At 67.2% G+C, this 111,732-nt stretch carries 104 protein-coding genes, 2 tRNA genes and 1 other RNA gene (2 of these 107 only partly in view); 62 read left to right on the top strand and 45 right to left on the bottom strand.

Translation table 11 applies throughout. From position 1 onward, the window contains the following. The 4 genes from ACSFBC_RS11420 to ACSFBC_RS11435 form a co-directional block, all read left to right on the top strand. Positions 1-436, top strand: the final stretch of a protein-coding gene (locus ACSFBC_RS11420; protein WP_435510439.1) for an efflux transporter outer membrane subunit. Its footprint begins 935 nt before the window's first position; only the last 436 of its 1,371 coding nucleotides appear in the window; the start codon falls outside the window, past its left edge; the stop codon is at positions 434-436. Further along, complete coding sequence (locus ACSFBC_RS11425) at positions 433-891, top strand: Fur family transcriptional regulator (protein WP_435510440.1); 459 nt, start codon at positions 433-435, stop codon at positions 889-891. Before ACSFBC_RS11420 ends, ACSFBC_RS11425 begins: the two co-directional genes overlap by 4 nt. A gap of 86 nt (positions 892-977) precedes the next feature. After that, a complete protein-coding gene (locus tag ACSFBC_RS11430) occupies positions 978-1,178 on the top strand; it encodes a YegP family protein (protein ID WP_435510441.1) in 201 nt (66 codons plus the stop codon). Positions 1,179-1,278: 100 nt separating this feature from the next. Continuing rightward, positions 1,279-1,355: transfer RNA gene (locus ACSFBC_RS11435), tRNA-Arg, on the top strand. Positions 1,356-2,125: 770 nt separating this feature from the next. On the opposite strand, the gene ACSFBC_RS11440 is transcribed toward ACSFBC_RS11435, so the two are convergent. Together ACSFBC_RS11440 and ACSFBC_RS11445 are read right to left on the bottom strand one after the other, a co-directional pair. Then, entirely contained in the window at positions 2,126-2,419 is a 294-nt protein-coding gene (locus tag ACSFBC_RS11440; protein WP_435510442.1) for an addiction module antidote protein, read from the bottom strand. Next, positions 2,391-2,711 (bottom strand): type II toxin-antitoxin system RelE/ParE family toxin, encoded by a 321-nt coding sequence (locus tag ACSFBC_RS11445; RefSeq protein WP_435510443.1) that lies wholly within the window; start codon positions 2,709-2,711, stop codon positions 2,391-2,393. Before ACSFBC_RS11445 ends, ACSFBC_RS11440 begins: the two co-directional genes overlap by 29 nt. A gap of 267 nt (positions 2,712-2,978) precedes the next feature. Here ACSFBC_RS11445 and ACSFBC_RS11450 point away from each other — a divergent pair, with 267 nt between their 5' ends. Continuing rightward, the gene (locus ACSFBC_RS11450; RefSeq protein ID WP_435510444.1) at positions 2,979-3,191 is read left to right on the top strand and encodes a hypothetical protein; all 213 of its coding nucleotides are present in this window, start codon (positions 2,979-2,981) and stop codon (positions 3,189-3,191) included. On the opposite strand, the gene ACSFBC_RS11455 is transcribed toward ACSFBC_RS11450, so the two are convergent. Further along, on the bottom strand, positions 3,192-4,334 hold the full coding sequence (locus tag ACSFBC_RS11455; protein WP_435510445.1) for a sensor histidine kinase: 1,143 nt from the start codon (positions 4,332-4,334) through the stop codon (positions 3,192-3,194). A gap of 823 nt (positions 4,335-5,157) precedes the next feature. Here ACSFBC_RS11455 and ACSFBC_RS11460 point away from each other — a divergent pair. Then, a complete protein-coding gene (locus ACSFBC_RS11460) occupies positions 5,158-7,725 on the top strand; it encodes a hypothetical protein (RefSeq protein WP_435510446.1) in 2,568 nt (855 codons plus the stop codon). 85 nt (positions 7,726-7,810) lie between these two features. Here the strand turns inward: ACSFBC_RS11460 and ACSFBC_RS11465 are convergent, their stop codons facing one another. The 3 genes from ACSFBC_RS11465 to ACSFBC_RS11475 all read right to left on the bottom strand — a co-directional run bounded on the left by ACSFBC_RS11465 (position 7,811) and on the right by ACSFBC_RS11475 (position 10,328). Continuing rightward, complete coding sequence (locus ACSFBC_RS11465; protein ID WP_435510447.1) at positions 7,811-8,380, bottom strand: DUF2939 domain-containing protein; 570 nt, start codon at positions 8,378-8,380, stop codon at positions 7,811-7,813. A gap of 87 nt (positions 8,381-8,467) precedes the next feature. Beyond that, the gene (locus tag ACSFBC_RS11470; RefSeq protein WP_435510448.1) at positions 8,468-9,424 is read right to left on the bottom strand and encodes a tripartite tricarboxylate transporter substrate binding protein; all 957 of its coding nucleotides are present in this window, start codon (positions 9,422-9,424) and stop codon (positions 8,468-8,470) included. Further along, positions 9,408-10,328: a LysR family transcriptional regulator gene (locus tag ACSFBC_RS11475; protein ID WP_435510647.1), complete on the bottom strand. Its 921-nt coding sequence runs from the start codon at positions 10,326-10,328 to the stop codon at positions 9,408-9,410. The genes ACSFBC_RS11470 and ACSFBC_RS11475 overlap by 17 nt, the downstream gene beginning before the upstream one ends. Positions 10,329-10,419: 91 nt before the next feature. On the opposite strand from ACSFBC_RS11475, the gene ACSFBC_RS11480 reads away from it, so the two are divergent. The 8 genes from ACSFBC_RS11480 (at position 10,420) to ACSFBC_RS11515 (ending at position 24,095) form a co-directional block, all read left to right on the top strand. Further along, positions 10,420-11,865: a hypothetical protein gene (locus ACSFBC_RS11480; RefSeq protein WP_435510449.1), complete on the top strand. Its 1,446-nt coding sequence runs from the start codon at positions 10,420-10,422 to the stop codon at positions 11,863-11,865. Between the two features lie 49 nt (positions 11,866-11,914). Then, the gene (locus ACSFBC_RS11485; RefSeq protein ID WP_435510450.1) at positions 11,915-12,907 is read left to right on the top strand and encodes a tripartite tricarboxylate transporter substrate-binding protein; all 993 of its coding nucleotides are present in this window, start codon (positions 11,915-11,917) and stop codon (positions 12,905-12,907) included. 380 nt (positions 12,908-13,287) lie between these two features. Further along, on the top strand, positions 13,288-16,893 hold the full coding sequence (locus ACSFBC_RS11490; protein ID WP_435510451.1) for a hypothetical protein: 3,606 nt from the start codon (positions 13,288-13,290) through the stop codon (positions 16,891-16,893). 73 nt (positions 16,894-16,966) lie between these two features. Beyond that, entirely contained in the window at positions 16,967-17,473 is a 507-nt protein-coding gene (locus ACSFBC_RS11495; RefSeq protein ID WP_435510452.1) for an OmpA family protein, read from the top strand. Between the two features lie 30 nt (positions 17,474-17,503). Then, complete coding sequence (locus tag ACSFBC_RS11500; protein ID WP_435510453.1) at positions 17,504-19,222, top strand: Mur ligase; 1,719 nt, start codon at positions 17,504-17,506, stop codon at positions 19,220-19,222. Between the two features lie 45 nt (positions 19,223-19,267). Next, complete coding sequence (locus ACSFBC_RS11505; protein WP_435510454.1) at positions 19,268-21,151, top strand: peptidase domain-containing ABC transporter; 1,884 nt, start codon at positions 19,268-19,270, stop codon at positions 21,149-21,151. After that, positions 21,148-22,482: an HlyD family type I secretion periplasmic adaptor subunit gene (locus ACSFBC_RS11510; protein WP_435510455.1), complete on the top strand. Its 1,335-nt coding sequence runs from the start codon at positions 21,148-21,150 to the stop codon at positions 22,480-22,482. The genes ACSFBC_RS11505 and ACSFBC_RS11510 overlap by 4 nt, the downstream gene beginning before the upstream one ends. 5 nt (positions 22,483-22,487) lie before the next feature. After that, positions 22,488-24,095 carry a TolC family protein gene (locus ACSFBC_RS11515; protein WP_435510456.1) on the top strand — a complete coding sequence of 536 codons (1,608 nt, stop codon included), beginning with the start codon at positions 22,488-22,490 and terminating at the stop codon, positions 24,093-24,095. A gap of 64 nt (positions 24,096-24,159) precedes the next feature. Here the strand turns inward: ACSFBC_RS11515 and ACSFBC_RS11520 are convergent, their stop codons facing one another. The 19 genes from ACSFBC_RS11520 to ACSFBC_RS11610 all read right to left on the bottom strand — a co-directional run bounded on the left by ACSFBC_RS11520 (position 24,160) and on the right by ACSFBC_RS11610 (position 43,472). Next, positions 24,160-25,542, bottom strand: coding sequence for a sigma 54-interacting transcriptional regulator (locus ACSFBC_RS11520; RefSeq protein ID WP_435510457.1), 1,383 nt, complete (start codon positions 25,540-25,542; stop codon positions 24,160-24,162). A gap of 45 nt (positions 25,543-25,587) precedes the next feature. Further along, positions 25,588-27,789: a TadG family pilus assembly protein gene (locus ACSFBC_RS11525; protein ID WP_435510458.1), complete on the bottom strand. Its 2,202-nt coding sequence runs from the start codon at positions 27,787-27,789 to the stop codon at positions 25,588-25,590. A gap of 19 nt (positions 27,790-27,808) precedes the next feature. Next, positions 27,809-28,318: a TadE/TadG family type IV pilus assembly protein gene (locus tag ACSFBC_RS11530; protein WP_435510459.1), complete on the bottom strand. Its 510-nt coding sequence runs from the start codon at positions 28,316-28,318 to the stop codon at positions 27,809-27,811. Further along, the gene (locus ACSFBC_RS11535) at positions 28,318-28,806 is read right to left on the bottom strand and encodes a TadE/TadG family type IV pilus assembly protein (RefSeq protein ID WP_435510460.1); all 489 of its coding nucleotides are present in this window, start codon (positions 28,804-28,806) and stop codon (positions 28,318-28,320) included. Before ACSFBC_RS11535 ends, ACSFBC_RS11530 begins: the two co-directional genes overlap by 1 nt. A gap of 32 nt (positions 28,807-28,838) precedes the next feature. Next, positions 28,839-29,189: a DUF3613 domain-containing protein gene (locus ACSFBC_RS11540; protein WP_435510461.1), complete on the bottom strand. Its 351-nt coding sequence runs from the start codon at positions 29,187-29,189 to the stop codon at positions 28,839-28,841. Then, positions 29,186-30,151 (bottom strand): tetratricopeptide repeat protein, encoded by a 966-nt coding sequence (locus ACSFBC_RS11545; RefSeq protein WP_435510462.1) that lies wholly within the window; start codon positions 30,149-30,151, stop codon positions 29,186-29,188. The genes ACSFBC_RS11540 and ACSFBC_RS11545 overlap by 4 nt, the downstream gene beginning before the upstream one ends. Then, positions 30,148-31,122 carry a type II secretion system F family protein gene (locus ACSFBC_RS11550; RefSeq protein WP_435510463.1) on the bottom strand — a complete coding sequence of 325 codons (975 nt, stop codon included), beginning with the start codon at positions 31,120-31,122 and terminating at the stop codon, positions 30,148-30,150. Before ACSFBC_RS11550 ends, ACSFBC_RS11545 begins: the two co-directional genes overlap by 4 nt. Next, positions 31,119-32,102: a type II secretion system F family protein gene (locus ACSFBC_RS11555; protein WP_435510464.1), complete on the bottom strand. Its 984-nt coding sequence runs from the start codon at positions 32,100-32,102 to the stop codon at positions 31,119-31,121. Before ACSFBC_RS11555 ends, ACSFBC_RS11550 begins: the two co-directional genes overlap by 4 nt. Next, on the bottom strand, positions 32,089-33,402 hold the full coding sequence (locus tag ACSFBC_RS11560) for a TadA family conjugal transfer-associated ATPase (protein ID WP_435510465.1): 1,314 nt from the start codon (positions 33,400-33,402) through the stop codon (positions 32,089-32,091). Before ACSFBC_RS11560 ends, ACSFBC_RS11555 begins: the two co-directional genes overlap by 14 nt. Positions 33,403-33,404: 2 nt before the next feature. Then, complete coding sequence (locus tag ACSFBC_RS11565; protein WP_435510466.1) at positions 33,405-34,697, bottom strand: CpaE/TadZ family protein; 1,293 nt, start codon at positions 34,695-34,697, stop codon at positions 33,405-33,407. Positions 34,698-34,726: 29 nt separating this feature from the next. Further along, entirely contained in the window at positions 34,727-36,016 is a 1,290-nt protein-coding gene (locus ACSFBC_RS11570) for a type II and III secretion system protein family protein (protein ID WP_435510467.1), read from the bottom strand. Between the two features lie 53 nt (positions 36,017-36,069). Continuing rightward, entirely contained in the window at positions 36,070-37,062 is a 993-nt protein-coding gene (gene cpaB, locus ACSFBC_RS11575; RefSeq protein WP_435510468.1) for a Flp pilus assembly protein CpaB, read from the bottom strand. Between the two features lie 66 nt (positions 37,063-37,128). Beyond that, the gene (locus tag ACSFBC_RS11580) at positions 37,129-37,632 is read right to left on the bottom strand and encodes an A24 family peptidase (protein WP_435510469.1); all 504 of its coding nucleotides are present in this window, start codon (positions 37,630-37,632) and stop codon (positions 37,129-37,131) included. Then, on the bottom strand, positions 37,629-37,808 hold the full coding sequence (locus ACSFBC_RS11585) for a Flp family type IVb pilin (RefSeq protein ID WP_435510470.1): 180 nt from the start codon (positions 37,806-37,808) through the stop codon (positions 37,629-37,631). Before ACSFBC_RS11585 ends, ACSFBC_RS11580 begins: the two co-directional genes overlap by 4 nt. A 397-nt stretch (positions 37,809-38,205) precedes the next feature. Next, entirely contained in the window at positions 38,206-39,576 is a 1,371-nt protein-coding gene (locus ACSFBC_RS11590; RefSeq protein WP_435510471.1) for a L,D-transpeptidase family protein, read from the bottom strand. Positions 39,577-39,617: 41 nt separating this feature from the next. Next, positions 39,618-40,718, bottom strand: a complete 1,101-nt coding sequence (locus tag ACSFBC_RS11595; RefSeq protein WP_435510472.1) for a L,D-transpeptidase Cds6 family protein — start codon at positions 40,716-40,718, stop codon at positions 39,618-39,620. A gap of 149 nt (positions 40,719-40,867) precedes the next feature. Continuing rightward, positions 40,868-40,944, bottom strand: a tRNA-Pro gene (locus ACSFBC_RS11600). 66 nt (positions 40,945-41,010) lie between these two features. Further along, positions 41,011-41,715: a glutathione binding-like protein gene (locus ACSFBC_RS11605; RefSeq protein ID WP_435510648.1), complete on the bottom strand. Its 705-nt coding sequence runs from the start codon at positions 41,713-41,715 to the stop codon at positions 41,011-41,013. A gap of 74 nt (positions 41,716-41,789) precedes the next feature. Further along, entirely contained in the window at positions 41,790-43,472 is a 1,683-nt protein-coding gene (locus ACSFBC_RS11610) for an FAD-dependent oxidoreductase (protein ID WP_435510473.1), read from the bottom strand. Between the two features lie 142 nt (positions 43,473-43,614). Here ACSFBC_RS11610 and ACSFBC_RS11615 point away from each other — a divergent pair, with 142 nt between their 5' ends. From ACSFBC_RS11615 to ACSFBC_RS11625, 3 genes are read left to right on the top strand one after another with little or no spacing between them, the layout of a single operon-like run. Continuing rightward, positions 43,615-44,487, top strand: a complete 873-nt coding sequence (locus ACSFBC_RS11615; RefSeq protein ID WP_435510474.1) for a GNAT family N-acetyltransferase — start codon at positions 43,615-43,617, stop codon at positions 44,485-44,487. A gap of 41 nt (positions 44,488-44,528) precedes the next feature. Then, positions 44,529-46,763: a polyphosphate kinase 1 gene (ppk1, locus tag ACSFBC_RS11620; RefSeq protein WP_435510475.1), complete on the top strand. Its 2,235-nt coding sequence runs from the start codon at positions 44,529-44,531 to the stop codon at positions 46,761-46,763. 14 nt (positions 46,764-46,777) lie between these two features. After that, complete coding sequence (locus ACSFBC_RS11625; RefSeq protein WP_435510476.1) at positions 46,778-47,239, top strand: SixA phosphatase family protein; 462 nt, start codon at positions 46,778-46,780, stop codon at positions 47,237-47,239. Between the two features lie 33 nt (positions 47,240-47,272). Here the strand turns inward: ACSFBC_RS11625 and ACSFBC_RS11630 are convergent, their stop codons facing one another. Next, the gene (locus ACSFBC_RS11630) at positions 47,273-48,784 is read right to left on the bottom strand and encodes a Ppx/GppA phosphatase family protein (RefSeq protein ID WP_435510477.1); all 1,512 of its coding nucleotides are present in this window, start codon (positions 48,782-48,784) and stop codon (positions 47,273-47,275) included. A 217-nt stretch (positions 48,785-49,001) separates the two neighbouring features. On the opposite strand from ACSFBC_RS11630, the gene pstS reads away from it, so the two are divergent. The 7 genes from pstS (at position 49,002) to phoR (ending at position 55,746) form a co-directional block, all read left to right on the top strand. Next, complete coding sequence (gene pstS, locus ACSFBC_RS11635; protein ID WP_435510478.1) at positions 49,002-50,045, top strand: phosphate ABC transporter substrate-binding protein PstS; 1,044 nt, start codon at positions 49,002-49,004, stop codon at positions 50,043-50,045. Positions 50,046-50,063: 18 nt separating this feature from the next. After that, positions 50,064-51,146 carry a phosphate ABC transporter permease PstC gene (gene pstC / locus ACSFBC_RS11640; protein WP_435510479.1) on the top strand — a complete coding sequence of 361 codons (1,083 nt, stop codon included), beginning with the start codon at positions 50,064-50,066 and terminating at the stop codon, positions 51,144-51,146. Continuing rightward, a complete protein-coding gene (pstA, locus tag ACSFBC_RS11645) occupies positions 51,143-52,027 on the top strand; it encodes a phosphate ABC transporter permease PstA (RefSeq protein ID WP_435510480.1) in 885 nt (294 codons plus the stop codon). The genes pstC and pstA overlap by 4 nt, the downstream gene beginning before the upstream one ends. Before the next feature lie 8 nt (positions 52,028-52,035). Then, positions 52,036-52,815 carry a phosphate ABC transporter ATP-binding protein PstB gene (gene pstB / locus ACSFBC_RS11650; protein ID WP_435510481.1) on the top strand — a complete coding sequence of 260 codons (780 nt, stop codon included), beginning with the start codon at positions 52,036-52,038 and terminating at the stop codon, positions 52,813-52,815. Positions 52,816-52,824: 9 nt separating this feature from the next. Next, complete coding sequence (gene phoU, locus ACSFBC_RS11655) at positions 52,825-53,526, top strand: phosphate signaling complex protein PhoU (protein ID WP_183023731.1); 702 nt, start codon at positions 52,825-52,827, stop codon at positions 53,524-53,526. A gap of 133 nt (positions 53,527-53,659) precedes the next feature. Next, positions 53,660-54,352, top strand: coding sequence for a phosphate regulon transcriptional regulator PhoB (phoB, locus tag ACSFBC_RS11660; protein ID WP_183023730.1), 693 nt, complete (start codon positions 53,660-53,662; stop codon positions 54,350-54,352). A 41-nt stretch (positions 54,353-54,393) separates the two neighbouring features. Then, positions 54,394-55,746: a phosphate regulon sensor histidine kinase PhoR gene (gene phoR, locus ACSFBC_RS11665; RefSeq protein ID WP_435510482.1), complete on the top strand. Its 1,353-nt coding sequence runs from the start codon at positions 54,394-54,396 to the stop codon at positions 55,744-55,746. On the opposite strand, the gene ACSFBC_RS11670 is transcribed toward phoR, so the two are convergent. The 3 genes from ACSFBC_RS11670 to ACSFBC_RS11680 form a co-directional block, all read right to left on the bottom strand. Beyond that, on the bottom strand, positions 55,691-57,070 hold the full coding sequence (locus tag ACSFBC_RS11670; RefSeq protein WP_435510483.1) for an MATE family efflux transporter: 1,380 nt from the start codon (positions 57,068-57,070) through the stop codon (positions 55,691-55,693). The two genes, phoR and ACSFBC_RS11670, sit on opposite strands and share 56 nt — an antisense overlap. Further along, complete coding sequence (locus ACSFBC_RS11675; RefSeq protein WP_435510484.1) at positions 57,067-58,803, bottom strand: hypothetical protein; 1,737 nt, start codon at positions 58,801-58,803, stop codon at positions 57,067-57,069. Before ACSFBC_RS11675 ends, ACSFBC_RS11670 begins: the two co-directional genes overlap by 4 nt. A gap of 82 nt (positions 58,804-58,885) precedes the next feature. Beyond that, positions 58,886-59,155, bottom strand: coding sequence for a type B 50S ribosomal protein L31 (locus ACSFBC_RS11680; RefSeq protein WP_435510485.1), 270 nt, complete (start codon positions 59,153-59,155; stop codon positions 58,886-58,888). 163 nt (positions 59,156-59,318) lie between these two features. Here ACSFBC_RS11680 and ACSFBC_RS11685 point away from each other — a divergent pair, with 163 nt between their 5' ends. After that, the gene (locus ACSFBC_RS11685; protein WP_435510486.1) at positions 59,319-60,377 is read left to right on the top strand and encodes an oxidoreductase; all 1,059 of its coding nucleotides are present in this window, start codon (positions 59,319-59,321) and stop codon (positions 60,375-60,377) included. Between the two features lie 130 nt (positions 60,378-60,507). Here ACSFBC_RS11685 and rho read toward each other — a convergent pair whose 3' ends face one another. After that, positions 60,508-61,773, bottom strand: a complete 1,266-nt coding sequence (rho, locus tag ACSFBC_RS11690) for a transcription termination factor Rho (protein ID WP_219219852.1) — start codon at positions 61,771-61,773, stop codon at positions 60,508-60,510. A 178-nt stretch (positions 61,774-61,951) separates the two neighbouring features. Then, positions 61,952-62,284, bottom strand: a complete 333-nt coding sequence (trxA, locus tag ACSFBC_RS11695; protein ID WP_183023723.1) for a thioredoxin TrxA — start codon at positions 62,282-62,284, stop codon at positions 61,952-61,954. 141 nt (positions 62,285-62,425) lie between these two features. Here trxA and ACSFBC_RS11700 point away from each other — a divergent pair, with 141 nt between their 5' ends. Both ACSFBC_RS11700 and ACSFBC_RS11705 read left to right on the top strand, forming a co-directional pair. Then, positions 62,426-63,682: a TIGR03862 family flavoprotein gene (locus tag ACSFBC_RS11700; RefSeq protein WP_435510487.1), complete on the top strand. Its 1,257-nt coding sequence runs from the start codon at positions 62,426-62,428 to the stop codon at positions 63,680-63,682. A 68-nt stretch (positions 63,683-63,750) separates the two neighbouring features. Then, positions 63,751-64,029, top strand: a complete 279-nt coding sequence (locus tag ACSFBC_RS11705) for a hypothetical protein (RefSeq protein WP_435510488.1) — start codon at positions 63,751-63,753, stop codon at positions 64,027-64,029. Positions 64,030-64,441: 412 nt separating this feature from the next. Here the strand turns inward: ACSFBC_RS11705 and ffs are convergent. Further along, positions 64,442-64,538, bottom strand: an RNA gene (gene ffs / locus ACSFBC_RS11710) — signal recognition particle sRNA small type. A 140-nt stretch (positions 64,539-64,678) separates the two neighbouring features. Here ffs and dnaX point away from each other — a divergent pair. From dnaX to ACSFBC_RS11745, 7 genes are all read left to right on the top strand, one after another. Continuing rightward, positions 64,679-66,598 carry a DNA polymerase III subunit gamma/tau gene (dnaX, locus tag ACSFBC_RS11715; RefSeq protein ID WP_435510489.1) on the top strand — a complete coding sequence of 640 codons (1,920 nt, stop codon included), beginning with the start codon at positions 64,679-64,681 and terminating at the stop codon, positions 66,596-66,598. A 39-nt stretch (positions 66,599-66,637) separates the two neighbouring features. Continuing rightward, positions 66,638-66,970, top strand: coding sequence for a YbaB/EbfC family nucleoid-associated protein (locus ACSFBC_RS11720; RefSeq protein ID WP_183023719.1), 333 nt, complete (start codon positions 66,638-66,640; stop codon positions 66,968-66,970). Positions 66,971-67,064: 94 nt separating this feature from the next. After that, on the top strand, positions 67,065-67,655 hold the full coding sequence (gene recR / locus ACSFBC_RS11725; RefSeq protein ID WP_435510490.1) for a recombination mediator RecR: 591 nt from the start codon (positions 67,065-67,067) through the stop codon (positions 67,653-67,655). 39 nt (positions 67,656-67,694) lie between these two features. Beyond that, complete coding sequence (locus ACSFBC_RS11730) at positions 67,695-68,087, top strand: MAPEG family protein (RefSeq protein ID WP_435510491.1); 393 nt, start codon at positions 67,695-67,697, stop codon at positions 68,085-68,087. Positions 68,088-68,226: 139 nt separating this feature from the next. After that, positions 68,227-69,261, top strand: a complete 1,035-nt coding sequence (locus tag ACSFBC_RS11735; RefSeq protein WP_435510492.1) for an ABC transporter substrate-binding protein — start codon at positions 68,227-68,229, stop codon at positions 69,259-69,261. A gap of 75 nt (positions 69,262-69,336) precedes the next feature. After that, positions 69,337-70,161, top strand: coding sequence for an ABC transporter ATP-binding protein (locus tag ACSFBC_RS11740; RefSeq protein ID WP_435510493.1), 825 nt, complete (start codon positions 69,337-69,339; stop codon positions 70,159-70,161). 125 nt (positions 70,162-70,286) lie between these two features. Continuing rightward, positions 70,287-71,120, top strand: a complete 834-nt coding sequence (locus ACSFBC_RS11745; protein WP_435510494.1) for an ABC transporter permease — start codon at positions 70,287-70,289, stop codon at positions 71,118-71,120. Positions 71,121-71,171: 51 nt separating this feature from the next. Here ACSFBC_RS11745 and ACSFBC_RS11750 read toward each other — a convergent pair whose 3' ends face one another. Together ACSFBC_RS11750 and gloB are read right to left on the bottom strand one after the other, a co-directional pair. Next, entirely contained in the window at positions 71,172-72,776 is a 1,605-nt protein-coding gene (locus tag ACSFBC_RS11750; protein ID WP_435510495.1) for a transglycosylase SLT domain-containing protein, read from the bottom strand. Continuing rightward, on the bottom strand, positions 72,773-73,558 hold the full coding sequence (gene gloB / locus ACSFBC_RS11755; protein WP_435510496.1) for a hydroxyacylglutathione hydrolase: 786 nt from the start codon (positions 73,556-73,558) through the stop codon (positions 72,773-72,775). Before gloB ends, ACSFBC_RS11750 begins: the two co-directional genes overlap by 4 nt. Between gloB and ACSFBC_RS11760 the strand changes: the two genes are divergently transcribed. The 12 genes from ACSFBC_RS11760 to ACSFBC_RS11815 all read left to right on the top strand — a co-directional run bounded on the left by ACSFBC_RS11760 (position 73,557) and on the right by ACSFBC_RS11815 (position 84,967). Then, positions 73,557-74,354: a class I SAM-dependent methyltransferase gene (locus ACSFBC_RS11760; protein WP_435510497.1), complete on the top strand. Its 798-nt coding sequence runs from the start codon at positions 73,557-73,559 to the stop codon at positions 74,352-74,354. The genes gloB and ACSFBC_RS11760 overlap by 2 nt on opposite strands. After that, positions 74,351-74,800, top strand: a complete 450-nt coding sequence (rnhA, locus tag ACSFBC_RS11765) for a ribonuclease HI (protein ID WP_435510498.1) — start codon at positions 74,351-74,353, stop codon at positions 74,798-74,800. Before ACSFBC_RS11760 ends, rnhA begins: the two co-directional genes overlap by 4 nt. 99 nt (positions 74,801-74,899) lie before the next feature. Further along, entirely contained in the window at positions 74,900-75,835 is a 936-nt protein-coding gene (locus tag ACSFBC_RS11770; RefSeq protein WP_435510499.1) for a helix-turn-helix domain-containing protein, read from the top strand. 109 nt (positions 75,836-75,944) lie between these two features. Continuing rightward, a complete protein-coding gene (locus ACSFBC_RS11775; protein ID WP_435510500.1) occupies positions 75,945-76,169 on the top strand; it encodes a hypothetical protein in 225 nt (74 codons plus the stop codon). Between the two features lie 126 nt (positions 76,170-76,295). Beyond that, positions 76,296-77,708 (top strand): amidase, encoded by a 1,413-nt coding sequence (locus tag ACSFBC_RS11780; RefSeq protein WP_435510501.1) that lies wholly within the window; start codon positions 76,296-76,298, stop codon positions 77,706-77,708. 137 nt (positions 77,709-77,845) lie between these two features. Next, complete coding sequence (locus ACSFBC_RS11785) at positions 77,846-79,246, top strand: amidase (RefSeq protein WP_435510502.1); 1,401 nt, start codon at positions 77,846-77,848, stop codon at positions 79,244-79,246. Between the two features lie 43 nt (positions 79,247-79,289). Next, positions 79,290-80,513, top strand: coding sequence for an urea ABC transporter substrate-binding protein (locus ACSFBC_RS11790; protein WP_435510503.1), 1,224 nt, complete (start codon positions 79,290-79,292; stop codon positions 80,511-80,513). Between the two features lie 50 nt (positions 80,514-80,563). Next, positions 80,564-81,430, top strand: a complete 867-nt coding sequence (locus ACSFBC_RS11795; RefSeq protein ID WP_435510504.1) for an ABC transporter permease subunit — start codon at positions 80,564-80,566, stop codon at positions 81,428-81,430. Positions 81,431-81,457: 27 nt separating this feature from the next. Then, on the top strand, positions 81,458-82,543 hold the full coding sequence (locus tag ACSFBC_RS11800; protein WP_435510505.1) for a branched-chain amino acid ABC transporter permease: 1,086 nt from the start codon (positions 81,458-81,460) through the stop codon (positions 82,541-82,543). Beyond that, positions 82,540-83,265 (top strand): ABC transporter ATP-binding protein, encoded by a 726-nt coding sequence (locus tag ACSFBC_RS11805; RefSeq protein WP_435510506.1) that lies wholly within the window; start codon positions 82,540-82,542, stop codon positions 83,263-83,265. Before ACSFBC_RS11800 ends, ACSFBC_RS11805 begins: the two co-directional genes overlap by 4 nt. Then, positions 83,255-83,965 (top strand): ABC transporter ATP-binding protein, encoded by a 711-nt coding sequence (locus ACSFBC_RS11810; RefSeq protein ID WP_435510507.1) that lies wholly within the window; start codon positions 83,255-83,257, stop codon positions 83,963-83,965. The genes ACSFBC_RS11805 and ACSFBC_RS11810 overlap by 11 nt, the downstream gene beginning before the upstream one ends. A gap of 12 nt (positions 83,966-83,977) precedes the next feature. Continuing rightward, complete coding sequence (locus tag ACSFBC_RS11815) at positions 83,978-84,967, top strand: acetamidase/formamidase family protein (RefSeq protein WP_435510508.1); 990 nt, start codon at positions 83,978-83,980, stop codon at positions 84,965-84,967. Positions 84,968-85,033: 66 nt separating this feature from the next. Here the strand turns inward: ACSFBC_RS11815 and moeA are convergent, their stop codons facing one another. From moeA to moaA, 3 genes are read right to left on the bottom strand one after another with little or no spacing between them, the layout of a single operon-like run. Next, the gene (gene moeA / locus ACSFBC_RS11820; RefSeq protein WP_435510509.1) at positions 85,034-86,332 is read right to left on the bottom strand and encodes a molybdopterin molybdotransferase MoeA; all 1,299 of its coding nucleotides are present in this window, start codon (positions 86,330-86,332) and stop codon (positions 85,034-85,036) included. Continuing rightward, positions 86,329-86,964, bottom strand: a complete 636-nt coding sequence (gene mobA, locus ACSFBC_RS11825) for a molybdenum cofactor guanylyltransferase MobA (protein ID WP_435510510.1) — start codon at positions 86,962-86,964, stop codon at positions 86,329-86,331. Before mobA ends, moeA begins: the two co-directional genes overlap by 4 nt. Next, positions 86,961-88,097: a GTP 3',8-cyclase MoaA gene (moaA, locus tag ACSFBC_RS11830; RefSeq protein WP_435510511.1), complete on the bottom strand. Its 1,137-nt coding sequence runs from the start codon at positions 88,095-88,097 to the stop codon at positions 86,961-86,963. The genes mobA and moaA overlap by 4 nt, the downstream gene beginning before the upstream one ends. A 200-nt stretch (positions 88,098-88,297) precedes the next feature. Here moaA and ACSFBC_RS11835 point away from each other — a divergent pair, with 200 nt between their 5' ends. Genes ACSFBC_RS11835 through ACSFBC_RS11845 form a run of 3 tightly spaced genes read left to right on the top strand, consistent with a single transcriptional unit; the run spans position 88,298 to position 90,016 of the window. Then, positions 88,298-88,447, top strand: a complete 150-nt coding sequence (locus ACSFBC_RS11835) for a hypothetical protein (RefSeq protein WP_435510512.1) — start codon at positions 88,298-88,300, stop codon at positions 88,445-88,447. Positions 88,448-88,476: 29 nt separating this feature from the next. Beyond that, positions 88,477-89,100 (top strand): superoxide dismutase, encoded by a 624-nt coding sequence (locus ACSFBC_RS11840; RefSeq protein ID WP_435510513.1) that lies wholly within the window; start codon positions 88,477-88,479, stop codon positions 89,098-89,100. A 10-nt stretch (positions 89,101-89,110) separates the two neighbouring features. Continuing rightward, positions 89,111-90,016, top strand: a complete 906-nt coding sequence (locus tag ACSFBC_RS11845; RefSeq protein WP_435510514.1) for a ZIP family metal transporter — start codon at positions 89,111-89,113, stop codon at positions 90,014-90,016. A 103-nt stretch (positions 90,017-90,119) separates the two neighbouring features. Here the strand turns inward: ACSFBC_RS11845 and ACSFBC_RS11850 are convergent, their stop codons facing one another. Continuing rightward, complete coding sequence (locus ACSFBC_RS11850) at positions 90,120-91,553, bottom strand: aldehyde dehydrogenase family protein (RefSeq protein WP_435510515.1); 1,434 nt, start codon at positions 91,551-91,553, stop codon at positions 90,120-90,122. Between the two features lie 179 nt (positions 91,554-91,732). On the opposite strand from ACSFBC_RS11850, the gene ACSFBC_RS11855 reads away from it, so the two are divergent. The 8 genes from ACSFBC_RS11855 to ACSFBC_RS11890 all read left to right on the top strand — a co-directional run bounded on the left by ACSFBC_RS11855 (position 91,733) and on the right by ACSFBC_RS11890 (position 98,753). Further along, positions 91,733-92,077 (top strand): hypothetical protein, encoded by a 345-nt coding sequence (locus ACSFBC_RS11855; protein WP_435510516.1) that lies wholly within the window; start codon positions 91,733-91,735, stop codon positions 92,075-92,077. Further along, positions 92,064-92,321, top strand: a complete 258-nt coding sequence (locus ACSFBC_RS11860; RefSeq protein WP_435510517.1) for a hypothetical protein — start codon at positions 92,064-92,066, stop codon at positions 92,319-92,321. Before ACSFBC_RS11855 ends, ACSFBC_RS11860 begins: the two co-directional genes overlap by 14 nt. A gap of 217 nt (positions 92,322-92,538) precedes the next feature. Continuing rightward, a complete protein-coding gene (locus tag ACSFBC_RS11865; protein WP_435510518.1) occupies positions 92,539-93,105 on the top strand; it encodes a hypothetical protein in 567 nt (188 codons plus the stop codon). An 80-nt stretch (positions 93,106-93,185) separates the two neighbouring features. Then, positions 93,186-94,181 (top strand): Bug family tripartite tricarboxylate transporter substrate binding protein, encoded by a 996-nt coding sequence (locus ACSFBC_RS11870; RefSeq protein ID WP_435510519.1) that lies wholly within the window; start codon positions 93,186-93,188, stop codon positions 94,179-94,181. Between the two features lie 37 nt (positions 94,182-94,218). After that, positions 94,219-94,998 carry a sterol desaturase family protein gene (locus tag ACSFBC_RS11875; RefSeq protein ID WP_435510520.1) on the top strand — a complete coding sequence of 260 codons (780 nt, stop codon included), beginning with the start codon at positions 94,219-94,221 and terminating at the stop codon, positions 94,996-94,998. 11 nt (positions 94,999-95,009) lie between these two features. Then, positions 95,010-95,930 carry a fatty acid desaturase gene (locus ACSFBC_RS11880; protein WP_435510521.1) on the top strand — a complete coding sequence of 307 codons (921 nt, stop codon included), beginning with the start codon at positions 95,010-95,012 and terminating at the stop codon, positions 95,928-95,930. A 5-nt stretch (positions 95,931-95,935) separates the two neighbouring features. Then, positions 95,936-97,831 (top strand): iron-containing redox enzyme family protein, encoded by a 1,896-nt coding sequence (locus ACSFBC_RS11885; RefSeq protein ID WP_435510522.1) that lies wholly within the window; start codon positions 95,936-95,938, stop codon positions 97,829-97,831. Position 97,832: 1 nt separating this feature from the next. Continuing rightward, a complete protein-coding gene (locus ACSFBC_RS11890) occupies positions 97,833-98,753 on the top strand; it encodes a DUF6999 family protein (RefSeq protein WP_435510523.1) in 921 nt (306 codons plus the stop codon). A gap of 6 nt (positions 98,754-98,759) precedes the next feature. Here ACSFBC_RS11890 and ACSFBC_RS11895 read toward each other — a convergent pair whose 3' ends face one another. Further along, a complete protein-coding gene (locus ACSFBC_RS11895) occupies positions 98,760-99,278 on the bottom strand; it encodes a peroxiredoxin (protein WP_435510524.1) in 519 nt (172 codons plus the stop codon). A gap of 63 nt (positions 99,279-99,341) precedes the next feature. On the opposite strand from ACSFBC_RS11895, the gene ACSFBC_RS11900 reads away from it, so the two are divergent. Next, entirely contained in the window at positions 99,342-100,931 is a 1,590-nt protein-coding gene (locus ACSFBC_RS11900; protein WP_435510525.1) for a phospholipase D family protein, read from the top strand. 1 nt (position 100,932) lies between these two features. On the opposite strand, the gene ACSFBC_RS11905 is transcribed toward ACSFBC_RS11900, so the two are convergent. Continuing rightward, the gene (locus tag ACSFBC_RS11905) at positions 100,933-103,407 is read right to left on the bottom strand and encodes a sodium-translocating pyrophosphatase (protein ID WP_435510526.1); all 2,475 of its coding nucleotides are present in this window, start codon (positions 103,405-103,407) and stop codon (positions 100,933-100,935) included. 250 nt (positions 103,408-103,657) lie between these two features. Here ACSFBC_RS11905 and ppa point away from each other — a divergent pair, with 250 nt between their 5' ends. The 3 genes from ppa (at position 103,658) to ACSFBC_RS11920 (ending at position 106,947) form a co-directional block, all read left to right on the top strand. Continuing rightward, complete coding sequence (gene ppa, locus ACSFBC_RS11910) at positions 103,658-104,185, top strand: inorganic diphosphatase (RefSeq protein WP_435510527.1); 528 nt, start codon at positions 103,658-103,660, stop codon at positions 104,183-104,185. A gap of 135 nt (positions 104,186-104,320) precedes the next feature. Next, complete coding sequence (locus ACSFBC_RS11915; protein WP_435510528.1) at positions 104,321-105,742, top strand: MBOAT family O-acyltransferase; 1,422 nt, start codon at positions 104,321-104,323, stop codon at positions 105,740-105,742. A gap of 11 nt (positions 105,743-105,753) precedes the next feature. Continuing rightward, positions 105,754-106,947, top strand: a complete 1,194-nt coding sequence (locus ACSFBC_RS11920) for a DUF459 domain-containing protein (RefSeq protein ID WP_435510529.1) — start codon at positions 105,754-105,756, stop codon at positions 106,945-106,947. Between the two features lie 11 nt (positions 106,948-106,958). Here the strand turns inward: ACSFBC_RS11920 and ACSFBC_RS11925 are convergent, their stop codons facing one another. The 3 genes from ACSFBC_RS11925 to ACSFBC_RS11935 form a co-directional block, all read right to left on the bottom strand. Next, positions 106,959-108,023: an alpha/beta hydrolase gene (locus tag ACSFBC_RS11925; protein ID WP_435510530.1), complete on the bottom strand. Its 1,065-nt coding sequence runs from the start codon at positions 108,021-108,023 to the stop codon at positions 106,959-106,961. Positions 108,024-108,102: 79 nt separating this feature from the next. Next, positions 108,103-109,302, bottom strand: a complete 1,200-nt coding sequence (locus ACSFBC_RS11930) for a GNAT family N-acetyltransferase (protein WP_435510531.1) — start codon at positions 109,300-109,302, stop codon at positions 108,103-108,105. A 2-nt stretch (positions 109,303-109,304) separates the two neighbouring features. Continuing rightward, the gene (locus tag ACSFBC_RS11935) at positions 109,305-110,252 is read right to left on the bottom strand and encodes a DMT family transporter (protein WP_435510532.1); all 948 of its coding nucleotides are present in this window, start codon (positions 110,250-110,252) and stop codon (positions 109,305-109,307) included. A 135-nt stretch (positions 110,253-110,387) separates the two neighbouring features. Between ACSFBC_RS11935 and ACSFBC_RS11940 the strand changes: the two genes are divergently transcribed. After that, positions 110,388-110,726, top strand: a complete 339-nt coding sequence (locus ACSFBC_RS11940; protein ID WP_183023686.1) for a P-II family nitrogen regulator — start codon at positions 110,388-110,390, stop codon at positions 110,724-110,726. 18 nt (positions 110,727-110,744) lie between these two features. Here ACSFBC_RS11940 and ACSFBC_RS11945 read toward each other — a convergent pair whose 3' ends face one another. Further along, positions 110,745-111,335 (bottom strand): LOG family protein, encoded by a 591-nt coding sequence (locus ACSFBC_RS11945; RefSeq protein ID WP_435510533.1) that lies wholly within the window; start codon positions 111,333-111,335, stop codon positions 110,745-110,747. 42 nt (positions 111,336-111,377) lie between these two features. Beyond that, positions 111,378-111,732, bottom strand: the 3' portion of a protein-coding gene (locus ACSFBC_RS11950; RefSeq protein ID WP_435510534.1) for a diacylglycerol kinase. The gene runs 38 nt beyond the window's last position; only the last 355 of its 393 coding nucleotides appear in the window; its start codon lies off the right edge, out of view; it ends in the stop codon at positions 111,378-111,380.

Raw genomic sequence — 111,732 nt, forward strand, 5'->3', positions numbered from 1 at the left:
CCGCGTGCGCTCGCTGTTCGACAACCCGCTCTACAGCCTGGCGGCAGGCCTGGCCGCACCGGTGTTCGACGCCGGCCGGCTCGCCGCCGAGACCGACCAGGCGGCGGCCCGCAGGACCGAGTTGCTGGCCCGCTACCACCAGGCCATCGTCGCGGCCTTCGGCGACGTCGAGGTTGCGCTGAACGCCGTGGACGGGAGCAGGGCGCAGGCCGAGGCACAAGCCGAGGAACTGCTGCAGGCCGGCCGTGCCGCGACGCTGGCCGAGTCCCGCTACCGTGCGGGCGCCGAGACGCTGCTGACGCTGCTCGATGCCCAGCGCACGCTCTATGCCGCGCAGGACGAGGCGGTGCAAGCACGTCTGGCGCGACTGCAGGCCGGCGTCGCGCTGCACCGCGCGCTGGGCGGTGGCTGGCAACCGCCGGGGGTGTCCCGATGAGCATTTCGCCCGGCAGCATCGGCCAGCGGCTGCGTGCCGCACGGCTGCGGCCCACCATGGCCCGCATCGGCGCGCTGCAGACCGTCGAAGCCGCCGCGCCCGAGCGCCTGTGCGCCGAGGAGGTGTTCCGCCGGATGATGCTGCGCGGCACGCACGCGAGCATCGGCACCGTCTACCGCACGCTGCAGCAGCTTGAGGCGGTCGGCCTGCTGCGCAAGGAGTGGGGAGCGGGTCGCAAGGCCTTCTATGGCCTCGGCCCGGTCGACGGTGGCGACGCCTCGCTGCGCCTGGTGTGCGGCCACAGCGGCCGCAGCGTGCTGCTCGACGATCCCGAACTGCATGCACGCCTCGTTGCCCTCGCGTCCGCGCAAGGCATGGACCTGGCGGGGCAGACGCTCACGCTGCAGACCGAGGCACGGCCCCGGATCGTGACATCCTGGCGCCGCCGATCCTGAAGGCTGTGCCTTCCGTCGCGAATTTCGGTTGTTTATTGGTTTCTTCTATCTAAGAATCTTTCTAAAGTACTAATCTATGCGCCAGCATGAAGTACTTTGTCTTCAAAACAGCCGGCGCGCGTTGGGTCTGGGAGCTGCGCATGAACGGAGGCGATGTGCTGGCTCGAAGTCCACGCGAATTCGCGACCCTCGAACAGACCATCGCCTCGATCCAGTTGGTGCAGTTCGCCGCCTCGGGCGCCTGGATCGTCGACATCGACGGTCGGCACCTGGCATTGCGGGCGTGATGCCGGCCGGCGGGTCTTCGGTCCTTGCCCGCATGGCAGAATCCGGGGGGCCGACGCCGCAGTCCGCTGCCGCAAGCGCCTCTGATTTCCCATCCCTTTTCTGCCCGTAGCTCAGTTGGATAGAGCACCTGCCTTCTAAGCAGGTTGTCAGAGGTTCGATCCCTCTCGGGCAGGCCATTGGTCTCTAACTATTCCCTGAGTCTCTAACTTCTGGCGGGTCGCCGAGGTCCGTTTCGCGGACTTGTGGCGCTGTAAAAGCCCGCGATCGTGGAGCATGGAGCCCACGAAACCGGAGCAAATCGGCCGATCTGGCCGGGGCAGTTTACCCACAGGCGTCTGAGGGCCCGGCGACCGTCTGAATTCGGAAGCATCTTCATAGGGTGTCCATTCGGACAGCGGCGTCCGAATTGACGTCAGAATGCTGAAATTGCGCTGGAGCCGCCTCAGGAGCGAGGGGCTACCCTGGTATTGCCGGGCCGGCGTTTGGGGCTCACAGGCCGTTCTAGACGGTCGATCGAGCAGGGGTGACATAGACACGCAGCCCCTTTGATCCTGCTTCCTCTGCGATCGTGGCCCCGTCCGAATTCAGATCGTGGCCCGCCCGGCGGCCAGATCGGTCCCGCGAAGCGCCTCTAAGTGGTTGATTTCATAGGCGCCGACCCGGAAAAACCCGCTTTTTCCCGCCTCTTCCCTCTTTGCTCCACTATCGTGGGCCTTCACAGGCGCACATAGTCGCTCCAAGCTGGCGGTGGATCCCTCGCATCGCTTGCCGGGACGATGGGATACCAGGGCGGCGGCGTCGACTATGGCTCCGTCACCGCGCGCTTCGTGTCGACGGACTGGCAGTACGCACCACCCTCCGGATTCAGCGAGTGGACACCAGAACGATTGCTCAAAACCAACCCGCTTCGGCGGCTTGGTTTTGCCTTCGGCACTCTCCCCAAAACTCAGGCATGCCCGGGTTGTATGGTGAGCTTGAAGCCCAGCGCTCGAATGACCTTGAATAGCGTGTCACTGCTCGGCGCCCTCTCCCCCGAAAGGCTCTTGTACAGGCTCTCGCGAGACAAGCCTGTGTCCTTCGAGAGCTGCGTCATGCCGCGCGCGCGTGCGATGGCGCCAAGTGCTGCGGCAAGCTCAGCCGGGTCGTTGTCTTCAAGCACCTGACGGAAGTACTCGGCCATGTCATCCTCATTGCCGAGGTAGTTCGCTACGTCAAAGGCGCGGGTTTGGATCTTGGTCATTCTGTAACTCCAGAGCCAGTTTTTGGACTCGTTCAATGTCACGTTCCTGCGTGGACTTGTCGCCTCCGCCCAGCATGAAGATGGCGATTCCATCTCTGAGCACGTAGTACATCCGCCACCCAGGGCCGAAGAACTCGCGCAATTCGAAAACGCCTTCGCCCACCGGCTTCACATCCCCAAGGATTCCACGGCGGACCTTGTCTATTCGGCGGATCAGGCGAATGCGTGTCTGAACGTCTTTCAGACCGGAGAGCCACTCAGAAAACTCTTCGGTTTCGATGACGCTGTACATGCGCCATTGTAGCCAGGTGGATACAAAAAAGCCAACCTAACGGCTGACGCCCTGCACTCATTCATCCGGCACAGACCGGCCAGGGGGGCTCAGGCGTCTTGCGTCGGTCGATGGTCTCGATGCCGGACCCATGGCGCGCGAGCAGAGGGCTTCGGTTCGAGGCTCTTTCCAGATCAGTTGCCCATGAGGCGCCGTCAAAACTTTCACGATAAGGCGAGACGGTGGGGTCCTACAACGCGAGTGGTTCGACTCCGCAGAATCTGGTGAATGAGTCAACTCCGCAAAATTTCTCTCACCGTCATCGAACCCAGTGCTGGATTTTTCCAGTGGCAACTCCTGGAATCTTTGCCCGACGCGGCGGATCGCTGGATTGAAATGCGGAAGTCTGCGCGCGCCTATTCCGAGTGGATAGATGCCTTCAACGAAGGGTTCGACGAGGTGTTGGGCATGGCGCGGGACGGCCGGGTCGGACCTCGGTAGTCACGGCCCGTTGGGCGGGGCGACCGCGCGAGGAATTCGAACGGTGAACGTCGTGCCCTCCGCCTCGGTGGACGTGACATGGATCGATCCCCCGTGGGCCAAGGCAGTTTCCCGAGCGATGAACAGCCCCAAGCCGAGGCTGGTCCGTGGGCGTCCGGATTGCTCGCCCTCCACAGGGAGCTGCACCATCGCACTGAAGATGGTTGTAAGCGCCTCCGGCGGAATTGCCGGCCCGCTGTTGGTCACCGAAAGGACGACGTCGTCGAGCTCTCCCACCACTTCGAGCACCACGCTCGTCCCCTTTGCACTGTACTGCGCCGCATTGGTGAGCAGATTCACGACGACCTGCTGCAGTCGAACGTCGTCGAAGGCGCCTGAGAGTTCGCCGTGCGAACGCAATTCGAAGACACAGTCGGGATAGGCAGCGGCAGCGTTGTGCAGTGCCTCCTTCACGATGTCGCCCATGTTCGCAGGCGCCGGCGTCATCGGCATCTTGCCGCCGAGCTGCGTGCGCGAATACTCCAGGAGGTCGTTGACCATCGTTGTCATGGTCGCCGAACTCCGAAGCAGCCGCTTGCCGATGGCGATATTTCCATCCGAGGCCGACGACCGCATGAGCAGCAAGCCGGTCATGCTGATGGCCGCGAGCGGCGTGCGCAGGTCGTGTCCAAGAATCGCCAGGAAGCGCTCACGGGTCTGGTTGGTGTGTTCGGCGAAGGTGACTGCCGACTCGGCCAACGCCTGGTCAACGGCTTCGTTGAACCTCACCAGTTCCTCGTGAACCTCTTCATTGAATTCGCTGACATTGGGCAGCCAGAGGCGCAGGACACTGGCACGCAGCGCGCGGAATTCTGCGGTCAGCTGTACCAACGAAAAACCGCTTACTTCGCGCAGCGTGCCATGAATGGACGCTGCGCCCTGCGGGAATTTCGCAGGGCCTTCGCCGTGCGACTTGTCAGTCTGCTCCGTCTCGCTTTGGGCGCTCTCGATGTCCAGTGCGATGGCCTTGATCATCTGATGCGCGTGGTCACGAAGCGCCTCACTGGTCATCAACGCGGCGGCAGGTTCCAGCGTCTTGGCGAAGGATTCCCACTCCACCAAGATATCTTCAGTGCGCTCCGTCAAGAATCGGGACAGCTTCATGGCGTATTTTGTCTGCGTGGGCGTTGCCCATTATGAATGCCGGTACGCGCGGCCAAGCGCACCCGTCAGCTGATGGCATGCGCAGATTCTCCCGTAGCGCGCGGTCGGCGTGTCAGTCAGCGCCGCGGTGGCAGAAAAGGGAAGGGCGGGCAGAAGGACTGCGTGGTAGCCGAGCGACAACATGCTTCATTGTGTCGCCGCGCTGCATCGGAAAGAGGGTGTTGGCGAGGCTGCGTTCTGCGTTCAATGCGGTTCTATCCAACCGGACATGGCATCACGACGCATTTGGCTCATTCTTCAAGTGCCGGACTCCGATTTCGTGCTCTGAAAATCGGTACAACGCAGCCCAAGGGCGCTGCGTGCTTTGATGCTGCCTGCCGTCTTCAAGACGAGCGTGTGACGCTAATGCGAGAAAAAGTGGTGACTTGAAACTTAGTGTTTTGAGCGTTGCGCAAACTTTTCCCCTCACGTCAAAATGCAGGGTCTGTAGGAGAAGAGCTTGAGTCAAACCTCAAGCTTCCTGTGGGGCGTTCTCCATCGCGAGGCGTCTCCTCTCCCGCTGCAGCCTCTAGAGGTTGCAGATTCTGCTCGTTTCTCCCCTCGCCGGTATTTTCAACACGGTTCTACGAATGGTCTGGATCAGACCTGGGCTTTGCCTTGCGCCTCTTTTTCCTCATCGTTGCCTTATAAGGTTTTTCTAGTGTCCAAAGTACTCATCTCAAGACTTGGAGCCGTGGTGGCCTTGTTCGCCATGGCCATCGGTCTTCCTGCCTCGGTTGTTGCGCAAACTCAAATCCTCACCGGCCAAAGCGGCAGTTTCACTTTGGCCAGCACCACTGTGGTGGTTTATGGGGCCAGCGGCCTTTACAGCACCAAGACCCTGAGCGCCGGCACCTACGTGTGCGGCGACGCATTGTTCGGTGACCCCGCGCCGGGGAAGAACAAGCTCTGCGCCGTCAAGGACGGCGCCACGACCACGCCGATGACCTTGGTGACGGGTCAGAGCGGCACCTTCACGCTGACCACCACCACGACCATGGCCTATGGCGCGGGCACGAGCCTGAACCAGAAGACCCTGACGCCGGGAACCTATACCTGCGGCGATCATCTGTTCGGTGATCCGGCCCCGGGCCTGAACAAGCTCTGCTATTCCGTGCAGGCCTCGACGACACCGACGCCCACGCCCACGCCCACGCCGACGCCGACGCCCACACCGACGCCGACACCCACGCCTCCCACATCCACCAGCCAGATGAAGCAGCTGACGGGTCAGAGCGGCACCTTCACGCTGACCAAGGCCAGCAGCATCGCTTACGGCACCGGCACCCGTTTCAACATCAAGCAGTTGGCCGCGGGCACCTACACCTGCGGGGACCAACTGTTCGGCGACCCGGCTCCGGGCGTGAACAAGTCCTGCTACCTTGTCGACAGCACCACGACGACGCCAACCCCCACGCCCACACCCGATCCCACACCGACACCGACACCAAACCCCGGTGTGATCGCGATCAGCGGCGACGTGATGGTCAACGGCGCGGTGTCCAATGCCGAGTACCAGGCGATGGCGCAGAAGATGGGCACCGACGCCGCCATCGCGTACCGCTACGGTCCGTCCTCGACGGATTACGGCACCGCCACCCAAAGCGGCCTGCCGAGCTATGCCAAGCGTTCGAACCAGCCGATGAACATGGTGTCGATCCAGAACCCCAACGGCCAGGGCAACCGCGGTTGCGGCTGGACCAGCTGGTGCGGCAACTGGCAGATCGGCGGCCCGCTCGAGTACGAGCCGGGCGACTACAGCTCGAGCATCCTGAACTTCGGCTACATCCCCGACGCGACGCCCGACGCCAGTTTCTACAAGCGGTCCTATGCGGCCGGCCTGGGCTCCGTGCAATCGATCAACGTGGCACACAACACGATGTCGATCGAGCCCGAGCCGAGCTGGACGCGCTACAACGGCCCGTCGAACGACGGCGGCACGATCGATGCGGGTGTGGACACCTACCTCAAGAGCTTCTCGCTCCAGAAACCTGTGGCGCTGGGCAAGTGCTACGGCCGCGGCGGCTGGTGCACCAACACGCTCGCGGTCTACGCCGACGGACGCATCGTGGGCGTGGGCAGCAACACGGCAAGCAACCAGGTCAGCGCGCAGCTGCCGGCCGGCAAGGTGCCGACCGCGCTCACCATCACCAACAGCGGCGAGTTCGCACTGGTCACTGTCTGGGACACCGCCGCCATGCGCGGGCAGGTGGCCGTGCTGGCACTCGGCGACGGTTGCCAGGGTTGCAACATGGGCACCGAATCCCAGTGGTATGGCAACTGGGGCAACTGGAAGCGCTCCTACCCAGGCATGCCTGGGCTGGGCAACTACAACTTCATCAAGCTGATCGGCTTCGTGGACCTGCCGGACACCATGAAGGCGCCCACGGAGATCTCCGTGTCGACGGGCCTGGCGAACAACGACTACCAGCGCGTGCAACGGTTCTGGGACACCGACCTGGACAATGCAAGCGTTCGCACGCGTTACCTGAGCGGTGACCTGTCCAATGCGTACGCCAGGGCCGGCATGGCCGTGGTGATTTCGAAGTCGGAAAAGCGCGCCGCGTTCGTGGATCTGCGCCCGCTCTTCGCCTACTACAAGCAGCAGTATTTCGGCCAGGCACAGGCCGGCTTCAACAGCATGATCGCCAACCGCGGCATGCAGCCCTCGCAGTGGCCCTACACCTTCGACGTCGCCTCGGGCCAGAAGCCCACGGTCATCAAGGTGATGAACCTGGACAACCGGCCGACGGCGGTCAAGGTCTCGCTTGCGGCACCGTTCCGCGCTTTCATCGCCACGCAAGAGGGCAAGCTGCGTGTGTTCGACCTGGGCTCGGGCTACCTGAACCAGGCCTCGGGCGGGACGCCGTCGGACATCGTCGAACGTTTCGCGGTGACCGTGGGACGCAATCCGACGGGCATCACCTACGCCAAGGAAAAGTCCGCCCCCAACCCCGTCATCAAGGACATCTATCCCAACACGGTCGAGCGCGAAATGATCGTGACGTCGCGAGGCGATCGCAAGGTCCAGTGGGTTCGTTTCGACGCCGGCATCACGTCGGGCTCGGTGGCGCGCACGCTGCAGGAGAGCCGCATGATCGATCCGATCTCGACCGAGGACACGGACAATCACGGCACCGAGAGCTACGTGGTGAGCGTGGCGGACTATGGCGGCAAGGGCATCCACAACTTCCTGTATGGCCCGATCACCTGGCACACCTATGAGGCCTCGAAAGCCTGCTCGAACGCCAAGGGCGGCTGCAAGCTGCTCAACAACGCCGCGTTCGAGTACGGTGGCACGTTCAAGCTGCCAGGCAAGCCGTTCCACGCGATGGGTGCCAACATCAACTGACCTGAAAGCGGTCGCCCCCGACGGGGCGATCGCGCGTGGATTCAGGCCGGTTCGACGGCCCTCCAGTCAAGCGGCAACTTCCGGTTCACATCGGTGACCGCTGTCCGTCCGGCAGCGCTCGAGGCAACTCGACCGCCGTGAGCTGCCACGACCACAGGCCCCGGCGCGTGAACACGAACGCGCCAGCGACCGAGGCACCCTCGGCGCGCAGCAATGCCGTCGACACGTTCCGGTAGCGCAGGGCATAGCTCTGCGCTTTTCCCGATCCGGCCGGCGACGTCGCGCCGAGTTCCGCCATGTCCACCGTCACCTTGCCTTGCGCGACCATCCGCATCACGCTGGCTGGCGAGAGGAAGGCATTGACCATCTGGCCGAGCAGGCCCACCGCGAGCATCTGGCCCAGGCCCGACAGGCGATCGTTCTTTCCGGCGGTGCCCATGGTGTCCGTCATCTGGCGCATCAGTTGTCCCTTGAGGCTGTCCTTGAGCAGCGGGAAATCGATGTGCGAAGAGAACGCCGCAGCGTCCCGTGTCTCGATGGCGGCGCGCATGCGATGAAGCGTCCAGTACGGGCTGAAGTACAGCGCGCTGCCCGCAAGCACGACCGCCAGTGCGGCTGCCGTGCCGATGATCCGGATGCGATTCTTCTTCTTCAATGTCGTGCGCCTTGTGTGCCCCCTTTCGGGCGCTGGATCGTAACGTCATGCGCCGCATCGACGGACGCGGTCCTCCGGATGCCTTGCCTACCGCCGCGCCTCGCGCGCCACCTGCTGCGCGAACGCGCTGGCGCTGCCTTCGAAGGGCAGGTTGCTCATGCTGCGCAGCCGGGTCTGGAGCGCCGGGTTTTCCAGTGCCGTCGCCACGGCGCGGTTCAGTCGTTCGACCAGGGCTTCGGGCAGTTCGGGCGGCGCGAACAGGCCGAACAGCGAGTCGAGGTTCGCATCGTCGTAGCCGAGTTCGGCCAGCGTGGGCGTGTCGGGCAGCACCTTGAGGCGTGCCGGCGCACCGACGGCCAGCGCGACCAGCCGGCCCGCGGCGATGTCCTCCAGCTGCGCGGTGGCCACGTTGGTGGACAGCACTTCGAAGTGGCCCGCGAGCGCATCCAGCAACTGCTGGCCGCCCCCCTTGTAGGGGATGTGCACGATCTCGGTCCGGCTCGCACGGCGCACGCGGTCGAGCACCGCGTAGCCCGTCGTGCCTTCGCCGGTGGTGGCCCAGCGCACGCTGCCGGGCGACTGGCGGGCCTTGTCGACCATGCGCGCGAAGCCGTCGACGCCCAGGCTGCGTGTGCCGACGATCAGGATCGGCGTGCGCATGACGCCGGCCACGGGCACGGCCGCGCGCAATGCCACGCCGCGGCGCCTCGCGGCCTGGGCGCGCAGGGCGACGGCGGTGGCGGCCACGAAGCACAGGCTGTAGCCGTCGGCCGGGCGTCGCACCAGCAGGTCGAGGGCCAGGGTGCCGCTGGCACCGGCCTTGTTCTCGATCACCACGGGCACGCCCAGGTCCGCTGAAAGCACCTCGGCCAGCGCACGTGCGATCTGGTCGCTGACGCCGCCCGGCGGATAGGCCACCGTGATGTGGATGGCGCGCTGCGGCCAGCGCGAGGCGAAGGCGGCGCCGCCCAGCGGCAGGGTCAGCGGCAACAACAGCAGCGAACGGCGACAGCGGGAGATCGGGTCCCTAGTCGAAAGGGGCATGGTCTTTGCTGCCGGCGAGCTCGCGCACCAGCGCAATGAAGGCACCCGTGGGGCCATTGCAATCCGCTTCGCGGTAGACCAGCGTGAGCGGCGAGCGCAGGCTCTGCGCGTCCTTGAACGGCCGGTACACCACGGCCTGCGCGTGGGTGCCGCGCATCGATGCCGGCGCAATCGACAGGCCCATGCCCGCGGCCACGAGGTTCAGGTTGGTCATCATGTGTTCGACCTCGACCGCCAGCTCCACCTCCACGTTCTCGCGCGCGCAGGCGGCGAGCAGGTTGGCGTAGAGGCCGGGTGCGCCGGGGCGCCGGACCAGGATCAGCCGTTCGCCCCGCAGGTCCTCGAGCGCGACGGGCGTGGCGGCGTCGGCGGCCAGGCGGTGATCGATCGGGATGGCCAGCACCGACTCCTCCTCCAGCACCGGCTCGAAGGCCAGGCCGGCAGGGCGCGCGACGGGCACGCGCACGAAGCCGCAGTGGAGCCGCGCGTCGAGCACGGCGGCGGTGATCTCCGCGGCGTTGTTCTCGCTCACGTCGATCTGCAATTCGGGATGGCGGCTGCGGCACAGGCGCAGCGAGGCCGGCGTGAAGGCGTGGGCCGCGGCCGAGGTGGTGAAGCCGATCGCGATGCGCCCGCGCCGGCCCTCGACGAAGTCGAGCATGCGCGTCTGCAAGGCACCGAATTCCGCCAGCAGGCGCCGGGCCTCGGTCTGCAGCAGCCGGCCTGCCTCGGTGAGCCTGACGCCCTTGGGATGCCGGTTGAACAGCTCGGCGCCAATCTCCGTCTCGAGTGCGCGGATCTGCTGCGACAGCGGCGGTTGCTGCATGCCCAGGACCTCGGCGGCGCGGGTGATGTGGCCGGCATCGGCGACCGCCATGAAGTAGCGAAGGTGACGGATCTCGATATGCATTGTGTATGGAGGCCATATTTTAGACATCTTTGCCATATCGACTTCTTGTTTCCACAATCCGCGTATACCTACAGGAGACAATACTTTGAAAGCACTTTGCAATTCGGCGGCCGTGACGGCCGCTGCGGTCGCGGCCGTGATCGCCCTGTCCGCGTGTGGCGGCAGTTCCGACAACGGTGCCGGTGCCGCGCCCACGCAGCCGGTGACGCCGGCGCCGGTCGACCCGGTGCCTGTGGATCCGCCGGCACCCCCGCCCGAATCGACCGAAGCCGCGCCGAGCCCGGTCGCCTGCCCGGCGGCCGTGCCTTCGACCGCCAGTTGCCTGGGCGGCGTGGACTCGATGGGCGCCTACTACCTGATCGCCAAGCCCGCAGTCTGGAACGGCAAGCTGGTGCTGCATGCGCATGGGGGCCCCAGCCTCGACGCGCCCACCGCCGAGCGGGCCATCGAAGACCTGACGCGCTGGGCCGTGATGGTCGAGGCGGGGTACGCCTGGGCCGGCTCGACCTTCCGCCAGGGCGGTGTCGAAGTGCGCGCCGCCGTGGAAGACACCGAACGGCTGCGCGGCATCTTCCGCCAGCATGTCGGCAAGCCGACGCGCACGATCCTGCACGGCCAGTCGTGGGGTGCGGGCGTGGCGGCGAAGGCCGCCGAGATGTTCACTGCCGAGACGCTCGGTGTGCAGCCCTACGACGGCGTGCTGCTCACCAGCGGCGTGCTGGCCGGCGGCACCCGCTCCTACGACTTCCGCACCGACTTGCGCGTGGTCTACCAATACCTCTGCAACAACCACCCGCGTCCCACCGAAACGCCCTACGCGCTGAACCTCGGCCTGCCCGCGGGCGTGACCATGACGCAGTCGAACCTGTCGGCGCGCGTCAACGAGTGCCTGGCGCTGAACAAGGCGGCGGGCGATCGCACGCCGGAACAACAGGCACGTATCGCGACCCTCGAGAAGGTCATCAAGATCCCGTCGAGCGCGATCCAGTCGCACCTGAATTGGGGCACCTTCCACTACCAGGACGTGACCAGCAAGCGCACCGGCGGCGCGAGCCCTTTCGGCAACGCGGGCGTGGTCTACAGCGGTTCGGCCGACGACGTCGCGCTCAACGCGGGCGTGCTGCGCTACGGCGCCGACCCGGCCGCCTACAGCCGCTTCTCCACCGACACCGACCCCACGGGCAAGATCCCCGTGCCGGTGCTCACGGTCAAGTGGATCAACGACCCCACGGCCTTCGTCGAGCTCGATGCGCACTTCAAGTCGGTGATGCAGCAGGGCGGCAGCGGCGATCGGCTGGTCCAGACTTTCACCACCCAAGGCACCCACAGCTACATCAGCGGCCCGACCTATCCGACGCTGATGAATGCCTTGCTGGCCTGGGTGGAGCAGGGCGCCAAGCCCACGCCGGCCGCCATCGCGGCTGCCTGCCCGGCCAACGAGGCGAGCTTCGGCGTCGGCTGCAGCTTCGACCCCGCCTACACGCCCGCCGCGCTGGAAACGCGCGTGCCGGCCCGCGCCCGGCCGCAGTGACTCCCCTCCCAAAGCATCCAAGACACCGACTGAAAGATCCAGAGCGCTCATGAAACCCACATTGAAGAACACGCTGTGCCTGGCCCTGGGGGCCTTGGCCTCGGCCACAGGCGCACAGGCCCAGAATTTCCCCGACGGCAAGGTGATCACGATCGTGGTGCCCTTCGCAGCCGGCGGCCCGACCGACCGCGTGGCCCGTGACTTGGCCGAAGCCATGCGCAAGCCCCTGGACGGCGTGAGCATCGTGATCGACAACGCCGCGGGCGCTGGCAGCACCATCGGCAACGCCAAGGTCGCACGCGCCAAGAACGACGGCTACACGCTGCTGCTCACCCACGTGGGCATGGCCACCACCCCGGTGCTCTACCGCAAGCTGCCCTACAACTACGAGACCGACTTCGAGTACCTGGGCCTGATCAACGACGTGCCCATGACCGTGATCGGCAAGCCGCAGCTCGAAGCCAACAACTTCAAGGAACTGCGCGAGTGGATCGGCAAGAACCCGGGCAAGGTGAACCTGGGCAACGCGGGCATCGGCTCGGCCTCGCACCTGTGCGGCCTGTTGTTCCAGAGCGAGCTGAAGGCGGAAATGACCACCGTGCCGTACAAGGGCACGGCCCCTGCCATCGCCGACCTGCTGGGCGGCCAGATCGATCTGCTGTGCGACCAGACCACCAACACCACGAGCCAGATCGAGGCGAAGAAGGTCAAGCCGTACGCGGTGACCACGCTCAAGCGGCTGACGACGCCGGCCCTGAAGGACCTGCCGACGCTGGACGAGTCGGGCATGAAGAACTTCCAGGTGACGATCTGGCACGGCCTGTATGCGCCCAAGGGCACGCCGGCGCCGGTGCTGAAGAAGCTCAACGACGCGCTGAAGGTGGCGCTGAAGGACCCGGACTTCATCAAGAAGGAAGAGGGCCTGGGCGCGGTGGTGGTGACGGACAAGCGCGTGGAGCCGGCCGAGCACAAGAAGTTCGTGCAGGCGGAAGTCGCGCGCTTCGGCCCGGTGATCAAGGCGGCGGGCGTGTACGCGGACTGATCTCGCGCTTCGCTTGAGTGACAAAGCCGCCGGCCCTCGGGCCCGGCGGCTTTTTGCATGGCACGGCCGGCGATGTTGCCGGCGCGTCGACGTGCTTCAAGAAGTTAAGTCGAAAGAACTCATATCGTTTGGCGTCGGTTTTTTCCAGTCGGACGAGACGCCGTCATGTGGGCCGGAACGGGCCTACGGATGTTACGTAACGTTCCCTCCGAAACACGTGCGGAACGCGGGGTGGCATGCCTGCCTGGTGCCTCGAAAATTCGAATAAATCCTTTTGAATCAATGACTTGAAAGGGTTGGAGTCTGAATTCGCCGAGGGCGGGATGACTGCGGCACGCGAGTTGCGGAAAGACATGCATCTTTTTGTTCAAGAGGGTGCCATGACCATTCCATCGACATCGACCGCTGCGTCCACTTCCGTTTCCACGTCCGCCGTGGAGCCCGTTGTCATCGCGCAGGCTTCCGGCCTGCCGACGGCGGCACCCACCGGGGCTGTGGCCTCTGCCGTTGCGGCCACGCCGACCGGCGCCGGCACGCTATCGAACGCGACGCCCGGCGTCACGGTGATGCGTGGCGGCGAGACGATCGCCGTGCAGGGCTCGCAGTCGCTGCTGGCCGGCGACCGCGTGATCGTGCCAGAAGGCGGCCAGGCGGCCGTGACCTTCCCCTCGGCCACCGACAAGGCGCCGCTCACCGGTGTGTTCACCGGCGGCACCGACGCGACCATCGCGACCACGCGCCTGCCGGGCGGCCTGGAGCAGGTCGACGTCGACCTCGCTGCGGGCGATCTGGTGGTCACGCCGACCGAAGGCGCTGGCGATGCGGCCGCGGTGGCGGTGACGAAGAAGGTGGCGGCCGGTGCCGGCGGCATCGGCCTGGGCGAGTTCGCGCTGGGCGCACTGGGCGCGCTGGCGCTCGGCGCGGCGCTGAACGGCGGTGGTGGTGACGACAACAACGGCGGCACGAACGTGCCTCCGGGCAGCGGCGATGGCGGCGATGGAGACGCAGATGCCGACGCGGATGCGGATGCTGACGCGGACGGCGATGCGGATGCCGACGCGGATGCAGATGCAGATGCAGATGCCGACGCCGACGCCGATGCCGATGCCGATGCCGACGCAGATGCCGACGCAGATGCTGATGCCGACGCAGATGCTGATGCCGACGCAGACGCAGACGCAGATGCCGATGCCGATGCCGACGCAGATGCCGATGCCGATGCCGATGCCGATGCCGACGCAGATGCCGATGCCGATGCCGACGCAGATGCAGACGCCGATGCAGACGCCGATGCAGACGCAGACGCCGATGCAGACGCCGATGCAGACGCCGATGCAGACGCTGACGCAGATGCAGATGCAGATGCAGATGCAGATGCAGATGCAGATGCAGACGCAGATTCGCTGCTCGATCCAGCCGATGGACTCGTGGACGACCTGGTCGGCTCGGTCGACGACTTGCTCGGTACCGGTGGCGCGCTCGCGCCGGTGACCGGCGTCGTCGACAACGTGACGGACATCGTCGACGGTGCATTGGCACCCCTGCTCGGCGGCGCATTCACGCCCAACAATCCCAATGCGCTGGACCCGGTCGACAGCGTCGTGTCCCAGGTGGGCGGTCTGGCCGGCGGTGCGCTGAGCCCGCTGCTGGACCCGCTCCTGGGCAACGGTGTCACCGACGCGCTGCTCGGCGCAGTCGGCCAACAGGTCGACTACCTGACCGACGGCATCGCGCACCTGGTCGATGACGTGTTGATCGGCGACTTGGTCAACGGCCTGCTGGCCGACACGCCGGTGGCCGATCTGGTCAACGGCTTGCTGGGCGACGAAGGCCTGCTGGGCGAAGGCAGCCTGGTCGGCGGCCTGCTGGACGGCGTGCTCGGCGACGAAGGGCTGGTCGGCGGCCTGCTGGCGGACAACGGCCTGGTGGGCGGCTTGCTGGCCGAAGACGGTCTGGTCGGTGGCCTGCTGGGTGAAGACGGCCTGGTCGGTGGCTTGCTCGGCCCGGTGCTGGGCGACGAAGGCCTGCTGGGCGGTCTGACCGGCGAAGACGGCTTGACTGGTGCACTGCTGGGCCCGGACACATTGGTGGGTGGCCTGCTCGCCGAAGAAGGTCTGGTCGGCGGCCTGCTGGCCGACGACGGCCTGATCGGTGGCTTGGTGGGCCCACAGGGTCCGGTGGCTGGCTTGACCGGTGGCCTGCTCGGCGAGAACGGCCTGTTGGGCGGGCTGCTCAATGGGCTCGCCGGTGGCGACACGCCGACGCCGGGTTCCGACTCGCTGCTGTCGCCAGCCAACACGCTGGTCGGCAACGCCACGGACATCGTGGGCGACCTGCCCATCGTCGGTGGTCTGGTCGGTGGCGTGCTCGAGCCGGTGGGTGGCTTGGTCGATGGCACGACGAACCTGGTCGAAGGCCTGCTGGCACCGGTACTCGGCGACAGCTTCACCGCCAACGACCCCAACACGCTCGACCCGGTCGACGATCTGGCCGGCGGCCTGCTGGCCACGGCGGGTGGCCTGGTGAGCCCGCTGGCCGACGGCCTGCTGGGCAACGGTGCCACGGCCAGCTTGCTCAACCCCGTGCTCGGCCAGGTGGACTATCTCACTGACGGCGTGGCGAACCTGGTGGGCGGTGATCTGCTGGGTGGTGATCTGCTCGGCGGTCTTCTCGGCGGTGGTTTGGCGGGTGGCGACCTGCTCGGCGGTCTGCTGGGCGAGGACGGCCTGGTGGGCGGTCTGATCGGTGGCGACCTGCTGGGCGGTGACCTGCTCGGTGGCGTGCTGGGCGAGGACGGTCTGGTGGGCGGCCTGATCGGCGGCGACCTGCTGGGTGGCGATCTGCTCGGTGGCGTGCTGGGCGAGGACGGCCTGGTCGGCGGCCTGATCGGTGGCGACCTGCTGGGTGGCGATTTGCTCGGCGGTCTGCTGGGCGAGGACGGCCTGGTCGGCGGCCTGATCGGTGGCGACCTGCTGGGTGGCGATCTGCTCGGTGGCGTGCTGGGCGAGGACGGCCTGGTCGGTGGCCTGATCGGCGGCGACCTGCTGGGTGGTGACCTGCTCGGCGGCGTGCTGGGCGAGGACGGTCTGGTGGGCGGCCTGATCGGCGGCGACCTGCTGGGTGGCGATCTGCTCGGTGGCGTGCTGGGCGAGGACGGTCTGGTGGGCGGCCTGATCGGCGGCGACCTGCTGGGTGGTGACCTGCTCGGTGGCGTGCTGGGCGAGGACGGCCTGGTCGGTGGCCTGATCGGTGGCGACCTGCTGGGTGGTGACCTGCTCGGTGGCGTGCTGGGTCAAGACGGCCTGGTGGGCGGCCTGATCGGCGGCGACCTGCTGGGTGGTGATCTGCTCGGCGGCGTGCTGGGTCAGGACGGCCTGGTGGGCGGCCTGATCGGCGGCGACCTGCTGGGTGGCGATCTGCTCGGCGGTGTGCTGGGTCAGGACGGCCTGGTCGGCGGCCTGATCGGTGGCGACCTGCTGGGTGGCGATCTGCTCGGTGGCGTGCTAGGCGAGGACGGTCTGGTGGGCGGCCTGATCGGCGGCGACCTGTTGGGTGGTGACCTGCTCGGTGGCGTGCTGGGTCAGGACGGCCTGGTGGGCGGCCTGATCGGCGGCGACCTGCTGGGTGGTGATCTGCTCGGCGGTGTGCTGGGTCAGGACGGCCTGGTGGGCGGCCTGGTCGGTGGCGACCTGCTGGGTGGCGATCTGCTCGGTGGCGTGCTGGGCGAGGACGGACTGGTCGGTGGCCTCATCGGTGGCGACCTGCTCGGCGGCGTGCTGGGCGAGAACGGCCTGGTGGGCGGCCTGCTTGGCGGCGGCGCATCGGGTGGCGGTCTGCTCGGCGGCCTGCTCGGCGAGAACGGTCTGGTCGGCGGTCTGCTCGGCGGCAACAGCGGCCTGCTGGCGCCTGTCACGAGCGTCGCCGACAGCACCGCGGGTGGTGCCGGTGCCCCTGTCAACCACCTGCTGCAAGGCCTCCTGGCCTGAGGGACGGCTGGGCCCTCCCTCTGAACGCGGGCACGCACCAGGGTGCGGCCCGCGCCCTCCCAAAGGAACGCATATGAACCGATATCTCAGTCTGGGTCTGGTGGCCGCAGCCACTGTGCTCGCGGGTTGCGCGACACCGCGCGACGGCAGCGACCAGACCACCCACTACTACGCCAACCGTCCGGGCTCGCGTCCGGTCGCGGGGGTGCGCGTCAACCCGGCACCCCCACAGGCGGAGCGCGGGCCGATCGGCGTGGCCCGCATCGTCTACTTCGATTTCGACAAGTCGACCGTCCGGCCGGCCGATCGCAGTGTGGTGGAGGCGCATGCCAACTACCTTCGCGCGCGCCGTGCCGAATCGGTGGTGCTCGAAGGCCATACCGACGTGCGCGGCGGCCGCGAGTACAACCTGGCGCTCGGCCAGCGCCGGTCGGAAGCGGTGAAGAAGTCCATGGCGCTGCTGGGCGTGGACACGTCGCAGATCGAAGCCGTGAGCTGGGGCACGGAAAAGCCGGCCTCCCTGGAACAGACCGAGGCGGGCTACCAGCTCAACCGTCGCGTCGAATTCCGCTACCGCTGAGCCGGCCCCCCTCACGGAGACCGGAACGCAATGATCGCTTTCAGGGAACGGTTGCGAGCCTGTCGGGACCACCTGCTGTCGCACTGTGCGCCGCTGCCGGCGCCGTATCCGGCTTACGTGTTCTTCTTTTCGGCGACCGATGGGCAGCAGCGCGCGCATGTCGTGCACGCCGGCGGCCCGGACTTCACGACCGCATGGCAGCGCGGCGTCGAGCTGCTCCAGCAGTGGATCGATACGCAGGAGCCCGGCGCACTGTGGCTGCGCGTCGACTGGGTCGAAGGCGCACGCGCCGTGAGCTGGGAGCGGCTGACCCATCAGCTGGAGCTGACCAAGCGCAACTATTTCCGCTACGGCATCGCCTTCGACGAAGACTTCGAATACGCCTTCACGGAGCAGGAACTCAATGCCAACGCCATGCTGTACGGCGGCTCGGGCATCGAGCATGCGGTGGTCAATCGCGGCAACTTCGGCATCTACCACCGCACACGATTCGGCCCGGCTCCCATGCCCGAGCTGCCGCCCGCCGGTCAGGTCTACCTGCTGTCGACCCGCGGCGTGTTCTGCCAACCCGATGGCGTGCCGCATGCCATCGAAGGCGCGGGGCTGAACGCCGGTCGCCGGGTCGTCGACCGGCTCGATTCCGAGCGCGTGCTGGCGCTGGTGCGCAGCGGTTCGTCGTTCCTGGCACAGCAGGTGCGGGACAACGGCGCCTTCGTCTACGGCCACTTCCCGTGCTTCGATCGCCGCATTCCCACCTACAACACGCTGCGTCATGCCAGCTCGGTCTACGCCATGCTCGAGGCCTGGGAGCTCACGCGCGACGATGCGCTCAAGGACGCGATCGACATTGCCATCGAGCATGTGGCGAAAGTGTTGGTGCGGCAGTACACGCTGCCGGACGGCCAGGAGGTCGCCTTCCTGATCGACACGGCCGACGAGATCAAGCTGGGTGGCAACGCCGTGTGCCTGCTCGCGATGGTGAAGTATTGCGAGCTCATGGACAGCGACCGCTGGCTTCCCCTGATGGAGAAGCTGGCCTTGGGCATCGCTTCGCTGCAGGACCCGCAGACGGGCCGTTTCAACCATGTGCTCAACGCCGGCGATCTCTCGCTCAAACAGGCCTCGCGCATCATCTACTACGACGGCGAGGCCGCCTTCGGGCTGCTGCGGCTCTATGCACTCACGCGCGACGGCCGATGGCTGGCCGTGGTCGAGAAGGCCTTCGGCTATTTCATCGCCAACGAGCACTGGCGCGCGCACGACCACTGGTTGAGCTACTGCGTGAACGAACTCACGCGCTGGCGGCCGCTCGAGGTGTATTTCCGTTTCGGCCTGCTCAATGTGGCCGACCACCTGGACTTCGTGCTGGAACGCAAGACCACCTTCCCGACGTTGCTCGAACTCATGCTGGCCGCCGAGCAGATGCTGCGCCGGCTGCGCGCCATGCCGACGATGCGCCATCTGCTCGACGACTTCGACACCGCCAAGTTCTACCGTGCGCTCGAGCACCGCGCGCACTACCTTCTCAACGGATTCTTCTGGCCTGAGATGGCGATGTATTTCAAGAAGCCCGCGGCCATCAACGGGTCCTTCTTCATCCGGCACCAGGCCTTCCGCGTGCGCATCGACGACGTGGAGCACTACCTCTCCGGCTTCGTGGCGTACCACCGCTATCTGTTGCAAACACCGATCGTCGAATCTGTTGCCCTGATGTCGAAACAAGACTTGTCAAGAGTAACAATGCAGTGACAATTTGGGGGTGTGCACCGTGCGTGCTTCCCAAGGCTTTCCGACATGCTTAAGTTCCTATTGCCGAGACAACTCGTGGCCGATGCGCCCGTGGAGCCGGGCGCCAGCAGTTATGCCGGCGCATTGCGCGAAGCCTTCGGTGCGGCTTACCCATTGATTCGCACGGCCGCCTGGTGGTCGCTGCCGATCAGCCTGTTCGGGCTGCTGCCCTCGATCTTCCTGCTGCAGGTGTACGACCGCGTGATCTACCGCGGCGGCATGTCCACACTGTGGGCGCTGGTCTGCGGCATCCTGTGCTTTCTCTGCATCGAGTTCTGGCTGCGCCACAAGCGCTCGCGGCTGTTGCGCGATGCCGGTGCGGTGATCGACCACCACGTGTCCGGCGCGATGCTCGGCTCGATGCTGCACCGCCCGCTGCGCGCGCTCGAGCACCGTCCTGCCTCGGCCTGGTTCCAGTACTTCCGCGACGTGGGTGCGGTGCGCGGCACCGTCACCGGCGGCCTTGCGATGTCGGTGTTCGACCTGCCGATGGCGCTGTTCGCGCTGATCGTGATCGGCATCGTCGCCTTGCCGGTGTTGCCCGTGGTGCTGGCCTTCCTGGGCATCGTGTCCTTCCTCGCCTGGTGGTGGGCCGACGAGGTGCGTGCCGGCCGGGTCGAGGAAGTGCAGCGCGGGCGCAGCCTGGAGCGCATGACCTCCGAGATCTGCCAGGCCCGCGAGACGCTCAAGACGCAGGCCAACGATGCGCCCACCGTGCAGCTCTGGCGCGAGACCTACAACGCCTGGCTGGCCGAGAGCTTCCGCAAGAACGGAGAGATAGAGACCGCACGCGACGGCACCACGGTGCTGCTGACCATGTTCTCGGTCGTCGTGATCACGGTCGGTGCGATCTCGGTGATGTCGCAGCTGATGACCGTGGGCGGCCTGATCGCGGCCAACATGTTGGCCATCAAGGCGCTGCAGCCGGTGGCCGGCCTGGCCTCGAGCTGGCGCTCGCTGGCCGCGGCCTCGGAAGCGGCCAAGCGCCTCGAGACGGTGCTGTCCGAGCCGGTCGAGCGCGACCCGTCGGGCGTGGCGCTGCCGCAGCCGGCGGGGCGCATCGTGCTGAAGGACGTGTCCTTTGCGTTCACCGAAGGCGCGCGGCCAGTGCTCGAGCACCTCGACCTGGAGATGGGCCCGGGTGGCCTGCATGTGATCGTCGGCAAGAACGGCGCGGGCAAGTCGACACTGTTGAAGCTCGTCGCCGGCCTCTACGAGCCCACGCGCGGCAGCGTCAGCCTGGGCGAATACGACGTCTCGCAGTTCGCGCGCGCCGAGCTGGCGCAGTGGATCAGCTACCTGCCGCAGGAGGTCTACTGGTTCGGCGGCGAACTGATGGACACCCTGCGCCGCGCCGCGCCCGGCCAGAGCGACGAACAGATCCTCACGGCCTGCCGCGTGGCCGGCGTGCACGAATTCATCTCGCGCCAGCCCGCCGGCTACCGCACGGTGGTGGGCGAGGGCGGCACCGGCCTGTCGGTGGGCGAACGCCGCAAGCTCGCACTGGCGCTGAGCTTCCTGCGCAACCCTTCGGTGCTGATCCTCGACGAGCCCAGCAACGACCTCGACATCCAGAGCGAACTGGCCTTGCTGGCCACGCTGCAGGCCGTGGCCAAGTCGCGCACCGTGGTGGTCGTGACCCATTCGCTGCGCATGGTGTCGGCCGCCTCGCAGGTCTATCACGTGAGCGGCAACGGCGGCGTCGAGCAGGGCACGGCCGCCGACATGGTGCCCAAGCTGTTCGGCGTGCGAAAGCTCGTGGCCGTGGCGCCCGTCCCCAAACCGGCGGAAGCCGATTCGACAGGCCAGGCGGGCGCAGTGCCCGAAGCCGATGTCGCGGCCCAGGCCGCGGTCAACCTCGCGGCACTGGCCGCAGGAGCAGAGCGATGAGTGCAGACAACCCCAAGGCCGATTTGCCCAGCGTGCTGCGCGACCAGGCCTTCGTGGCCACGGCCGCCACGGCGCGCGGCGGCGCCGGCCGCCGCCAGTGGCTCATCGGCGGCGCGATCGCGCTGCTGGCCGTGGTGGCCCTGTGCTTTCCGATGGAGACGGTGGTGGTCTCGCCGGGGCGCGTGATCCCGTCGGACCGCGTCAAGTCGATCCAGCATCTGGAGGGCGGCATCGTCAGTGCGGTCTACGTGAAGGAGGGCGAGACGGTGCGCCAGGGCCAGTCGCTGGTCGAGATCGACCTCGGCGGCAGCGGGCTCAACCTGGAAGAACTCACGGCACGCCATGCCTCGACCCTGGGCGCGCGCGTGCGCCTGATCGCCGAGAGCCGCGGGCTGCCGCTCACGCGCAAGTCCTTCGACGGCGGCATCGACGAGGCGGTGTTCCTCGGCGAGATGGGCGCCTTCGACGCGCGTTCGATGGAGCAGCGCGGCGTGATGGCCGGTGCCGTGTCCGCGATGGAGCAGGCCCGCAGCCGGCAGATGGAACAGCACGCCAAGATCGTCGGCCTGCAGGAGCGCCTGGCGCTGATGCAGAAGGAACAGGAGATCTCCGAGCAGCTGCTCGCCGAGAAACTGATCGGCCAGGTCGAGGTGCTGGAGAAGCGCCGCCAGACCGAGACCGTGCGCGCCGAACTGGCGGTCGCGCGCCAGATGCTGGTGTCGGCCACGGCGGCCATCACCGAGGCCCAGGCCAAGATGGCCGAGGCCGAAGGCCGCTACCGGCGCCGCGCTTCGGACGAACTGGCCACGGTCGAGCGGCAGTTCGCCAGCCTGACCGAAGACCTGGCCCGTGCCAGGACGCAGCGCTCGCGCACCACCGTCAAGGCGCCGTCCGACGGCATCGTCAAGGGCCTGCGCAACCCCGGCCCCGGCTGGGTCGTCAAACCCGGCGAGGCGATCATGGAAGTGGTCCCCGACCAGGACCTGATCATGATCGAGGCCAAGCTCAGTCCCAACGACCGCGGCTTCGTCGAAGCCGGCCAGACCGCGCGCGTCAAGATCACGGCCTACGACTTCCTGCGCTACGGCTCGGTCAACGGCCGCGTGATGCTGGTGGCCGCCGATGCCGACCGCGATCCGGCGAACACCACCGCGTCCCCGTACTACCGCTTGCTGGTGAGCACCGAGAAAAGTCACGTGGGGCGACCCGAGAACCGCATCACGGCGGGCATGGAGGCCGAGGTCGACCTGATCGTCGGCAGCGATCCCTTCATCTGGTACATGCTGCGCCCGGTGCTCAAGCTCAAGCGCGAAGCGTTCCGCGAACCATGAAGACCGTGCCTTCTCCCCTTGCTTCGATGCCTTGCGGCGTGCGCGCGGTTGTCGCCGTTTCCGTGGCCCTGTGCGGCGGCCTGCAGCCCTTGTCGACGGCTGCCGCCGAGCGCGCCGCCGACGCCGCCTCGCCACCGATGCCGCTGGTCGCCGCACGCCGACTCGCATCGTCCGAGCTGCGGGCGACGGGGCAGACGATCGGACAGGCCGCCCGCGTCAAGGCCGCGCTGGTGCAGCTGTCGCGCGAGCATCCGGATGTGCAGTCGGCGCAGGCCGCGGCCGACACCAGCAGCTTCGAGATCGATGCCGCCCGCAGCGCGCGCTATCCGCGGCTCAAGGTCGGCACCGCATCGGGCACCTACGACAGCGGCGTGCAGGGCTCGGGCTCGAGCGCCTACCAGTTGGTCACGGCCGACCTGCGCATGAGCCTGCTCGACGGCGGCGCCATGAGCGCGCGCGTGCGTGCGGCCGAAGCCGGCAGCGAAGCCGGTGCCGAAGCCGTCAAGTCGATTTCGCAGAAGGTGGTGCTGGATGCGCTGACCGCCTACCTGCAGGTGCAGCGCTTCGACCTGAAGAAGCAGATCGCACGCAAGTCCACGGAAGTGCTGGACGAACTCGCGCGTGCCGAGCGCCGACGCATCGAATTGGGGGCCGCCGGCGAGAACGACCTGCGCACGGCCACGTCGCGCCGTGCCGGCATCGCCGCGCGCGAAATGGACTTCGAGGCGCAACGCGGCGAGGCCCTGGCCAAGTTCGCCACCTACTTCCGCTTCACGCCCGAAACTGCCTCCCTGCCGGTGATCGCCGTGCCATTGCAGTGGCAGGCCCACTCGGAGGCCGAGGCGTTGCAGCAAGCCGAGGACCGCAGCTCGGAACTGGCCGAGGCGCGGGGCCGCGTGCAGCGCGCGCAGGCCCAGGTCGAGCAATACGAGGCCAGCGTCTGGCCCACGGTCGACGCCGTGCTGGTGAAGAGCAAGGACCCGCGCGGCGTCTCGCCGTCGGAGCCCACGCGGGCCGCGCTCGAACTGAACTGGAACTTCGGCAACGGCTTCGATCGCCAGGTGCGCGTGAAGGCCGCCATCGCCGAAGTCGGCAACCAGGAAGCCAAGCTCGAGAGTGCGCGGCAGAACCTGATCGAACTCACGAGCGCGTCGTGGGCCCGCACCGCGGCCGGCCGCGAACGCGAGCAGCAACTGCGTGCCGCGGTCACCGATTCGGGCATGGCCTTCCAGGGCCGCCGCCGCCTGCTGGCTTTCGGACGCGAGACCTTGCCCAACGTGCTCGATGCACAGGTCGAGTACTACACGCTGCTGCTGGACTACGTCGATGCGGTGTTCGACCTGCGCGTGACCGAACTGCGCCTGCAGCGCACCGCGGGTCGCCTGTGGGTGGCGCCCGACAGCGACAACCTCTGGATCGACAGCCTGGTTGCGGGCGCTGCACGCCCGGTGCTGACCGAGGAGAGCCTGCTGGCCGGCCCGGCCTGCATTGCCGGTGCAAGCGCTCGTTGCGCTGGAAAACCGGGAGCGGGTGCGGCGGCATCCGTCGCAGCGGTTGCCGCACCGGTGGCCGGCATGACGTTGCGCCGTACCGCGCGGCTCGGCAGCCTCTGAACTGGCCGCCGCGGCGGCTGGCCGGTGGGCGAAAGTCTTGCGCCGCTCCGGCGCGCAGACCCGCTCAATGCTCTTCGGGAATCTCCGGCTCGCCGTCCATGATCTGGTACTTGCGCATCTTTTCCCAGAGCACCTTGCGGCTGATGCCCAGCTGTTGGGCCGAGTCCTGCCGCTTCCATTCGTTGGCTTCGAGCGCGGCGATGATCCGGTTGCGCTCGCCGCTGTTCCAGCCCTTGCGATCGACCGCGTTGGGCGCGGCGGTCACCGGCGCGCCGTCGGGCGTGATGCGCATCAGCGCCACCGCGCGCTCGATCAGCACCCGGTCCCAGAGGCCGAATTGCCGCACGATCACGCCCACGCGCTCGGCCAGGTTGCGCAGTTGCCGCACGTTGCCCGGGAAGTAGGTGTTGGAGACCGCATCGGTCAGCCAGTAGGGCAGGCTCTCCAGCAGCGCTTCGCCCTCGAGCACCTCCGACAGGATGGCCTTGAAGATCGCGATCTTGTCGACCACGCCGCGCTCTTCGAGGTTGGGAATGTGCAGCTCGATCACCGCCAGGCGATAGAACAGGTCGGCACGGAAGTCGCCGCTCGCGACCATCTCGCGCAGGTCGCGGTTGGTGGCGGCCACCAGCCGGAAATCGAGCCGCACCGGCGTGGTCGAGCCCAGCCGCGTGACCGCGTTGTCCTCGAGCACGCGCAACAGCTTGACCTGCTGGTAGCGCGGCAGGTCGCCGATCTCGTCGAGGAACAGCGTGCCGCCCGAAGCCTGTTCGAAGAAGCCGCGGTGCGCATGCACGGCGCCCGTGAACGAGCCCTTGGCATGGCCGAAGAACAGCGACTCGAACAGCCCGTCGGGAATCGCGCCGCAGTTCACCGGCACGAAGGCGCCGGTGCTGTAGGTCGGGTGACCCAGGTGCAGCAGTTCGGCGATGCGCTCCTTGCCCACACCCGTCTCGCCGCGCACCAGCACGTTGTGCTTGCAGTCGGCAAAGGCCTTCACTTCGCTCAGCAGCGAGCGCATGGAGTCCGAATGCGCGATCAGCGTGTTGGTCTTTTCGGGCTGCACCGCACGCGCGCGCAGCTGGCGCACCAGCTTCGCCACCAGCGTACGCAGTTCGGCGCCCGTGAAGTCGTAGGGCAGCACGTAGAGGTAGTCGGGCGGGTAACTGCGCGCGTCGCGCTCACGCGAGGCCGCGGCCACCCAGATCACCGGCATGCCCTGCAGCAGTTCGGTGGTCACGGGCATGCCGCCACCGTCGATCACCGACACGCTGATCACCGCCAGCGCCGCGCGCGAAGTCGAACGGTCCTGCGGCATCGGAATGCCGTCGGCACGCACCACACCGACGTCGAAGCTGGCCATGCAGCGCTCGATGCGCTCGACGATGTCGGCCTTGCCTTCCCAGACGTAGAGGTCTAGTTCGTCGAAGTTGAGGGTGGGGGTCATCGATTCGGGTTCGGTCGCACGGTTGTCGTCATGTTCGAAGGGGCGTCAGTACACCAGCATCGGTTGCGCCTTGCAGTCCAGTGACTGCAGGTGGACGTCTACTTGTCCGAGACTCAGGCCGAGGGTGTCGCGAAGCAGCGGCGTCAGCACCTCTTTTCCGAGTCCATCGAGTAGGGGCTGGATCAACTGCAAGACGAAGCCTGCGAGCGCAGTGAGTACATTGGGGACCGCATAGCCATTCGAGGTGACACTGCCTTTCAGGCTGTTGGAGATCTCGTCGCGGCATCCGTCGTCTGTTCCCTGTCCGCCAAATAGACCACCTCCGGTGCACTGGTTCCCCGCCAGGAGGTCGAAGACGCCTTTCAATACGTTGCCGAGGGTGTTGAGCAGACTGCCGACGAGGTCTCCGACGCTTCTAAGAACGCCCACTATGTCAAGGCTCACGAGATTCCCGAGGATCCCCAGTGTGTTACCGGTGAGATCTCCGACAAAGCCAGTCAGCCCGTTGGATGCCGCCTCGATCTTGTCCGTGACCTCCTCGAATCGTTGCTGACGACATGCGCGCGAGGTGCAATCAGGTTTGCCCCAGAGGCCCTTGGCCATCTCGTCACGCTGCGCTGTCGTTGGAGGTGTCGTCGGCACCAGCGACTGGCCGAGCAGCGCCGCCAGAAGACCATCTGTCAGGTTCTTGATCGTGGTCCCTAGCAGCAGGTCGTTGCCTAGCGTGCCGGTCTCGGAGGCTGCCAGCGTGACATTGCCATTGAGAGGCAGGGCATCGGTGTTCATCTTCGCATTCAACTTGACGAGGTCTCCCAGCAGCGGAAGACTGACGCGAAGCAGTTGGTCGGCTTGCAGGCTGTCGGTGCAGGAGGCTACTGTGGAGAAGATTTCGTTCTCCTTCGCAGGATCGGCGCCGGGCTTGCCGATGCAGACCTTGAGGATGGAGGCCTTCACCTCGATGCGCGCGCGATCCACACCGGCGGGTGTACGCAGGTCCGCAGTGCACATCTTCGTGATGGTGCCCTGTCCATTGATGGCGTCGATCATGATGGGCAGGTTCAGACGCACGAGATTGCCGATCAGCGGCATAGATCCCGTGTCGAGCTTGATGTAGGTGCGAAGCTGTCCGGTGTACGCCGTGGCTCCTATGCCACCGATCCCGATAGAAGGAGGTTCGATCAGTGCCACGCGGGCCGTGATCGCGGTGCCCAGCAGAGAGCCCAGCAGCGGGGGCACTTGAAGTTCAAGAGCATGCTTGCTGGTGGCCACACCGATGGCTGCAGCGATCAGATCGAATGCGTTGACATCGACCTTGAGCGCCGAGGCGCCATCGCCTTCGGCGGCAAGGATCCGGGCGAACAGGCCTGTGGGTGGATCCGTCAGTGAGCCGAGTTGCACTATCAGATCCGACTCTTGGATGGATGGGGTCCCCACCCTGAGTTTGCCCAACAGGCCGTTCAAAAGATTAACCTGTGCGTTGATTGGTGTGGTTTGGCCCACGGCCGTGACTGTGGCGTCCAGAATTTGACCCAACGTGAACTTATAGCCCGCCAGCAGGGTGTTGAGTTCGCCGACACCGATGTCGGCGGCGACGCCGACACCCAGGGCCTTCAGCAAACCACCTGGCGTCAGCTTGAGTTGCGCCAGCCCGTCGTAGCCGACCAAGGAGGTATTCGAGAGGTCGAGGCCAATGGCTTTCAGTGTCCGACCTAAGGGGGCACTACCGTCGACGGCGAGGAGTTTGGTGCCTACGGAGAACGCGGCCCTGGGCGCGCCAAGCGCGGCGATGGCACTGGCCTGGATGAAGCGGTTCCCGCCGAAAGACGGGATCAGCTTCAGCGGGGGTTCGGCATTGATGCGTACACGCAGTGCATTCATCCCGACATCGGTGACCGCGAAATGCTGTTCCCCGGGAAGTCCGGGTTCCCAGTGCCCGCAATCGATTTCGGTCAAGGTGACCCCTGGCAGATTGATCGCGGCATTCGCCCTGGCATCGCCCTTGGCCGTTCCACAGGGATCGGTCAATGTGAAGGGACCGAGCCGGCGCGCTCCAGCGATTGCGGCCAAGTCTGCGGTCTTCTGGAACTCACGCTTCATGAAGAACAGATAGCCCAGTTCGGTGCCAATGAGGACGATCACGATCAGGCTGAGCGCGATCGCGGTGTTGACCACGATGGAGCCGCGCTGCTTCCTGCGCACCGTATTGCGCCAGACTTGCTTCGAGAAAGTGGATGGGTCAGGCTTCATCTTCGATTCACTTTTTTCTCTAGGAGCTGACGACCGCAGTCGCCTTGCTCGTCAGGTTGCCAGGCATCCATCGGCTGATATCCATGAAGGGTATGGATGGCAGCAATCGATTCTTGTCGTACGGATAGCCCACGGTCACGGTCACGACTGTCCCAGAGGGGGTCACGCTGACGTCGACCGTTTCGACGATCCATTTGCGTCGTGCCGCAGCATCGGTGTTCTGTGCGACCGGGACGATCAACGAGTTCGCCAGCGCGTCATGCACGACGCTTTTGATCTCATCGATCGCAAGGAGGCGATCGGCAGCTACCGCCCCCATCACCTTTGGCCTGAAGGTTGCCGCCCTCGCCCCGTCTTCTGCGGCACGGGCCACGGCCTGTCGAAAGTACAGCACCGCGCCGAAGGTCGCGATTCCGTAGAGCGCCAGAAATAGCAGCGTGAAAACCAACGCGAATTCGATCGCCGCCACGCCGCTTTGCCGGCGCGGCGTTCGGTGTCGGCGACTGCGCGAATCGGGTGAGACGTCCATCAGAGGCCTCGGCTGTCTAACAGCATGCTCGCCTGGCCGACCATTGTGTCGGGCATGGCGAAATTCAGCAGCGGAAGCAGTTTGTTCATTCCCCGGGCTGTGATGGTGACCTCGATCTGGCAACGTTGAGGCCATTCAATGCCGCAGCGCAATCCAGTGCAATTCTTGCTTTCCACTTCGCAAATTCTTGTCACCACGTCATTGCTGCCAAGGGCCACGGGCAGCCACCCACTGGTTTGTTGCCGTGTCACCGCTTCGGCTTTCGCCTCACGCGCCTGCAGGGTGACCTGATGGCGAAGTGCGGCGCGGGCACCGTCTTCGGCCGCGTTCTGCAAGCCGAATCTCAGCGTGAAGAAAATGCCATAGCAGAGTGCTGCATAGACCAACGAGAAAAAGATAAGGAATACGAAAGCGAATTCGATCGCATACACGCCGTCCTCCCGGCGCGCGCCGCGCAGCAGGTGGCGAGCAATGGGGAGACGTGTCATCGCGTGCGGTCGCAGGTTTTGCACGGCGTTGGCTATCGGCTATCGCTGCCCGACTTCTGCACCGTGGCGCTGAACTTCTCCGGGATCGGGAACTTGAAGCTGTCGAGGTAGCGCTGGTAGCTGAGAGTTGCAACGTCGCCTGCGAGAGGGCGCGGTGTCGTCGACGCGACCTTGCCTTCGCGCTGCATGGCCAGCAGGTTGCGCGTTGCGTCGCCGACCTGCATTCGCACGGACAGCACAGGCTCTGGTTCTACGGCTGCGGCCTGGGCGTCGGGCGCGACCTCTTGCTGGGCGGCCGCCGACAAGGGCATGGCGATCGAAAGGGCAGCCAGGAGCGCGACAGAGCATGGAGCGCAGGTACGCAAAGAGAAGGGATGGGTCATGGTTGCGATCCGGTCGGTGGCGATGAGGGAAGGGGCTCGGTGGCCTCGGCGGTGCTGGCTGCCGCAAGGGCTGTGGGATCGGCTTGTGGGCGGACCAGCACATGCACGCGTCGCGGCCAGGGGGATGTCTTGAGCGCGAGCGCCGGACGAGCGTCCACCGACGGCACCGGTGTCGTGGCGGGTCCCGGCGCAGCGGCCACGGACGCGACCAGCGCAGGTTGAGCGTTCAGCGCGACCGGCGTGGCAGCAGCTGCCGCCAGCGGCAGCGCGAGCGCCGCTTCACGGATTGCGACACGTGTGGCCTCGGGCATCTTGCTCGCGTCCATCAGCGCCTCGGCTTGTGCGGGCTGGCCACTGGCCTGCAGATACAGCGCCGCATTGACCTGTACTTGCAGGTTGTCGGAAGCGAGTTGGAGTGCCTGCATCAGCGGTACGCGGGCTTGGGCGACGCGCCCGGCGCGCATCTGCGCGTAACCCAGATCGCTCAGCAGCACGCCGTCGGTCGGCGTGCGGCGCTGCGCCTGCTCGAGCAGGCGCACGGCTTCGGAATAGGCCCCCTCGCTGCCTGCGAGCAGACCGAGCCCGCGGTAGCCCGCAGCTTCGAGCGGCGTGCCCATGAGCTTGCCGTAGAGCTTTCGGCTTTCGTCGGCCTGGTCGGTCTGGCGCAAAGCATCGGCGCGCATCCGCATCGAGTCGGGCGATGCGCCCCAGCGTTGCTCGAGTGCATCGATGTGCGCGAGCGACGCGAACCAGAGGCCGTCGCGCTGCATGCGGTCGACCAGCTTGAGGTAGGTGGCCGCGTTGTCGGTCACCGCTGCACTCGCATCGGCTGTGGCAGTGGCTTCGGCACGTTGCTGTTGCTCGGCCGCGGCCGGGTAGTTGCTCTTGGTGCCGGCGCAACCGCCAAGGGCGAGCAACAGCAGCGCAGTGGCCCAGGTCGGGTGTCGTGCGAGTGATTTCATTTGGTCATGGCTCCCAGCGAACGAATGACGGCCAGGAAGCCTGGTCCTGCGGTGACGATGATCAACGCTGGCAACAACGTCGTCACCATGACGCCGGTCATCTTCACGGTGATCTTCCCGATGCGCTCCTTCAACTCCATGCGCCGGTGCTCGCGCAGTCGGTCACTGAATTTCTGCAACGGCTCCTGCACGGCGCCGCCGTGGCGGTCGACCTGCACCAGCAGCGCGACGAGCCCAGCCAGGTTGTCGTTGTCGTAGAGCGTAGCGAGCCGCTGCAGCGAGTGCTCACGCGTGCGGCCTTGGCTGTACTGGCGGTTGGCGATCTGCAGTTCGCCAGCGAGGATGCGCAACACATGGCCGAAGTCGGCCGCCATGATCTGCAGGCTCTGGTCCAGGCTCAGGCCCACGCCCTGCAGCAGTCGCAGCAGGTCGACGAACAGCGGCAGTTCTTGCGCGACGCGCTCGCGCCGCCCCGCCGCGTAGTAGCCAAGTACCCATTTGGGCAGCAGAAAGCCGATGACGAAGGCGAAGGCCATTGCCAGTCCGCGGTACTGCGATAGGAGGCCCGTGCTCTTCAGGAACAACAGGGCCACCAGCGGAAGCAGCAGCGCCAGTGCGATGCGCACCATAAGGAACACGAGCTGTGCGCGTATGGACGGAAAGCCGCATTGCTCGATGAGCCGCCGGTCTTCATCGGCCACCAGCATGCGGCCGAGCTTGGTGTGCAGCCAGTGGACCGGCAGATCTTGGTCAGCCCGGACGGAGCTCAGGGCTTCGGCCTGATCGACTTCGGCCCGACTCGCCGCCGAGGTGGCGGGCTCGACGGCGCCCCGGCGGATCGCGCGGCCAATCGCCTGGCCGCTGCGCGCGCGGCGCACTTCGCGGACGACCAGCAGGCCGCCAGCGAGCGCCAGGCCCAGCGCCAGCAGCATGATGCTGAGCGTGGTCAGTTGTGCGGGAGTGAAATTCATGTGATCCGCGCCAGTCGGTAAAGCAGCAGTGCGCCGAAGGCCTGCAAAGCGACTGCGCCGAAGATCATCATCTGCCCGGTGGGGTCGTTCCACATCCGCACGAAGTACGCGCCGTTGAGCATCAGAATGATCGAGCCGACGCCAATCGGCAGCAGTCCCAGGATCCAGGCCGAGAGCCGAGTTTCTGATGACATGGCAACCAGCTCATGCTGCGCTTGCTCGCGGTCGCGCATGAAATTCGCCACACGTTCGAGCAGCACGTCGGCACGGCCGCCGTACCGAACACCCAAGCCGAGGATCGAGGCCAGCAGGTACATCTCCTCGATGTCCACCTGGCGCGCCATCTGGTGCAGGGCCTGGTCGAGTTCCATGCCGGCACGCATCAGGCCGGTGGCGCCTTCAAGGTAGCCGCGCAGCGGTGCCTTGGTGGTGTCCACAGCCAGCTGAAAGGCCGCCTGGGTCGAGTTGCCGACGGTGATCAGACGAACCATGGCGTCGATAAAGCCGGGCAACTGGCTGGCCAGTGTCTTGCGGAATTTCTGCAGGCGCAGCCAGAGGCCGAACGATGCGATCACCAGCAGCAACGCCATCGCACCCGCGGCGGCGATGCCGCCCGCGACCACAAAGATCACCGCGCAGACCACCAGAATGACGGCAACGCCCACGGCGAGCCCTTGAACCGTGGCAATGTTGTCCAGCCAGCCGGGCAGCACGATGGCGTCCAGTCCGGTCTTGCGCGCTGTCGGGGCGACGCCGGTCATCATCCAGGGGTCAGTCATCGCGCTGGCTGGTGCCGCGCCGCGGCGGACGTCGAACGCAGGCTCGTCGCCCGCGCCGCGCTTGTGCACCTGCTCGCCGACATGTCGGGTTGCTGCCTGTCGGGCCTGGCGCCGGCCGGCCCAGTGCCACAGCATCAGCGCCGCAGCGGCCAGCAGCAGGGCAAGGCTTGCGGGAATAAGAAAGGCTTCAGGCACGAGCATCTCCGGCCGCGCGCTGCATGCTCTGGCGGAAGCGCGTCACCTTGGGCGAATGCGGCGCGATGCCCAGCGAGATCCAACGGTCGCGCTCCTGCCCGTCGGGGCCCACGACCGGGTCATAGCGGTACAGCTCCTGCATCGCCACCACGCTGTCGTTGACACCGGTGATTTCCGAGATCGACAGGATGCGGCGCTGGCCGCCAGAGAGCCGGCCGATCTGCACGATGAAGTCGACCGCGTTGGCGATCTGCCGACGCAGGCTGGTCTCGCTGCCCTGGTAGCCCGCGAAGCCGGCCAGCATCTCGAGCCGGTAGAGGCATTCGCGCGGCGAGCTCGCGTGGATGGTGCCCATGGAGCCGTCGTGGCCGGTGTTCATGGCCTGCAGCATCTCGATGACTTCGGCGCCCCGCACTTCGCCCACGATGATTCGGTCGGGCCGCATGCGCAGGCTGTTGCGCAGCAGGTCGCGGATCGAGATCAGGCCCGCGCCGTCGAAGCCGCCCGGCCGGCTTTCCAGCCGCACCACGTGCGCGTGGCCGAGCGAGAGTTCGGCCGTGTCCTCGATGGTCACGACGCGTTCGGTCTCGGGCACGAAGGTGGCGAGCGCGTTCAGCAGCGAGGTCTTGCCCGAGCTGGTGCCGCCGCTCACCAGCACGTTGCAGCGTGCCTTCACCGCGATCTCCAGCAACTGCGCCATGCCGGCGTCGAAGGTACCCAACTGCACCAGGTCGGCCGGCGTGAGCGGGTCCTTGCGGAATTTCCGAATCGACACCGACATGCCGTCAATGGCCAGCGGCTCGATGACCGCGTTGATGCGGCCACCGTCGGGCAGGCGCGCATCGACCATCGGATTGGCCTCGTCGAGCCGGCGGCCGAGCGGCGCCAGGATGCGCCGCACGATGCGCAGCACGTGCTCTTCATCGGAGAAGCGGATCGTCTCGCGCACCAGCTTGCCGTGACGCGAGACATAGACCTGCTTGTGGCCGTTGATGAGGATGTCTTCCACGGCCGGGTCGTTGAGCAGGTCCTCGAGCGGACCGAAGCCCGCCAGTTCCTTGGTCAGCGCATCGGCGATGAGCTGCATCTCGCGGTCGTTGATCGGCACGCGCTGCAACCGCACGAAGCTGTCGAGTTCCAGCTCGACGAACTGCTGGATCGACGCCCGCGACCAACGGCCGAACTCGGCCCCCAGTTCCTCGATGCGGCTGAGCAGGTGGTCATGCGTCCAGCCCTTGATGTCCTGGAACTGCTGCGAGACCAGGAACGCTTCGTTGTCGTCGGCAAATTCGATATCGGTAGACATGCTCAGTGCTCTCTTGGGCTTTTCCATTTGCCGGCGATTTGCGTCATGAACGCATTCCAGGGCGATCGCGCGGGAGGCGGCGTCGCGACGTCACCGTACTCGCGGTGCAGCGCGTTCACCATGCCGAGCACGGCCTGCACGTAGGGGTCGTTGCGCGCCACGCGCGCCAGCATTTCGCCGCGGCTCGATGCGGCCAGCAAGGCGGTGCGCCGCATGGGCAGCACGTGTGACAGCGGCAGACGCAGCCGCGCGGCGATGTCGCGTGCCGACAGCCCGACACCGGGGTCGATCTTGTTGATCACGAGCGAGAGCCGCTGCAGTTCGATGCCGCGCGCCTGCAGGTCGCGCAGCAGGTTGGCGGTGGACACGATGGCGCCGATGCTCTGGTCGCACACCACCCAGGTCTTGTCGGCCTCTTGCACCGTCTGCGCTATGAAGTCGATGGTGGAGAAGCCGCCCAGGTCGGCGATCTGGAAGTCGAAGTGCTCGCTGAGCCGCTTGATCAGCGCCACCGAGTCGGCATGGGAAATTTCGCGCACCTGCGCAAGGCTCGAAGGCAGGGGCAGCACGGCCGTGCCGCCGGTGTGGTGTGCCAGCGCGGTCTGCAGAAGGGTCTGATCGAGTCGGCGCAGGTTGTGCACGCCGTCGACGAAGCTGAAGCTGCTTTGCGTGTCGAGATAGAGCAGGCCGTCGCGCGCGGGAAGACCGAGGTCGAGCAGCGCAACGCCGCGCCGGCCGTCTGAAACGGGCTCGTTCGGCGTTGCCGTGCGGTTCGCTGCAGCCCGGTTGAACTGGTCCTGCAGCAGCAATGCCAAGTGGGTGGACAGCGTGGTCACGCCGAGCCCGGCGCGTGCGCCGAGCAGGGCGATCGTGTGGCCACGCTTCTGCTCGCGCTGGACCGCGCGTCGTTCGAGCAGCGCGCGCAGCGTGGGCAGCACGTCATGGGCGGGTGCGGCCATGTCGATGAAGTCGTCGACGCCGGCACGCAGCGCTGCGAGCATGGTCGTGGGCTCGCTGGCGGAACCCGTGCCCAGCACCGGCAACGCGGGCCAGTCGCGCTTGAGATGCTGGTGGATCTCGATGGCGGCGGCATGGTCCTGCGAGAAATCGAGGAACACGGCGCGCGGGCTGATCGTGGCGATCTGCGCATCCAGCGTCTCGATGCTGGGCGTCACAGGCACCACCGTGCCGCTGCGCTGCAGCGCATGCAGCAACCAGGTGATGTGCGTTCCGCTGTTCGAGGCGAACAGGTAGCTGTCCATGCCGATGTCGGGAGCGCGAAGGGGGGCGTTCATGAGGAGCTGGGGCGATGTCCGGGGGGTGCTCAGCGCGAGAAGCCGGGCAGGGCCGAGCGTGATGCAGGGTCGAGGAACATCGTGCGCCATACGGGGCCGTTGCGTTGCTCCGAGCTGCCGGGCAGTTGGGCCGACAGGTCGGTGCCGCGCGCGATCGGCTTGACCAGGCGTGGCGTGACCATGATCACGAGTTCCTTCTCGTTCGTCTGGTACTTGCTTTGGCGGAAGATGGTGCCGAGCACGGGGATGTCGCCGAGCCATGGCACCTTGTCGACCTTGGAGGTCGTGTTGCGGCTGACCAGCCCGCCGATGATGAAGCTTTCGCCATCGCCCAATTCCACCGTGGTGTCGGCGCGGCGAGTGGAAATCGCTGGCACCGGAACGCCGTTCAGATCGATCTGGTTGGCGTAGTCGAGGTCGCTGACCTCGGGGGCGACTTTGAGCACGATGCGGTCGTCCGACAGCACGGTCGGTGTGACTGTCAGGCCGATGCCGTAGGGCTTGTATTCGATCGTCGTCGAGCCCAGTCCTTGCGGTACCGCGATCGGGAGTTCGCCGCCCGAGAGAAAGCTCGCGCTTTGTCCCGAAGTGGTGACCAGCGTGGGTTCGGCCAGCACGCGCGCCAGGCCGTTGCCTTCGAGCAGGTTCAGGGTCAGCGTCATGCCACGGCCCTTGTTCGCATTGCCGAAGCCCAGCGCCAGATTGAATGCATCTGCCAGCACGCTGGCTGGCGTGTTGCTGAAGCTGAAGCCGTGGCTGTTGGGTCCGTAAGAGGAGAGGTTGATGCCGACCTCTTTCAGCATGCTCTTGTTGAACTCCACCACCTTCACGTCGACCTGGACGGAATGGCTTCGCACGTTGATGCTCGATCGATCGACCAGCGGCGCTTTGTCGGCATGCGAGGCGGTCAGCGTGTCGCGAGCCCGCTGGTGCGCGGCGACCGTGTCGACCGTGCCCTCGAGCACGGCAGCGCGGCGCTGCACTTCGATAGCGTAGGTCGTGGCAGCGCTGCTGCCTTTTTCCCAGACCATCAGCGTGGTGCGGCCGGCTGTTTTGCCGGTGACGATCAGCCGTGCGGCGGCGTTGCCCGCGGCCTTGCGCGTCACGAGCACCGTGGCGACAGCCTCGTCGGCGAGGGCAATGCGTTCAACGCCCTTGTCGATCAGCAGTTCCTGTTGCGTGCCAGCCACCAGCGCGAGTGACTTGGACGCATCGGCGGCGAACAGCGCAGGCGAGGCCGTGGCCGCGCCGAGGCTCAATGACAGCAGCAGGGCGTGAAAGAGGGGGCGGCGTGTCGCACGAGGCGTCTGGTCGAACATGGTTTTTCCGTCTCGGATGGGGGCGGCCAGGGGCGGGTGGGAAGAGGCCGTCATCAGTAGCTCAGCGTTTCGCGCTTGTCGCCGCGGATGAATTCGACTTCGGTGCCGCGCGGCGCGCGGGCGATCGGCGTGGTGCGCGATGGGTTGAGGGGTGCGCTGCGTGCCGGGCTGGCGTTGCGAGCCGCTCCCTGGGGGCCGCCGTTCGCCAGGTCGACGGTCGTCAGTCCTGCCTGGGCACGGTCGATGTTTTCCAGTGGTCCGCGCGGCGGCGCGCCCGCCTTGAGCGGCTGCGGCTGGAGAGCGGTTGGCAACTCGGCGAACAAGGCGGGGTCGGGTTCGCTCAGGTCGGTGGGATTGCGCAGTGCCAGCATCAGCCGGCCGGTGGCTTCGCCCAGCGCCAAGCGGTTGACTTCGGCCACGGGCACAGCAAGCACGGCGGTGCGCGCCGGCTCGTTGCGCTGCGACTGACCCCCAGACTTGCCTTCCGCCATTTGCGAGGGCGAGCCGTCCACCGATGCACTGCCATAGGCCAGCACACGCATCCGCGAGAGCAGCAATCGCGCCTGCGAACGGTCGACATCCTTGCCATCGGATTTGAGCGTGAAAAACACGTCGACGAAGTCACCGGGCCGGACGCGGTTGCCCACACCCATCATTTCATCGGCCTTGACGGCCAGGGCGCGTTCGCCTGCGACCACATGCAGCGCGAGGCCTGTCACCAACTGATTCGCCAGCACCGGTGTGCCTTCGCCCATGTCGGCCACCGGGATGCCCCCGACAGCCTTTTCCACCTCCTGGAAGGCACCCGCTGGGTTGATCGGCAGGCGCTCCACGCGAAGCGATTCCGTCGTCAGGGGTTGACCTGCCGGCGCTGCGCGGGACGTCACCACCACCGGAAACAGCGCCTTCTGCTCCTTGGCGGCGACGGCGGCGCTGGTGACCGGAGGCAGCGGAGCGGGCTGGCGGCTCAACACCCAGGCATAGACGCCCAGCGCGAGCGCCACGAGCACCAGCAAGGCGGCGATGATTTTGGTGAGATGGATCATGGAGCTGGAGAGGGAAGAAGTCGGTGGAACGCCTGCCTGCGGAAGAGCAAGTGGCAGCGCGAACCGCTAGAGGCTTGGACCATCCCAGATCAGCCAGCCCACGGATGCGATCGCGAGATAGGCTGCGAACGGGATGTGACGCTGTAGGTCCTGAGGGAGTGAGCCGTCATGGCGTGAAGTGGGCTTGCCTGATAACGCTTCGGTCAGTCGTGGGAAGAGTTGCAAGCGCCGCAGCAGTAGCAACAACGACGCATGCGCTCCTGCTAACAGGCTGGCGCCTAGCCATATCGGCAGTAGCGGTTGCAGCCCAAACCACAGCCCCAATGCACCGCCGAACTTCACGTCTCCGGCGCCCATGAGCCCGGTCGCATAGAAGATGAGTAGGAAGCTGAAGCCAGCGACAGCACCGAGGGCTGCATTTGGCCATTCAATGGATAAAGGCTGCATGTTTGTGACCATGGCGATGGCAGCGAGCATCGCGCCGACTAACACCAACCAGTTGGGAACTCGTCGCTGTTGGAAATCGTAGATCCCGGTCGCCAACAGCCATGACCACAGCGCAGCCGTCACGCGGGGTTCGTGCCGCCCAAGGCAGTATTAATCGTTTCGAAAACACCCTCCAGACTTGTGCCGATATTGGTGAGAACGCCGACGAGAATGGCGGAAATAAGTCCTGCAATGAGGCCGTACTCAATTGCCGTCGCACCCTCTTCATCGCGCAGGAACTTCATAATTGCGTTGGACATGGTTTTTTCCTTCAGTAAATGGAAGATGTATTCGAAAAAATTACCGCGATCCACGGTAGCTCGATCGTAATTGAATGTAAGTAGGCAGTTCAATTAGGCTGTAAGTTTACATTCGATGACAAACGTCAACTTCGTCACCTTTTGTGATGTTTCCTCACATGAACGCAACCCGCGTGCCGATGCCGTTCGCGCTGTCGAATAGCGAGGGAGAATAAAAAAAGCCGTTGAAAATCAACGGCTTAGGCGTGAGGTGGAATGTTGTGCTTCGGCAATGGCGTTGCGCGTTACGGCGTTGTTACGGTGACGCCGTCGGAACACGCAACACCCAAATGAGATGGCTGCAGGGTTATTCGGATCATCTCAGTGTGCGAGATTGATTCAAATGAATACAAAGGTATTAAGAGCCCGAAACTTCTTCCTGCAAAATTCGCCATTCGGTGCCTTGGCGAATCCAGTATTGCCTGCGCTGGCGGCCCGTTCGCTGGCCCGAGGCCACCTCGCCGAAGGAGCTGACCATGGCGTTGTCTTCACCGTTCCAGCGCAAATAAGAGACATCCTTGAGCAGCAGGTGCTGTCCATTGGCGACGCGGATGTCTTCTGCAATGCCCTGGGCGGAATCCATGGCCTTTTTGTTGCCAATGCGCCGGAAATCCAGGGCATGGAATTTCTGCAGGCGTGCGGCGTCGCCCTGGGCGCGGGCATCGAGCCACTGGGCCAGTGTCTTGTCGAATGCCTGCTTGTCGCCCTGCAGCTGGGCGGGCACGGTCCATTGCAGGTTCTGCGCGACCACCACCGGTGTGGCGCCGATCTGGGCGCGTCGGATCAGTTCCTGCAGGTCGTTGTTCGCGAGCACCACGCAGCCGTCGGTCGACAGCGGTGCACGGGCGTACTGCGCGCGCGGCGTGCCGTGCAGCCAGATGCCGCTGCCGGTACGGCCGCGGCGAACGTCGTAGGGGTTGGGGTAGTTGATGGGCAGCGCGCCGATCCCGTAGAACTCGCGCAGGGTCTTCGGGTCGAGGTTGCTGGTGACGTGGTAGATGCCCAGCGGCGTCCGTGCATCGCCCTCGGCCTGCTTGCCGATGCCGGACTTGCCGACCGAGATGTAGTAGTCGGCCTTCAACTGCAAGCCTTGCGGACCGTTCTCCAGCAGGTACAGCCGCGAACGCGAGGTGTCCACCGCGATGGCGTGGCGAATGCTGGGCGCGAGCTCCACGAAGGCCGATGGCACGGTGCCGGGCGGTGGGCGCTCCCGCAGCGCCTGCAGGCGGCGGCGCGACTCGTCCGCGAGTTCGCTCAGGGCCTGGGGATCGGCGTCGGGTCGCATCTGCGAAGGCCGGCGCGCGGGCGGCAGGCGCGCGGCGAGCAGGTCGCCGTAGACCAACTGCGCCAATTGGAAGTTGGGCTGGTCGGCCACCAGCTTGCGCGCCTTGGCCAGTGCCTCGACGCTCTGGCCGCGACCGAAGAGCCGATAGACCTCGATCAGCCGGGCCTCCGCGCCGGCCGCAGGCCGCATGGGCAAGGCGGCGGGTGCGGGCGCAGCGCGCGCGGGGCGTTCGGCGCGTGCCGTCGGCTTGGCGGCGGGGGCAGGTGTCTTGCTGCGTTTGGCCTGTGCCTTGGCCGGCGTCTTCGTTTCGGCCTGCACCTTGGTCTTGGCGCGGTGCGGCGGCGCCGGAGGCGGGGCGGCCAGGGCCGGCAGGGCCGCGGCCATCGCCAGCAGCAGCGCGATGCGAAGCCGATGATGCGGGCCCCATGGCCCGGCACACGTCATCCCCGGACCTGCGGGCGGCCGGCCACTCCCTGCAGCAGCGTTCACCGGCCGGCGGTTTCCTTGCGGATGCGCCATTGCTTGTCGCGCAGCACCAGTTCGAGGGTCTTGCGGCTGTTCACGTTGAGCGCGTCGGCACGGTAGGCCTGACGGAACTTTGCCGTGGCGGTGTCGCCTTCGACCTCGACCTCGAGGTTGCGCACGTCGACGCTGATCGCGGTCTTGCCCACGATGCGTGCGCGGCGTTCTTCTTCCCAGGCCTTGCGGGCCTGGTTGCCGGGCGGCACGAAGCTGCTGTCGTAGGCGGCCAGGTAGCCGTCCATGTCCTGCGCAGCCCAGGCCGCGGCCCAGCGGCGCACCGCGGATTCGATCGCCGGCTCCGCGGTGGATGCGGCGGTGGCGGCGGGCTTGGGCGAGGCAGCGGGGGGCGGTGCCGGTGTGGGGGCCGGCGCAGGAGCCGGGGTCGGTGCCGGAGCGGGCGGCGTGGGTGCCTTCGCGGGCGCGGGGCTGGCCGCAGCCACCACGGTCGCAGGCGGCTTGGCGGGTGCGGCCGGCTTCGCCGCGGCCGGTGTAGCGAACAGCGTACGGATCACCGCCAGCTTGGTCGGCACGACGCTGTTGCCCTGGTCGAGCTGCATCGCCTTGCTGTAGGCCTCGGTAGCGCGCCGGGCGTAGAGGTCGCCCAGGTTTTCCTGTGCCGTGGCATAGCTCGGGTTGGTGCGGATCGCGCTTTCCAGCGTGCTCTGCGCCTTGTCGAACTGGCCCTGCGCCGCGTAGAGCACGGCCAGGTTGTTGTAGGGCTCGGGCAGCTCGGGCGAATCCTGCGTGAGCTGCGTGAAGATCGCGATGGCTTCGGGGCGCTTGCCGGCGTCGATCTGGATCACGCCCTTGAGGAAGCGCATCTGCGGATCGCGCGGGTTGCTCGCCAGATAGCGGTCGGCCCGGGCCGTGGCTTCATCGAGCTTGCCGGCCTGGGTGAGCCGATCGACCTCGTCGTGGTCGGCGGCGGCGTGCACGGCCGACATGCCGCCGAGCGCGAGCATGGCCGACAGCAGCGCGGTGGCCGCAGCCGACCCGGCACGGGGACGGAAGGAGGGTTGCGATGCCGCGTGGCGGGCTGCTGCATTTCCAAGCACGTTCTTCATACCTGATCGATCTGGTGGATTCACGGACACGAGCCGTTCCGGTGGGGCCGGCACAGGAAGTCCCGGGCCCTGGCCACCGGAGCAGAGCTCCCCTTCAGAAGCAGAAAGCCCGCAGGGCATGGACCGCTGCGGGCATTCACTTTTTCTCTTGGTCGGGGCGAAAGGATTCGAACCTTCGACCCTCTGGTCCCAAACCAGATGCGCTACCAGGCTGCGCTACGCCCCGACAAGCCTGCGATTCTAGCCCGCCCTGAAGGCGTTTCCGGGCAGGCATGTCTTAAATACTTTTCAGTCAGCGTTTGGCGTACTGGTCCTTGCCGAAAAGAACGGCGCGTTCCTTGTCGCCGGTGAGCGGCTTGCGCCGCTCCGCCAGCACCTTCACGCCACGCTGTACCGCGGGGCGCGCGGCGATGCCGTCGAACCAGGCCTCGAGGTGCGGGAAGTCGGTCAGCACGATGCCCTGGTTCTCCCAGTTGCGCAGCCACGGGAAGATCGCGATGTCGGCGATCGAATAGTCCGGGCCCGCGATGAACGCGCTCTGCGACAGCCGCTTGTCGATCACGCCGTAGAGACGTCGCGCCTCGTTGGTGTAGCGCTCGATGGCATAGGGCAGCTTCTCCGGTGCGTACAGCCGGAAGTGATGCGCCTGGCCGAGCATGGGGCCGACGCCGCCCATCTGGAACATCAGCCACTGCAGCACGTCGAAGCGGCCGCGGTCGGTGGTGGGCATCAGCTTGCCGGTCTTGCCGGCCAGGTACACCAGGATCGCGCCCGATTCGAACAGCGAGATCGGCTGGCCGTCGGGGCCTTGCGGATCGACGATGGCAGGGATCTTGTTGTTGGGACTGATCTTCAGGAAGTCCGGTGCGAACTGGTCGCCCTTGCCGATGTCGATGGCATGCGCCACGTAGGGGAGGCCGCACTCCTCCAGCATGATGTGGACCTTGTGGCCGTTGGGGGTGGGCCAGGTGTAGACGTCGATCGGGGCTTGGGGCATGTCGGTCGTTTCGGTCATGGGAAGGGAGGGCGCCAGCATAGAGGCGCCTCGAATGTCCTGCTGCGCGCGTGGCTTCAGGTTCTATGCACGTTGGCCGCGAGGTGCTGATGGATCTGCGCCACCACGGCCGCGCCTTCGCCGATCGCGCCGCCCACGCGCTTGACCGAGCCCGAGCGCACGTCGCCCACCGCGAACACGCCCGGCACGCTCGATTCGAGCGGCGCAGCCGGCCGCGCGGGAAAGCCGCCGCTGGCCGCCGGCCCGGTCAGCACGAAACCGCTGCGATCGACCGCCACCTGGCAGCCGTCGAGCCAGCGGGTCTCGGGTTCGGCGCCGACGAACAGGAAGATGTTGCGTGCGGGGCAGTCGTGCTCCGCGCCCGAGGGCCGATGGCGCCAGGTCGCGCCCTCGAGCCCGGTGGCCGGGTCGCCGTGCAGGCTCACCAGCTCGGTGTACGGATGCAGTTCGATGTTCGGCGTGGCCTCGATGCGGTCGATCAGATAGCGCGACATGCTGGCCGCCAGCGAGGGTCCGCGCACCAGCACGTTGACCTTGGCCGCCTGCTGCGACAGGAACACCGCCGCCTGCCCCGCCGAATTGCCGCCGCCCACCAGCGCGACTTCCTGCTGTGCACAGGTGCGCGCCTCGAGCGCCGAAGCCCAGTACCAGATGCCACGACCCTCGAACTCTGCCAGGCGCGGCACGCCCGGCCGGCGATAGCGCGCTCCGCTGGCGATCACCACGGTGCGAGCGCGCAGCCGGCGCCCGTCGGCCAGGTGGACGGCCATTTCGCCTTCGGATGCACGGCTGCAGTCGAGCGACGCGACTTCCGACGGAATCATCATCTCGACGCCGAACTTCTGCGCCTGCACATAGGCCCGCCCGGCCAGCGCACCGCCCGAGATGCCGGTGGGGAAGCCCAGGTAGTTCTCGATGCGCGCGCTCGCGCCGGCCTGGCCGCCGTAGGAGCGGCAGTCGAGCACGATCACGCGCAGCCCTTCGGATGCGGCATACACCGCCGTGGCGAGCCCGGCCGGCCCGGCACCGACCACGATCACGTCGAACAGGTCGTCATGGACCGCGCTGTCGACCATGCCCAGGCAGCGTGCCAACGCCAGTTCGCTCGGGTTCATCAGCACCGAGCCGTTGGGGCACGCCACCAGCAGCGTGGCTTCGCCGTATTGCGCGAGCAGCGCGGCCGCGTCGGCGTCCTGGGTGGAATCGACCACCTGGAAGGGGTGGCCGTTGCGGCTCAGGAAGTTCTGCAGGCGCCGCACGTCGGCGGTGTCGGGCGGGCCGATCAGCACCGGGCCGCTGGCGCCGGACTCGATCAGCGCCACACGGCGCAGGATCAGCGCGCGCACCAGCCGCTCGCCCAGATCGGCCTCGGCCACGATCAGCGCGCGCAACTGGTCGGGCGGAATCAGCAGCGCCTCGACCACGGTCTCGGCATGGCCGTCGACCAGCGAGGGCCGGCCCGACAGCTGGGCGATCTCGGCCATGAACTGGCCCGGCCCCTGCCGGCCGATCGGCACCACGTGGCCGAGACCGTCGCGTTGCGTGATGGCGACGGTGCCCGCCAGCAGCACGAACATGCCGAGGCCGGGCTCGCCGGCCCTGAACATGCATTCGCCCTGCGCATAGCCGTGCACGCTGCCGAAGCGGTGCATGCGCCGGATGTCGGTGTCGCTCAGCACCGGGAACATCTGGTGGCGTCGGGTCTCGACTTCGACCTCGACTCGTGCTTCGTCGGCCATGTGCGACTCCTGTCTGTGGGTGGGGCAGGCGCACATTAGACGACGAAGAAGGGCGGTCGGCAGCGTCATGCAATTGCCATGACAGCGACACGGCACTTTCATCGGGGTTCTGGAGACTCGCGCTCAACACGAAGGGTCCCCCATGCAAGAACTGCCCAATCCGATGTTCGCGATTTCCCAGCTCGGTTCGCGCCCCGCCTTCTGGCGCGCGCCGCCGGCGTCCCGTGTGCCGTCCGCGGCGCCTGTGGTTCCGGCTGCGACACAGCCGGTGCCGACGCGTGCCGCCGGCCCGGGCATCAGCGTGAGCTGGGCCCGCCACCAGGACGACGTGCGCGCCGCCCAGCGCCTGCGCTACGAAGTGTTCGCCGGCGAGATGGGCGCACGCCTGACCACGCCGCTCGAAGGCCACGACATCGATCTGTTCGACGACTTCTGCGAACACCTGCTGGTGCGCGACGAAGAAACCGAGCAGGTCATCGGCACGTACCGCGTGCTGACCCCGGCCCAGGCACGCCGCATCGGCAGCACCTACAGCGACACCGAGTTCGACCTGACCCGGCTGCGCGACCTGCGCGAGCGCATGGTCGAACTGGGCCGCAGCTGCGTGCACCGCGACCACCGCCAGGGCGGCGTGATCCTCGCGCTGTGGGGTGCGCTGGCCGCGTTCATGCATCGCAACAAGCTCGACACCATGATCGGCTGCGCCAGCATCCCCATGTGTCATGAAGGTGCGCGCAATGGCGATGCCGCGGCCAGCATCTGGCGCCAGCTGTCGGTCACGCACATGGCGCCGATCCAGTACCAGGTGCAGCCGCGCCTGGCGCTGCCGGTCGACCGGCTCGACAGCGAACTCGCAGTGGAGCCCCCGGCGCTGATCAAGGGTTACTTGCGCCTGGGCGCCAAGGTGCTGGGCGCGCCGGCCTGGGATCCGGACTTCAATACCGCCGACCTGCCGATGCTGATGCGCATCGATGACCTGCCGCCGCGCTACCGCAAGCATTTCCTGGGCAACTGACCGAGACTTTCGGTGTCATGTGACAGCGTCACGAAAATGTCATGAAGGCATTCGACACTGTCACATCTCCGCTGACAGCGGCGCCCCCAGTCCTTGCGTCAGAATCTGTGATCATGTTGCCCAAACAGGCCTCTCCGGCCGAAACGCCAGCCGCCATCGATGCGGCGCCCTCACGCCCCGCACTGACCCTGCTCGACCGCGACCACAGCATCCTGGCCTTCAATGAGCGCGTGCTCAATTGGGCACAGCGCGCCGAAGTGCCGCTGATCGAGCGTTTGCGCTACCTGTGCATCGTGTCGTCGAACCTCGACGAGTTCTTCGAAGTTCGCGCCGCGCCCCACCTGATCGCGGCCAGCCTCGGCGAGGCCAAGGGCAACGAGACGGTCGCTTCCTTCGAGCGATTGGCCGAGATCGCGCACACGCTGGTCGATACCCAGTACGCGCTCTACAACGACGAGCTGATGCCGGCCTTTGCACAGCACGGCGTGCACATCATTTCGCACGGCGAGCGCAACCCGGCCCAGCGCAAGTGGGTGCACGACTACTTCGAACGCGAAGTGCGGCCATTGCTGATCCCGGTCGGGCTCGATCCTTCGCATCCCTTCCCGCAGGTGGCGAACAAGTCGCTCAACTTCATCGTGCGCCTGGGCGGCAAGGACGCCTTCGGCCGCGAGAACCCGATCGCCATCCTCAAGGTGCCGCGCGTGCTGCCGCGGCTGGTCCGCATGCCGGCCAAGGTGTCGGGTGGCAAGACGCTGTTCGTGGCGCTCTCGAGCATCGTGCGTGCGCACCTGTCCAGCATGTTCCCGGGCCGCGAGGTCGGCGATTTCTCGCAGTTCCGCGTCACGCGGCATTCGGACCTGGCGGTCGACGAGGAAGACGTCAAGAACCTGCGTACCGCGCTGCGCCAGGGCCTCGAGCACCGGCATTACGGGCAGGCGGTGCGGCTCGAGGTTTCGGCCAGCTGCGCCGAGTCGCTGGCCAGCTTCCTGCTCGCACAATTCAACCTGCCGCCGCAGTCGCTGTACCGGGTGCACGGCCCGGTCAACCTGGCGCGGCTCACGCAACTGATCGACCTGCTCGACGAGCCCCAGTTCAAGGCGCTGCGCTTCGCGCCCTACAAGGCTTCATATCCGGTCACGCTGTCGCCGGGGCAGTCCTTCTTCGATCGCCTGCAGCGCAGCGACGTGCTGATCCACCAGCCTTTCGAGAGCTTCGACGGCGTGCTCGCCTTCCTTCGCGAGGCGGTGCTCGATCCGCAAGTGCTGGCCATCAAGCAGACCATCTACCGCACCGGCGCGGATTCGGTGCTGATGGACCTGCTGCGCGAGGCGGTGCGGCGCGGCAAGGAAGTGACCGTGGTGGTCGAGCTCAAGGCCCGCTTCGACGAAGAAGCCAACATCAACTGGGCCGAGATGCTCGAGTCGATCGGCGCCCAGGTCGTGTACGGCGTGGTCGGTCTCAAGACCCACGCCAAGATGCTGCTGGTGACACGCCGCGAAGGCAAGCGCCTGCAGCGTTACGGGCACCTGTCGACCGGCAACTACAACCCGCGCACCTCGGCGCTCTACACCGACATCAGCCACCTCACGGCCGACCCGCTGCTGACGGCCGACATGGAGGCGCTGTTCGTGCACCTGGCCAGCCAGAGCCGGCTGCCGAAACTGAACCGCGTGTCGCTCGCGCCCTTCGACCTGCACCGCAACCTGGTGGCGCAGATCGACGCGCTGGGGGTGGCCGCCGAGCAAGGCGAGGCCACGCGCATCGTCGCCAAGATGAATGCGCTGACCGACGAGGCGCTGGTCCATGCGCTGGTGCGGGCCGGGCAGAAGGGCGTGAGCATCGACCTGATCGTGCGCGGCGCCTGCACGCTGCCGGCGCAGGTCCCGGGGCTGACCGACAACATCCGGGTGCGCTCGGTGATCGGGCGTTTCCTCGAGCACTCGCGGGTCTTCTATTTCCGCAACGGCCAGGACGAGTCGCTCTATCTCTCCAGCGCCGACTGGATGAACCGCAACATGATGCGGCGCATCGAGCTGTCCTGGCCGGTGACCGATCCCGGGCTGCGCCAGCGGCTGATCGACGAATGCCTGGTGGCCTACCTGCACGACGGGCAGGATGCCTGGGACCTGGGTGCCGACGGCGTGTACCGCCGCGTGCACGGCGACACGCATCCGGGCGAGGAAGGCGCATCGCGCAGCATCGAGGCGCACGGTGCACAGACCGCGCTGATGGGACGTTATGCATCGCGCGGCCTGGGCCGTGTGCGCAACTGAAGGAGAACGCTTCAATGGACTTGATCTTCTGGCGCCACGCCGAAGCCGAGGACTGGACCGAAGGCTGCGACGACATGCAGCGTGCGCTGACCTCGCGCGGCGAAAAGCAGGCCAAGCGCATGGCGGGCTGGCTCGATCGCCAGTTGCCCGATGGCACCCGCGTCGTGAGCAGCCCCGCGCGGCGCTGCGAGCAGACCGTGATGGCACTCGACCGCAAGTACAAACTGCGCGACGACCTCGCCCCCGACGCCGGGCCCGAGGCGCTGCTGGCCGCTGCCGGCTGGCCCAACGGCAAGTCGGTGGTGCTGGTGGTCGGGCATCAGCCCGGCCTGGGCCAGGCGATCGCGCAGTTGCTGGGCATGTCGCACGACAGTTGCCCGGTGCGCAAGGGCGCGGTCTGGTGGATCCGCACGCGCGAGCGCGATGGCGACGTGCAGACCGTCGTGGTCACGGTGCAGGCGCCCGAACTGATGTAGGGGCAGGGCGCTGCGGCGCCCAGGTGCTCGCGCTCAGCTGCCGATCACGACCTTCCAGCCGGTCTTCTGCCAAGCCAGCACTTCTTCGCGCAACAGATGGGCCGACTGCGGAAATGCATCGGCCCAATCGGCGCGGTGGCTCACGCTGAAAGTGCGCGCATCGCTGCGCGCGAGCCGCAGCGCCTGTGGTTCCGGGTCGCGCCGTGCATGGCAAAGGATCACCGCGACGCGCAGTGCGAGCAACTGCGCTGCGAAGATGTCGTCTTCCAGTGCCGTCTCGATCTTGCGCAACTTGCCGCGGTGGCCCAACACCAGTTGGCTCAGGTGGTGCAACTCGTTGGAGGCGAAGCCCGGCGCATCGACGTTGTCGAGGATGTAGGCGCCGTGCTTGTGGCAGTCGCTGTGCGAGATCAGCGCACCGATCTCGTGCAGCTGCGCCGCCCAGCCCAGCTTGCGCAGCGCGCGGCCGGCGCGGCTGGTTCCGCCGGCGCGAGCGGCCGGATCGAGCTGCACGTACAAGGAGGCCGCCGTCTCGCCGACCCGCCGTGCCTGCGCCGCGTCGGTGGCGAAGCGGGTGGCCAGCCGCGCCACGGTGGCGGCGCGCAGGTCGGCCACGCTGTCGTCGCGCTCCAGCAATTCATACAGTACGCCATGGCGCAGTGCGCCCTGGGCGATCTTCATCTCGCGGATGTCGAGCAGGTCGAACACCGCGCGCAGCACGCTCACGCCGCCGCCGATCACGGCCTTGCGGTCCTCGCGCATGCCGTCCATGCGCAGCTTCTCGACGCTGCCGGCCTTGAGCAGGCGATCGAGCAGCCAGTCGAGCCCCTCGCGCGTCACCACGCCGGCTTTGGCGCCCGAGGCCGCCAGCACGTCGCCCACCGCGCCGATGGTGCCGGACGCGCCATAGGCCACGTCCCAGTGGCCGGCGCCGTAGCTGGAGAGGGCGTCGTCGAGCACGGCCTTGGCCGCGACCTCGGCCGCACGGAAGGCCGGCGCGGTGAACTGGCCCTGCGGAAAGTGCTTGAGCGACCAGGCCACGCTGCCTACCCGGTAGGACTCCATGACCTGCGCTTCGAGCGCGCGGCCGATGATCATCTCGGTCGAGCGGCCGCCGATGTCGATCACCAGCCGGCGCTCGCGGTCCGACACGTCGTTGTGGGGCAGCATGTGGGCCACGCCCTGGTAGATCAGGCGCGCTTCCTCGCGGCCCGGAATCACGTCGATGCCGAAGCCCAGCACGGTGCGTGCGCGCAGCAGGAACTCGTCGCGGTTGCGGGCTTCGCGCAGCGTCTGCGTGGCCACCACCCTGACCTGCGAGCGCTTGAAGCCGGCCAGCCGCTCGCCGAAACGCGCCAGCGCCTCCCAGCCGCGCTGCATGGCTTCGGGCGTCAGGTTGCGTGCGCTGTCGAGTCCGGCGCCTTGGCGCACGACCTCCTTGAGGTATTCGATGCGGTGGATCTGCCCGTGGTCGACCCGACCGATTTCAAGACGAAAGCTGTTGGAGCCGAGATCGACCGCAGCGAGGAGGGTGCCGTTTTGCATGGAGAAATAAGAGGCGGTCGCTGGGAAATGTCGGGCTCCGATGGTAGCCGGGACGGGGGTGTCCAATCGTGACGATTCTGTGACGACGTCACATGAACACAGCGTGCCGGAGGCCTTTTTCATTGGGAGAAGAGGTGTCACATCGATGTCACACAAGCTTTCTAAAGTTCGCGGCAACCCCCAACCCGGGATTGCTGAACTTCACAAAGGAAGCCTCATGAAAACGACGATCAAATTTGCAGCAGCCAGCCTCGTGGCTGCCGCTTTCGCCCACGCACCCGCCTTCGCGCAAGACGTGACCGGCGCCGGCGCCAGCTTCCCCGCACCCCTGTACTCCAAGTGGGCTTCGGACTTCAACAAGGCCACCGGCGTCAAGGTGAACTACCAGTCGGTCGGTTCGGGTGCCGGTCTGAAGCAGATCGAAGCCAAGACCGTCGATTTCGGCGCCTCCGACGCGCCCCTGAAGGACGAAGAGCTGCAAGCCAAGGGCCTGATGCAGTTCCCCACCGTCATCGGCGGCGTGATCCCGGTCGTGAACATCACCGGCATCAAGCCGGGCGAACTCAAGCTCAACGGCCAGGTCCTGGGCGACATCTACCTGGGCAAGATCACCAAGTGGAACGATCCGGCCATCAAGGCACTGAACGGTTCGCTGGCTCTGCCGGATGCCACCATCGCACCGGTGCGCCGCGCCGACGGTTCGGGCACCAGCTTCCTGTTCACCAACTACCTGAGCAAGGTCAACGCCGAGTGGAAGAGCAAGGTCGGTGAAGGCACGGCCGTCAACTGGCCCCTGGGCACGGGCGGCAAGGGCAACGAAGGCGTCGCCGCTTTCGTGAAGCAACTGCCGAACTCGATCGGCTACGTCGAGTACGCCTACGTCAAGCAGAACAAGATGACGTACGCGCAGATGCAGAACGCCGCCGGCACCATCGTGTCGCCCGACGACAGCGCCTTCAAGGCCGCCGCTGCCGGCGCCGACTGGAACAAGACCTTCTACCAGGTGCTGACCAACCAGGCCGACAAGGGCGCATGGCCCATCACCGGCGCGACCTTCATCCTGATGCAGAAGGTGCAGGACAAGCCCGCGAACGCGGCCAGCGTGCTGCGCTTCTTCGACTGGGCTTACAAGAGCGGTGACAAGACGGCCGAAGACCTGGACTACGTGCCGATGCCCGACGTCGTGAAGACCTCGATCGCCAAGGCCTGGAACGACAGCATCAAGGACGCGTCGGGCAAGTCCGTCGCCGTCGCCAAGTAAGGTCCACCGGCGCGTCGCATGAGCAACCATCTGCTCGACGACGCGCCGCCTTCCCCATTGCCGGAGCGACCCTTGTCATCCACCTTCCCCGCCAACGCCCAGACGCTCGACCTCGCGGCCGAGCGTGCCCGCGCTTCCGCCACCCCGCCGCCGGCCAAGCGCCCACGCACCGGTGCTGCGACCGATAGAGTGTTCGGCATGCTGGCCAAGGGCGCAGCCCTGCTGACGCTGGTCATGCTGATCGGTATTTTGCTTTCGCTGATCGTCGGCGCCTGGCCCGCGATCACCAAGTACGGCCTGGGCTTCCTGACCAGCACCACCTGGGATCCGGTGCAGGACGAGTACGGCGGTCTGGTGATGATCTACGGCACGCTCGCCACCTCGTTCATCGCATTGGTGATCGCGGTCCCGGTGAGCTTTGGCATCGCACTGTTCCTGACCGAGATGTCGCCCGCGTGGCTCAAGCGCCCGCTCGGCACCGCGATCGAATTGCTGGCCGCCGTGCCTTCGATCGTGTACGGCATGTGGGGCCTCCTGGTGTTCGGTCCGATCCTGTCGACCTATGTGCAGCAACCGCTGCAAAAGCTTTTTGACGGCGTGCCCTTCCTGGGCGCGCTGGTGTCGGGCCCGCCAGTGGGCATCGGCATCCTGTCGGCCGGGATCATCCTGGCCATCATGATCATTCCGTTCATCGCCGCCGTGATGCGCGACGTGTTCGAAGTCACGCCGCCGCTGCTCAAGGAATCGGCCTACGGTCTGGGCTCCACCACCTGGGAGGTCGTCTCCAAGGTGGTGTTGCCGTACACCAAGGCGGGTGTGGTCGGCGGCATCATGCTCGGCCTGGGCCGGGCGCTGGGCGAGACGATGGCGGTCACCTTCGTGATCGGCAACGCCAACCAGCTCAAGTCGCTGTCGGTCTTCGAGGCCGCCAACAGCATCACCTCGGCGCTGGCCAACGAATTCGCCGAAGCCGGCGCGGGCCTGCACCAGGCCGCGCTGATGTACCTCGGCCTCGTGCTGTTCTTCATCACCTTCGTCGTGCTCGCACTGTCGAAGCTGCTGCTGCAACGCATGAAGAAGAGCGAAGGAACCAAGGCATGACCACCGCAGAACGCCTGTTGAGCATCAAGTCGCTCGACGAAACCCGGGCCGCGAAGTTCGCCGGCCGCAAGCGGGTCAACCAGATCGCGCTCACGCTGTCGCTGGCCGCCATGGCCTTCGGCGTGTTCTGGCTGGTCTGGATCCTCTGGGAGACGCTGCGCCAGGGCATCGGCGGTCTGGCGATCGCGACCTTCACCGAGATGACACCGCCGCCCAACGAGGTCGGTGGCATCGCCAACGCGATCTTCGGCTCGGTCGTGATGGTGGCCATGGCCACCTTCGTCGGCACGCCGATCGGCATCATGGCCGGCATCTACCTGGCCGAATACAACCCCAAGGGCTGGCTGTCGAACGTGACGCGCTTCGTCAACGACATCCTGCTGTCGGCGCCGTCGATCGTGATCGGCCTGTTCGTCTACGCGGTCGTCGTGGCCTACTTCAGGAGCTTCTCCGGCCTGGCCGGTGCGCTGGCGCTGGCGCTGATCGTGATTCCGGTGGTGATCCGCACCACCGAGAACATGCTGCAACTGGTGCCGCCGGGCCTGCGCGAGGCGGCCTATGCACTGGGCACGCCGAAGTGGAAGGTGATCATCAGCATCACGCTGCGTGCGGCACGCTCCGGCGTGGTCACCGGCATCCTGCTGGCCGTGGCGCGCATCGCCGGCGAAACGGCGCCGCTGCTCTTCACCGCGCTCAACAACCAGTTCTGGACCTCGGATGTGACCCAGCCGATGGCCAGCCTGCCCGTGACGATCTTCAAGTTCGCGATGAGCCCGTACGAGAACTGGCAACAGCTGGCCTGGGCCGGTGTGTTCCTGATCACCGTCGCCGTGCTTGCCCTCAACATCCTGGCGCGCGTCCTGACGCGCAACAAGCTCTGAAAGCCCCCATGTCCGCCATTCTTTCGCAACCCGCGCGTTCCAAGATCTCGGTCAAGGACCTGAACTTCTACTACGGCAAGTTCCACGCCCTCAAGGGCATCAATCTGGAGATTCCGGAGAACAAGGTCACGGCTTTCATCGGCCCGTCGGGCTGCGGCAAGTCGACGCTGCTGCGCACCTTCAACCGCATGTTCGAGCTGTACCCCGAACAACGCGCCGAAGGCACGATCGCGCTGGACGGCGAGAACCTGCTGACCTCCAAGCAGGACGTGGCGCTGATCCGCGCCAAGATCGGCATGGTTTTCCAGAAGCCGACGCCCTTCCCGATGTCGATCTATGACAACATCGCCTTCGGCGTGAAGTTGTTCGAGAACCTGAGCGCCAGCGACATGGACGACCGCATCGAATGGGCCTTGAAGAAGGCCGCGCTCTGGACCGAAGTGCGCGACAAGCTGCAGCAGAGTGGCTCGGGCCTCTCCGGCGGCCAGCAGCAGCGCCTGTGCATCGCACGCGGCATCGCCATCAAGCCGGAAGTGCTGCTGCTCGACGAGCCGTGCTCGGCACTCGATCCGATCTCGACCGCCAAGATCGAGGAGCTGATCGCCGAGCTGAAGAGCGAATACACCGTGGTGATCGTGACCCACAACATGCAGCAGGCCGCCCGCTGCAGCGACTACACCGCCTACATGTACCTGGGCGACCTGATCGAGTTCGGCGCGACGGAGCAGATGTTCTTCAAGCCGCAGCGCAAAGAGACCGAGGACTACATTACGGGCCGTTTCGGCTAAGGAGTCACCATGACCGAGAAGCACCTTTCCAGCCAGTTCGACAGCGAACTCAACGGCGTCTCGTCGCGCGTGATGGAGCTCGGCGGCATGGTCGAGTCGCAGATCCACCAGGCGGTCTATGCGCTGGCGCAGTTCGATCCCGAAGCGGCCGACCGCGTGATGGAAACCGAGCACCGCGTGAACGCGATGGAAATCGAGATCGACCGCGAGCTGTCGTCGATCATCGCGCGCCGCCAGCCGACCGCGCGCGACCTGCGCCTGCTGATCGCCATCTCCAAGACCACCGCCAACCTCGAGCGCGTGGGCGACGAGGCCAACAAGATCGCGCGGATGGTCAAGTCGATCATCGAGAGCGGATCGGCGCGTGCGCTGCCCTCGACCGACCTGCGCATCGCCGCCGACATGGCCTCGGGCCTGCTGCGCAAGGCACTGGACGCGTTCGCACGGCTCGACACCGCCGCGGCACTGTCGATCCTCAAGGACGATGACTTGATCGACAAGGAGTTCGACGGTTTCGTGCGCAAGCTGGTCACCTACATGATGGAAGACCCCCGCACCATCTCGGCGAGCCTGGACCTGCTGTTCCTGGCCAAGGCCATCGAGCGCATCGGTGACCATGCGAAGAACATCGCCGAGTTCATCATCTACATCGTCAAGGGCGCCGACGTGCGGCACACTTCGATGAACGACATCGAAGCTGCACTGCAATGACGTTCGCCCCCAGGCTGCGCGCACTGCGTGCCGCTTCGCCAACCCCCGGCCGGGGGCGACATCCGTGGACCGGCGGAGCCGGATCCACGATGTCCCTGGCAAAGACCTGGCGCACACCCGACAATCGATATCCATGAAGAAACCCCGCGTCCTGATCGTCGAAGACGAGTCGTCGATCGCCGAACTGATCGCCGTCAACCTGCGCCACAACGGTTTCGAGCCGATCTGGTCGGAAGACGGCGTGTCGGCCCAGCGCGAAATCGACGCCTTCCTGCCCGACCTCATCCTGCTCGACTGGATGCTGCCGGGCCAGAGCGGCCTGCAGCTCGCGCGCCAATGGCGCAAGGACCCGCGCACCAAGGCGATCCCGATCCTGATGCTCACGGCGCGTGGCGACGAGCCCGACAAGGTGGCCGGCCTCGATGCCGGTGCCGACGACTACATCACCAAGCCCTTCTCCACGCAGGAGATGCTGGCGCGCATCCGCGCCGTGCTGCGCCGGCGCGCGCCCGAGGCCGTGGCGGAACGGGTCGAGATCGGCGAGCTGGCGCTCGACACCGCGACCCACCGCGTGACCTGGCAAGGCGCACCGCTGAAGGTCGGCCCGACCGAGTTCAAGCTGCTGGGCTACCTGATGCAGCACGCCGAGCGCGTTCACAGCCGCGCCCAACTGCTCGACAAGGTCTGGGGCGATCACGTCTACATCGAGGAACGCACGGTCGACGTGCACGTCAAGCGCCTGCGCGAGTCGCTGGGCGCCGCTGCGCCGATGGTCGAGACCGTGCGCGGCGCCGGTTACCGCCTGACCGCCCAAGCCACGGTGTGAGGCGTCTCGCGCTTCGCGGCCGCGGCGGATAATCGCGCGCCATGCCTTTTCGCATCGCCACCTTCCTGATGGCCTCCGCCGTCGCGGCGGGGCTCGCGCAATGGTTCTTCGGCTGGCATTTCGTCGGCTGGGGCGCCTGGATCGGCGCCTTGCTGTGGCTGGCGCTCGACGCCTGGCGCGCCGGCCGCCTGCTCGCCGTGTTGCGCCAGGGTGGCAGCGGCCTGCCGGCGCGCGGTGTCGGCGTCTGGGGTGAATTGGCCGAACGCTTCCGCAAACTGCTGCGCGAACGCGAGCAGCAGACCCGTCAGGCCGAGGAACGGCTGCAGGAATTCCTCGCGGCGATCCAGGCCTCGCCCAATGGCGTGGTGCTGCTCGACGAGCAGGGCCGCATCGAATGGTGCAACCAGACCGCGGCATCGCACTTCGGCATCGATTCCGGGCGCGATGTGCTGCAGCACCTGGCGAACCTGGTGCGCGACCCGGGCTTCGTGGCCTACCTGGCCTCCTGGAACTACAGCCGCGACGTGGTGATCGACGCCACCCATGCGCGCGGCCAGAGCGGCCATGCACTGCGCCTGTCGGTGCAGGTGCACCCCTATGCCGGCAACCGCCGCATGCTGCTGACCCGCGACATCACGGCGCTGGAGCAGGCCGAGGCGATGCGGCGCGATTTCGTGGCCAACGTCTCGCACGAGATCCGCACGCCGCTGACCGTGCTGGCCGGCTTCGTCGAGACGCTGCAGAACCTGCCGCTCGATGCCGAGGAGCGCGCACGCTACCTGGCGCTGATGGCGCAGCAATCGCACCGCATGGAGACGCTGGTCAATGACCTGCTCACGCTGTCGCGCCTCGAGGGCAGCGCGGCCCCCACGCTGATGCAGTGGACACGTGTCCGCGCGCTGATGGCGCAATGCGAGGACGAGGGGCGTGGCCTGTCGAGCCGGCTCGCGCCGCAGGCCGGGCATCGGCTGTCGTTCATCGTCGAGGGCGATCTGGAAATCGCCGGCGTGCCGACCGAATTGCAGAGCGCGATGTCGAATCTGCTGAGCAATGCGGTGCGCTACACGCCGGGCGGCGGCGAGGTCGCGGTGAGCTGGCGTCTGCTGCCCGACGGCCGCGCCGAGTATGCGGTGCGCGACAGCGGGCCGGGCATCGCCAAGGAGCATCTGCCGCGGCTGACCGAGCGCTTCTACCGGGTCGACCGCAGCCGTTCGCGCGAGACCGGCGGCACCGGATTGGGCCTTGCGATCGTCAAGCACATCGCACAGCGCCATGGTGCCGAACTGCGCATCGAAAGCACCGTGGGGAAGGGTTCGCGCTTCGCGATCCTGTTCCCGGTCACGCGCTTGCGGCCGGCGCGCCCAGCGGCGGGTGTGCCTGCCGTGACCGCCTGAGCGTGTGCCAGAGCAGCGCGACGAAGAGCAGTGCGGTCAGTGCCAGCGCCGCGGCGCTCATCAGCCAGAAGGCCAGCGGTGACTGCATGGCCTCCCAGGGCCCGAGCCCGCGATAGGCCAGCAGGTAGCTGCCACCCAGCCCCACCACCCACAGCAAGGCGCAGTAGAGCAGCAGCGGCATGACCGTCACGCGGTAGCAGCGCAGCACGAAGACGCAGAGTGTCTGCACCGCATCGGCCAGGTGGTAGACGGCCGTCGCGAGCAGCAGGCCGGCGGCCACCGCGATCACCGCGGCATTGTCGGAGTAGATGCCGGCCAGTTGCCAGCGCAGCAGTGCCATCAGCGTGGCGACGACGAGCGCGCACAGCAGCATCAGTTCGAAGCCTCGGGCACAGGCGCGTCGTGCCAGCGCCGCGTCGCCGGCGCCCAGCCAGTAACTCACGCGCGCGCTGGTCGCGATGCCGAGCGACAGCGGCACCATGTAGGCGGCGGCGGTGAGGTTCGATGCGATCTGGTGCGCGGCCGAAGCGGCCGTGCCCAGCCGCGCGATGAACAGCGCCATCAGCGTGAAGGAAGTGACCTCGACCAGCATCGACAGACCGCCCGGCACGCCCAGCTGCGCGAAGCGGCGCAACTGCGCCCAGTCCGGCTTTTCCATGCGCGCCCAGAGCCCGTAGCTGCGGTAGAAGGACTGGGTGCGCAACAGCCAGACGGCCAGCACGAGCTCGGCCCAGGTGACGATCAGCGTCGCCCAGGCGCAGCCCACCAGGCCCATCGCGGGCAGGCCCGCGCCGCCGAAGGTGAACCAGATCGAAAGCGGCACCTTGAACAGCAGCGAGCCGAGCTGCACCCAGGTGACCAGCTTCGGCTTGCCCAGGCCCTGGTTCAGCGTGCCGAAGAGCCGGAACAGCAGGGCCGGCGGCAGTGCGAAGGCCAGCACCGTCAGATAGGACTCGACGGCGTCACGCATGGCATCGGGCACGTCGGTCCAGCGCAGCAGCGCGCCCGGCATCAGCAGCACGGCCATGCCCAGCACCATGGCGATGCCGCAGAGGTAGAGCGACTGCCGCACCGAACGGCCGACGTCGGCCGAGCGCTGCGCGCCGTGCAGTTCGGCCCACACCGGCAGCAGCGCCTGCAGCACACCCATCAGGGACACGAACACGCTGGCATAGACGGCGGCGCCGACCGAAAGGGATGCCAGCGCATCCTGCGCGTAGCGGCCGGCCACGATGGTGTCGGTGACGCCGAAGGCCATCGCCGCGAATTGCCCTGCCAGCACGGTGCCGGCCAGCCGTGCGATGCGCTGCCGCTCGCTCTTCACGGCGTGATGCGCTGGAACAGCAGGATGTCGTCGTTGGCGCTGGTGGGGCGCCGCACCGTGCCGGACAGGCGCCACTGTTTGAAGTCGATGGCGTTGCTGCGACTGACCACGTCCGGACTCACCAGCAGCCAGGGGCAGGCGTCGGTGCCGTGGCCCGAGGTGTCCAGCGGAAGCAGTTCGAAATGGCCATGGTAGCGCAGGGCCGCGATGTGCGGCCGGCTCAGCGAGAGCGTGGCGACGCAGGGCGCCGAGCCGACGCGCTCCGAGATCGCGCGCACCTGCGGTGCGTAGCTCCAGGCATGGTCGAGCGCCGGCAGCCACAGCGTGGTGCCCAGCAGCCAGCAGAGGGCGGCGCCGCCGCCGGGCAGCACGAGCGTCTTCCAGAGCGCGGCCTGATGACGTCCGGTGCGCCAGCGCACCAGCCAGCACCAGGCGAGCGTGGCGGCCAGTGCGAACAACAGGGTGAGCCAGGAAAACTGCGGCACGAAGCCCGGGATCTGGCGCGCGACGCTGGCCGCCATCTTGGGTGGCGTGCCGGTCTGCATGGCGATCCAGTAGGCCCAGATGATGAAGGCCACACCGCTGAAGAACAGCAGGGTGAACCAGTCGATCAGCGCCGCGGCGCTGCGGCGGAAGGTGGGCAACGCGAATGCCGCCAGCGTGGCCAGCGCGGGCAGTGCCAGCAGCAGCGAGCGTTCGGAAAAGTCGGTCGTCCAGGTGGCTGCCAGGGGCACGATGGCGAACCAGAAGGGCAGGGCGACGTGGCGCTCCGTCAGCTGCCGGCGCCAGCGCCAGAGCGTCCACAGGGCCAGCGGCCAGGCCGGCCAGGTGAACCACAGCAGCAGCTTGCCCTGGCTGCGCAGGTCGGCGATCAGGGTCTTGCCCGCATGCTGGCCCGGCAGCGCGATCTGCCAGTGCCACAGGCCCAGCGCAATGACCAGGCCGGCGGCGAGCAGCGCCACGACTGCGATCGTGAGCGCCGTGTTGGGTGCGTAGGCGGCTGCGTCGTCGACCTCCGAGCGGGCATGGCGGCGCCGGTCGATCAGGACCAGTGCCACGGCCCCGGCGCCCAGCGCCAGTCCGACCGTCGGGGCGCCACTCAGTGCCAGTCCGATCGCTCCGATGGCCAGCGCCACCGTCGCGCCGATGCGGTGATAGGGCATGGCGGCCACGCCGTAGAACAGGTTCGCGACGAAGAACAACTGTGCCAGCGCCGGCGTGGTTTCGTGGCCGAGCTGGGCCAGGCCCAGGCAGGCGATCAGCGCCAGCAGGGCGCCGTCGGCGATGGCGCGCGCGTAGTCGGTGGGGTGGGCCTCCCCGCCGAAGGCAAAGGCCACCGGCTGGGCATTCGGTGTGCGTGCCAGGTAGTAGGCTGCGTACCAGGTGGCCGAGAAAGTGCACCACAACAGGCCCGCGAAGACGATGCGCACGGCCAGATCGGGGTGGATCCAGGCCGGTGCGATCTTGATGGCCAGCGCGCCGAGCCAGTAGGGAATCAGTGCGGGTGTTTCGGGCCGCAAGCCCAGCAGCAGCGGATCGAGCCAGCGCATCCAGCCCTCGGTGCTGCGCGCCAGTTCGGCCATGTAGCCGTAGGCGGTCACGTCGGCGCTCTTCCAGGGCCCGCGGCCGATCAGGCCCGGCAGCAGGTAGGCGGCGCACAGCAGCAGCAGCGCCATGCGCGGCAGACGGCGCACGGCGCTCTGGGCAACGATGGCAGGCGTGGGTTGGCTCAACGGAAGTGGCGGTGGCAGTGTTGTCGAAAAGAAAAAGGGCAGCGCGGTAAACCGGGCTGCCCTCGACCTGGATGCGGCGAGCTTACTTGGAAGCGGTGCCGGTGGTCTTGCCGAAACGGTTGCGGAACTTCTCCACGCGACCGCCCATGTTGTCCACCGACTTTTGGGTGCCGGTGTAGAAGGGGTGCGATTCGCTGGTGGTGTCGAGCTTGAACAGCGGCAGTTCGCGGCCGTCTTCGGTCTTGCCCATTTCCTTCGTGTTCGCGCACGAACGGGTCACGAACTTGAAGCCGTTCGACATGTCCTGGAACAGGACTTCGCGGTAGTTCGGGTGGATGCCTTCTTTTGCCATGGTGTTTCCTTTGGGGTCGATGCGAGAGCCACAAGCCGCCTGGGTCCGCCGCCTTGAAAGAAAGGTCGGCGAGGCGTCGGTTCCGGACCCTGCGCCCGGCTGCACTTTTCGCGAAGCCCGTGATTATCGCATACTGGCCCACCCGAGCTCCAGAACCCTTGCCATGTCTTCTTCTTCCTTGCGTGTCGGCCTGATCGGCTACGGTTTTGCCGGCCAGACCTTCCATGCGCCGGTGCTGTCGGCTGTGCCCGGGCTCGAACTGGCGGCGGTGGCCAGTTCGCAGCCGGCCAAGGTGCGCGCCGACTGGCCCGGCGTGGCGGTCGAGCCCGACAGCACGGCCCTGCTGGCCCGCGCCGACATCGATCTGGTGGTGATCGCCGCACCCAATGCGCAGCACCATCCGCTCGCCAAGGCGGCGCTCGAGGCCGGCCGGCACGTGGTGGTCGACAAGCCCTTCACCCTCGATGCGGGCCAGGCGCGCGAGCTGGCGGTGCTGGCCGAGGGGAAGGGGCGACTGCTGTCGGTCTACCAGAACCGCCGCTTCGACGCCGACTTCCTGACGCTGCGCGACTTGCTGGCGAGCGGCCAGCTCGGGCGACCGGTGTATTTCGAATCGCACTTCGACCGCTTCCGGCCGCTGGTGCGCGACCGCTGGCGCGAGCAGGCGGTGCCGGGCGCGGGCCTGTGGGTCGACCTGGGCGCCCATCTGCTCGACCAGGCGGTGCAGCTCTTCGGCCAACCCGACACGCTGCAGCTCGACACCGCGGCGCTGCGCGACGGCGCGCAGGTCGAGGACCATTTCCACGCCGTCCTGCGCTACGAGACCGGCCCGCATGCGCCGTTGCGCGTGGTGCTGCATGCCACGACGCTGGCCGCGCATGCGGCGCCGCGCTATCTCGTGCACGGCACGCGCGGCAGCTATGTGAAGCACGGCGTCGATCCGCAGGAGGATGCGCTGCGCGCCGGCGGACGTCCGGGCGGCGAGGACTGGGGCGTCGATCCGCTCCCCGGCGACCTCAAGGTGATGGCGATCGAGAACTGGGTGCGCGACAGCAGCGTGCCGAACCGCCGCGGCAACTACGTCGACTACTACGCCGCGGTGCGCGATGCGATCCTTGGCCGCGGCCTCAACCCCGTGACGCCTGAGGAGGCTGTGGTCCTGATGGAACTGCTCGACCTCGGCACGCGCAGCGCCCGCGAAGGCCGAGCACTCTCGCCATGAAAAAAGCCCGTCGAAGAGACGGGCTTTCGTTGGTGGAACACCGCGGAACCGGCTTTGCCGGGCCGCTGGTGTTGCCCCCTTGAGGGGGAACTGGCTGCACGAAGTGAGCCAACTCAGGGGCGGGCTTCGGTCAGCCGCCGCGACGCATCATGTCGAAGAACTCGACATTGGTCTTCGTCGCCTTCATGTTCTTGAGCATCAGCTCCATCGACTCGATCTCGTCCATGTTGTACATGAGCTGACGCAGGATGCGGGTCTTCTGCAGGATTTCCGGTGCGAGCAGCAACTCTTCACGGCGCGTGCCGCTGCGGTTGAGCTGGATCGACGGGAACACGCGCTTTTCGTACAGGCGGCGGTCGAGGTGGATTTCGGAGTTGCCGGTGCCCTTGAACTCTTCGAAGATCACTTCGTCCATGCGGCTGCCGGTGTCGATCAGCGCGGTGCCGATGATGGTCAGCGAGCCGCCTTCTTCCACGTTGCGCGCGGCGCCCAGGAAGCGCTTGGGCCGTTGCAGGGCGTTGGAGTCCACACCACCGGTCAGCACCTTGCCCGACGAGGGCACGACGTTGTTGTAGGCGCGGGCGAGGCGGGTGATCGAGTCGAGCAGGATCACCACGTCCTTCTTGAGTTCGACCAGGCGCTTGGCGCGCTCGATCACCATCTCGGCGACGTGCACGTGGCGCGCTGCGGGCTCGTCGAAGGTCGAGGCAATGACTTCGCCCTTCACCGTACGCTGCATTTCGGTCACTTCTTCAGGGCGCTCGTCCACGAGCAGCACCATCATGTGCACGTCGGGGTAGTTGGCGCTGATCGCATGCGCGATGTGCTGCATCATCACCGTCTTGCCGCTCTTGGGCGGTGCCACCAGCAGGGCGCGCTGGCCCTTGCCGATGGGGGCGATGATGTCGATCACGCGGCCGGTGATGTTCTCGTCGCTCTTGATGCCGTCGCGCTCGAGCTTCATCTGTTCCTTGGGGAACAGGGGCGTCAAGTTCTCGAACATCACCTTGTGCTTGTTCTGCTCGGGCGGGCCGTCGTTGACCTTGTCGAGCTTGGTCAATGCAAAGTAGCGTTCGCCATCCTTGGGCGTGCGCACTTCGCCTTCGACCATGTCGCCGGTGTGCAGGTTGAAGCGTCGGACCTGGCTCGGCGAAATGTAGATGTCGTCGGTGCTGGCGGTGAAGCTGGTGTCGGGGCTGCGCAGGAAACCGAAGCCGTCGGGCAGGATTTCGAGAACGCCATCGGCGAAGACCTGTTCGCCGGCTTTCGCGCGCTTCTTGATGATCGCGAACATCAGCTCCTGCTTGCGCATGCGGCCGACGTTTTCGATCTCAAGGGCTTCGGCCTGCTTGAGGACTTCAGACACGTGGAGTGCCTTGAGTTCGTTTAAGTGCATGGAGCGACCCCTCGCGGGGCGGTATCGAACGGAAAACTGGGGGGAGGTTTCAGGAGAGGCGAGAACTGCCTCACGAACCGGGGAACTCAAACCGGGCGGGCCGGTGATCTGCAGGAGATTATGACAGGAAAAACAGGACGACCGTCGCATTGCGCGACGGCCGTCGATTGGAGGCGACTCAGGCGAGCTGCTGATCGATGAAGGCGGTCAGTTGCGCCTTGCTCATCGCGCCGACCTTGGTGGCGGCCAACTGGCCATCCTTGAACAGCATCAGCGTGGGGATGCCGCGGATGCCGAACTTGGCGGGGATGTCGCGGTTCTCGTCGACGTTCATCTTGGCGATCTGCAGCTTGCCTTCGTAGGTGCTGGAGACTTCGTCGAGAATCGGCGCAATCATCTTGCAGGGGCCGCACCATTCGGCCCAGTAGTCCACCAGCACGGGCTTGCCGGACTTGAGCACGTCGGCTTCGAAGGAAGAGTCGGAGATGTGTTTGATGAGATCGCTTGCCATGATTTTTCCTTGTGACGCGAGTGGTTTCGGTGCGGCTAAAGTGCTGGTCATTGTGGCAGAAACCAAGTGTCGGCGTGGTGTGCGCACCCGCTATGGGCTCGATAGCCAAAGCCCTTCTTTCCTCTGAACTTGGAATCCCGAATGAGCATTGAAAACACCGTCGCCGTGATCGGCGGCGGACCCGCGGGCCTGATGGCCGCCGAAGTCCTGAGCGCGGCCGGACGTCAGGTCCATCTCTATGACGCCATGCCGTCCGTGGGGCGCAAGTTCCTGCTGGCGGGTCGCGGCGGCCTGAACCTCACGCACTCCGAAGACCTCGAGGCCTTCGTCACCCGCTTCGGCGAACGCCGGGCGCAGATCGAACCGCTGCTGCGCGGCTTCGGGCCCGATGCCCTGCGCGCCTGGGCCCAGGGCCTGGGCATCGAGACCTTCGTCGGCACCTCGGGTCGGGTGTTCCCCGCCGACATGAAGGCGGCGCCGCTGTTGCGTGCCTGGCTGCACCGTCTGCGCACCGCGGGCGTGCAGTTCCACATGCGGCATCGCTGGCTCGGCGCTTCCGACGCGGCCGTGTCGCCGGCCGCGCTGCGTTTCGCGACGCCGGCGGGCGAGGCGCATGCCGAAGCGGCCGCGGTCGTGCTGGCCCTGGGCGGCGCCAGCTGGCCCCGGCTGGGCTCCGACGGCGCGTGGGTGCCATGGCTGCAGGCCCACGGCGTGGCGGTGGATGCGCTGCAGCCGGCCAATTGCGGCTTCGATGTGGGATGGAGCGATCACTTCAGCACGCGCTTCGCGGGCCAGCCCTTCAAGTCGGTGGCCATCGCGTTCACCGATGGCCAGGGCCGTCACTTCGCACGCAAGGGCGAGTTCGTGGCGACCGCGGCCGGCGTCGAGGGCAGCCTGGTCTATGCGGCCTCCGGCCTGCTGCGCGACGAGATCGCGGTGAACGGCAGCGCCACGCTGCTGCTGGACCTGCTGCCCGACCGCAGTCCCGAGCAGGTGCACGCGGCCGTGATGCATCCGCGCGGCTCGCGTTCGTTGAGCAGTCATCTCAAGAGCCGGCTCGGCCTCGACGGCGTCAAGGCCGGCGTGCTGTACGAAGTGCTGGGCCGTGAAGGCATGCAGGCCGGCGAGGCGCTGTCGCATGCCATCAAGGCGCTCCCGATCCGGCTCGCAACGGCCCGACCCGTCGCCGAGGCGATCAGCAGTGCCGGCGGCGTACGTTTCGATGCGCTGGACGAACACCTGATGGCGCACGCGCTGCCCGGCGTGTTCTGTGCCGGCGAAATGCTGGATTGGGAAGCGCCGACCGGCGGCTACCTGCTCACGGCGTCGATGGCCAGTGGTGCGGCCGCGGCGCGGGGCGTGCTGCGGCGCATGCAGGAATTGTCTGACAAGCACTGAATACTTCAGGATTACATGTGAAGCGCCGGTGACTCTCGAAAATCTCGGGTCACAAAAGTTTCACAAGCATGCATCCGCAAGTCGACATTCGCAAAATTCGCGACAGGTATTTCAACTACGGCGTCAGCATCGGCTCGGCCGACGATCGTCATCTGCGCGAGGGGCTCTGGTCCATCGCCGAGTGTCTGCACGACGCAGCCACCGCCCTGAGCCATCATTTTTCGGTGGCGGTCCTGAGCTACGAGGGGCGGCAGCTCGGTTCCTACCGCATCGCCGCGATGGAGCACCAAACGCTTGCATTGGCCGAGACCCTGACGGCCAAACTTCGCGCGAGCCCGGCCGGTTGAGCCTGGCCGGCGTTTTTGAGCGGCCCGGATACCGCCGATCCGGCTGCTGCCCTTTCTTTGGGCAACGTGGCGGCAGGCCTCATGGATCCTCACTTTGACCTGCCTTGCAATGGCAGAACCCACAGCCTTATCCACAGAAGAAGAGAACAACTTGGGGGGTTGACGGCGTCGCTGGAATAACAGAGGCGGGAGCAGCACGCAGACGTGCGCAGCCGCGAGCGACGGGCCGCTTTGCTCTGGAGAATTGGGGGAGGGGCGTCAAAGCGGTCTGTGCGCTGCGATGGTTCGAACCCCTAGGGTCGCTGGCCATGTCCGGCATCGAAACCATGCCAGTGCGAGCTTTTACGCGCGAGGGCTCTGAACCCTTGGATGGCGCTCGAGTTGTAGAAAACTCAAGGCTTCTGGATATGAGGTTGACGAGCCTTACCCCCGGCACTGACTACGCAGTTAGGGCTGCTTGGTTCCCCATCTGACCCGGTTGGCCGCTTCACCATGCGGGGAGGCCCGTCAGCGCTCATTGTAGCCGGCACCGCAAGGTGCGCTTCGTGTCGCATCTCCTTATCCCTCCGATGGAATGCCCTTCGGCCAGATCGTCACGTTCCGCGGCATTCGGCCGGAAGGGGGCGTCGCGCCTTTTAGAATGCCTGCAATGTCCTATCTCGTGCTCGCCCGCAAATACCGGCCCCGTAATTTCGAAGAAATGGTCGGCCAGGAGCATGTGGTCCAGGCGCTGTCGAACGCGCTGACCACCCAGCGTCTGCACCACGCCTACCTGTTCACCGGCACGCGGGGTGTCGGCAAGACCACGGTGTCGCGCGTGCTGGCCAAGTCGCTCAACTGCCAGGGCCCGGACGGGCAGGGCGGCATCACCGCCACCCCCTGTGGCGTCTGCCAGGCCTGCCGGGACATCGACGCCGGCCGTTTCGTCGACTACACCGAGCTCGATGCGGCGTCGAACCGCGGCGTGGACGAGGTGCAGTCGCTGCTCGAGCAGGCGGTCTACAAGCCGGTGCAGGGGCGCTTCAAGGTCTTCATGATCGACGAAGTGCACATGCTCACCAACACCGCGTTCAACGCGATGCTCAAGACGCTGGAAGAGCCGCCCGAGTACCTCAAGTTCGTGCTGGCCACCACCGATCCGCAGAAGGTGCCGGTCACAGTGCTGTCGCGTTGCCTGCAGTTCAACCTGCGGCCGATGGCGCCCGAGACCGTGCTGGACCACCTCACGCAGGTGCTGAAGGCCGAGTCGGTCGAGGCTGAGCCGCAGGCGCTGCGCCTGCTGGCGCGCGCGGCGCGCGGTTCGATGCGCGATGCGCTGTCGCTGACCGACCAGGCCATCGCCTTCGGCAACGGCCAGTTGCAGGAGTCCAGCGTGCGCCAGATGCTGGGCAGCGTCGATCGCGGGCATGTGTTCCGGCTCATCGACGCGTTGGCGCAGGGCGACGGCAAGACCGTGGTCGAGACCTCCGAAGTGCTGCGCCGCGACGGCCTGTCCGCCGCTTCTACGTTGGAAGAGATGACCACCGTGCTGCAAGGCATGGCGGTGCTGCAGGCCGTGCCTTCGCGCGCGGCGGCTGCCTCCGGCGACACCGATCCCGATGCCGCCGAAACCGCGCGGCTGGCCGCCACGATGCCGGCCGACGAGACCCAGCTGCTCTACAGCCTGTGCCTGCATGGCCGTGCCGAGCTAGGGTTGGCGCCCGACGAGTACGCGGCGCTGACCATGGTGCTGTTGCGGCTGTTGGCCTTCAAGCCCCCGGGTGTCGTTGCTGCTGCGGGTGCTGCCGCTTCGGCCTCCCCGGAAAAAAAAACTCTGAATGAAGGGTCGGCGGCCCTGCCGCCACCCGTTTCGGCGCCCGCGTCGGCACCGGCCCGGCCGCTGCCCGTGCGCCAGATGTCCGAGCAGGAGGCGCCTGCACCCAAGGCCGTTTCCACTCCCGTGACATCGCCTGTGGCCGCCGTTGCGGCGCCCGTCCGGCCGGCATCGTCCACGCCGCCCGGCCATCGCCTGCCGGTGCGCGAATCGCCGCCATCGGCCGAGGCACCGCCTGCGTACTTCGACGATATCCCGATGGAGGAGCCGCCCGCGCGCGTGCTCGCGATGCCGGTGCGCGTGCAGCCGGCATCCGATGCGCGCGAGCAGCCGCGGGGCGCCGACAGCGCAGTCTCTTCCCCCATTCCGCCCAGCGAGGATGGCGACTTCTGGCATGCCACGGTGACGCAGATGGTGGTCGCCGAGGCCATCACGGCGCTGGCGCGCGAGCTGGCGCTGCAGTCGCAACTGGTCGCGCGCGACGTCGACCAATGGCTGCTGCGCGTCGAGCGCGAGACGCTCAACCAGCCCGCGAGCCGGGAGAAGTTGCAGGTCGCATTGGCCGCGCTCGGCCATGGGGTGAGAATCGCCATCGAGATCGGCGGCGTGAGCGACAGCCCTGCGCGCCGCAACAAGCAGGCGGCCGATGCGCGTCAGCGCAAGGCCGAGGAGGCGATCCACGGCGACCCCGAAGTTCAGCAGCTGATGCGCGACTGGGATGCGAAGGTCGTGCCCGGCACGCTGCGGCCCGTCTGATTTTTTTCTTTTTACCCACCCAACCTATCAGGACCAACGATGTTCAACAAAGGACAACTGGCCGGCCTCATGAAGCAGGCGCAGGCAATGCAGGACAACCTCAAGAAGGCACAGGAAGAACTGGCGCACATCGAGGTCGAAGGCGAATCGGGCGCGGGCCTGGTGAAGGTCGTCATGACCTGCAAGCACGACGTCAAGCGCATCACCATCGACCCCAGCCTGCTGGCCGACGACAAGGACATGCTGGAAGACCTGGTCGCCGCCGCCTTCAACGCCGCGGTGCGCAAGGCCGAGGAAACCAGCGAGCAGAAGATGGGCAAGCTCACCGCGGGCATGCCCGGCATGCCGGCCGGCATGAAGCTGCCGTTCTGATGGCTTTCTCCGAAGCGGCACGCACCGCGCGCCGTTTCGCCACCCCGCCCTCCGGGGCCGGGTTCTCATTTCTCATCGCTTCGTGAGGTGACTGTTGGCTGATTCCAGTTCCCTCGACATGCTGATCGAAGCGCTGCGGCGATTGCCGGGCGTGGGGATCAAGTCGGCTTCGCGCATGGCCTTCCACCTGCTGCAGCACGACCGTCCGGCCGCGCAGATGCTGGCGCGCGCATTGCAGGAGGCGGCGGCCGAGGTGCGGCATTGCGATCGCTGCAACACCTTCACCGAGGCCCCGATCTGCCAGGTCTGCAGCGATCCGCGACGCGACGGCAGCAAGCTCTGCGTGGTCGAGACGCCGGCGGACCAGGCCGCGCTCGAACGCACCGGTGCGTTCCATGGCTACTACTTCGTGCTGATGGGGCGCCTCAGCCCGCTCGACGGCATCGGACCGAACGACATCGGCCTGCAGAAACTCTTCGACCGCGCGCTCGACGGCAGCGTGGTCGAGGTGATCCTGGCGACCAACTTCACCGCCGAGGGCGAAGCCACGGCGCACGTGATCGGCGAGACGCTGCGCCAGCGCGGCCTCACGGTCACGCGGCTCGCGCGCGGCGTGCCGGCCGGCAGCGAGCTCGAGTACGTGGACCTCGGCACCATCGCGCACGCACTGGTCGACCGCCGGTAGAGCGCACGCACGCATCGCAGCAGACACCGGAGACATCGCATGAACCTGCCTTTCCTGCCCCTTGCCTACTGGTGCGTGCTGGTCGCCGCCTTGCTGCCCTACGTGTGCGTCTGGATCGCCAAGGCCGGCAGCTTCGGCCCGCGCGACAACGTGTCGCCGCGCGACTGGGCCTCGAAGCAGAGCGGCTGGCGGGCCCGTGCCAACGCAGCGCATGCCAACAGCTTCGAGGGCCTGCCTTTCTTCATCGGCGCGGTGCTCATCGCGCACCAGCTCGACGCCGCGCAGGCGCGCATCGACGCGCTGGCCGTGGCCTATGTCGTGCTGCGGCTGGTGTACATCGCACTCTATGTGCGCGGTGTGGGCACGGCGCGCAGCGCCGTCTGGACGCTGGGTGTGCTGGTCAACATCGCGCTCCTTTTCGCGGATCGCTGACCGCTCTTCCGGGGGCCATGCCCCCCCCTTTTTGTTTACGTGGAAACCCCCACGGGATGTTCCCGATGCAGGGGGTGCATGCGCGCGCCTAAGCTCGATTCGGTCTTCAAACCGAATGACACAACAGGGACCAAGCGCCATGCTCAATCGCCGCTCCTTCACCTCCGCCGCCGCGCTGGGCGCCGCATCGATCGCCGTGCCGCGGGTCGTCGCGCAGGCCAAGCCCGAGAAGACGCGGGTCTCCATCGCCGTGGGCGGCAAGGCGGCGTTCTACTACCTGCCCTTGACCATCACGGAGCAGCTGGGCTACTTCAAGGCCGAGGGGCTCGACGTGGAAATCTCCGACTTCGCCGGTGGTGCGCGCGCCTTGCAGGCGGTGGTCGGCGGTTCGGCCGACATCTGTTCTGGCGCCTACGAGCACACCATCAACCTGCAGGCCAAGAACCAGATGTTCCAGGCCTTCGTGCTGCAGGGGCGGGCGCCGCAGATCGCGGTCGGTGTCTCGACCAAGAACATGGCCGGCTACAAAGGCATCGCCGATCTCAAGGGCAAGAAGATCGGGGTCTCCGCGCCCGGCTCGTCGACCAACATGGTCGCCAACCTGGTGCTGTCGCGCGGTGGGCTCAAGGCCAGCGACGTGAGCTTCATCGGTGTGGGCGTGGCCGCGGGCGCGCTCACCGCGCTGCGCTCGGGCCAGATCGATGCGATCAGCAACACCGATCCGGTGATGACCATGCTCGAGCAGAAGGGCGACGTGCAGATCATCAGCGACACCCGCACGCTCAAGGGCACGCACGACGTGTTCGGCGGCCTGATGCCCGCGGCCTGCCTCTATGCCTCGTCCGAATTCATCCAGAGGAATCCGGGCACCTGCCAGGCGCTGGCCAATGCGATCGTCCATGGCCTCAAGTGGCTGCAGACGGCCGGCCCCAGCGACATCATCAAGACCGTGCCCGAGACCTACCTGCTGGGCGACCGTGCGCTGTACCTCGCGTCCTTCGACAAGGTGCGCGAATCGATCGCCATCGACGGCCTCGTGCCGGCCGAGGGCCCCAAGACCGCGCTGACCGCCATCGCCAGCTTCGACCCCAGCGTGAAGGCCGACAAGATCGACCTGAGCAAGACCTACACCAACGATTTCGCGCGGCGCGCGAAGGAACGCTTCAAGGCCTGAGCGCAATCGGCGACCCGGCCCCGGCCGGGTTTTTTTCTTGGCCGCAACCGCTGATCGGTCGCCTTCATCCGCACCATGTCCACCGATTCCACCTACGCCCTTGAACTCATCGACATCCAGTGCACCTTCCGCGCGAAGGACGATGCCAGCCAGCGCTACACCGCAGTGGCCGACACCACGCTGCGCATTCGCGAGGGCGAGTTCGTCTCGGTGGTCGGTCCCACGGGCTGCGGCAAGTCGACGCTGCTCAATGTGGGCGCCGGTTTGCTGGCGCCTTCGTCGGGCACGGTGAAGGTGTTCGGACAGCCGCTCGAAGGCATCAACACGCGTGCCGGCTACATGTTCCAGACCGAGGCGCTGATGCCCTGGCGCAGCGCGCGCGACAATGTGATGGTGGGGCTGCAGTACCGGGGCGTGTCCGATGCCGACGCGGCCGCGCAGGCCGAGCAATGGCTCGCGCGCGTGGGACTCGCCGGCTTCGGCGACCGCTATCCGCACCAGCTCTCGGGCGGCATGCGCAAGCGCGCGGCGCTCGCGCAGACGCTGGTGCTCGACCCCGACATCATCCTGATGGACGAGCCCTTCAGCGCGCTCGATGTGCAGACGCGCCAGCTGATGGAGAACGAGGTGCTCGAACTCTGGAGCCGGAAGAAGAAGGCGGTGCTCTTCATCACGCACGACCTCGACGAGGCCATCGCCATGAGCGACCGCGTGGTGGTGCTGTCGGCCGGCCCGGCCACGCACCCGATCGGCGAATTCGCGATCGATCTCGCGCGGCCGCGCGACGTGGCCGAGGTGCGCACGCACCCGCGCTTCGTCGAGCTGCACACGCAGATCTGGAACGTGCTGCGCGACGAGGTGCTCAAGGGCTATGCACAGCAACTGAAGAAGGCGGCCTGAGATGGAACACACCCGATGCGCCTGCGGCGCCTCCCCCTCGAGGGGGCGATACCGGTGGCCCGGCAAAGGCGGTTCCACGGTATCTCTGGTCTTGGCCGTGGTGGCATCTGAGGTGATGGGCTGACATGCAGCTGAAACCCACCGAACGCAATGCGCGCGCCTGGCAGATCGGCCTGCTGGTCGTGCTGCTGCTGGCCTGGCACCTCGTGTCGCGCGACGACAAGGCGGCTTTCTTCCTGGGCGAACCGATCCAGGTGGCGGGGCGCATCTGGAGCTGGTTCCTGCCCTTCGCCGTGCCGCCCAACCTGCTGTTCCCCGAAGGGCTGCCCGGCAACGCGGACATCTACCGCCACCTCGGCACCACGCTGCTCGAAACCGTGCTGGCCTTCGGCATCGGCACGGTGCTGGGGCTGGCCTGCGGGCTCTGGCTGGCGCTCGCGCCCACGGCGAGCCTGATCCTCGACCCCTACATCAAGGCCGCCAACTCGATGCCGCGCGTGATCCTGGCGCCGATCTTCGCGCTGTGGTTCGGCCTGGGCATCTGGAGCAAGGTGGCGCTGGCGGTCACGCTGGTGTTCTTCATCGTGTTCTTCAACGTCTACCAGGGCGTGCGCGAGGTGAGCCCGGTGGTGCTGGCCAACGCAAAGATGCTGGGCGCCAACCAGCGCCAGCTGCTGCGCACGGTGTACCTGCCGAGCGCGACGAGCTGGGTGTTCTCGAGCCTGCACACGTCGGTGGGCCTGGCCTTCGTGGGTGCGGTGGTGGGCGAATACCTGGGCTCGGCGCGCGGCGTCGGCTACCTGATCCTGCAGGCCGAGGGCACCTTCGACGTCAACACCGTGTTCGCGGGCATCGTGGTGCTCACGGTCTTCGCGCTGGCGCTCGACGGCATCGTGGGACGGGTCGAGCGGCGGCTCATGAAATGGCAGCCACGCAGCGGCGAGACCGAGAAGCTCTGAGCACGGCCCGCGAGGGCGGCATGCCCAGGCGCGCCGTGTCGCGACGGCCGCTCAGCGCTTCTGCTTGGACGGCGTGCCGCCGCGCCTCTCGCGCACGATCGGGGCGGGTTTGCTCTTCACCACGGTGGGCCTGGACTTGACCACCGCAGTCTTGCCGGCCAGCGCCTGGCGTGCTGGCGCCTTGGCGCCCACGCCGCGCGGCGTGCCGGTGCCCACGCGGGCGGCGCGCGCCGCTTGCACCGGCAGGTAGACGACCACGCTCAAGCCGCGCTGGAACACGTGGTTGGCCTTGACGTCGTTCCATTCGGCCACGCTGGATGCGCTCAGGCGATAGCGCCGCGCGATGCTGGCCACGCTGTCGCTGCGCCCGGCCTTGACCGTGGTGCGGCGCGTGACGATCTCGGGCTGGAAGCTCAGATGCCCGGTATCGGCCACCAGGGCGGCCACGTCTTCCTGTACCCGTGCGCCGCGCGGCACGATCAGCGTCGAGCCGGCCTTGATCAGCATGCGCGGCGGCACCTGGTTGATGGCGCGCAGATCGGCTTCGCTCATGCCCGAGCGCTGGGCGGCGTCGGCCACGGTCATGGTGCCGGGCACGGTCCAGGCAGTCCAGCTCGCGTACTGGCCCTGGCTGTAGGCCTCGAAGTTGCGCTGGAACACCGCGGCGTTGTCCCAGGGCAGCAGGATCTGCGGCGTGCCGGCGGCCAGCAGCACCGGCTTGTGGGCCGCGGGGTTGAGCGCGCGGAAATCCTCGATGCGCACGTCGGCCAGCTTCGCGGCCAGCGCGACGTCGAGGTCGCGCGTGAGCGTCACGGTTTGGAAGTAGGGGTGGTTGGCGATCACCGGCAGGTCGACGTTGAAGCGCTGCGGATCGGCCACGATGTTCTTGACCGCCTGCAGCTTGGGCACGTAGCCGCGCGTCTCGGCCGGCATCGTGAGGTCCATGTAGCCGGTCGGCAGGCCGGCGCGCTGGTTCTTGGCGATCGCGCGCCCGACGCTGCCTTCGCCCCAGTTGTAGGCCGCCAGCGCCAGGTGCCAGTCGCCGAACATGGTGTAGAGGCGCTGCAGGTAGTCGAGCGCGGCGCGGGTGGAGGCCAGCACGTCGCGCCGGTCGTCGCGGAAGATGTTCTGCTTGAGGTCGTAGTCGTTGCCGGTCGCCGGCATGAATTGCCACATGCCGGCCGCGCGCGCGCTGGACACGGCCTGCGGGTTGAAGGCGCTCTCGATGAAGGGCAGCAGTGCCAGTTCGGTCGGCATGTTGCGGCGCTCGAGCTCCTCGACGATGTGGAAGATGTAGCGGTTGGAGCGCTCGGTCATGCGCTGCACGTAGTCGGGCCGCACCGCATACCACTGCTCCTGCTCGCGCACCGTGTCGGTGTTGAGATCGGGCATCTTGAAGCCGCGGCGGATGCGGTCCCACATGTCGACCGGGGGCGCCAGCGTGACCACGCTGCGCGCACTCGCGCCGGAGCGACCGGCGGTGATGGGCGTGAGCACACCGCCGGGGTAGACGGGGGCGGCGGAGCCTTCGGGCAGTGCGACGGGCGGCATGCCGCCGCTGGTGGCGGGGAGGTCCGTCGACGAAGGCTGCTGCGTGCTTGCGCAGCCTGCGAGAAAGACGGCGCCTGCCAGGCAGACGGCGGAGAGGAATTTCATCGGAAGTCGTTTTTCCATTGGCGCAATGCGGCGAAGACTTCGACCTCGGCCGCATCGGCGCCGAGGTGGGCCTGAGCGTGCACGGCTTGAAGGACGGTGGCTTCGCGGCTGCGAAGAAAGGGGTTGATCCGGCGCTCGGTGCCGAGCTGCGAGGGCAGTGTCGGCGTACCGTGCGCGCGCAGCGATTCGCAATGCGCCGTGTAGTGAGTCAGATCGGCGTTGCCGGGTTCCACCGCACGGGCAAAACGCAGGTTAGCAAGTGTGTATTCGTGCCCGCAGCAGACGCGGGTGTCGCCCGGCAGCGTAGCCAGCGTGTCGAGCGATGCCAGCATCTGCGCCGGCGTGCCCTCGAAGAGTCGGCCGCAGCCGCCCGAGAACAGCGTGTCGCCCGAGAAAAGGATCGGGGCTTCGGCATGGCGCGCGTCGGCGGGCAGGAAGAAGGCGATGTGGCCGGCCGTGTGGCCCGGGATGTCGAACACCTCGAAGCGCAGGCCCAGGGCTTCGGCATGGTCGCCCTGTGCCAAGGGGGTGTAGGGCTCGGGGATGGTTTCGCCGGCGGGGCCGAAGACGCGGGCCCCGGTGGCCTCGCGCAGCGCCGCCACGCCGCCCGTGTGATCGGCGTGGTGGTGCGTGACTAGAATCGCGGCCAGCTGCAGATGTGCGCGCGCAAGCGCATCGAACACCGGTTGGGCGTCGCCCGGGTCCACCACGATCGCGTGGCTCCCGTTCTGCAGCATCCAGATGTAGTTGTCGGCGAAGGCGGGCAGCGGAACGAGGGTCATGAGCGGTCAAATTATAGGTTTGCAGGATTGGTTCGAGACCCCGCCTGGCCAGTACCTGCTGGCATGGGAGCAGGCGCAGTTCGACCAGGCCGTGGCCGATGTCTTCGGCTACCACGCGCTGCAGCTGGGTTCGGGCCGCATCGACGCGCTGCGCAGCAACCGCATGCCGCACCGCTGGCTGGCCCTGGCCGATGCCGTGCCCACGGGCCGGGCAGCACTGCTGACCGAGTTCTCCGCCTTGCCTTTCCCTGCAAATAGCCTGGACCTGATCGTGCTGCCGCATACGCTCGAACAGAGCCCCGATCCGCATGCGACGCTGCGCGAAGTCGAGCGCGTGCTGGTGCCCGAGGGCCGGGTCATCATCTGCGGCCTGAACCCCACCAGCCTCTGGGGCATGCGCCAGCGTCGCGCCCATCTTTACAGACGGCTGGGTTTCGGCGAGCTGTTCCTGCCCCAGACAGGGGACTTCATCGGCTACTGGCGCATGCGCGACTGGCTGCGCCTGCTGAGCTTCGAGGTGGAGTCGGGGCGCTTCGGCGTGTACCGTCCGGCGGTGCGCAGCGAAGCCTGGCTGGAGCGCCTGCGCTGGTTCGACACCGCCGGCGAACGCTGGTGGCCGATCTTCGGCGCCGTCTATTTTCTGGTCGCGGTCAAACGGGTGCGCGGCATGCGCCTGCTGAGCGCCGACTGGCGGCGTGGCTCGCAGCGCGCCAGCGCACCCGTGCCGATCGCCGGCCGGATGCATCGCGAACCTGGTTCGCACCACCCATCATCGAACAAAGGAAACGGTTCTTGAACGAAGTACAGATCTACACCGACGGGGCTTGCAAGGGCAACCCCGGCCCGGGCGGCTGGGGCGCCTGGCTCAAGTCGGGCCCGACCGAGAAGGAATTGTTCGGGGGCGAACTCGCCACCACCAACAACCGCATGGAGCTGCAGGCCGTGATCGAAGGCCTGGCCGCGCTCAAGCGGCCCTGCAAGGTCATCCTGTACCTCGACAGCCAGTACGTGCGCCAGGGCATCACGGAATGGATCAAGGGCTGGAAGGCCAAGGGCTGGATGACCGCCAGCAAGCAGCCGGTGAAGAACGTCGAGCTGTGGAAACGCCTCGACCAGCTGGTGCAGGAGGGCGGGCACCAGATCGAATGGCGCTGGGTCAAGGGCCACTCGGGCGACCCGGGCAACGAGCGGGCCGACATGCTCGCAAACAAGGGCGTGGACAAGGCGCTGGGCCGGATCTGAGTCAGGGTCATGCCTCCTTGCATGAGGCATGAATTTTGCTAGAGTGTTTGCAGACGCCACCGGCGGTTCCCGTTCTACGGCCACTCATTCGTCCGAAGCATGAACCTCGACTACTCCACCGACACGGTCGACCCTGGCCAACGCTTCGACTACTGGAGCGACGTGGTTTGCAGGCACTTCATTCCCGCCAAGAGCCTGGTGCCCGATCGCGAGCATTTCAATGCGCGCTTTCTGGTGCGCTCGCTGGGCAGTCTCACGCTGGCCGAAATGTCGTCTCCACGATGCCTGTGGGAGCGCGATGCCCAGCACCTGCGCAGCGGGCCCAACGAAGACTTCATGCTCAGCCTCATGGTGTCGGGCCACGGCGTGCTTTCGCAGTCGGGCCGCAGCGTGGTGCAGCGCAACGGCGACATCGTGTTGTACGACGCCGCTCGCGCCTTCACCTTCGACCTCGCGCCCGAATCGGCGCTGCTGGTGCGCATCCCGCGCAAGCAACTGCTCTGCCGGGTGCCAGAGGCGCACAACCTCACGGCCATGCATCTGGCCGAAGGTCATCCCATCGCCAGGCTGCTGGGCAATATGCTCCGCGAGGCGGTGGTGCTCGAGCTGTCGGGGCGCGATGGCATGCAGGCCAGCTTCGCCAGCGCGTTGCTCGACATGCTCTCGGCCGCGTTGCAAGTACAGGTCGAAGGCACCGACTTGGCGCGCTCCGGGCATGGCGCACTGCTCCAGAAGACCCGCGACTACATCCTGGCGCACCTCGACGACTGCGAGCTCGACGTCGAGCAGATCGCCCGCGCGCAGAGCGTCTCGACCCGCACGCTGGCGCGGGTCTTCGCAGAGCAGGGCACCACGCCGATCCAGTGGTTGTGGAAGCAGCGGCTCGAGGCCAGTCATCGCGCGCTGTTCGAAGGCCGGGTGCGGCAGGTCACGCAGGCGGCTTTCCAGTACGGCTTCAGCGACATGTCGCACTTCTGCCGGGTCTTCAAGAAGGCCTACGGCGTGACACCGCAGACGCTCTTGCGCCGGCACTGAGTCAAGGTCGCGACTGGCGGTTCCAGTCGAGCGGATTGGCTCTGGGAGCCAAGCCTTCGTTGCGGTTGTTCCCTATCGTGAAGCTCACCCTTCACGCATGGAGACGACGATGCAAAGCCCACCCCCTGCAGAGCGCGCCGATGTCGCTGCGCTGGCCCGTTGCGCGGCCCTGAACCTGAGCGCGGAACGCCTCGCGGCAGTCGAGGCCATCCTGTTGGTCTGGATTCCAGCAGCCAACGAACTGAGCCGCAAGATGAGCGAGCCCGCGCATCAGGCGCTGATGCCGGTCACCGCCTTCACGCACGCGCATGAGCAGCCGGAGGACGCTGCATGAGCGCAGCGCCGGGCCGCCCCAAGCAAGCTCGCACCGCAGCGCGCAGCGCGAAGGTTTTCGAATGAGCGCAGCGCCGGGCCGCCCCAAGCGAGCTCGCACCGCAGCGCGCAGCGCGGAGGTTCTCCAATGAGCGATGTGCTCGAACTCACACTGTCGCAGGCCGCGCGCCTGGTGCGGGAGCGCAAGCTTTCTCCGGTCGAACTGGTCGAGGCCTCGCTGGCCCGCATCCGCAAGCACGACGGCGTGCTGAAGTCTTTCATCACCGTGTTCGATGAGCAGGCGATGCAGGTGGCGCGCGCGGCCGAGCTGCTGTCTGACGCGGGCCACGAGCTCGGCCCGCTGCAGGGCATTCCGATCGCGCTGAAAGACAACGTCGCCGTGCGCGGTACGCGCACCACGGCGGGCAGCAAGGTGCTGTCCGACTGGCTGCCGGAAACCGATGCCACCGTCACCACGCGGCTGCGGCAGGCCGGCGCGGTGTTCGTCGGCAAGACCAACATGCACGAGTTCGCCTGGGGCGGCACCTCGGCCAACCCGCACTACGGCGCCGTACGCAACCCGTGGGACACGACGCGCTTCCCCGCCGGCTCCAGCGGTGGTTCGGCCGTGGCGGTGGCAGCGCGCTTCTGCTTCGGAGCCATCGGCACCGACACGGGCGGATCGATCAGGCTGCCCTCGGCCATCAACGGCATCGTCGGCTTGCGTCCGACCTATGGGCGTGTCAGCAACCACGGCGTGGTGCCGCTCGCATGGAGCATGGACACGGTGGGCCCGATGACGCGCACCGTGGAAGATTGCGCGCTGATGTTCGGTGCCATCGCCGGCTTCGATGCCAAGGACGCCGGCAGCGCCCAGCGCGCCACCGACGACTGCCTGAAGGACCTGGCCGACGGCTGCAGGCACCTGCGCATCGGCGTGGTGCCTGGGTACTTCTTCGAGCGCCTCCAGGTGCCCGTGCATGACGCGGTGAAAGAGGCGCTCGCCACCTTCGTCGACATGGGCGCGCAGCTGGTGGACGTCGACATCCGAAACATCCACGGCAACATTTCCGCCCAGCTCACCATCGAGTCGGCCGAGCCCAGCACCTACCACCAACGCACCCTGCGCGAGCGTCCGCAGGACTACGGCGACGACGTGCGCACGTTGCTCGAGGCCGGCGAGTTGCTGTTGGCCACGCAGTACCTGCAGGCGCAACGCTATCGCGCCTTGCTGCGCAGCGAGTTCCTCGAGGCATTCCGCAGCGTCGACGTGTTCATCTGTCCCTCGCTGCCGTTCGTGGCCACGCGGATGGGCGAAACCAGCGTGGAGATCGTTCCGGGCCAGTTCGAAGACATGCTCTCCGCGATCATGCAGTTCACCGGTGTGGCCAGCCTCACGGGCCTGCCCTCGCTGAACCTGCCCTGCGGCTTCGACCCCGATGGCCTGCCCATCGGCATGCAGATCATCGGGCGGCCCTTTGCCGAGGCCACGCTGCTGCGCGCCGGCCATGCGTTCCAGCTGGCCACCAACTTCCACCGGCGCGCACCCGTTCTGCGCTGAAAGTCATGGGCTGACCGAACCAGCACATCGCAATGGCGCTGTGAGCAAAGCGCCTGCAGCCGCCTGCCGATAACTTCGATGCCAGCTCTCAGCGTGCTTCCAGAGCCATTTTTTTCAACGACCGGAGTTTTCCAGCCATGTCGAACGACGATCTGCACTACCTCGAACTTCTCGAAGTCGGCCGCCTCATCCAGTCCCGGGAATTGTCCTCGGTCGAGGTGACGAAGGCGCAATTCGCGCGCATCGAGAAAGTCGATGGTGCCCTCCGTAGCTATGTGCGCGTGATGACCGACTCGGCGCTGACCGAGGCCGCGCGCGCCGATGCCGAGATTGCCAAGGGGCAACTGCGGGGCCCGCTGCAGGGCGTGCCGGTCGGGGTCAAGGACCTGTGCTGGACCGAAGGCGTGCCGACCGCCGCCGGCATGACGCTCTACAAGGACTTCGTTCCCACCGAAGACGGCACCGTGGTGCGCAAGCTGCGCGAGGCGGGTGCGGTCATCCTCGGCAAGCTGCAGCTCACCGAGAGCGCGTATGCAGACCATCATCCGACGGTGTCGCCGCCGGTCAATCCGTGGAATGCGGCGCACTGGCCGGGCGTGTCGTCGAGCGGTTCGGGCGTGGCCACGGCGGCCGGGCTTTGCTACGGCTCGCTGGGCACCGACACGGGCGGCTCGATCCGCTTTCCTTCGGCCGCCAACGGCCTCACGGGCCTGAAGCCGACCTGGGGGCGCGTGAGCCGCCACGGCGCCTTCGAGCTGGCCGCCACGCTCGACCACATCGGCCCGATGACGCGCAGCGCGGCCGATGCAGGCGCGATGCTCGGCGCCATCGCCGGGGCCGACGCGAACGACCCGACCGCGAGCCAGTTGCCCGTGCCCGACTACCTCACCGACATCGGCAAGGGCCTGGCCGGCCTGCGCGTGGGCATCGACACCCGCTGGACCACCGAAGGCGTCGATGCGCCGACGCGCGCGGTGCTCGATACTGCCATTGCGGCCGTGAAGACGCTGGGCGGCGAGCTCCGCGAAGTGAGCTTCCCCGACCCCGCGCAGGCCATCGAGGACTGGTTCCCGCTGTGCGGCATGGAAGCCGCCGTGGTGCACGAGAAGAACTACCCGTCGCGCAAGGATATGTACGGCCCCGCGGTGGCCGGCCTGATCGAGCTCGGCCTCGCGCAGCGCGGCGTGGACTACCAGAAGATCGTGCTGCGCCGCCACGCCTTCAGCGGCAAGGTGAGGGCGATGTTCCAGGACATCGACCTGCTGCTGATTCCCGCCACGGGCATCGCTTCGCCGACCATGGAGCGCATGTCGCAGATGGGTGTCGACGCCGAGTTGATGGCCGCGATGCTGCGCTACACCTGTCCGTTCGACATGACCGGCAGCCCGACGATCACGCTGCCCGGCGGCTTCACGCCCGCGGGCATGCCGGTGGCCTTCCAGTTCGTGGCACGCCACTTCGACGAAGCGCTGCTGGTGCGCGCGGGCGTCGCTTTCCAGCAGGCGACCGACTGGCACCGCAAGCACCCGGCGCTCTGAGTCTCTTTCTTCCCTTCATCACACCCCTCGAAAGCACATCACCATGAAACTACGTCGCGCGCTTTTCTCCCTGGGTTGCACGGTGGCCCTCACCACCTCCGCATGGGCCGCCGATCCGTTGAAGGTCGGGCTGATGGAAGACGTCTCCGGCGACCTCGCCTTCATGGGCAAGCCCAAGCTCAACGGGTCGCTGCTGGCCGTGGAAGAGATCAACAAGGCCGGCGGCATCATGGGCCGGCAGATCGAGCTGATCCACCTCGACCCGCAGGGCGACAACGCGCGTTACCAGGAGTTCACGCGCCGCCTGCTGAGCAAGGACAAGGTCGACGTGCTCATCGGCGGCATCACCTCCGCCTCGCGCGAGGCCGTACGACCCATCGTCGACCGCACGCAGACGCCGTACTTCTATACCAACCAGTACGAAGGCGGCGTGTGCGACGCCAACATGATCAGCATGGGCGCGGTGCCCGAGCAGCAGTTTTCCACGCTCATTCCGTACATGGTCGAGAAGTTCGGCAAGAAGGTCTATGTGGTGGCGGCCGACTACAACTTCGGCCAGATCAGCGCGGAATGGAACCGCTCGATCCTGAAGGACGTCGGCGGCACCGTGGTGGGAGAGGAGTTCATTCCGCTGGGCGTGTCGCAGTTCGCGCAGACCATCCAGAACATCCAGAAGGCCAAGCCCGACTGGTTGCTGATGCTCAACGTGGGCGCTGCGCAGGACTCGTTCTTCGAGCAGGCGGCCGCCGCCAAGCTGAACCTGCCGATGGGCTCGTCGGTCAAGGTGATGCTGGGCTTCGAGCACAAGCGCTTCGCGCCGCCGGCGCTCAACCGCATGCACGCCACGGCCAACTGGTTCGAAGAAATCGATTCGTCCGCGGCCACCGACTTCAAGAAGCGCTGGCACGCCAAGTTCCCCAATGAGCCGTACATCAACGACATGGGCTACAACGCCTACAACGCGCTCTACATGTACAAGACCATGGTGGAGAAGGCCAAGTCGACCAAGCTGGCCGACCTGCGCAAGGTGATCGCGTCGGGCGACGCGTGCATCGAGGCCGGCGAGGGAAAGGTCTGCATCGATCCGAAGAGCCAGCACGCCTCGCATCAGATGCGCCTGATCGCGGTGGACGAGAAGCACAAGGTCAACGTGGTGAAGGACTACGGGACCATCCAGCCGTACTGGCTCGGAAAGATCGGTTGCGACCTCACGAAGAGCAACGACAAGAAGCAGTACACGCCTTCGGACCTGCCGAAGAAGTCCTGATGTTAGCGCCTCCCATTCGCGCCATTGGCGCCCCTTGAGAGGACCTTGCGGTGTTCGCCGAAATCTTTTCGTTCTTCTACCAGTTCGCGGACGTGTTCGCGTTCCTCATCCTGTCGGCTGCCGGCCTGGCGATCGTCTTCGGGATGATGGGCGTGATCAACATGGCGCATGGCGAGTTCATCATGTGCGGGGCCTACGTCACGGTGGGCCTGGTGCATGCGGGCTTTCCGCTGCCGCTCGCGCAGCTGTTCGGCACGCTGGCCGCCGGGCTCATCGGCGTGCTGCTGGAGTGGAGCCTGGTGCGCAAGCTCTACAAGCGTCCGCTCGATTCGCTGCTCGCCACCTGGGGCCTGAGCCTGATCGTCACGCAGGGCATGCTGCTGACGGTGGGCTCGTCGGTCACGGGCATCGGCACGCCCGAAGGCAGCTTCGTGGTGGGTGACTACACCTTCTCGGTGTATCGCATGGTGCTGTTCGCGGCGGCCGTGACGGTGCTGGGCGGCATCTACTTCGTCTTCATGCGCACCCGCTTCGGCGTGCAGGCACGGGCGACGATGCAGAACGCCCAGATTGCGCAGGCCACCGGCGTGCGCGTGGGGCGGGTGTATGCGCTGAGCTTCGGTATTGGCGCTGCGCTGGCAGGGCTGTGCGGTGCGCTGTACGCGCCCACCATGACGCTGATCCCGACGATGGGCGCGGCCTTCCTGGTCGAGAGCTTCGTCACGGTGGTGGTGGGCGGCGCCAACGTGCTGTTGGGCACCGCGCCGGCGGGCATCCTGCTGGCGGTGATCCGCACCGGCCTGAACGGCTGGGGCGGCCAGATCGTGGGGCAGATCGGCATGCTGCTCGCGGTGATCGTCGTCATCCGCATCCTGCCCGAGGGCGTCTCGGGCTGGCTGGCCCGCAAGACCCGATGAACCGCTGAATCGACGGAGTCACATCGCATGTTCCAACTCATCAACGGCCCGCAGACGCTCGGCACCACGCGCGTCTTCTGGCTCCCTTTTCTGGCGGTGCTCGCCCTGGTGTTGCTGTACCCGGTGGTCGCCGACGCCTACGACGTGGGCAACATGGCCTATCTGCTGACCTGGGTCTTCATGGCCATGGGCCTGTGCCTGGTGTGGGGCTACGGCGGCATGCTGTCCTTCGGGCAGACGCTGTTCTTCGGCATCGCGGGCTATGGCTACGGCGTGCTCGCCATCAACCTCGGCGGGGAGGCGGGAACGACCTTCCTCGCGCTGCTGGGGGCCTTGCTGCTCGCCGCGCTGGCCGCGGCGGTGCTCGGCTACTTCATGATCTGGGGGCGCGTGGGCGGCGTGTTCTTCGGCATCGTCACGTTGTCGGCCACGCTGGTGCTGGCCTTCTTCCTCGGGCAGACGGCGGGGCCCGAGTGGCACATCGGCAGCGCACGGCTCAACGGTTTCAACGGCATGAAGGACATGGCGCCGCTGAACCTGCCGTGGCTCGGTGGCGAGACGCTGTACTTCGACGGCATGGCGCTCTATTACCTGGTGGTGGGGCTGATTCTCGTGGTGTACATCGGCCTGCGCATGCTGCTCAACTCCCGCTTCGGCAATGTGATCGTCGCGATGCGCGAAGATCCGCAGCGTGCCGAGCTGCTGGGCTACGACGTGCGCAAGTACCAACTGGCGACCTTCGTCATCGGCTCTGCGCTGGCGGGGCTGAGCGGGGTGCTCTATACGTCGTGGGGCCAGTTCATCACGCCGGCGAGCATCGGCCTGCCGGCAGCTGCGATGCCTATCGTATGGGTCGCGTTTTCGGGGCGCGGCGACATCACGGCCACGATGGTCGGCTCATTCCTGGTGCTGTGGGCCTTCCAGACGATCACGGTCTACAGCCAGCAAGCCGCATTGCTGCTGATGGGTGCCATGCTGCTGTGCACGGTGATGGTGGCGCCGCAGGGCTTCGTCATCGGCGTGGTGCAGGCGGTGCGGCGCCTGTTTGCGCGGCGTGGCGACGCAGCCGTGAAAGAGCGCGCAGTGGCGGATGCGCAGGAGGTGCGTGCATGACCGCATTGCTCGAAACCCGCTCGCTGACCAAGCACTTCGGCGGCCATGCGGCCGTGTCCGATGTGGATCTGTCCGTGAAGCAGGGCGAGATCCACTGCCTCATCGGCCCCAACGGCGCGGGCAAGAGCACGCTGTTCAAGCTGATCTTGGGCACGCACGAGGCCACGTCGGGCCACATCGCCTTCCAGGGCGAGGACGTGACGCGCCAGCGCCCTTTCCAGCGCGTGCAGCAGGGCATGAGCATCAAGATGCAGGCGCCCAGTGTGTTCAAGGAACTGCCGGTGCGGCAGAACATCCACATCGCGCTGCAACACCACGTCGTCGGCCGCGCGGAACTCACGCGCGAGGAAGACCGGCTGTTGGAACTGCTCGACCTGGCGGCCGACGCGAAGAAGCCGGCGGGCGAACTGGCCCACGGCCAGCAGCAGTGGCTGGAGATCGGCATGGCGCTGGCGTTGAAGCCCGTGTTGCTGTTGATGGACGAGCCCACGGCAGGCCTGTCGCCGGAGGAAACCTTCAAGACCGGCGAGCTGATCCAGAAGCTCAATGCCGAGGGCATGACGGTGCTGGTGGTCGAGCACGACATGGCGTTCATCCGTCAGATCGCGCAGCGCGTGACGGTGCTGCATTTCGGCAAGGTGTTTGCCGAAGGGTCCATCGGCGAGGTCATCGCCGACCCGCGCGTGGCGGAGATCTACCTGGGAAAAACACATGAGCACTGACATCGTTCTCGACGTGAAAGGACTGCACGCGAGCTACGGCGCCACGCCGATCCTGCAGGGGGTGGACCTCACGGTACGCAAGGGCGAGATCGTGAGTCTCATCGGGCGCAACGGCGTCGGCAAGACGACCACCATGCGCTGCCTGATGGGTCTGCTGCGCACGCGCGGCGGCAGCGTGCAGCTGCGCGGGCAGGAGATATCGGCGCTGCCGAGCGACGCGCGGGCGCGGCTGGGCATCGGCTATGTGCCGCAAGGCCGCGACGTGTTCGCGCGCATGACGGTGGCAGAGAACCTGATGGTCGGCGAACTGGTCGGCGGGCCGCACGGCAAGAAGCTGCCCGACCTGGTCTATCAGTACTTCCCGCGTCTCGCGGAGCGCAGAAACCAGCTGGCCGGCACCATGTCGGGCGGCGAGCAGCAGCAGTTGGCCATCGGCCGCGCGCTGGTGGGCAACCCGGTGCTGATGCTGCTCGACGAGCCCTCCGAGGGCATCCAGCCTTCCATCGTGCAGCTGATCTGCGACGTGCTGCGCGCCATCCGGCGCGACCTGGGCACGACGATTCTCTTCGTCGAGCAGAACCTCGACACGATCCTCGACGTGGGCGAGCGCGCCTACGTGATGGAGAAGGGCCGCGTGGTGGGCCGCATCGAGGCGGACCACATGAACGCGCAGACCGTGCGCAACCACCTGATGATCTGAAGGACAACACCCATGAGCTGGCTCGACCAATCGATCATGCACACGCGCGGCATCGGCCGCGAACGCAGCATCGTCACGCATGAACTCACGGAGGCCAGGCAGGGCACGTTCCACTTCACCATCGGCCCGTACTCGAATGCGGTGATGACGGTGAAGCCCGGCGATCGCATCGCGGTGGAAACGCGCGATGCCTTCGACGGCAAGGTGAAGACCGAGCAGGACCTGCCCTCGAAGGTGCTGACCATGCCCTTCGTGAATCCGCAGAACGGCCCGATCATGGTCGAGGGGGCGGAGCCCGGCGACACCCTCGCGGTGTACATCGAGTCGATGGCACCGCGAGGGCCCAATCCGCGCGGCACCTGCTGCATGATCCCGTCGTTCGGCGCGCTCAGCGGCACCGCCTTCACCGCGCTGCTGAACGAGCCGCTGCCCGAGATCACCCGCAAGATCGACGTGGACGAGGAAGGCGTGTACTGGAGCAAGCGCGTCACGTTGCCGTACAAGCCGCACATCGGCACGCTGAGCTGTTCGCCCGCGATCGACTCCATCAACAGCCTCACGCCCGACCAGCACGGTGGCAACATGGACCTGCCCGACATGGGCCCGGGCAGCATCACCTACCTGCCGGTGCGCACCGCGGGCGCGCGGCTCTTCATCGGCGACGCGCATGCCTGCCAGGGCGACGGCGAGGTGTGCGGCACGGCGGTGGAGTACCCGAGCCTCACGACCATCCGCGTCGACCTCATCAAGGGCTGGACGCTCGAATGGCCCCGGCTGGAAACGGCCGACATGATCATGGCCATCGGCAGCGCCCGGCCGCTGGAGGACGCGACCCGCATCGCCTACAAGGAGCTGGTGCTGTGGATGGAGGCCGAATACGGCTACGACCGCTGGGACGCCTACATGATGCTGAGCCAGTGCGGCAAGGTGCGGCTGGGCAACTTCGTCGACCCGAAGTACACCGTGGGGGCGGGAATCTCGAAGACCTATCTCGCGCCCTGAAGCCTTCAGGTGCATCGGGTGGTCACGATGCCGGGCAAGCGCGCGGCGCGCGAGGACCTGCCCTGCTCAGACGACGCCGTCGAACAGCATCACGTCGACCGGCTCGCCGGCCGCCACGCTGCCCTGGTCGTGGTGCAGCACCACCAGACCATTGGCTTCGACCATCGACCGCAGCACGCCCGAGCCCTGGTTGGCGGCGATGCGCACCTCGGGCAGCGTGCCCGGCACCGTGCGCACGAAGCCGCGCTGGTACTCGGTGCGGCCCGGTTTCTTGCGGATTGCGGTGGCCGTGGTCGCGCGCAGCATCGGCGGCGGTGCGCGGTGCGCGGCATTGCACCCCATGCGCTGCAGCAGCGCAGGGCGCACGAAGGCGAGAAAGGTCACCATCGTGGCCACCGGATTGCCCGGCAGCCCGAACAGCAGGGCGTCGCTGCCGTCGCCGCGGGCGATCAGGCCCACGGCCATCGGTCGGCCCGGCCGCATGGCGATGCGCCAGAAGGCGATGTCGCCGAGTCGCTGCATCACGGCGCGCGTATGGTCGGCCTCGCCGACGCTCACGCCGCCGCTGGTGACGATCACGTCGGCCTGCTGCGCGGCCTGGCGCAGCGCGGCTTCGAGCGCCGCCGGGTCGTCGCGCACCACGCCGAGGTCGAGGACCTCGCAGCCCAGCCGCGTCAGCAGGCCGAGCAGCGTGTAGCGGTTGCTGTCGTAGACCGCGCCTTCGCGCGTCGCTTCACCCAGGCTCAGGATTTCGTTGCCGGTCGAGAAGCTGGCCACGCGCAGCCGCGGCCACACCGGCAGGGTCGCCAGACCGAGGCTGGCGGCAAGGCCCAGCGCAGCGGGGCCCAGGCGGTCGCCTTCGCGCAGTGCCGGGCCGCCGGCCGCGAGGTCTTCGCCGGCCAAGCGGCGGTTGGCGCCGCGGCGCAGCGCGGTGGTTGCAAAGCGCACCTCGCTACCGTCGACGGTGCACAGCTCTTGCGGCACGACCGTGTCCAGGCCAGGCGGCATCACCGCGCCGGTCGTGATCCGGACCGCTTCGCCGGCACCGACCTTGCCGTGCCAGCAGGTGCCCGCCAGCGCCACGCCGGCGACGCGCAGCCGGCATTCGCCCGCGGCGCTGTCGAGCACCAGCCCGTCGAAGGCGAAGCCGTCCATGGCCGAGTTGTCGTGCGGCGGCACGTCGAAGGGCGAGACGATGTCCCGAGCCAGCACGCGGTCGAGCGCGAGATGCAGCGGCACCGTCTCGTGGGCCCGGCCAGCGGCCGGCGTCACGAGCCGGGCCAGGAAGGCGTGCACGCCCTCGACGCTCAGTGCCTGCGGGTCATGGCCGTGCAGAGCGGCTGCGATCTCGGCGATGCGGCTCATCGCGGCGACCGGGCTTCGAGCGCCTGCAGCTCGGCCAGCGTGTTGGCGTTGGCGAAGGCGTCCGGTGCATCGTCCGGCCTGTCGAAGCGAACCTCCACCGTGCGATGGTCAGCCGTCCAGGCGTCGATCTTGCGGCCGCCTTGCGCGATGAAACGGGCAAGGCTGTCGCGCAGCACGGCGGGCAGCAGGCAGAACACAGGTTGCGGTCGCCACACGGCGGCGCCTTGCGCATCGGCCTCGGGGGCGCAGGCGATGGCGATTTCGGCATCCTCCGCCTCCAGCGCATCGGCCATGCGGCGGGCGAGGTCGCGCGGGAACAGGGGCGTGTCGCAGGGCACGGTCAGCAGCCAGGGCGTGTCGCAATGTGAGAGCCCGGCGAGGAAACCGGCCAGCGGGCCGGGCTGGCTGTCGTCGGCGTCCGGCCAGACCGGCGCGCCGAAGGCTTCGTAGGTCGCGAGGTTGCGGTTGGCATTGAAGCGCAGCGCACCGACCTGCGGAGCCAGACGCCGTGCCGCGTGCCGAGCCAGCGGCACGCCGTCGAAGGGCTGCAGGCCCTTGTCGACGCCGCCCATGCGCGCGCCGCGGCCACCGGCGAGCACCAGGCCCGTGATGTTTTGCGTGGAAATCTTCATCCGCCGATGTAGCTCATCTCGACACGGCGCGGCGCGGCCGGGTCGCTCGTGTCGGGGGCGCGCAGCGCGCGCAGTTCGGAGTAACGGTCGGAGCGGCCCTGCCAAATGTGGCCGATGGCCGACAGGATGGCGGCGTCGCCAGCCACCGGGTCACCATCGCCGCGCAGCAGAGGGCGCAGATCGTGCCCGCTGCTGGCGAACAGGCACAGGTAGAGCTTGCCTTCGGTGGAAAGCCGGGCCCGGCTGCAATCGCCGCAGAAAGCCTGTGTCACGCTGCTGATCACGCCGATCTCGCCACCGCCGTCTTCGAAGGCCCAGCGCTGCGCGGTTTCGCCAGGCGCGGACGCCTGCAGGGGCCGCAGCGGGAACTCGGCGGCGATGCGCGCGATGACCTCGGCCGAGGGCAGCACCTCGTTCATGCGCCAGCCGTTGGTGGCGCCGACGTCCATGTACTCGATGAAGCGCAGCACCGCGCCGGTGCCGCGGAAATGCCGCGCCATCGGCAGGATTTCCTGATCGTTGGTGCCGCGTTTGACCACCATGTTGACCTTGACCGGCAGGCCGGCGGCCTGGGCCGCGTCGATGCCGGCCAGCACCTCGGTCACCGGAAAGTCGACGTCGTTCATGCGGCGGAACACCGCATCGTCGAGGGCGTCGAGGCTCACCGTCACACGCTGCAGGCCGGCCGCCTTCAGCGCCTCGGCCTTGCGGGCCAGCAGCGAGGCATTGGTGGTCAGCGTCAGGTCCAGCGGCTGGCCGTCGGGCGTGCGCAGGGTCGCGAGCTGTTCGACCAGCGCTTCGAGGTTCTTGCGCAGCAGCGGCTCGCCGCCGGTCAGCCGGAGCTTGCGCACCCCATGCGCCGCGAACAGCCGTGCGAGCCGCGTGATCTCTTCGAAACTCAGCAGCGCGCTGTGGGGCAGGTAGCGGTAGTCCTTGTCGAACACCTCTTTCGGCATGCAGTAACTGCAGCGGAAGTTGCAGCGGTCGGTCACGCTGATGCGCAGGTCGGTGAGCGGGCGCCCGAGCCGGTCGTGCAGCGACCCCGTGGCCGGGACCGTCGGCGCGACCTGCGCCGCCGATGCCCCTAGCGAGGCGCGGCCGATGTCGGCAAGGGGGATGAAGGTCTCGTTCATGGGTGGGCAGCGTGCAGCGGCCAATTTACCTGATCGCTCCGGCCGTTCGGGCAGCCGGGACAAGCCGATGCGGGCAGGGCGGGTTCGCCCTCGTCGGTAAAACCCCTGGATGGACTTCGTTGATGAGAATGACTATCATTTAAACACCCGAACACGCAAAACTCCATTCGACGCAAAGGGTGAACCGAGAGGCGCTTTGCATGAACCGATCCCTGGGTCTTCCGCTCACGCCGGTCGAGCCTCCGCCCCCCGGGCTGCCCGAATGGGAAGGCCTGATGCGCAGCGTCTGCGCCCATGCCGCGCTGCGCGCCGGCTGCATGCCGTTCTCGCACGGCGCCACGCTGCACTGACCGATTTCTGTTTTTCAAGGAACCTTGCCATGCCTCACGTCCTTCCCCGCCTGCCTTATGCCTATGACGCGCTGGAGCCGCACATCGACGCGCAGACGATGGAAATCCATTTCACGAAGCATCACCAGACCTACGTGAACAACCTCAACGCCGCGCTCGCCGACACCGAATTCGCCGAGCAGACCGTGGAGCAGTTGATCGTGAACATCGACAAGCTGCCCGAGGCCCTGCGCGCACCGGTGCGCAACAACGGCGGCGGCCACGCCAACCACAGCCTGTTCTGGACCGTGATGTCGCCCACCGGCGGCGGCGCGCCCACCGGCGAGCTGGCCCGCGCGATCGAGGCCGACCTGGGTGGTTTCGATGCCTTGAAGGCGGCGTTCACCCAGGCCGCGTTGACGCGCTTCGGCAGTGGCTGGGCCTGGCTCGGCGTTTCGAAGGAGGGCCAGCTGGCCGTCGAGAGCAGCGGCAACCAGGACAGCCCGCTGATGCGCGGCATCGGATCCGGCAACACGCCCATTCTCGGACTCGACGTGTGGGAGCACGCCTACTACCTGAAGTACCAGAACCGTCGCCCCGAATACATCGCGGCGTTCTACAACGTGGTGGATTGGGCCGAAGTGGCGCGGCGCTACGCCGCAGCGCGTGCCTGAGGAGCACAGGATGAACGAGACACGGTCGGTGGCGGTGCGCCAGGGATGGTCGCTGCGGCATGGCATCGGCTGGCTGATCGTGGCGGCCGGGGTGCTGGTGCTGCTCGCGCAGGCCTGGCAGTTCGTGGCCGGCAACCCGGTCGTCTTCAATGCCTTCGTCGGTGGTTCGGTGGCGGCGCTGGCCACGGCGCTGGGAACGCTGCCGGTGCTGTTCGCGCAGAAGCTGTCGGACCGCGTGCAGGACACGCTGTTCGGCTTCGGCGCCGGCGTGATGCTGGCCGCCTGCGCGTTTTCGCTCGTGATCCCCGGTCTCGCGGCTGCGCGTTTCAGCGAAGTCTTCGGCGGCGGCCCGTGGGCGGCCGGCGGCGTGGTGGGCAGCGCGATCCTGCTCGGTGCGCTGGCCTTGCTGATGCTCGACCGCGTGCTGCCGCACGAGCATTTCATCAAGGGGCGCGAGGGCCAGTCGGCGCAAAAACTGCGGCGCACCTGGCTGTTCGTGATCGCGATCGCATTGCACAACCTCCCCGAGGGCCTGGCCATCGGCGTGGGCTATGCAGGCAACGAGGGCCTGCGCGCCAATGCGCTGGCCACGGGCATCGCGATCCAGGACGTGCCCGAAGGCCTGGTGGTGGCCGTGGCGTTGCTGGCCGCGGGCTACAGCCGCGCGTTCGCGGTCGGGTTGGGCATGGCTTCGGGCCTGGTGGAGCCGATCGGCGCCGTGATCGGCGCCGCCATCGTGGGCTACTCGGCCGCGCTGCTGCCCTGGGGGCTCGGCTTCGCGGCCGGCGCCATGCTGTTCGTGATCAGCCACGAGATCATCCCGGAGTCGCACCGCAAGGGGCACGAGGCTTTCGCCACCGGCGGACTGATGATCGGCTTCGTGCTGATGATGATGCTCGATACGGCCTTGGCCTGACAAGCGCGTCTTCCGGTCTGTTCGTGGAACACCGCGGAACCGGCTTCGCCGGGCCGCTGGTGTTGCCCCGGAAGGGGGCAAGCCTGGTGGGGAGAGCCAGTCTTCAGCCGTGCTTGACCGCGATGGTCTTCAGCGTGGTGAAGCCGTACAGCGCCTCGAAACCCTTCTCGCGGCCGTAGCCCGAGGACTTCACGCCGCCGAAGGGCAGTTCGACGCCGCCACCGGCGCCGTAGTTGTTGATGAAGACCTGGCCGGCGCGCACGCGCTTGGCCATGCGGAACTGGCGGGCGCCGTTCTCGGTCCACACGCCGGCCACCAGGCCGAACTGCGTCGCGTTGGCCAGCGCTACGGCTTCGTCCTCGTCGCGGAAGGACATGGCGGCCAGCACCGGGCCGAACACTTCTTCCTGCGCCAGGCGGTGGTCCACCGGCACGTCACGCAGCAGCGTGGGCGCCTGGTAGAAGCCGGTCTCGGGGGCTTCGTCGACCACCACGCCCTGCGCCACCATCGGGATGCCGGCGACCTGCGCGTCGGACAGGAAGTCCCAGACGCGCTGCTGCTGGGTCTGGCGGATCAGCGGGCCGACGTCCAGGTCCATCGCGGCCGGGCCGACGCGCAACGCCTCGAAGGCCTTGCCCAGGCGCTCGAGCACCAGCTCGTAGATGTCGCGTTCGATCAGCACGCGCGAGCCGGCCGAGCAGGTCTGGCCGGCGTTCTGCACGATGGCGTTGATCAGCGTCGGGATGGCGGCGTTGATGTCGGCGTCGGCGAACAGGATCTGCGGGCTCTTGCCGCCCAGTTCCAGCGTGACCGGGCAGTGGCGCTCGGCCGCGATCTGCTGGATCAGCGTGCCGATCTTGGGGCTGCCGGTGAAGCTGATGTGGTCGATGCCCTCATGGCGCGCCAGCGCGTCGCCCACCTCGTGGCCGTAGCCGGTCACGATGTTGAGCGCGCCGGCCGGGAAGCCGGCTTCGGCCGCCAGTTGGGCCACGCGGATCAGCGACAGGCAGGCGTCCTCGGCGGGCTTGACCACGCAGACGTTGCCCGCGGCCAGGGCGCCGCCCACGCTGCGCCCGAAGATCTGCATCGGGTAGTTCCAGGGGATCACGTGGCCGGTCACGCCGTGCGGCTCGCGCCAGGTGAACACGCTGTAGCCGTCCTGGTAGGGAATCGTCTCGCCGTGCAGCTTGTCGCAGGCGCCGGCATAGAACTCGAAGTAGCGCACCAGCGCCAGCGCATCGGCGCGCGCCTGCTTCACGGGTTTGCCGCAATCGCGCTGTTCGAGCAGCGCGAGCTCGTCGACGTGCTCGGCGACCTTCTGCGACAGGCGGTAGAGCAGGCGGCCACGTTCGGCCGCGCTCACCTTGTGCCAGACGCTCTCGAAGCAGTCGCGCGCAGCGCGCACCGCGGTGTCGATGTCGGCCGCGTTGCTGCGCTGGATCTCTTCGAAAACCTGGCCGTCCGACGGGTCGATGACGGGCAGGGTGCGGCCCGACGAGGAGGGCACGTCGGCATTGGCGATGTAGTTGAGTTGCATGTCGGATCACGCGGCTGAGAGCCGCTCTGAAGGGGGTCTTGGGAAGCGTCTGGAAGGGTCGGTCCGCAAGCGCGGTATGGTCGGTACCCAGCCGCCAATGGTAAGAGGCCTGCGCCCATCGCGCCGGCACTGCCTGGCGCGGACCTTGCAAACGGCCCTGAATGCCCCAACTTCGATCCATGAACGCAACTCCCAACATCAGTCTCGACGTCACCGAAAGGTTGGCCCAGCTCCTCGAGCGGCTCGACCACAGCGCCGTGCCGGTGGGCGCAGACCAGTACCGTTCGGTCGTGATGCACCTCGTGCACGAATTCACCGACCTGGCCCCGAGCGTCGCGCTGGGACCGCTGCTCGACAGCTATCCGGCCGCCGCCGAGGTCTACGAAAACCTCCAGTACCCGCACGCCGGCCTGTGCCGCTCCGGCCTGGACGCCGCCATGGCCGCCGAGCTGCGCGCCAAGGAAGCCATCGCCCGCGCCATGGCCCTCCCCACCGCACCGGACGCCGACCATGTCCAAGGATGATGTGAAGACGGCCGTGGTGGCCGACGGACTGCGTTACAAGTCCAAGCCTTCGGGTTCGCCGTTCCGGGCGTCGTCGTCCTTCAGCGGCGCGACCATGTCCTGCTTCATGTGCGGCAAGCACCGCCTGCGCTCGCAGATGCGCACGCGTCAGGTTCTGGGCAAATCCCAGAGCGTCTGCGCCCCTTCGTGCAAGGTACTGGCGGAACAACTCGACGGCGCCGGACCGGTCGCAGAGGGCGGGTAAGCGCGTACTGCCCCACAGGTTTCCTGTACTTTCGAACGATGTAGTTCAAACGGGTACTTGAATTTCGGGATGCACTGCAGTGAAATGACGTGTAAGAATTAGAAACAAACGATTCTTGAGTTTTCGATTGTTCTGATTCTGGGGCGGCTGGTCGTCCGTTCTGCGGGAGATGCGTTCTCCCGGAGCGATTCCCGACCGGGCTCCAAGGAGGATCCTTTTGAACAACCCGCGTCACGTCATCATGCAGGTCGTCAAGCGTTCCGGCGGCGCCACGCACCACGTGAGCTTCACCATCGACGATCACTTCGTCGAGCGGCTTGCGCAATTGCGCTCGCTGATTCCTCCCTTGACGTCTCTCCACAAGCAGCGCGACCTGGTGATCGACAAGGTGCGCGTGCGCCTGCCCACCGCGGTCTGGCGTGCCGGCTCGCAGGTCGAGGACCAGATCGAAGGTTCGTGCATCGTGATCGCGAACGAAGGGCTTTTCAGTTGCGGCGGCAAGGACCGCCGCACGAAGGAGAAGCTCGTGACCTATGCCTTCTCGATCGCTCGCCTGAGCGAACTGCACGCCGAGCGTCGCGCGGGCGAGACCTTCTACATCCGCGACGGCGTGTTCACCAACGACGAGCCGGCCGACTCGGCGGCTGGCCGCTGGGTCGCCTCGCTGCTCGAGTTCGAGGAGATGCGCGTGCCCGATGCGCCCTCCGATTTCGATACCCTGCAGGGCGTCCCGCTGCGCACCGAGCAGAGCGCCCTTACGCGCCCCGGGGTGCGCTTCAACTGAGCGCCCTTCGGTGCTCCAGTAGACTGCGCGGCCTGAAGGCCGTTGCGATCTCCGCATCGGCGACGGAGACAACATTCGACATGAATCGCAAGACACTGCTTTCGCTGCTGGCCCTCTCGGCCCTTTCGACCTTCACGCTGGCGCCGACCGCCGCGCTGGCACAGGGCACGGCCGCCTATCCCAACAAGCCGATCCGCCTGATCGTTCCCTTTCCCCCGGGCGGTGGCACCGACATCCTGTCGCGCATCGTCGGCCAGCGCCTGACCGAAGCCAACAAGTGGACCGTGGTGGTCGACAACAAGCCGGGCGCCGGCGGCACCATCGGCATCACCGAAGCGGTGCGCATGCCCGCCACCGGCTACGAGATGGTGATGGGCCAGAAGGACAACCTGGCCGTGGCGCCCTGGCTCTACAAGGGCCTGAGCTACGACCCCTCGAAGGACCTGACGGCGGTGGCGCTGGTGGCCGAGTCGCCGCTGGTGATCGTCACCGCGGCCAACTCGCCCTTCAAGAACATGGCGGACGTGATCGCCGCGGCCAAGGCCGCGCCCGACACCATCACCTACGGCAGCCCGGGCAACGGCACCACCATTCACCTGGCGGGCGAGATGTTCAAGATGGACGCGGGCATCAAGATCACGCACGTGCCCTACAAGGGCTCGAACCCGGCCGTGATCGACACAATGAGCGGCACGGTCTCGATGATGGTGTCGTCCATCCCCTCGGCGATCTCGCAGATCAAGGCCGGCAAGCTGCGCGCGCTGGCCGTGACCTCGGCCAAGCGCAGCATCAGCCTGCCCGACGTGCCGACGATTGCCGAATCGACCCCGCTCAAGGACTTCGACGTGAGCTCCTGGTATGGCGTTTTCATGCCGGCCAACGCGCCGAAAGACGTGGTCGCGACCGTGAACGCGGCCATCAACAAGCAGTTGGCGCTGCCCGAGGTCCGGGAGGCGATCCACGCTCAGGGCGCCGAGCCGCGGCCGCTCACGCCCGAGGCCTTCGGCGCGCTGGTCAAGGCCGACCACGCCAAGTGGAAGGGCATCGTCGCGGCTTCCGGCGTCAAGGTCGAGTGAGGGCCCGCGGGTCGATGTCGGCACCGGTCCCCGCCTGATGGGCACCGCATTCCAAGCCCTGTCGCTGCCGGGCGTGATGCTCTGGGGGCTGGTGTTCTTCGGCGGCCTGTACCTCGGCTTCGGCACGCTCACCTGGCTGCTCACGCAGCGCGTGCTGCCCGCCCTGGGCATCGGCCGCGTGCTCGATCCGCGGCCGGTGCGCGCCGAGCAATGGCGCCGCGAGTTCACGCAGTCAGGCCTGTCGGTGCTGATCTTCGGCCTCGGCATGGTGTTCCCCTGGGGGCTGCTGCAGTTGGGCTGGGCCCGGCTCGCGGTCGATGCAAGCGGCTGGCAGATCGCGGCCGAGATCCTGGTGCTCGCGGTCTGGAACGACGTGCATTTCTGGATCAACCACCGGCTGCTGCACACCCGGCCGCTGCGGCGCTTTCACGGGCCGCACCACCGTTCGGTGGTCACCACGCCGTTCTCCACCTACAGCTTCCACCCGATCGAGGCGCTGATGCTCGGCAACGTGATCCTGTGGCCGATGCTGGTGCACGACTTCAGCTTCTGGTCGCTGGCGTCGGTGCCGGTATTCAGCCTGTTCTTCAACTGCATCGGCCACGCCAACTACGACTTCTTCACCCGCGTGTCCTACGGTCACTGGTTCGCCGCGAGCCGGCGCCACCATCTGCACCATGCGGCGCACGCGGGCAACTACGGCTTCCAGTTCACTTTCATGGACCGGCTGTTCGGCACGCGCCTGCCGGCCGATGCGGCCGACGTGCAGCTCGAAGCCTTCCGCCGCAAGCAGGCGACACAAGGGCCCGGCGCCTGAACCGCGCACGCATGCCGCGCCTGCGCCATTTCCGAGACTGGCAGAGCCTGGCCTACCTGGCAGCGCTGCCCGCGCTCGCGGCCTGGCAATGGCTGCACGGCTTCTGGTGGCCGCTTTATGCGCTGATGCTGTTTCTCACGCTCGGCATCGGCGTGATCCACCACAACCACACGCACCTGCGCATGTGGCATGGGCGCCGGGCCAACCGCGTGACGGATCTGTTCATCACGCTGCTGCAGGGCCACCCGACTTTCGTGTTCTGGCCGGCGCATGTGGCCAACCATCACCGGCATCGGCACGGCGAACACGACATCGCGCGCACCTACCGCTTCGGCGGTGACACCAACCACCTGCTGGGCTACCTGCTGCATCCGCTGCAGGCGGGCTGGGTGCTGTACCCGCACATCCTGGGCTGGCTCGCGGCATTGCGCCGGCGCGGCCCCGGTGCCTTCCGCTACTGCCTCGTGCAGTACGCCGTGTGGCTGGGCTCATGGGCGCTGCTGCTGGCGATCGACTGGCGCCGGGCGCTGCTGTTCGTGATCGTGCCGCAACTGCACGGCCTGCACTGGCTGCTGGCCACCAACTACCTGCAGCATGCGCACGCCGACGGGCGCGCGCGGCGCGAAAAAGTCGCACCAGGCGATACGCATCGGGGCGCGCTGAACTACGCGCGCAACTTCGAGGGGCTGGTGAACCCGCTGTTGTTCAACATCGGGCTTCACACCGCTCACCACGAGAACCCGCATGCCCATTGGTCCGAACTCACCCGACTGCACCGCGACACCTACCGCGCCCGCGTCGACCCCGCGCTCAACGAAGGCGGCCTCTTGCCGTACATGTTCCGCGTGTTCGTGCTCGGCGCCGTCGTGCCGCACTTTCGCAGCCGCTCGCTGATGCCCGCACGCCCCGTCGTCGACCCTTCCTTGCACTGAATCCCATGCCCGTTCCCTTTCAACGCGTCTACCTTCAAAGCGCCGGCAGCTTCCTGCCCGGCGAGCCCGTCGACAACGAGCGGATGGACGACTACATCGCACCGCTCAACCGCATGTCGCAGCGCATCAAGCGCCGCATCCTGGCCGAGAACGGCATCCGCGCGCGCTACTACGCGATCGATGCCGAAGGCCGCACCGTGTTCAGCAACGCGCAGCTCGCCGCGGGCGCGATCCGCGACTGCCTCACGCGCGGCGGGGCCGACCTGACGCAGGTGTCGATGCTGGCCAGCGGCTCTTCGGGCGGCGACGCGCTGATGCCCGGCTTCGCCAACATGATCCAGGGCGAACTCGCCGCACCGCCGATGGAGACGCTGTCGGTGCACGGCATCTGCGCGGCCGGCGTGGGCGCGATCCAGGCCGCCGCGCAGGGCATCGAGCTCGGCGCGCACCGCAGCGCGCTCGCGGTGGCCGCCGAGATGCCCTCGCGCCTGTTCAAGCGCTCGCGCTTCGCCGCCCGCGGCTACGAGACCGACTTCGACTCGCACTTCCTGCGCTGGATGCTGTCCGACGGTGCGGGTGCGCTGCTGCTGTCCGACGGCGCGGCGCTGGCCGGCGCCAAGGGCCTGAAGCTCCGGCTCAAGTGGGTGCACCAGCGCGCCTTCTCGGGCGACTACCCGGTCTGCATGCAGCTGGGCCTGACCGAGGACCGCGAACGCGGCCACCTCGACTTCGGCTCCTGGGCCGAGGCCGAGGCCGCCGGTGCGCTGTCGCTGCGCCAGGACATCCGGCTGCTGCCGCACCTGTTCGACATCGGCATCCACGAATACGCGCAACTGGTGAAGGACGGCTGGGTCGATCCGGCGCGGGTCGACCATTTCCTGTGCCACTACTCGTCGGAGAAATTCATCCCGGTGGTCGAGGACCTGATGGCCAAGGCCGGCCTCGCGATCCCGCGCGAGCGCTGGTACAGCAACCTCGCCTGGCGCGGCAACACCGGCGCGGCCTCGATCCTGGTGATGCTGTCGGAATTCCTGCAGACGCGCACGCTCAAGGCCGGCGAGCAGATCTTCTGCTACGTGCCGGAATCGGGCCGCTTCATGGCCGCCTACATGCTGCTCGAGGTCGAGGCGGCCGATGCGCCGCCGGCCGCGCTCGCCGCGCCTCAAGCCAAGGCGACCCCGGCCGAAGACGAATTCATCGCGCCGCCGCACGATCCCGGCGCCGCGCCCGACGGCCTGCGCGATCTGCTCACCGAACTGGCCTCGATCTGGCACGACTACCGCTCGCAGGTCTGGCGCACGCCGCTGGTGCGCAAGATCCGCGAGCGCCGCTTCGCCGTGCCCGACTACCTGAACTGGATGGCGCAGTGGGTGCCGCAGGTGCGCGAGGGCAGCCTCTGGATGCGCGAAGGTGCGGCCTCGCTGACCGGCGACTACCAGACGCTGGCCGCGCTGATCGACGTGCACGCGGGCGAGGAGCAGAACGACTTCCAGATCCTGTTCGACGACTACCGCAAGGCGGGCGGCCCGGTGAGCGACATCGCGCAACTGCGCCGCAACCCGGGCGGCGAGGCGCTCAACGCCTACCTGCACGGGCTGGCCGCGACGCCCAACCCGATCGGGCTGCTGGGCGCGATCTACGTCATCGAGGGCACGGGCCAGCGCATCGTGCCGGCGTTGCTGCCGTTGTTGAAGGCGTCCTTGAAGCTGCCGCCCGAGGTGTTCCGCTTTCTCGAGTATCACGGCCACAACGACGAGCACCACCTGAGCCGCTGGCTGATGGCCGTCGAGATGGTGATGGCGATCGACCCCGGTGGCGATGCGCCGCGGAAGATCATCGAGACCGCGCGTCACACGGCGGCCCTGTATCTGATGCAGTTCCAGCACATCACGCAAGGATGAAATGAGCCGTCACCCGATTCCGGAATTCCTGTCGAAGCCCCACGACGAACGCGACCCCAGCCCCTGGCGCGCGCTCTATCTGGACCAGAGCACGCCGCTGCCGGACGACGTCAAGTCGGCCTGGCTGGCCGATTCGAGCTCGGCCTCGCGACAGTTCCTGCTGCCCTTCCTGCGGCCGCTGGCGCGCGCCTTCATCATCCTGTTCCAGATCGTCAAGGTGTTCGTGCCGCGCAACTGGTCGCACTCGGGGCTGCTGCATCGCTTTTTGGCCTGGGGGCTCCAGCACTTCGTATCGCCCGAGGCCAACTGGCTGATCCTGCGGCACTTCCACCTGGGCTCGCAGGTGCTGGCCTTCATCGGCGCCAACTCGCCGGTGCCGGTGGCCACCACGCCGCTGACACCGATGGACATCGCCGCGCTCAAGGACGACACCTTCCTCAAGCACGACCTCAACCTCTTCAACTTCGTGATCCGGCTCAACACGGCGCTGCGCGAGAAGGGGCTGGAGCTGCGCAAGCCCGAGCACGTCGATTTCTCGATGATCCGCGACCCGGGCCTGAAACTGGAGGACATGCCGCACGGCAAGCTCAACTTCCTCGACCTGCAGAGCGCGATCGAGCTGTTCACACCGCTCTACCAGCTGATGCTCACCGACAACGATTTCTGGCGCGCCGCCAACTCGCTGCAGCTCGATGAGACCATCGGCATCTACGCGGCCACGCTGCTGGCGGCGCCCGAGCATCTGGTGCTGGTCAACAACAAGCACCCGCTGGTGCCGCTGTCGACGCTGCGCGCCGGTTACCGGCTGGTGATCCACGGCCTGTCGACCGAGATGCTGCACAGCCTGCTCGCCCGCTTTCGTGCGGCGCAGGAGGAGGGCGTGGCCGTCAACACGACCAGCGGGCCGGCCGACGCCGGCTGAGCGGTCTTACTTCTTGGCGGCCGGCGGCAGGTCTTTCACCGCGGCCAGCATCTTCTCGACGTGCTTGGCCGGGTTCAGGCTCTGGTAGTAGAAGGCGACCGCGCCGTTGGGTGCGATCACGTAGGAGATCCGGTTGGCATACTCGGGCCGCGTCTGCATCAGCGCATCGAAGGACTTGCTGATGGCGCGCGTCTGGTCCGAGGCCACGGGGAATTTGCCCTGGCAGGCCTGGCTGGAGAATTTCGCCAACGTTTCCGGGTCGTCGGTCGAGACGCCGATCACGGTCGCGCCGGCGTTCTTGAACTCGTCGATGGCTTCGGCGAAGGCATGGGCCTCCATCGAACAGCCGGTGGAGAATGCGGCCGGGAAGAAGTAGAGCACCACGGGGCCCTTCTGCAGCGCTTCGCCCAGCGAGTAGGTGAAGGGCTTTCCATCGAGGGCCGCCGGGGCGCTGAACCGGGGGGCCGCCTCACCGATGTCGAGCGCGGCAGATGCCGGCTGCGAGACACCGAAAGCGAGCATCATCAGCGGTATGACAAGAAATTTGGGAGCCATCGGCAGCATGTTTTCATCCCCGGAAAAACGATGATGCGCATCTTAGTCCGACAGATCGCGGCGCGCTGCGCCGCCTGGCTGGCCCTGATGGGTGCCGTGGTCCTGCTGGCGGCCTGCGGCGGCTTGCCGATCGCCAAGCAAATGCAGCCCACGTTGTCGCGGCCGGTCGACCCGACCACCCCCTTGGCGAAGATCGTCCAGGCATCGACGCCGCCGGGCGAACATTCGGGCTTCCGGCTGATGCCGCTGGGCGTCTATTCGCTCGACGCACGCATCGAACTGGCTCGGCGCGCCCAGCGCACCATCGACGTGCAGTACTACGTGCTCGCCAACGACGGCGCGGGCGGACTGCTGCTGCGCACCCTCAAGGAAGCGGCGCTGCGCGGCGTGCGGGTGCGGTTGCTGGTCGACGATCTCTACACCGTCGACACCGACCAGATGCTGCTGGCCCTCACCGCCACGCCCAACGTCGAGGTGCGGCTGTTCAATCCCTTCTGCTGCGCGCGCGGCAGCCTGGCCGGCCGCTTCGCCGCCTCGGCCTTCGACGTCCTGCGGCTCAACCACCGCATGCACAACAAGCTGTTCATCGCAGACGGCGTGATGGCGGTGGCCGGCGGGCGCAACATCGCCGACGAGTACTTCACCCTGAACAGCGCGCAGAACTTCATCGACATGGACGCGCTGGTGGTGGGCAAGGTGGTCCGGGAGCTGGAGGTGATCTTCGATCTCTACTGGAACAGCGACGAGGTCTACCCGATCGCCGCCATCGTCCAGCCGTATGCGGGGACGATGGCCATGGCCAGCGATTTCGATGCTCGCGTCGGCATGGGCGCGCCGCCCCCCAAGGTGGTGCTGCCGCCGGCCGACGTGCTGGGCTACGGCCCGATCGGCGAGGAGTTCGATGCCGGCCAGGTCGGCTTCCTCTGGGGGCAGGCCGGCGCGGTGGCCGATCCGCCGGCCAAGCTGCGCTACATGACGGCCGACGAGGCCTTCTCCACCAGCGTCACGGCGCACTTCTGGGAGCAGTTGCTGCGCGCCGAGAACGAGGTCGTGCTGACCTCGCCCTACATGGTGCCGGGCGAGCGCGGCATGGAAGGCTTCAAGCAACTGCGCGAGTGGGGCGTGAACGTCACGCTGCTGACCAATTCGCTGGCGGCCAACGACGAGCCGCTGGTGCACAGCGGCTATGCGCGCTACCGCAAGCGGCTGCTGGAGCTGGGCATCGACCTCTACGAACTGAGCCCGGAACGCACCACGCGCAACAAGCGCCTGGGCGTCTTCGGCAGTTCCTTGGGACGGCTGCATGCCAAGACCGCGGTGGTCGACAAGCGGCGGGTGTTCATCGGTTCGGTCAACCTCGACCCGCGTTCGGCCACGCAGAACACCGAGCTGGGCATCTCGGTCGACAGCCCCCAGCTGGCACGCGAGATGCTGCGCATCATCAACATCAGCAAGCTGGAGAGCGCCTACCGCGTGCGGCTCGACGGATCGGGCGGGCGGCTGGAGTGGCTGTCGATGGACGACGAGAAGGAACTGATCCTCTACGACGAGCCGGAGTCGACCTGGCGCCAGCGCTTCCTCATCAACCTCTTCGGGCCGCTGGTGCCCGAAGAGTTGCTCTAGGCTACTTCTTCAACGTCACCTCGACCCGCCGCGCCTCGGCGGGCGGTCCGTCGGCCTGGGCCTGCGCGGGCTTGGCCAGCTCGACCTTGTCGGCCGGCGCACCCGCGGCCTTGAGCGCCTCGCCCACGGCCTCGGCGCGCTGCCTGGCGAGGTCCGCGTTCTTGGCCGGATCGCCGCTGGCGTCGTGGTAGCCGCTGACCAGCGCGGTGCTGCCGCTCTGCACGGCCTTGACCACATCGGCCAGGGCTTCGCGGCCGCCCGGTGCGACCTCGGCCTTGCCGGTCGCGAAGTAGAACTTCACGATGCCGTTCTCCACCTTCACCAGCGCGCTCTCGGCCGCGGCAGCCGGTGAAGCCGGCGCCGCGGCAGGGGCCATGGCCGCGGGGGGCGTCACCGGGGCGGCAGCCACTTCGCCGCCATGGAACTTGACCACCAGCGGCACGATCAGCAGCGCCACGATGTTGATGATCTTGATCAGCGGGTTCACGGCCGGGCCGGCCGTGTCCTTGTAGGGGTCGCCCACGGTGTCGCCGGTGACCGCGGCCTTGTGCGCCTCGGAGCCCTTGCCGCCGTGGTGGCCGTCCTCGATGTACTTCTTGGCGTTGTCCCAGGCGCCGCCGCCGGTGCACATCGAGATCGCGACGAACAGGCCGGTGACGATGGTGCCCATGAGCAGGCCGCCGAGTGCCTTGGGGCCCAGCAGCAGCCCGACCACGATCGGCACCACCACCGGCAGCAGCGAGGGGATCATCATTTCCTTGATGGCTGCGCCGGTCAGCATGCTCACGGCCTTGCCGTACTCGGGCTTGGCCGTGCCTTCCATGATGCCGGGGATCTCGCGGAACTGGCGCCGCACTTCCTCCACCACGGCACCCGCCGCGCGGCCCACGGCCTCCATCGCCATCGCACCGAACAGGTAGGGGATCAGCCCGCCGATGAACAGGCCGACGATCACCATCGGGTCGCTCAGGTTGAAGCTGATGGCCTGGCCGTAGCTCTCGAGCTTGTGGGTGTAGTCGGCGAACAGCACCAGCGAGGCCAGGCCGGCCGAGCCGATCGCATAGCCCTTGGTCACGGCCTTGGTGGTGTTGCCCACCGCATCGAGCGGGTCGGTCACGGCGCGCACGCTGGCGGGCAGTTCGGCCATCTCGGCGATGCCGCCGGCGTTGTCGGTGATCGGGCCGTAGGCGTCGAGCGCGACCACGATGCCGGCCATGCTGAGCATGGCCGTGGCCGCGACCGCGATGCCGAACAGGCCGGCGAGCGAATACGAGGCCAGGATCGCGATGCAGACGAAGATCACCGGCCAGGCCGTCGAGCGCATCGACACACCCAGGCCCGCGATGATGTTGGTGCCGTGGCCCGTGGTCGAGGCCTGTGCGATGTGCTGCACCGGCTTGTACTGGGTGCCGGTGTAGTACTCGGTGATCCAGACCAGCGCCGCGGTCAGCGCCAGGCCGACGAAGCAGGCACCGAAGAGCTTGAGCTGGCTGCCGCTGGCGGCGATGGCGTTGTCCGGCATGATCCAGCGGGTGACGAACCAGAAGGCGATCAGCGACAGCACGCCGGCCACCGCGAGCCCCTTGTAGAGCGCGGGCATCACGTTGGTCATGCCCGGCGAGGCCTTGACGAAGAAGCAGCCGACGATCGACGCGATGATCGACACGCCGCCCAGCGCCAGCGGGTAGAGCACGGCGTTGACCGGCGCGGCCGTGACCATCAGCGCGCCCAGCACCATGGTGGCGATCAGCGTCACCGCATAGGTCTCGAACAGGTCGGCCGCCATGCCGGCGCAGTCGCCGACGTTGTCGCCCACGTTGTCGGCGATCACCGCCGGGTTGCGCGGGTCGTCTTCCGGGATGCCGGCCTCGACCTTGCCCACCAGGTCGGCGCCCACATCGGCGCCCTTGGTGAAGATGCCGCCGCCCAGCCGGGCGAAGATCGAGATCAGCGAGGAGCCGAAGGCGAAGCCGATCAGCGGGTTGAGCAGCGCTGCCAGGCCCGGGCCCTGTGCCGGGCTGTGGCCCACGAGGAACCAGTAGAAGCCCGCCACGCCCAGCAGCCCGAGCCCCACCACCAGCATGCCGGTGATGGCGCCGCCGCGAAAGGCCACGTCGAGCGCCGGGCCGATGCCTTGTGTCGCGGCCTGGGCGGTGCGCACGTTGGCGCGCACCGAGACGTTCATGCCGATGAAGCCGCAGGCGCCCGAGAGCACCGCGCCGATCACGAAGCCGACGGCGGTGGTGGCGTCGAGGAACAGGCCGATCAGGATCGCGAGCACCAGGCCCACGATGCCGATCGTGCGGTACTGCTTGGCGAGGTAGGCGGCGGCGCCTTGCTGGATCGCCGCCGCGATCTCCTGCATGCGGGCGTTGCCGGGGTCTTTCGCGAGGATCCAGCTGCGGGCCCAGAAACCATAGCCGACGGCGACGAGGCCGCAGACAATGGCGAGGACGAGAGGGGTGTTGCCAATCATGCCTTGCATCTCCATTCGTTCGTTGTGACTTGTGGAGACGAGAGCCCGGCCCGGTGCGCAACGCGTACGGGTCAAGGCTGCCGTCGCGTTGCTTCCTCGAAGCCTGCACCGTGGAACGACACAGACCGATTGGCCAACGGCGGCAATTTACAGGCAAATGCCGCGGCGTGGTGCGGTCGGGGCGGGCCACGAAAGTAAACTTCGGGTTTGTCCGAATCCACCCCCAACTTTTCACTACACCGCTAAAACCATGTCCTTCGACAAAGTTTCCCCCGGCAAGAACCTTCCCGACGCCTTCAACGTGGTCATCGAGATCCCGATGAACTCGGACCCGATCAAGTACGAGGTGGACAAGGAATCGGGCGCGCTGTTCGTCGATCGCTTCATGACGACCGCGATGTACTACCCCGCTAATTACGGCTACGTGCCGCAGACGCTGTCGGGCGACGGCGACCCGGTCGACGTGCTGGTGATCGCCCCGTACCCGCTGCTGCCGGGCGTGGTGGTGCCTTGCCGTCCCCTGGGCATCCTGATGATGGAAGACGAGGCGGGTGTCGACGGCAAGGTGCTGGCCGTGCCCACCACCAAGGTGCTGCCGATCTACAGCCACTGGAATTCGATCGACGACGTGAACCCGATGCGCCTGAAGGCCATCAGCCACTTCTTCGAGCACTACAAGGACCTGGAAGCCGGCAAGTGGGTCAAGATCCTCGGCTGGGAAGGCATCGATTCGGCCAAGAAGGAAATCCTGGACGGCATCGCCAACTACACGAAGTAATCCGGCGTCGCACAGACGAAGCGCCACCGCCCCCTCGGGGCCGTGGCGCTTTTTGCTGCCTGTCGGTTCCCGGGTGCGCGCGAAACGCGCCCCTACAATCCATCGCCTTCACCGCTCCCTCTCGCCTCTGTCGCCATGCTGTTTCCCACGGTCGAGTACGGCCTCTTCTTCCTGCTCGTGCTCGCGGTGGCCTGGGGACTCTGCCGATGGCTGGACGCGCACAAGGCCTTCCTGCTGATCGCCAGCTACGTCTTCTACGGCTTCTGGAACTGGGCCTATGTGCCGCTGCTGTTCGGCATCTCGCTGTTCGCGGGGTTGGTGGCGCAGCGCATCCAGCGCAGCGAGGACGCGAAGGTGCGCAAGCGCTGGCTGGTGTTCGGCGTGGTGGTCTGCCTCGCGGTGCTGGTCCATTACAAGTACACGACCTTCCTGCTGCTGGCGCTGATCGACGCCTGGGGCGCCTTCGGCACGCCGCCCGCGCTCCAGCTCGACAGCGTGGCGCTGCCGCTCGGCGTGTCCTTCTTCGTCTTCCACGCGATCTCGCTGCTGGGCGATGTGTATCGCCGCAAGCTCAAGCAGGCAGTGCGCATCCCCGACGTGCTGCTCTACGTGGCCTTCTTCCCGCAGCTGATCGCCGGCCCGATCCTGCGCGCCTCGCAGTTCATGCCGCAGCTGCTGGAGCGCCGCCGGCCCGATGCGGTGCGCGTGAACCGCGGCCTGATGCTGATCGTCGTGGGCCTGTTCAAGAAGGTGGTGGTGGCCAACCTGCTGGCCACGCAGCTGGTCGACCCGGTGTTCTCGAACCCGCGCATCTACGGCGGCTGGGACATGCTGCTGGCGGTGTACGGCTACGCGGTGCAGATCTACTGCGACTTCTCGGGCTACACCGACATCGCGATCGGCTGTGCGCTGCTGCTGGGCTACCGCTTCCCGCGCAACTTCGACGCGCCCTACGTGTCGGGCAGCCCGCAGGAGTTCTGGCGGCGCTGGCACATCTCGCTGTCGACCTGGCTGCGCGACTACCTCTACATCCCGCTGGGCGGCTCGCGCGGCGGCCCCTGGCGCACCAGCCTCAACCTGATGGCCACGATGCTGCTGGGCGGCCTGTGGCATGGCGCGGCCTGGACCTTCGTGGTCTGGGGCGCGCTGCATGGCCTGTACCTCGTGATCCACCGTGTCTGGGCGGCCTTGCCCTGGCCGGCGCTGGTGCGCTGGCGCACGACCGTGGCCTGGCGCTGGATCGCGCGGCTGCTGCTGTTCCATGCGGTGTGCGCGGCCTGGGTGTTCTTCCGTGCGCCCAGCTTCGACCTGGCCTTCGCTGTCTTCGGCCGGCTGGCCGAGCCAGGCGTGCTGACGCTGGCCACCGGGCCGGTGCTGATCGCGCTGACCCTCGGGCTCGCAGGCCAGTACGTGCCGCGCCGCTGGTTCAACGCACTCGAGCTCGGCCTCGGGCGCTGGCCCGCGCTGCTGCGCGGCGGCGCGCTGGCCACGGCCGTGTTCGCGATCGACCTGCTGGGCCCGACCGGGATCGCGCCCTTCATCTACTTCCAGTTCTGAGCATGGCGCCGATGACCCGCTCTTCCTCGCCCAGCATGTTGCGCCGCGTGCTGCGCAACGACCGCCGCCAGCTGGCGCTGGTCGCGACCGGCTTCGTGCTCGTGATCGCGCTGCTCGAATCGCGCGGCCTGATCGTCTGGGCCGACCGGCTCGAGGTCGGCCCGCTGCAGCAGCACCTGGCGCAGGGTGCGCGCGCGCTCGACGGCGCGCTCACGCCGCTGGGCATCGCGGCCTGGCGACCACGCGCGCTCGAGACGCTGGCGCGCAGCGGCTGGAGCGACATGCCGCAGGACGATGGCAAGGGAGCGCCGCCGGCGATGGTGGTGGCGACGCAGGCACCAGCACCGTCGCCGTCGCCCGCAGCGTCAGCGCCCGTGGCGGCTCCGACCCAGGCGCCGCCGACTGCGCCTGCCGTGGCCGTGGCGCCCGCTGTGGCGGTGGCGCCTGCAGCGGTTCCGCCGGCCGGCCCGGTCGAGGCCTTGCCCGTGGCCCCGGCGTCGCAGAGTGGCACCGCGCTGACGCCGCTGCCGCAGGCCACGGCCGCACGGCCGCGCATCGTCGCACTGGCGGGCGATTCGGTGATGGCCGTCGGCCTGAGCGCGCAGCTCCAGCGCGATCTCGCGCCGTACCGCGACAGCATCGTCACGCTCAAGGCCTACCGCTCGGCCACCGGCCTGGCCCGGCCCGAGGTGTTCGACTGGCTCAACGAGTACCCGCTGATGCTCGAGCACCGGCGGCCCGACGTGGTGATCGTCGCCATCGGCGCCAACGACGGCCAGGGCTTCGTCGAGGGCGGCAAGGTCAAGGCCTTCGGCACGCCCGAGTGGCACGCGGTCTATGCCAAGCGGATCGCGGACTATCTGGCCCTTCTGGCGCGCGACGGCGCCCTGGTGCTGTGGCTGCAGCTGCCGCCGATGAAGTCGGCCAAGTTCAATGCGCGCATGGAGACCATCAACGAGATCGCGCGCGAGGCCGTGGCGCGCGAGCCGCGCGCCATCTGGTGGAACCCGATGGGCCGCATCGCCGACGCCAACGGCGCGTTCCGCGAGTTCGGGCTGCGGGCCGATGGCAAGAAGACGGTGCGGCTGCGCGAGGCCGACGGCATCCATCTGTCCGACGAGGGCGCCGGGCTCATCACGCCCGACCTCGTGCGCTGGCTCAACCCTGCGCCACCGCCGCCGTCAGCTCCGCGCAGCGGTTCCTGAAGAGAAAGCGTTCAGCGGCAGGGATCTTCGAGCCGCGCCGGCTTGTAGGGCGTGCCGTCGGGCCAACTGCCCAGCGAGAGCTGCTCGGGCGTGCCGGCACCGAACACCACCGGCTGCAGCGTGCCCAGCCGCAGGCTGTCGAGCACGCCGTCGACCACCTTCCAGTAGCCATGGAAGTCGAGCTGGTTGAGCGAGCCCGAGGCCTCGTAGGCGGGGCGGCCCGGCACTGTGGACGGGAAATCCTGCGAGGACAGCGCGAAGTCGTAGCGGCTGTCCGGTGCGCCCGGCGAGCCGTGGCCGGCCATGACCTTGCGGCCGTTGTTCTCGTCCGATGGCAGCACCATCAGCACGCGACGTTCGCGCGGGATGTGGCACAGCTTGGCCATCAGCTTGCGGGCCGTGGGCAGGCCGATCGGGTCGACTTCGCCGGTCACGATCGCGATCGGCAAGGTGGGCGGCAGCAGCTGGATGGGTCCGATGATGCTTCGGCCGAGCTCGCCGCGCGCCACATGGTGCGCGTCGCCCGGTCCGGTGAGCACGATGGCATCGGGCGGCGGCAGGTTGAAGCGCTGCGGATCGAGCGCCAGGCCCAGCGAGATCGCCGCGCCCATCGAGAAGCCGTAGTACAGCGTGCGGCCGGGCTCGGGCCGCAGGCCGAAGCTCTTCTCGAGCACATCGAGCGCGCGCCGGTTGGCCGCGCCCGCGGCCTCGGTGACCGTCTGCGGCGAGGTCTTGTCCGAATCCTGGTAGACCGGGTAGACCACCGCGTGGCCGCTGCGGGCCAGGTGGTCGATCATGGCGCCGAAGTTGAGCGGGCTCATGCCGAGCCAGCCGTGGTGCAGCAACACCACCGGCACCTGGCCGACCGGTCGCGGGCGCGCCGGCACGAACAGGTAGGCGCGCTGCGCGCCGTCGCCGATCACGCGCACGTCGACCCCACCGTGGGTCTCGCGTGCCTTGTAGCTTTCGGGGCTGTAGGAAGAGGTCATGGCGCGCGGGGCCTGGGCGTGGGCCGGTGCGAACAGCAGGAGGGTGGTCAGGCCGGCCGCGAGGGCCGGGCGCAGGGCGGAGGACAAGAGCAACAAGGATCTGGAAGGCTGAAATGGCATGCGGGGTTCCGGTGCGCGACAGCTGTGATTGTCGCGCCGCTTGCCCTCAGGTCGCCGCCTTGAACGGGCTGCGCTCGTCCAGGTGTTCCATGTAGTTCTCGATGCCTGCGCCCTCGCGTTCGAGAAAGCGCTCGACCGCATCGGCGAAGGCGGGGTGTGCGAGCCAATGGGCGCTGGTGGTCCTGACCGGCATCAGCGCGCGCGCCATCTTGTGCTCGCCCTGCGCGCCGCCTTCGAAGCGCTGCACGCCGTGCGCGATGCACCAGGCCAGCGGCTGGTAGTAGCAGGCCTCGAAGTGCAGGCAGTCGACGCGTTCGAGTGCGCCCCAGTAGCGGCCGTAGGCTGCGGTGGGTGCATCGGCGCCGTCGAGCGACAGCGCGATCAGGCTGGAGGCGATCGGCTTCCCCTCGCGCTCGGCCACGAACAGCAGCCAGGCCTCGGGCAGCGTGTCTGCCATGCGCTGGAAGAAGTCGCGCGTCAGGTAGGGCGCATTGCCGTGCTCGCGGTAGGTGCGGGCGTAGCAGCGGTAGAAGAAATCCCAGTCGGCGGGTGTGATCTCGCTGCCGCGCGCCGAGCGGAAGCGCACGCCCGCCTCGGCGACCTTGCGGCGCTCCTGGCGGATCTTCTTGCGCTTGTCGTGAGCGAGGCTGGCGAGGAAGGCTTCGAAGTCGGCATAGCCGCCGGGTGGTTCCACGGTCCCGGTGCCGAGCGTGGGAGCAATGTTCTTCCAGTGGAACTGCACCGTGTTGCGCGTCATCAAGCCGGCTTCGGTGCAGGCTGCGATGTCCTCGTCCGCCCCGAACAGCAGGTGCAGCGAAGACAGCTCCGCCTGCTTGCAGAACTGGAGCAGACCCTGCACCAGCAGCGCGCGGCTCGCGGCGTCGCGGGCCAGCAGGCGTGCACCGGGCACGGGCGTGAAGGGCACGGCCACCACGGCCTTGGGGTAGTAGGCCAGGCCGTGCTGCTCGTAGGCGTTGGCCCAGGCCCAGTCGAACACGTACTCGCCGTAGGAATGGTCCTTGACGTACAGCGGGCAGGCGGCCAGCAGCTTCTTGCCGCGCCACAGCGTGGCGAACTGCGCGGTCCAGCCGCTTTCGGGCGTGGCGCTGCCGCTGCGGTGCAGCGCGTCGAGGTACTCGTGCCGCATGAAGGGGCTGGGCGCGGGCTGCGCGGCGAGCAGTTCGTTCCAGGCCGCGGCGTCGATGTCGGAGGGGGCGCCGTGGAGGCGCAGCACGGGGTCGGCCATGCTCATGCCTTGGCCGGCTGGCGTGCGCCGAGGTGCTCGGCCACATAGATGCCGCCCAGCACCAGGGCCAGCGCGGCCGCGTGGTACGGCCACAGCGGTTCGCCCAGCACCAGCACCGCGAGCAGCGGCCCGAAAATCGGCACCAGGTTCATGAACATGCCGGCCCGCGCGGGGCCGATCAGGCTCACGGCCTGGATGAAGGTCAGCTGCGAGACGAAGGAGGGCAGCAGGCCGATGAACAGGATCAGCAGCAGGCCCTTGCCCGTCGGCAGGTAGGACTGGCCCATGGCGATCTCCACCGCGACCAGCGGCAGCGACACCAGCGCGGCCACGGCGGCGGTGGCCGCGAAGAAGACGATGGCCGGCACCGGCGGTCGGCGGCGCAGCCCCAGCGCATAGCCCGCATAGAACAGGCAGGCGATGACCATCCAGACGTCGCCGATGTTGAACTGCAGGCCGGCGAGCACGGCCAGTCGGCCCTGAGAGGCGACCACCGCGATGCCGGCGATGGTCATGGCCACGCCCACGAGTTGCAGGGCCGTGATGCGCGTGCGGTAGAAAAAGAAGCTGCCGACCAACACCAGCATCGGCATCGTGCCCTGGATGATCGCGATGTTGATCGCGGTCGTGTGGTACGCCGCCGCGTAGAACATCGCATTGAAGGCGGTGAAGCCCATGGTGCCCATCAGGGCCACGTAGCGCCACGAGGGCAGCAGCGTGCGCCAGTGCGTGGCGATCTGTCCGCGCGAGGTGAGCACCAGGGCGGTGCAGCAGATCCCCCAGCGCAGGAAGGTCAGCAGCATTGGCGGCACCTCGCCGACCGCGAGCCGCGCCGCCACCGCGTTGGCGCCCCAGATCAGCATGGTGAGCACGAGCAGCACATAGGCCTGCCCGGTGAACCATTCGAAAAAATTGGCGAAGAAAGACGGACGAGGGGAGCTGGCGCGCATCGGCGGGGAGCCTAACAGCCCCCGGCCGCCCCTGCTGTCGCGGGGACTCACGCGCGCGCATGAAAGGCCGATGACATAATCGTCCAGCGCCTTTTCACTTCGAAGAGGCAAAAGACATCGCAGGACGCCCCGCCCATGAAACTCATCACCGTCATCGTCAAACCCTTCAAGCTCGACGACGTGCGCGAGGCGTTGGCCGAGGTCGGCGTCACGGGCCTCACCGTGACCGAGGTCAAGGGCTTCGGCCGCCAGAAGGGCCACACCGAGCTCTACCGCGGCGCGGAGTACGTGGTCGACTTCCTGCCCAAGATGAAGATCGAGGTCGTGGCCAACGAGGCCGACGTCGACCGTTGCGTCGAGGCCATCATCGGCGCGGCGCGCACCGGCAAGATCGGCGACGGCAAGATCTTCGTGACCGAAGTCGAGCGCGTGGTGCGCATCCGCACCGGCGAAGAGGGCGAAGCGGCGGTCTGACCGCTTCTTCTTCCCCCGTTAGACGATCTCCGCCAGCTTGTCGCCGCTCGGCCGGCTGCGTGCTTCCATGAGCAGCGCTTCGAGCAGGGCCTCGGCATCGGGCCCGCTGCGCACCAGGTCCATCTGCCACTCGCCCATGAAACCCTCGCGCACGCAGTTGCCGAGGAAGCCCAGCAGCTGCTCGTAGTAGCCCGCGGTGTTCAGGATGCCCACCGGCTTGTCGTGGTAGCCCAGCTGGCGCCAGGTCCAGATCTCGAACAGTTCCTCGAAGGTGCCGATGCCGCCGGGCAGCGCGATGAAGGCGTCGGCGCGCTCGCCCATCAGCGCCTTGCGCTCGTGCATGGTGTCGACGACGTGCAGCTCGTCGCACAGGCGGTTCGCCAGCTCCTTGTCGACCAGGGCCTTGGGAATGATGCCGACCACGCGGCCACCGGCGGCGCGCGTGGCCTCGGCCACCGTGCCCATCAGGCCGGTGCGGCCGCCACCGTAGACCAGCTGGCCGCCGCGCTCGCCGATCCATCGGCCGACGGCTTCGGCCACCGCGGTGAACTCGGGACGCTCGCCAGGACGCGAGCCGCAATAGACGCAAATCGAAAAAGAGGGGGTCATGTGTCGATCATGCCGCGACCGTGTGACGGCCCCGGCCCAAAGCTAGACGGAAAAACGTTGCCAGAGTGCGGCCAGCCAGACGCCGCCGCACAGCAGGATGGACAGCAGCACCGCGGCGCTGCCCATGTCCTTGGCATCCTTGGAGAAACTGTGCCATTCGGGGCCGATGCGGTCGATCGCGGCTTCGATGCCGCTGTTGAGCAGCTCGACGATCAGCACCAGCACCACGGTCGCGATCAGCAGCGCGGTCTCGACCCAGTTGCGGCCGACCCAGAAGGCGGCCGGCACCATGACGATGGCGCACACCACTTCCTGGCGAAAGGCCGGCTCGCGCCAGCCGGCTCGGTAGCCGTCGATCGAGATCAGCGCGGCATGCCAGACGCGGCGCAGACCGGTG

The sequence above is a fragment of the Variovorax frigidus genome, from assembly GCF_051216515.1.
Classification (GTDB): domain Bacteria; phylum Pseudomonadota; class Gammaproteobacteria; order Burkholderiales; family Burkholderiaceae_C; genus Variovorax.

What these genes read in the sequence shown, in the direction of transcription:
- ACSFBC_RS11785 (WP_435510502.1), top strand. Translation starts at nt 77,846, where the DNA reads ATGTCGAACGACGATCTGCACTACCTCGAACTTCTCGAAGTCGGCCGC.
- ACSFBC_RS11595 (WP_435510472.1), bottom strand. Translation starts at nt 40,718, where the DNA reads ATGAAGAACGTGCTTGGAAATGCAGCAGCCCGCCACGCGGCATCGCAA.
- ACSFBC_RS11835 (WP_435510512.1), top strand. Translation starts at nt 88,298, where the DNA reads ATGAACCGATCCCTGGGTCTTCCGCTCACGCCGGTCGAGCCTCCGCCC.
- ACSFBC_RS11920 (WP_435510529.1), top strand. Translation starts at nt 105,754, where the DNA reads ATGACCCGCTCTTCCTCGCCCAGCATGTTGCGCCGCGTGCTGCGCAAC.
- pstC (WP_435510479.1), top strand. Translation starts at nt 50,064, where the DNA reads ATGAGCAACCATCTGCTCGACGACGCGCCGCCTTCCCCATTGCCGGAG.
- pstS (WP_435510478.1), top strand. Translation starts at nt 49,002, where the DNA reads ATGAAAACGACGATCAAATTTGCAGCAGCCAGCCTCGTGGCTGCCGCT.
- dnaX (WP_435510489.1), top strand. Translation starts at nt 64,679, where the DNA reads ATGTCCTATCTCGTGCTCGCCCGCAAATACCGGCCCCGTAATTTCGAA.
- ACSFBC_RS11790 (WP_435510503.1), top strand. Translation starts at nt 79,290, where the DNA reads ATGAAACTACGTCGCGCGCTTTTCTCCCTGGGTTGCACGGTGGCCCTC.
- pstA (WP_435510480.1), top strand. Translation starts at nt 51,143, where the DNA reads ATGACCACCGCAGAACGCCTGTTGAGCATCAAGTCGCTCGACGAAACC.
- ACSFBC_RS11590 (WP_435510471.1), bottom strand. Translation starts at nt 39,576, where the DNA reads ATGACGTGTGCCGGGCCATGGGGCCCGCATCATCGGCTTCGCATCGCG.
- gloB (WP_435510496.1), bottom strand. Translation starts at nt 73,558, where the DNA reads ATGACCCTCGTTCCGCTGCCCGCCTTCGCCGACAACTACATCTGGATG.
- ACSFBC_RS11750 (WP_435510495.1), bottom strand. Translation starts at nt 72,776, where the DNA reads ATGAAATTCCTCTCCGCCGTCTGCCTGGCAGGCGCCGTCTTTCTCGCA.
- rho (WP_219219852.1), bottom strand. Translation starts at nt 61,773, where the DNA reads ATGCACTTAAACGAACTCAAGGCACTCCACGTGTCTGAAGTCCTCAAG.
- ACSFBC_RS11855 (WP_435510516.1), top strand. Translation starts at nt 91,733, where the DNA reads ATGAACGCAACTCCCAACATCAGTCTCGACGTCACCGAAAGGTTGGCC.
- ACSFBC_RS11570 (WP_435510467.1), bottom strand. Translation starts at nt 36,016, where the DNA reads ATGTTCGACCAGACGCCTCGTGCGACACGCCGCCCCCTCTTTCACGCC.
- ACSFBC_RS11610 (WP_435510473.1), bottom strand. Translation starts at nt 43,472, where the DNA reads ATGGCCGACGAAGCACGAGTCGAGGTCGAAGTCGAGACCCGACGCCAC.
- ACSFBC_RS11775 (WP_435510500.1), top strand. Translation starts at nt 75,945, where the DNA reads ATGCAAAGCCCACCCCCTGCAGAGCGCGCCGATGTCGCTGCGCTGGCC.
- trxA (WP_183023723.1), bottom strand. Translation starts at nt 62,284, where the DNA reads ATGGCAAGCGATCTCATCAAACACATCTCCGACTCTTCCTTCGAAGCC.
- ACSFBC_RS11505 (WP_435510454.1), top strand. Translation starts at nt 19,268, where the DNA reads ATGCTTAAGTTCCTATTGCCGAGACAACTCGTGGCCGATGCGCCCGTG.
- cpaB (WP_435510468.1), bottom strand. Translation starts at nt 37,062, where the DNA reads ATGATCCATCTCACCAAAATCATCGCCGCCTTGCTGGTGCTCGTGGCG.
- ACSFBC_RS11430 (WP_435510441.1), top strand. Translation starts at nt 978, where the DNA reads ATGAAGTACTTTGTCTTCAAAACAGCCGGCGCGCGTTGGGTCTGGGAG.
- ACSFBC_RS11615 (WP_435510474.1), top strand. Translation starts at nt 43,615, where the DNA reads ATGCAAGAACTGCCCAATCCGATGTTCGCGATTTCCCAGCTCGGTTCG.
- phoR (WP_435510482.1), top strand. Translation starts at nt 54,394, where the DNA reads ATGCCTTTTCGCATCGCCACCTTCCTGATGGCCTCCGCCGTCGCGGCG.
- ACSFBC_RS11500 (WP_435510453.1), top strand. Translation starts at nt 17,504, where the DNA reads ATGATCGCTTTCAGGGAACGGTTGCGAGCCTGTCGGGACCACCTGCTG.
- ACSFBC_RS11945 (WP_435510533.1), bottom strand. Translation starts at nt 111,335, where the DNA reads ATGACCCCCTCTTTTTCGATTTGCGTCTATTGCGGCTCGCGTCCTGGC.
- ACSFBC_RS11545 (WP_435510462.1), bottom strand. Translation starts at nt 30,151, where the DNA reads ATGAAATCACTCGCACGACACCCGACCTGGGCCACTGCGCTGCTGTTG.
- ACSFBC_RS11700 (WP_435510487.1), top strand. Translation starts at nt 62,426, where the DNA reads ATGAGCATTGAAAACACCGTCGCCGTGATCGGCGGCGGACCCGCGGGC.
- ACSFBC_RS11890 (WP_435510523.1), top strand. Translation starts at nt 97,833, where the DNA reads ATGAGCCGTCACCCGATTCCGGAATTCCTGTCGAAGCCCCACGACGAA.
- phoB (WP_183023730.1), top strand. Translation starts at nt 53,660, where the DNA reads ATGAAGAAACCCCGCGTCCTGATCGTCGAAGACGAGTCGTCGATCGCC.
- ACSFBC_RS11875 (WP_435510520.1), top strand. Translation starts at nt 94,219, where the DNA reads ATGGGCACCGCATTCCAAGCCCTGTCGCTGCCGGGCGTGATGCTCTGG.
- ACSFBC_RS11800 (WP_435510505.1), top strand. Translation starts at nt 81,458, where the DNA reads ATGTTCCAACTCATCAACGGCCCGCAGACGCTCGGCACCACGCGCGTC.
- ACSFBC_RS11720 (WP_183023719.1), top strand. Translation starts at nt 66,638, where the DNA reads ATGTTCAACAAAGGACAACTGGCCGGCCTCATGAAGCAGGCGCAGGCA.
- moaA (WP_435510511.1), bottom strand. Translation starts at nt 88,097, where the DNA reads ATGAACGAGACCTTCATCCCCCTTGCCGACATCGGCCGCGCCTCGCTA.
- phoU (WP_183023731.1), top strand. Translation starts at nt 52,825, where the DNA reads ATGACCGAGAAGCACCTTTCCAGCCAGTTCGACAGCGAACTCAACGGC.
- ACSFBC_RS11770 (WP_435510499.1), top strand. Translation starts at nt 74,900, where the DNA reads ATGAACCTCGACTACTCCACCGACACGGTCGACCCTGGCCAACGCTTC.
- ACSFBC_RS11470 (WP_435510448.1), bottom strand. Translation starts at nt 9,424, where the DNA reads ATGCCCCTTTCGACTAGGGACCCGATCTCCCGCTGTCGCCGTTCGCTG.
- ACSFBC_RS11625 (WP_435510476.1), top strand. Translation starts at nt 46,778, where the DNA reads ATGGACTTGATCTTCTGGCGCCACGCCGAAGCCGAGGACTGGACCGAA.
- ACSFBC_RS11705 (WP_435510488.1), top strand. Translation starts at nt 63,751, where the DNA reads ATGCATCCGCAAGTCGACATTCGCAAAATTCGCGACAGGTATTTCAAC.
- ACSFBC_RS11685 (WP_435510486.1), top strand. Translation starts at nt 59,319, where the DNA reads ATGTCTTCTTCTTCCTTGCGTGTCGGCCTGATCGGCTACGGTTTTGCC.
- ppa (WP_435510527.1), top strand. Translation starts at nt 103,658, where the DNA reads ATGTCCTTCGACAAAGTTTCCCCCGGCAAGAACCTTCCCGACGCCTTC.
- ACSFBC_RS11915 (WP_435510528.1), top strand. Translation starts at nt 104,321, where the DNA reads ATGCTGTTTCCCACGGTCGAGTACGGCCTCTTCTTCCTGCTCGTGCTC.
- ACSFBC_RS11735 (WP_435510492.1), top strand. Translation starts at nt 68,227, where the DNA reads ATGCTCAATCGCCGCTCCTTCACCTCCGCCGCCGCGCTGGGCGCCGCA.
- ACSFBC_RS11495 (WP_435510452.1), top strand. Translation starts at nt 16,967, where the DNA reads ATGAACCGATATCTCAGTCTGGGTCTGGTGGCCGCAGCCACTGTGCTC.
- ACSFBC_RS11815 (WP_435510508.1), top strand. Translation starts at nt 83,978, where the DNA reads ATGAGCTGGCTCGACCAATCGATCATGCACACGCGCGGCATCGGCCGC.
- ACSFBC_RS11730 (WP_435510491.1), top strand. Translation starts at nt 67,695, where the DNA reads ATGAACCTGCCTTTCCTGCCCCTTGCCTACTGGTGCGTGCTGGTCGCC.
- ppk1 (WP_435510475.1), top strand. Translation starts at nt 44,529, where the DNA reads ATGAAGGCATTCGACACTGTCACATCTCCGCTGACAGCGGCGCCCCCA.
- ACSFBC_RS11880 (WP_435510521.1), top strand. Translation starts at nt 95,010, where the DNA reads ATGCCGCGCCTGCGCCATTTCCGAGACTGGCAGAGCCTGGCCTACCTG.
- ACSFBC_RS11810 (WP_435510507.1), top strand. Translation starts at nt 83,255, where the DNA reads ATGAGCACTGACATCGTTCTCGACGTGAAAGGACTGCACGCGAGCTAC.
- ACSFBC_RS11485 (WP_435510450.1), top strand. Translation starts at nt 11,915, where the DNA reads ATGAAACCCACATTGAAGAACACGCTGTGCCTGGCCCTGGGGGCCTTG.
- ACSFBC_RS11510 (WP_435510455.1), top strand. Translation starts at nt 21,148, where the DNA reads ATGAGTGCAGACAACCCCAAGGCCGATTTGCCCAGCGTGCTGCGCGAC.
- ACSFBC_RS11490 (WP_435510451.1), top strand. Translation starts at nt 13,288, where the DNA reads ATGACCATTCCATCGACATCGACCGCTGCGTCCACTTCCGTTTCCACG.
- ACSFBC_RS11440 (WP_435510442.1), bottom strand. Translation starts at nt 2,419, where the DNA reads ATGACCAAGATCCAAACCCGCGCCTTTGACGTAGCGAACTACCTCGGC.
- ACSFBC_RS11895 (WP_435510524.1), bottom strand. Translation starts at nt 99,278, where the DNA reads ATGATGCTCGCTTTCGGTGTCTCGCAGCCGGCATCTGCCGCGCTCGAC.
- ACSFBC_RS11885 (WP_435510522.1), top strand. Translation starts at nt 95,936, where the DNA reads ATGCCCGTTCCCTTTCAACGCGTCTACCTTCAAAGCGCCGGCAGCTTC.
- ACSFBC_RS11550 (WP_435510463.1), bottom strand. Translation starts at nt 31,122, where the DNA reads ATGAATTTCACTCCCGCACAACTGACCACGCTCAGCATCATGCTGCTG.
- ACSFBC_RS11525 (WP_435510458.1), bottom strand. Translation starts at nt 27,789, where the DNA reads ATGAAGCCTGACCCATCCACTTTCTCGAAGCAAGTCTGGCGCAATACG.
- ACSFBC_RS11540 (WP_435510461.1), bottom strand. Translation starts at nt 29,189, where the DNA reads ATGACCCATCCCTTCTCTTTGCGTACCTGCGCTCCATGCTCTGTCGCG.
- ACSFBC_RS11780 (WP_435510501.1), top strand. Translation starts at nt 76,296, where the DNA reads ATGAGCGATGTGCTCGAACTCACACTGTCGCAGGCCGCGCGCCTGGTG.
- ACSFBC_RS11860 (WP_435510517.1), top strand. Translation starts at nt 92,064, where the DNA reads ATGTCCAAGGATGATGTGAAGACGGCCGTGGTGGCCGACGGACTGCGT.
- moeA (WP_435510509.1), bottom strand. Translation starts at nt 86,332, where the DNA reads ATGAGCCGCATCGCCGAGATCGCAGCCGCTCTGCACGGCCATGACCCG.
- ACSFBC_RS11905 (WP_435510526.1), bottom strand. Translation starts at nt 103,407, where the DNA reads ATGATTGGCAACACCCCTCTCGTCCTCGCCATTGTCTGCGGCCTCGTC.
- ACSFBC_RS11740 (WP_435510493.1), top strand. Translation starts at nt 69,337, where the DNA reads ATGTCCACCGATTCCACCTACGCCCTTGAACTCATCGACATCCAGTGC.
- mobA (WP_435510510.1), bottom strand. Translation starts at nt 86,964, where the DNA reads ATGAAGATTTCCACGCAAAACATCACGGGCCTGGTGCTCGCCGGTGGC.
- pstB (WP_435510481.1), top strand. Translation starts at nt 52,036, where the DNA reads ATGTCCGCCATTCTTTCGCAACCCGCGCGTTCCAAGATCTCGGTCAAG.
- ACSFBC_RS11930 (WP_435510531.1), bottom strand. Translation starts at nt 109,302, where the DNA reads ATGGCCGACCCCGTGCTGCGCCTCCACGGCGCCCCCTCCGACATCGAC.
- ACSFBC_RS11445 (WP_435510443.1), bottom strand. Translation starts at nt 2,711, where the DNA reads ATGTACAGCGTCATCGAAACCGAAGAGTTTTCTGAGTGGCTCTCCGGT.
- ACSFBC_RS11850 (WP_435510515.1), bottom strand. Translation starts at nt 91,553, where the DNA reads ATGCAACTCAACTACATCGCCAATGCCGACGTGCCCTCCTCGTCGGGC.
- ACSFBC_RS11845 (WP_435510514.1), top strand. Translation starts at nt 89,111, where the DNA reads ATGAACGAGACACGGTCGGTGGCGGTGCGCCAGGGATGGTCGCTGCGG.
- ACSFBC_RS11935 (WP_435510532.1), bottom strand. Translation starts at nt 110,252, where the DNA reads ATGCGCGCCAGCTCCCCTCGTCCGTCTTTCTTCGCCAATTTTTTCGAA.
- ACSFBC_RS11630 (WP_435510477.1), bottom strand. Translation starts at nt 48,784, where the DNA reads ATGCAAAACGGCACCCTCCTCGCTGCGGTCGATCTCGGCTCCAACAGC.
- ACSFBC_RS11900 (WP_435510525.1), top strand. Translation starts at nt 99,342, where the DNA reads ATGCGCATCTTAGTCCGACAGATCGCGGCGCGCTGCGCCGCCTGGCTG.
- ACSFBC_RS11680 (WP_435510485.1), bottom strand. Translation starts at nt 59,155, where the DNA reads ATGGCAAAAGAAGGCATCCACCCGAACTACCGCGAAGTCCTGTTCCAG.
- ACSFBC_RS11585 (WP_435510470.1), bottom strand. Translation starts at nt 37,808, where the DNA reads ATGTCCAACGCAATTATGAAGTTCCTGCGCGATGAAGAGGGTGCGACG.
- ACSFBC_RS11870 (WP_435510519.1), top strand. Translation starts at nt 93,186, where the DNA reads ATGAATCGCAAGACACTGCTTTCGCTGCTGGCCCTCTCGGCCCTTTCG.
- ACSFBC_RS11555 (WP_435510464.1), bottom strand. Translation starts at nt 32,102, where the DNA reads ATGCTCGTGCCTGAAGCCTTTCTTATTCCCGCAAGCCTTGCCCTGCTG.
- ACSFBC_RS11760 (WP_435510497.1), top strand. Translation starts at nt 73,557, where the DNA reads ATGAGCGGTCAAATTATAGGTTTGCAGGATTGGTTCGAGACCCCGCCT.
- ACSFBC_RS11605 (WP_435510648.1), bottom strand. Translation starts at nt 41,715, where the DNA reads ATGCCCCAAGCCCCGATCGACGTCTACACCTGGCCCACCCCCAACGGC.
- ACSFBC_RS11530 (WP_435510459.1), bottom strand. Translation starts at nt 28,318, where the DNA reads ATGGACGTCTCACCCGATTCGCGCAGTCGCCGACACCGAACGCCGCGC.
- ACSFBC_RS11560 (WP_435510465.1), bottom strand. Translation starts at nt 33,402, where the DNA reads ATGTCTACCGATATCGAATTTGCCGACGACAACGAAGCGTTCCTGGTC.
- ACSFBC_RS11450 (WP_435510444.1), top strand. Translation starts at nt 2,979, where the DNA reads ATGAGTCAACTCCGCAAAATTTCTCTCACCGTCATCGAACCCAGTGCT.
- ACSFBC_RS11805 (WP_435510506.1), top strand. Translation starts at nt 82,540, where the DNA reads ATGACCGCATTGCTCGAAACCCGCTCGCTGACCAAGCACTTCGGCGGC.
- ACSFBC_RS11940 (WP_183023686.1), top strand. Translation starts at nt 110,388, where the DNA reads ATGAAACTCATCACCGTCATCGTCAAACCCTTCAAGCTCGACGACGTG.
- ACSFBC_RS11425 (WP_435510440.1), top strand. Translation starts at nt 433, where the DNA reads ATGAGCATTTCGCCCGGCAGCATCGGCCAGCGGCTGCGTGCCGCACGG.
- ACSFBC_RS11520 (WP_435510457.1), bottom strand. Translation starts at nt 25,542, where the DNA reads ATGACCCCCACCCTCAACTTCGACGAACTAGACCTCTACGTCTGGGAA.
- ACSFBC_RS11565 (WP_435510466.1), bottom strand. Translation starts at nt 34,697, where the DNA reads ATGAACGCCCCCCTTCGCGCTCCCGACATCGGCATGGACAGCTACCTG.
- ACSFBC_RS11745 (WP_435510494.1), top strand. Translation starts at nt 70,287, where the DNA reads ATGCAGCTGAAACCCACCGAACGCAATGCGCGCGCCTGGCAGATCGGC.
- ACSFBC_RS11840 (WP_435510513.1), top strand. Translation starts at nt 88,477, where the DNA reads ATGCCTCACGTCCTTCCCCGCCTGCCTTATGCCTATGACGCGCTGGAG.
- ACSFBC_RS11455 (WP_435510445.1), bottom strand. Translation starts at nt 4,334, where the DNA reads ATGAAGCTGTCCCGATTCTTGACGGAGCGCACTGAAGATATCTTGGTG.
- ACSFBC_RS11535 (WP_435510460.1), bottom strand. Translation starts at nt 28,806, where the DNA reads ATGACACGTCTCCCCATTGCTCGCCACCTGCTGCGCGGCGCGCGCCGG.